Raw genomic sequence first — 115343 nt, forward strand, 5'->3', positions numbered from 1 at the left:
ATGGCCAGAGCAATACTGCTGCTGAGTAAGGTCATTAATAGCCATGCGAGAGGGGCCAGGAGCCAGCCTGCAATACGTGGTGCCTGCGTAGAGACTTGGGTAGTCGCCATGTTTCCTCCCGAAAAATAATAAGACTTTCCTTATGCGATTCATAAGGCGGGGGGATTATAAGGTTTTTTCAACACTTTGCTACCGTCGCGGCACTAGACAACATATCGCCAGACGGATTTTGGCACACAACCTAAATCAAACAACCGCCCCCCAGAAACTAATTCAGCACGACGGTGATCGGCCGCGCGATACATATTCATCAGGTCAGTATTATCAGTCAGGGTGTAATTAAGATGGTCGAAGAGTTTTTCAAGGCTTTCAGGCGAGCTGATTTTACGAAATTTCATTAAATAATCGAGAGCAGTCATGAGGTGTAGTTATCCATGCAGTAAATGAACAGGGCACGCTGTGCGTAGGGTGTGCGTGAATAGTAAACGGAAATGCTCATTCATATATATAACCTAATGCTCCTGATTGATTTTTTAGGAGTTTTCATGAGCAGGTTAATGGCATAACTGAGCCCAGGAACGCTGGCAATAAGACGGTCGGCTGATGAACACGCAACCAGAACGCAACAATATAATTACCTGTTGTTACAATCTCCAGGATAGTATCCAATAGGTTGTCCAAAAATTTGAGGAAAGAAAATGAGTGATAACATTCGTGTTGGATTAATCGGTTACGGTTACGCCAGCAAGACGTTTCATGCCCCCTTAATTGTGGGCACGCCGGGTATGGTTCTGGCCGGGGTTTCCAGCAGCGATGCCACGAAAGTTCATGCTGACTGGCCAAATATGCCGGTAGTCTCTGATCCTCATCATCTGTTTAATGACCCAAATATCGATTTAATTGTTATTCCGACCCCAAACGATACGCACTTCCCGCTGGCTAAAGCAGCGCTGGAAGCCGGTAAACATGTCGTTGTCGATAAACCCTTTACCGTGACGTTGTCACAAGCGCGTGAACTTGATGCACTGGCTAAAAGCTGCGGCTTATTGCTTTCAGTGTTCCACAATCGCCGTTGGGACAGCGATTTCTTAACGCTGAAAACGTTACTGGCAGATGGGACGCTAGGTGAGGTCGCGTACTTTGAGTCGCATTTTGACCGCTTCCGCCCACAGGTACGTAATCGCTGGCGTGAACAGGCGGGTGTTGGGAGCGGGATTTGGTACGATTTAGGGCCACATCTTATCGATCAGGCGCTGAATCTTTTCGGGCTACCGGTTAGTCTGACCGTGGATTTGGGTCAGTTGCGTCCAGGCGCGCAAGCAACGGACTACTTCCATGCTGTGCTGGCCTATCCACAGCGTCGTGTCGTGCTGCATGGCACTTTGCTTGCTGCGGCAGAAACTGCTCGCTATATCGTCCATGGTACGCGCGGCAGCTATATCAAATATGGTTTGGATCCGCAGGAAGATCGCCTTAAATCTGGCGAACGTTTGCCGCAAGAGGATTGGGGGTATGATATGCGTGATGGCGTATTAACGTTAGCGCAAGGTGAGGTGATGACCGAGCAAACATTGCTGACGGTTCCGGGTAATTATCCGGCTTACTATGCGGGGATTCGTGATGCACTGACCGGACACGGAGAGAATCCGGTTCCTGCGGCGCAGGCGATTCAGGTCATGGAAATGATCGAGCTGGGTATGGAATCTGCGAAACACCGCGCAACGTTGAATCTGGCGTAACGGAGATTTGTAGGGTGGATTAGCGTAAGCAACATCCACCACATTGATTACTGCGCAGTCGGTTTTAAAATAGTGCCACTACTTTTGTGTTCGGCCAGATATTGATGCTGGAAAATACACATACGAATGGTGTTGCGGTATTCGCCATTGATAAAGAATTCATGGATTAATTCACCTTCTACCATAAAGCCCAGCTTCTTATAGATGTGCACGGCTTTTTCATTTTCTTTATCAACAATCAAATACAGCTTGTACAGATTCAACACCATAAAGCCGTAATCCATGGCGAGTTTAGCGGCGCGAGTCGCCAGCCCTTTGCCCTGATAATCCGGTGAGATAATTATCTGAAATTCAGCGCGGCGGTGAACATGGTTAATTTCAACCAGTTCGACCAGACCTGCTTTTTCGCCGTTACACTCGATAACAAAACGACGCTCACTTTGATCGTGAATATGTTTGTCATAAAGGTCCGACAGCTCGACAAACGCTTCATAGGGCTCTTCAAACCAATAGCGCATCACGCTTGCGTTGTTGTCCAGTTGATGGACGAAGCGGAGATCTTCGCGCTCCAGTGGGCGAAGCTTGATTTGTAGCTCGTGGCTCATTTGAATTCCTTTCAAAGTGAATAAGGCTCCCGTTAAGAAGCCTTATTGGGTAACAGTACAAAATTAGGGTGCAATAGTTCGACCAGTGCGGCGGTCCAGGCAACGTAGGGTGTTAGGTTCCCAGTAAGCGTTAACGTTAGCACTTTTCTGGCAATTATCGCGGGCATCAAAAGCCGTGTCGGTTTTGTCCCACTCTTTTTCGGCACGTTTGTTCACTTTTTGGCGCAGAGAGCGTGTGTCATTCCATTGCTCTTTGTCCATCGCCGCATCCTGGCGAGTCTGCGCATTGTCACCAGATTCAATGATCAGCTTATTGGTCTGAGCATGGAGTGGTTGAACAAACGCAAATGCACTCAGCAGCAACGCCAATGGCAGTGTTGCCATGGTGAGACGTTTGCGAAGGATTGTGTTCATTGCTGTTTCCTTTTAGGGTGAAGCCCGACTTATTAAAGTAAATAAATTATGAAGTGGGGTGCGTACCAGACGACCCATTATTGACCTCATTATCCCAGAGATTGTTCAATATGATCAAAACAACCTTGCTTTTTTTTGCCACCGCTCTTGCTGAAATCATTGGCTGCTTTTTACCGTGGCTGTGGCTAAAACGTGAAGGTTCTCCACTATTGTTGATTCCCGCCGCCTTCTCTCTTGCGATATTTGTCTGGTTGCTAACCCTACACCCAGCAGCCAGTGGGCGCGTTTATGCCGCATACGGCGGGGTGTACGTTGTGACCGCCTTACTGTGGTTACGTTGGGTGGATGGCGTCAAATTAAGTACTTATGACTGGATAGGTGCCACAGTGGCATTCTGCGGCATGTTGATCATTGTTGCTGGCTGGAGCCGGGGCTGATTAGCTCCTCTTTTTCTCTAAAAATCACTCAATTCCCCCCACATCTCTGATGTAACTCATTGCAAGAGTCACAAAATAATTGTGACTCAGTCCGCCAAAATGCGATCTACATACTTGTATGGTAGTATTTCAAAGGTTAATTTCACACTCATTGAATACCAATTATCTGATGTGTAGTAAGGGAACCTGAATGAAAATTGTAAAAGCAGAAGTATTTGTCACTTGCCCAGGGCGAAACTTTGTCACGCTAAAAATCACCACGGACGATGGTTTAACAGGCTTGGGTGATGCCACCTTAAATGGCCGTGAACTACCGGTTGCCTCGTATCTAAAAGATCACGTTTGCCCACAGCTAATTGGCCGTGATGCGCATCGTATCGAAGATATCTGGCAGTTCTTCTATAAAGGTGCTTACTGGCGCCGCGGGCCAGTGACTATGTCCGCGATTTCAGCAGTCGACGTGGCGCTGTGGGATATCAAAGCTAAAGCCGCTGGCATGCCGTTATATCAGTTGCTCGGTGGGGCATCGCGTGAAGGCGTTATGGTCTATTGCCACACCACCGGCCATTCTATCGATGATGTGCTGGAAGATTACGCCCGCCATAAAGAAATGGGCTTCAAAGCAATACGCGTGCAGTGTGGCGTTCCGGGCATGAAAACCACCTACGGCATGGCAAAAGGCAAAGGGCTGTCTTACGAACCGGCAACCAAAGGCGACTGGCCAGAAGAACAGTTATGGTCGACGGAAAAATATCTCGACTTCACGCCGAAGCTGTTCGATGCCGTACGCAGCAAATTTGGTTTCAACGAACACTTACTCCACGACATGCATCACCGCTTGACGCCAATTGAAGCCGCGCGCTTTGGTAAAAGTATTGAAGATCACCGACTGTTCTGGATGGAAGACCCAACTCCAGCCGAAAACCAGGAATGTTTCCGTCTGATTCGCCAACACACCGTCACGCCAATTGCTGTAGGTGAAGTGTTCAACAGTATCTGGGACTGCAAACAGCTTATTGAAGAGCAGCTCATCGATTATATCCGCACAACCATTACCCATGCCGGCGGTATTACGGGCATGCGTCGCATTGCTGATTTTGCTTCGCTCTACCAGGTGCGCACGGGTTCACACGGGCCATCTGACCTTTCACCTGTCTGCATGGCCGCCGCACTGCACTTTGATTTATGGGTGCCTAATTTTGGCGTGCAAGAATATATGGGTTATTCCGAGCAAATGCTGGAGGTATTCCCGCATAACTGGACGTTCGATAACGGTTATATGCACCCAGGTGATAAGCCAGGTATTGGTATTGAGTTCGATGAAAAACTGGCAGCGAAATATCCCTACGAACCCGCTTATTTGCCTGTTGCTCGCTTAGAGGATGGCACTTTGTGGAATTGGTAATCCAAGAATAAATACGCCAGAGATGGTTTCGATGTCAGCCCTACAAATAAAGGTTACGTTTATATGACCAGTCTAGTTGATATGAAAAATGAAACAGATAATACGCCGATCATTCGACGTGTCGCATCAGCATCAGCGATAGGTACCGCCGCTGAATATTACGATTTTTTTGCCTATGGCACAGCAGCAGTACTCTTTTTTGGACATTTATTCTTCCCAAGTGAAGACCCATTAATTAGCACATTAGCGGCATTTGCGACTTATGCGGTTGGATTCTTAGCTCGCCCATTAGGTGGCATTGTTTTTGGGCATATTGGTGACAAAGTCGGGCGGAAGAAAGCATTAGTAATTACGATTCTAATCGTCGGGCTGGGGACTTTTTGCATCGGCTTGTTGCCGACATATGAAAAAATAGGTATTTGGGCACCTATTTTGCTTATTCTCATCCGCGTTTTACAAGGTTTTGGCGTTGGAGGTGAACAAGCCGGGGCAGTTCTAATGACCGCTGAATACTCTGCTCCTGAAAAGCGCGGCTTTTTTGCTAGTTGGGTACAAATTGGTGCGCCAGTCGGTTTTTTACTCCCACTAGCTCTATTTGCTGTATTAAATGCCACACTTTCTCCCGAAGACATGATGGATTACGGGTGGCGTATACCTTTCTTACTGAGTTTGTTACTCGTGATCGTTGGTTTATTTATTCGTCTCAAAATTGACGAATCACCAGTTTTTGCACAAATTCGTGAGACGAAAGCCGAAGAGTCCCGCCCCCTGGTAGAAGTGATTAGGGATTTTCCAGGTATCGTTGTTAAGGGGGTTTGCGCCAAACTTATTGAGGCTTGTACCTTTGCAATGTTCACCGTGATTGTTCTTGCTTATGGGAAAGCGAACAATCTTGACGCCAATATCCTTATGGAAACAATGATAGTAGCTGTAATTCTTGAAATTCTGGCCATTCCATTAATGGGAGCGTTATGTGACAGGGTGGGTCGTAAACCCGTTTATATTTTCGGTGCGCTACTCCAGGTTATTATGATTGTTCCATTCTTCCTTGCTATTAATCAGGATAGCTTTTGGTTAACGCAGATTGTGATGATCATTGTCCTTAGCCTCGGACACAGTATGTGTTATGCGCCACAAGCCTCCTTCTTCCCTGAACTATTTCCAACGCATATTCGCTGTAGTGGTATTGCATTAATTTGGCAGGTTGGCTCATTAATTGGTAGCGGCATCCTTGGGTTGGTAGCTGTGAAGATACTGCAAATGACAGGTGGGCATTATTACGGTCTGGCGACTTATGTCATTATTTTGGGAATCATTTCAATTATTGGTTTGATTCTTATGCCAGAAACCGCACCACTACGGCTGAAAAAAGAATATCAGGAATGGCAAAAGCATTAATTCATTAGGCCGGGCTTTCGTCCGGCTTTCTCATGTATCCAGTACATTCAAGATTGACGCCTCAGTTGGCGCATCCTGCTGCATCGAGCAACCAGGAATGTACTGTCCGAATAGATAAAATGTGAGTTGTTATACACCTTTCTTGTTGTGTCATACCAAAAGCACTAAAGTTTAATGCAAATCAATATGCAGACTACCATGTCAGGTAGTCTGTGGCAGTCCCCAAGTTCACTACTCAGCGAGTTTTAAAATGGAAAACAAGCTCTTATCTGCAAAAGCTATTCTCCCACAATACGACCGTAGCAAACTGGTATCCCGTATCGTTCATCTGGGATTCGGTGCATTCCATCGCGCTCATCAGGCGGTTTACGCCGATATCCTGGCAAATGAACATGGTAGCGACTGGGGTTACTGCGAAGTCAACCTGATTGGTGGCGAGCAGCAAATTGCTGATTTGAAACAGCAAGACAACCTTTATAGCGTGGCTGAAATGTCTGCCGACGCATGGCATTGCCGCGTTGTCGGTGTGGTGAAAGAGGCTATCCACGCACAGGTTGATGGCCTGGAAGCGGTATTTACCGCAATGACTCAACCTGAAGTTGCGATTGTCTCATTAACCGTGACTGAAAAAGGCTACTGCCATACTCCGGCAACCGGCACTATCTTGCTGGATCATCCATTAATTGCTCACGACCTGGCCAATCCACAGCAGCCGAAATCTGCACCGGGTGTAATTGTTGAAGCACTGGCTCGCCGCAAAGCGGCAGGTCTGCCTGCGTTTAGCGTCATGTCTTGCGACAACATGCCTGAAAACGGCCACGTCACCCGTAACGTTATCACCGCATACGCGCAGGCGATTGACCCAGAACTGGCGGCATGGATTGAAACTCACGTTACATTCCCATCCACTATGGTTGACCGTATCGTTCCAGCCGCGACCGCAGAAACACTGGAGCAAGTTGCAAAAGCGACCGGTGTAGCTGACCCTGTGGCTATCGCATGCGAACCATTCCGCCAGTGGGTCATCGAAGATAACTTCGTTGCTGGCCGTCCTGAGTGGGAAAAAGCGGGTGCTGAACTGGTTAAAGATGTTCTGCCATACGAAGAGATGAAACTGCGCATGTTGAACGGCAGCCACTCATTCCTGGCATACCTCGGCTACCTGGCGGGTTATCAGCACATTTCTGAATGCATGCTTGATGAGAACTATCGTCGCACTGCGCACGCATTAATGCTGCAAGAACAAGCGCCAACTCTGAAAGTGCAGGGCGTTGATCTGGCGAAATATGCCGATTCATTGATTGCACGTTATACCAACCCGGCACTGCGCCACCGTACCTGGCAAATCGCCATGGATGGTAGCCAGAAACTGCCACAGCGCTGGTTAGACTCCATTCGCTGGCATCTGGCAAACGGCAGCAAATTTGATCTGCTGGCACTGGGTGTTGCAGGTTGGATGCGTTACGTTGGCGGTGTTGACGAGCAGGGCAATCCAATCGAAGTAAGTGACCCGCTGCTGTCTGCAATCGAGCAAGCGGTTAGCGCAAGTCAAGAAGGGGAAACCCGTGTTAAAGCTCTGCTGGGGCTGAAAACAATCTTTGGTGAAGATTTACCTGCTAACGACAAATTCGTAGCCCAGGTTACTGAATCTTATCTGGCACTGCGTGAAAACGGCGCGAAAGCGACGGTTGCTAAGTTCTAAATATAAAGTTCTAAACTCGCCCGGAAACGGGCGAGATATTACTCTTCACTAAACCAGTCGCGCTTTTCTTTGCGAATCAACAATATTGACTGACTTATCTCATGCAGATGGCGATGCATCGCCTGATCCACACTCTCTTCATCTTTGCGTTTAAGCGCCTCAAAAATATCGTGATGCTGTGAAAGCAACATTTCCGGTGGTGTGACGTGATCTAGGCTCATATAACGCACACGGTCCATGGTCGCTTTGATATTTTCGACGGTGTCCCACGCCAGGCTACAATCGGCGACCAGAGCTAACTGCTGGTGGAACTCATCGTCTAACTGGAAAAAATCATCCATCTGGTTGCGGTCAATGGCGGTTCGTTGCTGGTTTAATAACTGCTCAAGCATATACAGATGTTCATCTGTTGCCATACTCGCTGCACGTTTCACCACGGCACGTTCAATTGCTTCACGGACGAAACAACCATTCTTTACCTGGTTTACAGAAATTTTATTAACGTAAGTGCCACGCTGCGGGCGAATTTGTACCAGCCCGGTTTCAGCCAGTTTAATAAATGCTTCGCGCACCGGTTGGCGTGATACTTCAAAACGTATCGACACTTCTTTTTCAGAAAGGGGCGTTCCAGGCGGTATTAAGCAACGAACAATATCACGACGCAAAATGCGGTAGATTTGTTGGTTTACAGGTTGTGTGGGGTTGAGCAAGTTTGACGGTGACATGAATTTTTTCTTATCGTTGATGAGCCGTGCAAATTTAACATTTATTTGTACGATCGCCCATACCCAGAAGCGCGTTGTGGGTATGGGCCAGGTGATTAACCTTCGCGGTGAACACTAAGTCCTGCAAACGACTGGCTAACAGGCATCATCTCAAGCGTGTTGATGTTGACGTGCTTCGGTAGAGTGGCAACCCACCAGACAGCTTCAGTGACATCTTCTGCGGTCAGCGCATTGGCATTTTCGTAGGTTTTTTCAACCTTGCCGTCATCGCCTTTAAAACGCACGTTAGAAAACTCAGTACCACCCACCAGACCTGGCTCAATATCCGTCACACGGATAGCGGTTTTATGCAGATCTGCACGCAGGTTCAGACTGAACTGGCGTACGAACGCTTTAGTCGCGCCATAGACGTTGCCACCGGCATATGGCCAGCTACCTGCGGTAGAGCCAATATTGATGATATGACCACGGTTACGCTCAACCATGCCAGGCAGCACGGCGCGAGTCATATAGACCAAACCTTTATTGTTGGTATCGATCATCGTTTCCCAGTCATCCGGGTCGGCTTTATGTGCAGGCTCCATGCCCAGCGCCAGACCTGCATTGTTGACCAGAATATCGATATTGCGCCATTCGGCTGGCAATTGCTCCATCGCTTGTTCGATAGCCGCGCGATTGCGAACATCAAGTTGTAGCGTAATGATGCTATCGCCCAATTCTTCTTTAAGTTCTTGTAGACGTTCATGACGGCGACCAGTGGCAATCACTTTATGGCCCTGTTGCACGAAACGACGGGTAATACTCTCACCAAATCCGGCAGTGGCGCCGGTTACCAGAATAATCATCTCACTGTTCCTCAACGCTTTTTATGTCGCAATACCTTAGCACGCTAAGGCTGTTAGTGATAATTGAACTTTAGTATGGCAGCACCTGTGCATTACTGGTGCAACAAGGCCATGTCTGTGCAACTTGTTGGTGCAGGCTATTGCTTAAATTTTAACAAACCAGCTCATGATACCAACAGGCAACCGTTTGCAGGTGTGAGCAATCGTTTGCATGATGAAAAGTTGCATAAATGTTGCGCAACAAGAGAGTGTGTAACCTAAGCTACTGTTATAAAAATGATTAAATCTAAATTCCAACATGGCATCAACATTGCAGCTATTAACTCATTCTTCACAAACCAATTACAGGTACGGCGATGACAGTTAATTACACGCAAGCGCTACGCGGTCAGTTTTTCGATATTACTCAAACCGGGACGAATCCCGAGGAATTACTGGCTAATGCTCGTCATCACGAAGATGCTGTGCTGTTCCTTAATGAAGGCACTGTCGTCGCGTTGTTACCGTGGGAAGAAGGGCGCAGCCATCTGCTGGCTGAAAATGATTACATTGATTATCGCGGTAAGCTGATTATTCCGGGCTTCGTTGATACCCATCTGCATTATCCGCAAACTGAAATGATTGGTGCCTATGGTGAACAGCTATTGGAATGGCTACAGACATATACCTTCCCGGTTGAAAGCCAATATCAGGATAGTTCGCACGCGGCAAAAATGTCAGCCTTCTTTCTTAGCCAGTTACTGAGTAATGGTACAACCACGGCTCTGGTATTTGGCACCGTGCATCCGCAATCAGTCGATGCGCTTTTTAGCGCGGCGGAACATCTCTCGATGCGGCTTATTGCCGGTAAAGTAATGATGGATCGTAACGCGCCGGACTATCTCACGGAAACACCCGAGCAAAGCTACCTGCAAACCCGTGAGCTTATTCAACGCTGGCACAAAAAAGGGCGGCTGAACTATGCGCTGACGCCTCGTTTTGCTCCAACCTCATCACCTGAATTACTCGCAGCGGTACAAATGTTACGTGAGGAATTTCCCGATACCTGGCTGCACACTCATCTTAGTGAGAACAGCGATGAAGTCGCCTGGGTAAAAAGTCTGTGGCCGGAATCCGAAAGCTATTTGGGCGTCTATCACCAGTACCAATTGACGGGCAAACGCAGCGTCTTTGCGCACGCCATCCACTTGCAGGAGTGCGAGTGGGATTGTCTGCATCGAACCGAATCGGCAATCGCCTTTTGCCCAACCTCTAACCTGTTTCTCGGTAGTGGTTTGTTTAACTTAAAGCAGTGCCATGACCGAGGGATCCGCATGGGTATTGGTACCGATGTTGGCGCAGGCACAACTTTTAATATGCTGCAAACACTGGCTGAGGCGTACAAAGTCGCGCAACTTCAAAGCTACCGTTTGTGTGCCAGCGAAGCGTTTTATCACGCAACTCTTGGCGGAGCTCACGCGTTGGATCTCGATGATAAAATTGGCAATTTCTTACCCGGCAAAGAGGCAGACTTCGTGGTTCTCGACCTGGCTGTATCTCCGCTACAGAAGATGCGCCACGCAAATAGCCGCGACATTTACGAAAAACTGTTCGTGCTGATGACTCTTGGTGATGATCGCAACATCTGGCACACCTGGGTTAACGGCAAATGCGTGTGGCAGCGAGATACGCTGGAGGTCGCGGCATGATTCAATTTTTGCTAAATCAAACGTTAAAAACCCTTGATGATGTGGACCCGAATACCACGGTGCTGAACTGGTTGCGCGGCAGTGAACAGCGCTGCGGCAGTAAAGAAGGATGTGCATCTGGTGATTGTGGTGCTTGTACGGTAGTTCTCGGTCAAGTAGACGGCGAGAACATGCGCTACCAGACGGCAAATGGCTGTATCACGCTCATCAGCCAACTTGCTGGCAAACAGTTGCTGACGGTGGAAGATCTATCGCAAGGCAATGAATTGCACCCGGTGCAGCAAGCGATGGCCGATTGCCATGCATCACAGTGCGGCTTTTGTACCCCAGGTTTTGTTATGTCGGGATTTGCACTGCAAAAATCGAACACAGCCGCACAGCGCCATGAGATTGAAAAGAGCCTTGCGGGAAATCTTTGCCGCTGTACTGGCTATCGCCCAATTATTGACGCCATGCAGCAAAGCTGCACAACCACGCACGATCAGTTCACTCGCACTGAGCCGCAAACTGTATCGCGATTAAAAGCGCTGCAATCAACGGGCGTGGGAGAACTTACAAAATCCAACCGTTGCCTGTTACCTAAAACAGTTTCCCAATTGGCAGTACTTTATCAACAAAACCCTCAGGCACGATTACTGGCAGGGGGCACCGATTTGGCGCTGACGATTACCCAGCAGTATCAGACACTGCCATTGATTATCGGGCTTAACCAGATTGACGAACTTAAGACGATTACGGTGACGGAGAGCCAGATTCGTATTGGTGCGATGGCAACGTTACAGGCGTGTCAGGACGTCTTACAACCTTTGATTCCGGCTTTTGCACAAGTGCTTGATCGTTTTGCCTCTCCGCAAATTCGCAACCACGGCACCCTGGTAGGAAATTTGGCGAATGCCTCGCCCATCGGCGATGGTGCACCGATGTTACTGGCTCTGGGTGCTCAACTCGAGCTGCGTTGCGGCGAAACCGTGCGCATAGTGCCGCTGGATGAGTTCTTCCTGAGCTATCGTAAAACCGCTTTGCAGCCAGGCGAATTTATCAGCGCGGTGCTGATTGAGCGCGCTGCTATCTCCCCGACATTTGCCGCGTGGAAAATATCAAAGCGTATGGATGATGATATTTCGACGGTATTTGGCGCGTTTAACCTGCATTTCAGTGATGGTGTTGTGACAAGTGTGAAACTGGCATTTGGCGGCATGGCTGCGGTCCCCGCGCGGGCTAAAAGTGCTGAGCAAAATCTTTCTGGTTTGCCATTCACCCAGCAAACATTAGACCTGGCATGTCATGCACTGGCCGCAGACTTCCAGCCGTTAACGGATTTCCGCGGTTCTGGGCGCTACCGTTTGACTGTTGCGCAAAATCTGCTGAGGCGTTTGCTGTTGCAACAAACCGAACCCGGTTATGTGCTGGAGGTACAAAACTATGTCAACTAACCCGGTGCGCCTTTCAGAGCGGGCATTAATCGAGCAATTTTCACGTGAAATGAGTGGTGGAGCGGGTAAGAGCCGTAAACATGAAAGCGCCGATAAGCATGTGAGCGGCAAAGCTGAATACATTGACGACAAGCTGACATTGCCGGGCATGTTGTATCTCTGCCCGGTTCTTAGCCAGCATGCTCATGCAAGAATTACCAAAATCGACACTACCGAGTGTTACTCCATTGCTGGCGTGGTGCGAGTCTTTAGCTGGCAGGATGTACCCGGCGAGCTGGATATTGGCCCGCTGGCACATGGCGACCCACTATTTGCTAGAGATTTGGTTGAATACCATGGCCAGGTTGTACTGACTGTGGCTGCGGAAACGTCCGAGGCGGCGCGTGCTGCGGCGCTCAAAGCGGTGATTGAATATGAAGTTCTTGAGCCGGTACTGGATGTCGAAGAAGCATTGCAGCGCGAGCAATATGTGCAAGAACCGCATATTCATCAGCGTGGTGACGCAGACCGAGCGTTGGCCGGTGCGGGGCATCGTATTCAGGGGCAATTTCATATCGGTGGGCAGGAGCACTTTTATCTCGAAGGGCAAATTGCCGTGGTGCAACCGGGGGAGGATGGCTGCGTTACGGTCTGGTCGTCGACTCAGCACCCCACTGAAGTACAAAAATTAGTGGCGTCAGTACTAGGCGTAACGATGAATAAAGTCACTGTTGATATGCGCCGTATGGGCGGTGGTTTTGGTGGCAAAGAGACGCAAGCAGCGGGCATTGCCTGCCATGCGGCACTGGCTGCGGCATTAACCGGCCGACCAGCCAAAATGCGCCTTTCACGTCGTGACGATATGCGTATCACCGGTAAACGGCATCCATTTTTTGTCCGATACGATGTTGGTTTTACGGATGAAGGGATGCTCAATGGGGTAGTCATCGATCTGGCGGCCAATTGCGGTTACTCGCTGGATCTTTCAGGATCGATCTGCGATCGCGCAATGTTCCATGCCGATAATGCCTACTATCTGGGTGATGCAAGAATAACGGGGTATCGCTGTCGTACGAATCTGGCATCCAATACGGCATATCGAGGGTTTGGCGGGCCACAGGGTATGGTCGCCATTGAGCAGATTATGGATCACATTGCTCGTGAACTCGGTCTTGACCCGCTGGAAGTGCGTAAACGTAATTACTACGGCGATAGTGAGCGTAACGTGACGCACTATCACCAGACTGTTGAACACAACATTATGCCGGAAATCACCCGCCAGCTTGAAGCGAGCTCTGATTACCACTCCAGGCGCGAACAAATCAGCGAATTCAACCGCCATAGCCCAGTGTTAAAACGTGGCCTGGCGCTTACGCCGGTCAAATTTGGCATCTCTTTTACCTCCAGTTTTCTCAACCAGGCCGGTGCACTGTTGCTGATTTATACCGATGGCACTGCGCAGCTTAACCACGGTGGCACGGAGATGGGACAGGGGTTAAATACCAAGGTGGCGCAGGTGGTTGCCGAAGTGCTGCAAATTCCTGTGGAACAGATTCAGGTTACGGCAACTAACACTGGGAAAGTGCCAAATACCTCGCCAACGGCGGCATCGTCGGGTGCTGATCTCAATGGCAAAGCCGCCGAAATTGCGGCGCTGATAATTAAAGAACGGCTGGTGGAAATGCTATGCGGCTTGCACAAATGCACCGCTGACCTGGTGGAATTCCGCAATGGCGTGGTAAAAGTTCCTGGCCACCATTTTACCTTTACTGAAATCGCGAATCTTGCGTGGCTAAACCAGGTGCCGCTTTCAGCCACGGGCTTTTACAAAGTACCGGGTATCCACTACGATCGCGCCGCCGGGCGTGGGCAACCGTTCTATTACTTCTCATATGGTGCGGCGTGTTCTGAAGTAGTTATTGACACACTAACTGGCGAATATCGTCTATTACGCACCGACATTTTGCATGATGTGGGTAATTCGCTAAACCCGGCGCTGGATATCGGGCAAATCGAAGGCGGCTTTGTACAGGGCGCAGGCTGGCTGACCTGTGAAGAGCTGGTGTGGGATGACAAAGGGCGGCTGCTGACCGACAGCCCGATGAGTTACAAAATCCCGGCCATCAGCGACGCACCCGCCGATCTGCGCGTTAGCCTGCTGGAAAACCACGCCAACCCGCAGCACACCGTTTACCGTTCCAAAGCGGTGGGTGAACCACCGTTTATGCTGGGCATTTCAGTGTGGTGCGCCTTGCAGGATGCGGTGGCAAGTGTCACGGATTACCAGAAACACCCGCGCCTTGATGCACCCGCAACACCAGAACGTGTTTTCTGGGGCTGTCAGGAGGTGCCATGAATGATGAATGGATCAGCGTTCTGATGCAGCTTCACGAGCGCCGCGAACCGTGCGTATTACTCACGCTGCTGGCTGACAAAGGCTCCGTGCCGAGAAATTGCGGCACGAAGATGATTGTCGGGCGACAGCAGAGCTTCCTGACTATCGGAGGCGGGCATCTTGAATTCCAGTGCATTGCGATGGCGCGTGAGATGCTGGAAAAGCAGGCTACAGCTCCGCATACCGAGCATTTTAATCTTGGGGCGCGGCTAGGGCAGTGTTGTGGCGGCATGACCACAGTTTTGTTTGAACCACTAATTCAACAGCAGCCACAAATCATGGTTTTCGGCGCAGGCCATGTAGGGCAAGCGCTGGTGGCATTATTATCAACATTACCCTGTCACATTACCTGGGTGGATGAACGGCCTGATATGTTTTCAGCGGCCCCAAAAGGGGTAACAACCTGGCAGGCTGAAGACCCATTGGATGCGGTGAAATCGGCGGCTGCGCAAAGCTATTTTATTGTGATGACTCACCACCATCCGCGCGACCTTGAACTGACCGAAGCGATACTTAAACGCGGTGATTACCGCTATCTGGGCTTGATTGGTTCGCAAACCAAACGGCAACGCTTTGAATATCGGCTTTCGGGAAAAGGGATTACTGAGCAACAACTGAGCACTTTGCGTTGCCCGGTGGGCCTGTCAGATGTTAAAGGCAAACTGCCTGCGGAAATTGCTGTGGCGATTGCCGCCGAGATTATTGCTGTGTATCAGGTAGCGAGTTGAGCTATAAATTAGTTTTGCGGTCAGCAGGAATTAAAGAATGCAGATGGAAAATCCGTTTTATCACATCAGTTTATTGCCTTACCAAGCCCCTCATTTTGATGACATACAGGACAGCCACTATCGTCCGGCATTTGACGAAGCGAAACGCATCAAGCGCGAAGAAATCGCGGCGATTGCCAATGACACTGCGGCACCCACGTTTGAAAATACCTTTCTTGCGCTAGAAAAAACCGGGCAAATGTTAGGCCGTGTCACCAACGTCTTTTTCGCTATGACCTCGGCGCACACCAACGACTACTTGCAACAGCTCGATGAGGAATTTGCCACTGAACTGGCCGAGCTTGCCGATGAAATGCGCCTTAATGCGGTGCTGTTCGCCCGTTTAGATAGCGTTTATCAACACCGCCACACGCTGAGTCTTGATGAAGAATCGCGGCGTTTAGTTGAAGTCGTCTGGCAGAGTTTTACGCTTGCAGGGGCAACATTAAGCGAAAATAAAAAAACGCGCCTGAAAGTGCTGAACAAAGAAGCTGCGCAGCTTAGTAGCCAGTTTAATAATCGCCTGCATGCAGCAGATAAAGCCGCCGCGCTGGTGGTTGACGACATTACTCACCTGGCTGGATTAACGCCGGGTGAAATTGCAGCCGCGGCGCAACGGGCGAATAGCAAAGGGCAGGACGGGAAATATGTCATTCCGCTGCTTAACTTCACCCAGCAGCCCGCGTTGCAATCGCTACAAAACCGCCAGACGCGTGAAAAACTGTTCAAAGCGGGTTGGGAACGCACTCAACACAACGACAGCAACGATACCAGAGCGATAGTGGCGCGCCTTGCAACACTGCGTGCGGAACAAGCGCAACTGCTTGGGTTTGAGAACTATGCCGCCTGGAAAATTGCCGATCAAATGGCAGAAACGCCGCAGGCCGCGTTTCAATTTATGCGTGATATCGTGCCTGCCGCCACCGCACGTGCCAAACGCGAGCTGGCTGATATCCAGCAAGTGATTGACGAGCAACAGGGCGGGTTTAAAGCCGAGGCATGGGATTGGGCGTTTTATGCCGAGCAAGTGCGTCTGGCTAAATACGACCTCGATGAAGCGCAAATCAAACCGTACTTCGAATTAAATCGAGTGCTGACCGATGGTGTCTTTTGGGCGGCAAGCCAGCTCTTCGGGCTAAAATTTGTTGAACGCTTCGATATTCCGGTCTACCACGATGATGTCCGCGTATGGGAAATCTTCGATAAAGACGGTCGTGGAACGGCGCTGTTCTATGGCGACTTCTTTGCCCGCGACAGCAAAGGCGGCGGGGCGTGGATGGGCAATTTCGTTGAGCAATCTACGTTACTGGAAAACGCGCCGGTAATTTACAACGTCTGCAACTACAGCAAGCCAGCAGCTGGCGAAGCGGCACTCATTTCCTGGGACGATGTGGTGACGTTATTCCACGAATTTGGTCATACGTTACATGGGCTGTTTGCTACTCAACGCTATGCAACACTTTCTGGGACTAATACGCCGCGCGACTTTGTGGAGTTCCCTTCGCAAATCAATGAACACTGGGCGAGCCAACCCCAGGTGTTTGCTAACTTCGCACGCCATTATCAAACTGGCGAGGCGATGCCTGATGCGTTGAAAGATAAGCTATTCCGTGCCGCCCGCTTTAACAAAGGCTATGACATGACAGAGCTGCTTGCCGCAGCACTACTGGATATGAACTGGCACAGTTTACCGGCCGGAAGTACTGTCGATGATGTGGCGCAGTTTGAAGCGCATGCACTGGAAAGTGAACACATTAATCTTTCAACCGTTCCTCCGCGTTATCGCAGCAGTTACTTCGCGCATATCTTTGGTGGTGGCTACGCGGCGGGGTATTACGCTTATATCTGGACGCAAATGTTGGCCGATGATGGTTATCAATGGTTTGTGGAACAGGGAGGGTTGAATGCACAAAACGGTAAGCGCTTCCGTGAAGCGATTTTGTCTAGAGGGAACAGTCGCGAGCTCAAAGCGCTATACAACGACTGGCGTGGACATGCGCCTTACAGTGAGCCGATGCTGGAAAATCGCGGCCTGGCAGATTAAATACGCACGTTAATACTTGGCGGGTAAGTGATTCACGGCGGTTAACAAACCGTCGCCGAGTTGGATGTAGCCGCCTTGCTTTAACTGCGCGAGGATTTTCATCACCGTGCTACGTGAAAGCCGGGTTCGTTCGAGAATATATTTTGCAGCAGACACCGAATTACGAATGCTTTCAGGCTCGCTTAAAAGCATCACTAACTGGAACCTCACCACTTCATAGGTGGTGGGGGCCGTCATAATAATATTGTTTTTTAGCAGGTTGGCAGACACTTTCGCAATGTGCCCGGCCAGCAACTCCCATGCGTCGGCTTCAGCGATTATCTGATGCGCTTCAGCAGTCGTAATGATGGCTATCTCCGCTTCAGTCTGCATTTCCAGAAAAAGCCCTGTGTCATCAGGAAGCATATTTGTCATCCCGGTGAGATTAGGTGTCGGTAAAGAAGCCATCACGAACTCATCCACATCCCGGCGTACTTTGATAACACCTGAACGAATGATGTAACACATCCTTTCACCGTCAACAAAATAGTAGAGACGCCTCTGAGGTGGCATTTTTTCAAAAGTGACATGTGGGCTGAACAAATCGATAAGATCGAATGTTGCCTGGGATTGAATAACTGTCGTTAAACCCTGTAATGATGAATCTTTCATCTTGGACACAATTCACTCTGAAATCTGTTTATTAAATATTAGCACATTTCCTGAGTTGGCAAATATCGTGTTTGTAACAACTAGTTGTTTAATAAAGCAATGATACCCCCCAATTTTGGCACCTTGCCAGGTTAATACTTCAACGGGATGTTATTGATTGCCTGTAAACAGCCGCGATCGGTGATGATGTAACCACCGGCTTTTAATTGCGCAAGGATTTTCATAATGCTGCTACGTGATAAAAACGTACGGCTTTGTATGTAGTTAGCAATACTCACACTGCTTCGTATTTCTTCAGTTTCACTAATTAGCTCATACAACTGGTAGCGAATAATATCATAAGAGGAGAGTGAAGATATTTTTGTGCAATGGTCGTATACCCGCGTGATGGAGTAAATCAACTGCGTAGATAACTCCTTCCAAAGTCCTTCTTTTGCAATAATCTTGTTTGCTAAATCCAAGGGCATCCAGGAAACCACAGATTCATCATGAGTACGGATGTAGAGATATTCCTGATCCATCAATTGGGTGCTCATACCAAATATAAATGGTGCTGATTCAGTATTAAGCACCATTCCATCTACACTTCTGTATAACGAAACGTTTCCTTTATGTAAAAGAAAACACTTTCTCTCATCGCTATCCATATAGTTAATGATTTGGCGTGGTTTTGTTTCTAATTTGTTAGAAAATGGGTTGAGTGATGAAATTAGCGCTTCTATTTCGATAAGAGGTTTTGGGTTTAGAATGTTTTTCTCATCATTATAGAAAGGATTTTGTTGTTCATATACAGTCATTTAGATTCACTCCTGTGTACCAGGAATATTCCTGGAGGCGCTATATATGGCTGCATTATGGTTAAGAACTTTTATTAAGTGAATAAATGTTACGGTGTAAAATTACACCGAAAAACACCTTGAGTTTGACGCGGCATTTAATGAAAATTGATTCAAGCAGTGAATTGATGTGTGGTGAGAAAACTGATTTATTAATATGAATTCGGTTCAGATGACTTACCTTTGCAAGTGGTCATTAGTATTAATGAAGTAAGTAGGCTTTACACTGCGCATAATAATTTGCTGTATGAATAACATGATGATACATGGACAAAATGGTAGGAAAAGCAACTTATTATCTAGCGATAATGAGGCGGCCTGGTTTTATCAAAAACCCCTGCCTACTAATATAAAGGAAACGAAATGAAAAATAACTTAATTGCTGCTGCTGTCGCTGCTACTATTTTAATGCCTGCTGCTTCTGCATTGGCATCTGATGGTACGGTTAACTTCACTGGTGAAATAATCCCTTCACCTTGTGTTGTTGATATTGGCACTAATAATACAATGACTGTGGATCTTGGCAAAGTAGCTATTAGTTCATTTACAGGTGTAGGATCAAAAGCATCTGCTACCAAGTTCATTCTGCGCCTAAAAGATTGCCCTATAGATTTGTTTTCCGCTCGTTTCAAATTCGACGGTACTGGTTATGATGGCGATGATTCAGTTCTGAAATTGACTCAGGAAGTTGGCGTTGCTAAAGGTGTAGCAATTGAACTGTCTGACGTAGCCGCTGTACTACCATTGTTTACAGCTTCAACTGCTTATAATCTGACTTCAGGTGTGAATGAACTGCCATTCTACGCTCGTTATATTCAGAAATCGGATACCGTTGATGCGGGTGTTGCAAACGCAACGACCACCTTCACGGTGAACTACAACTAATTTCTTTATTTACATAAAGAAATTTATCGGGCCGATAATTATTGGCCCGTATTTGTCACATAGGTTATATATGAAATCATTCCATAAAACAGCATTGCTGAGTTTATTCGCTATTGTATTTTCTGCATCCGTAAATGCCGGTGTGGTTATTGGTGGTACCCGGGTTATTTATGATGGCGGTAAGAAGGAAGCTTCACTGAGCGTCAATAACCCAGATTCCGTGCCATTTCTAATTCAGTCATGGATTGACACTCAAGCAGGTAGTGCTGAGAAAGCTCCCTTTATTATCACTCCGCCACTGTACCGTTTAGACCAGGGGCAGCAGAACGTGATGCGTATCGTGCGTGCGGGTAATTTACCAGAAGATAAAGAGTCTATGTTCTGGCTGAATATAAAATCTATCCCTTCAGCACCGAAGAAAGAAAATACGCTGCAAGTGGCAGTGAAAACACGCATCAAATTAATTTATCGACCAGCCGCATTGAAAGGCAGCGCGCCAGAGTTACAGGCTGATAAATTAACCTGGCAGAAAGTGGGCAATCAGGTCCAGGTGACCAACCCGACCAAATTTTATATGAATTTCAATCAAATTACTGTCAATGGTAAGGCTCTACCAGATGTCACATTTGTCGCCCCTGGAGGCAGCGCACGCTTTGACCTACCGGTAGGCGTTTCATCCGGTGCCTTAATATTTAAGATTATTAGTGATTATGGTGGCGTAGGTGAAATTCATAACGCATCGATTTGATTGGCAATAAATACTTCCCCGTGCGTACAGGGTGGTACGTGAAAGATGAGATAGCCTATATAAATAGGCAGGAAGTTGATAATGATAGCAAATAATCGCCACCAGTTACGAGCGACCCATCTCGGTTGGTGTATTGCATTGGCATGCTCTGGAATAAGTGAAGCCGTGCAGGCACGTGATTACTTTAACCCTGCATTATTGGAAGTGGATAACCCTTCCTCACAAGGCGTAGACCTTGCTGCATTTGAAAATGGTGAACAAGCACCGGGCATATATCGCGTTGACGTGATTATTAACAACCAAATGGTCGACACCAGGGATGTGACATTTAAATTGGTCAAGGAAGGTAATGAAGAGCCAAAACTTCAGCCTTGCTTGTCCGCCAGTATGCTCGAAAGTTATGGAGTAAAAATAGCACTTTTCCAAAAAATAAAAATGGATGAAGAGTGCATCAATCTTGCAGATATTCCTCAGGCTTCCGCTGAGTTCTTTTTTGCAGGTCAAAAATTAATACTGAGCATTCCACAGGCTGCACTTTCTACTCAAGCGCGTGGTTATGTTGCACCAGAATTATGGGATGAAGGTATTAATGCACTACTGCTCAATTACAGTGCAAGTGGGAGTAATACCCATGCCCGAAACAATGGTAGTACGAGTGACAATAGCCAATATGTGAACCTACGCCCTGGTGTAAATATTGGCTCATGGCGTCTGCGTAATTACTCTACCTGGACCCGAGATGGGAATGGACAGAATAAATGGGATTCCGTTTATACTTATCTGCTGCGCGATATTATTTCGATGAAGAGCCAGATGACATTGGGTGATAGCTCAACACCTTCTGATGTGTTCGATAGTATTCCATTCCGTGGTGCTCAGTTGGCTTCAGACGAAGAGATGATCCCGGATAGCATGAGAGGTTACGCGCCTGTGGTGCGTGGTATTGCCCGAACCAACGCGAAAATTATTATTCGCCAGAACGGTTATGTCATCTATGAAAACTACGTAGCGCCAGGAGCGTTTGAAATCACGGACATGTTCCCGACTGGCGGGTCAGGTGATCTGTTTGTCACCATCAAAGAGGCTGATGGTAGCGAAAAGTATCTGGTTATTCCCTTCGCATCGTTGCCGGTTTTGCAACGTGAAGGGCGAATCAAATACAGCCTCACGGCGGGACAATATCGTTCATATAACAGTAAGGTCGATAGCACACCGCTTGCTTTAGGCAATATCATCTATGGTTTGCCCTATGGTTTAACGGTTTATGGTGGTTTACAGGAGTCGAGTAAATATCAATCCCTGGCGATGGGGGTGGGTAAAAACTTTGGTGATATCGGAGCACTTTCTGTCGATGTGACACAAGGCTGGTCCGCACCAAAAGACGGTGACAAATCTGAAGGCCAGTCGTGGCGTGTGCGCTACAGCAAAAACTTTGCTGAGACAGGAACCAACTTTGCTATCGCCGGTTATCGCTATTCGACCTCTGGTTATTACAGCATGCAGGAAATTCTGGACTCCTATAGCGACCAGACAGTAAACCCTGAACGCCGTCGTAATCGTGCAGAAACCTCATTGAGCCAGACGTTGGGCAAAAACTTTGGCGCGATAACCATCACTGCGATTCGTGAAAATTACTGGAGCATTAACAAGACAATGGAGTCGTATGGGGCAAACTATAACAACTCCTGGAACGGGATCAGTTATAGCCTGGGCTACACGTATAGCAAAAACTCAACGGCGAACGGCAGCAGCGGCGGCCGAATTTACGATAAAGATCAGCAACTGTCTCTGTCGCTTAACGTGCCACTGGACTACTTCATGCCTAAAACGTGGGCAAGTTACGGCATGAACACCAGTAAGCAGAGCAATACCACACATACCGTTGGTATCAGTGGGAACGCGCTGGAAGGTGATGCACTCGGATGGAGTGTGCAACAAGGTTACGGCACGGACGGTGCAGGTTACACCGGTAACATGAATGCAGATTATCGCGGAACTTATGCTGAAGTGATGGCCGGATATAGTTATGACAAAAATAGTGAACGCCTGAACTACGGCATTTCCGGTGGCGTTCTGGCGCATGCCGATGGCGTGACGCTGGCACAACCATTTGGCGAGACGCTGGCACTGGTGAAAGCACCAGGGGCGAAAGGTGTCGGTGTTGCCAACGAAAGCGGGGTGAAAACTGACTTCCGGGGCTACACCGTAGTCAGCAATATTTCTCCATATCGAAAAAACGATATTACGCTTGACCCGGAACAGACGCCTGACGAAGTTGAATTAGAGTTGACCAGTAAAACGGTGGTGCCAACACGTGGTGCAATAGTACGGGCTGAATATATTGCAAGCGTGGGCGGGCGGGTATTACTCACACTGAATAGGCCCAACGGGAAATATGTACCGTTCGGTGCTATGGCCACACCGGTTGAAAGTACAGCGAAGCAACAAGGTTTTATTGTTGGCGATAGTGGGCAAGTTTATTTGACTGGGTTATCTGAGCGTATCGATATGTTTGTCAAATGGGGTGAAACACCTACAGATAGCTGCCGTGTTAAAGCTAATTTACCGGTGGCTAAAAAAGATGAACCAGTCATGCAAATGACAGCCAACTGTCTGTAAGGAATAAATGATGAAGGCCCTTTTTAAAACGTTATTATTACTGCCATTATTGCTATGTAGCGCAAAACTATTTGCTGGCTGTGATTACGGTGGAACTTCGCTTGTGACATTAACGGTCAATCCCGGAAATATCGTTGTGCAGCGTGATACACCGGTGGGTACATTACTCGCAACGGTGGTGAGTGCCGGGACGAATGCAGGGTTTGGTTGTACTACCGCCTGGAGCTATAAATGGTTTCCGATGATATTCAGTACACAGTCAACGGTGACTGGAACTGAACCGATTTGGTTGACCAATATTCCCGGTATAGGTATTTCCTTTGGTCAACAAACTGCTGTTGCCATGGGCGCGGGGCGATACGGATATTGGCCAAGTGGACGTACTTTATATTTTTATAAAGTCGCAGCGACGGGCAGTGGTGCACTCGCTACTGGATTAGTGCAACAAGCTCGGGTAGTAAGCCCAACAACAATGACCGGGATGAACGTACAATTAACAGGCGGTAGCGTAACCACGGTTGCCTGCTCCGTTAATACTGCAAATCTGACATTTCCGATTGGTGATGTGAATGTGAATACTTTTGGTTCCACTGTTGGGTTTGTTAACCCTAAACAGAATACCCAGAATTTGGGTTTAACTTGTGATGTTAACGCGAATGTGAATGTCACAATGAGCGGTACACAAAATCCGGACACAACAAACACCAGCGTTTTGAAATTAACCAATCAGGGTAGTGCGGGAGTTGCAACAGGTATTGGTGTGCAATTGGTTTATGGTTCAACCCCATTAACCCTTAATTCAGCGATATTTTTGAAAACAGCGACGTCGTCAGCAACATCATTACCTTTGATCGCACGCTATTATCAAACCAAATCAACTGTGACAACTGGTGATGCAAACGCATCAGCAACATTAACCTTGACCTATCAGTAATAATTAAAAGCAATGTCATGGATGTTGAATGACAATATATAAAGGAATGAATTTATGAATAGCACATTGAAAATGATATCTGCCGCTGTATTTACTACGTTATTTGCAGGATATGCCAATGCGGCAGCAGATAATGTCAATATTCAAATTACAGGTCGAGTCATTGCTTCACCCTGCACAACGGTAAACGGTGGGCAAAACCCATTAACGGTATCACTGGGTGATGATATCAGCGCCAGTTCTCTGCAATCTGCGGGAAGTAACTCACCATGGGTTGAATTTGATGTTGCACTGACCGGCTGTCCGGCTGGCACGACTAATGTTAAAGCCACATTCACTGGCAGCGCTGATACGGTAGACGGGACTCGTTGGTTAAACACCGCAGCCAGTAAAGCGTTAAACACATCCGTTGAGCTTAAAGATAAAGCGACCAACGTCATGCTCAGTAATGGCAGTATGCTAACGGCTCCAGTTGCCAGCAATAAAGCGACCTTTAAATTAAAAACTGCCGCATATAGCTCACAGGGTAACGCAACGCCTGGTGATATTAGTACAGTTATCCTGGCTTCATTTGTATATCAGTAACGGCCACTAATATCATGACGTGCCCTTCAGGAGGTTTTGTGCCGCGATATCGTTATCTACTTATTTTGTCCTTATTATTGGTCTGGCAGGCAAATGCTGAAGATATTAGTATCACTGGGCGTGTAGTTGATAAGCCCTGTACGATAGATGTTGATACCGAATCTAAACTTGTGAATTTGGGTACGGTCATGTTTACCAGATTAAGAAATGCGGGTTCGGGTTCTAACTGGGTCGATTTTGAATTGTTATTAGAAGACTGTTCACGTTCAACTGTATCGGTGACCGCATCTTTCAGTGGTGAGGCTAACATTGATGATATAACAGCTTTTAAAAATCAGGGCTCGGCAAAAAATGTCGCTCTGCAAATATCTAATACCGATCATTCTGTGATTTATGGAGATGGCAGCCAGAAAATAGTTACAATAACAACAGATACACATAAAGCAATATTTCCATTGTCAGCGAGAATCATTAGCCCGTTGGGTAATGGCAGTGGTGGGTCATTTAGAAGCGTAGTCAACGTTGATTTTACTTATCAATAATTGCTCAAGCCCTTATAAATTAATTTATAGCATAGAAGATTGTTAACCCTGTAGGTGTGAGATGTTGAATGTAGCGATTGATGATTCAGATTCACTGTATCGAAACGGAATGGAAATATTTCTTGAGGAGTTATTTCTTAAAGAACAAGATGAGTCCGTGCAGTTTAATAAACTGACAAAGTTAAATGCGACACAAGTTGATGTCATTATAAAAAGTTTTGTGCCAGGTGCTGAATATATCTGTCAGCCAATATTCAAATATCGCAGCAAGCCTGGGGTAATTATCGGTATTTATGATAGTGAGAAATCGCCTTATCATGACGAGTTACCACTGTGTATAAAAAATATAGTATTTATCAACCGTTCAGAACCCTTAGATACGGCACGTGAACAGGTTACGCAAGCGTGGAAACAGAGTGTCGAAAACCCCGACACGTTACCCTGCAAAAAATGCCTGAAATGTAAATATCGCTCGCTAACACCGCAACAAATGACCATTGCTAAATATATGCTGCAAGGTAACGATATTATTAAAATTGCGAAATTGTTAGAGATTAATGTCAAAACCGTCAGCGCGCATAAGCGGCTGATGATGAGTAAATTTAATCTGAGTTCCGACTATGAGTTATTGCATTTTCTTAATAACCTTAAAAAGCATAATCCGCCGGTACATCTGTTTATGGATTAATATTAATCACCCCAAATGCGCGCTGTGGCGCATTTGGGGTGTCAGTCTTAGCGAGGAATAGGGCGAGGTTTGCCCTCCGTATCGACAGCGACATAGATAAATACCGCCTCGGTAGCTTTATAACGCTGGCCAATTGGTTCGGAAGAAACCTTTTTCACCCAGACTTCGATGTTCACCGTAATGGAGCTGTTTCCACGTTTTATACAATTCGCGTAGCAGCATACCACATCCCCAACGGCGACAGGCTTGAGAAACGTCATCCCGTCGACCCGAACCGTGACTACACGACCCTGGGCAATTTCTTTAGCCATAATCGCGCCGCCCATGTCCATCTGCGCCATTAGCCAGCCACCGAAAATATCACCATTTGCGTTGGTGTCTGCGGGCATTGCCAATGTGCGTAAAACCAGTTCTCCGGCAGGAGCGTATTGCTGGGTCATTTGTCTTCCTGAAATAATAATTGAAATTCTTTAACTTAAGTTTAATACGACAAGGGCGTTTGCGTCACTAAGTAGCATTAATGTCTAAAGGGGTTTTGGCGGGGACTGGCAGAATCATGCTCACTTTGAATCGACACTGTAACCAATATGAAGAAATACTTACTTATCTTTGTCAGCCTGCTTGCGTTATCCAGCCAGTCCAGTTTTGCCGGGACGAAAACGCTGGTGGAATATGGTGTGGTGCAACAAGCGCAGATCATCACCAGCCAAACCCGTTCTCATCCGCTGCGCACCGTCGCCGCAGGGGCTGCAGGGGCCGCCATTGGCAACCAATTTGGTGGTGGTTCAGGGAAAACCATCCTGACGGCGACGGGTGCCGTTGCAGGCGCTCAGGTTTCACGTAACCGCCAGAGCCAACAGCAAAACGCCCAGCAGATGGATTTGACGATCAAAACCGATGCGGGGCAGATTATTCAGGTTACGCAGAGTTACGATGGACACATCACGTTTAATAAAGGAGATAAAGTGCGCATTCTCACCTCTGGCAACAACACCAGCGTGGATAAATCCTCGTTATAAAATGTTCGAACATAAAAAAACCCGCACGAAGCGGGTTTTTGCATTTCTGGAGGGGGACTACTTCTCTTCTTGCGGCATGTGCTTATAGATGTAGACGCCGCTCAACAGCGTAAACACCAGCGTTGCGGCAGTCAGGCCGAACACTTTAAAGTTGACCCACACGCTTTGTGGTAGCCAGAACGCAACGTAAATATTCAGTGCGCCGCAGACGATGAAAAACAACGCCCATGCGACGTTCAAGCGTGACCATACGCCTTGTGGTAAAGAGATCTCTTTGCCCAACATACGTTGAATCAAAGGTTTTCCCATCACCAACTGGCTAATCAGTAGTGCGGCAGCAAACAGGCCGTAGATCACGGTGACTTTCCATTTGATAAATTCATCATTATGGAAGAACAGCGTCAGACCGCCGAAAACGGCCACCATCAGGAAGGTGATCAGCGCCATTTTTTCTATCTTGCGGAATTTATACCAGCTATAGATCAGTGCAAAACCGGTGGCGACGATCAGCGCACCAGAGGCCACATAAATGTCGTACATTTTATAGAATGCAAAGAAAACAATCAGGGGCAGGAAGTCGAGAAACTGCTTCATAATCTGTTCCGTAAAATGACTCCTGAACCTTCAGTTAGAGGTTCAGGAGTAAGTGAGTGTTATTGGCGTACCAGCATATACAAACGGAATACATAGATGAGCAACACCGCAGAAATCAGGTTGCTTATCGTATTTGCTACCACCCCGCCAACCGCAGGTGACAGTGCTGCAAATGAAGATGCGAGCATCAGGAGTGCAGTTTTTGCCAGTAACCAGCTAATCACCGCAGGTGCAACAAGGCGCATATTTCCCCAGGCAAGACGCATACTGCCGCGCATCGACTGGAAAATCCCTATTTTATCCTGCACTACCATAACTGGCGCGAATGAAAGCAGAATCGCTAACAGCACGCCTGGTACCACAATCAGCATGATGCCGATTTGCACCAGGAAGGTTGTCAGGAACATCAAAATAAAGATTTTAGGCAATACAGGCGCAGATGTACCAATCGCACGCAAGGCGCTTACGCGTTGCCCGGCACTCACCATCTGAATTAAAACCAGCACACTACCCGCAAGGATTGCATTGCCAATCAGACCCGCAAATGTTGATGCCGCAGAGGCTTTAAGTAACATTTGCTGCTGCTCAGGTGTCATGTTTTGCACAAGATCAAACAGCCCCATGCTATTCGATAAATTATCTCCCTCACTAAGGATAGACATTTGCTCGTCGCTGGGTGAAAAGGCGTGACCGATCACAACCGAAATAAAGGCACAAAGTAAAGCAATCAGTAAAACAGTAACAAACTGATTGCGTAGAAAATTCCCCGTGTCACGGTACACAGAACCCGCCGTGATAGACATGCACTCTCCTTGATGTTGCTCGGTTAAAAAACAGCGGGAATTGTACCCTGGATGAAGGGCGCTGGCACCGACAAGATGCGCGCAGTAAGTAAGTTACTGTCAATGTGAAAATTGATCTGGAGTGGAAATTGTCGTTTAACCCATCCGTGGGCACAAAATTGCACCATAGCGAATATTCCGCTGCGCGCAGACTGTCGTTTTTATTTAACGCCTTCTAACCGGGATATGAACAATGTCAGTGCCCCTGCGCATAACAGAAATACACCGCTCAAACTAAAAGTGCTTTGCCAGCCACTGTTGTCAAATACAATGCCGCCTACCGTTGAACCAAGCGCAATAGAGAGCTGGACAACTGCGACCATCAGTCCTCCGCCTGCTTCAGCATCATTGGGCAACGTGCGTGCCAGCCATGTCCACCATCCAGTGGGTGCGGCTGTAGCAACAAGTCCCCATAAACCCAGCAGTAAAGTGACAACTCCGACATTGTATCCGGTCAACATCAACATCCCAGTAATACAGGCCATGATTAACGGGATGGCTACCAGTGTCTGGTAAAACCCTGCTTTCAAAAATGTACCGATGACCAGGGTACCCGTAAAACCTGCCATGCCGATGGTGAAAAGAATGAGCGATAGGGTGGTGATATCCACTTGGGGTACGGTTTCAAGAAACGGACGAACATAAGTAAATAGTGCGAATTGCCCTATAAAAAATAATCCGCAGGCCAGAAGGCCAATTGAAACTATTGGGCGGTGAAATAGTTGAAATATCGCGCTATGCGACTGGCGGCTTTTATCAGCTGCCATATTTGGTAGGCTGAAGCACTGCCAGATGAAGGCCACTATCGCAACAGGTACCAGAAACAAAAAGGCCCCGCGCCAGCCAATTGTTGCACCTAGATAGCTGCCAAGCGGTGCAGCAACGACAGTCGCCAACGCATTTCCCCCATTAAAAATCGCCAATGCGCGGGGGACTTGATGCAGGGGCACCAGGCGAATGGCCGTCGCAGCAGACATTGACCAGAAACCTCCAATAGCAATACCAATTAAGGCCCGCCCCACCATATAAACCAGATAGCTGGAAGCCAGTGCGATAACGGTCCCGGACATCGCCATCAGAATTGTCATCCCCAGCAGTAGATATTTACGATTCAGGTTCCCGGAAATGGTAGATATAGTCAGGCTGGTCAACACCGCAAATATTCCTGAAATGGCAATTCCCTGGCCTGCCAGCCCTTCGGTAACCCCCAAATCCGTGGCAATAGGCGTCAGCAGACTGACAGGCATAAATTCCGATGCAATCAATACAAATATGCATAATGTCATTGAAAAAACGCCGCCCCAGTACGCGCGATCTTTATAACAGGATGTTTTATAGCTTAGTGTGGGCATTATCTTTTTCTCTGAATATTACCCCAATCATTATTAAATGATAATCGACTTAGGCTCGTAGGTAATTTATGGCGGTAAAATTTCTGATTAAGAAAGTGTGGGGTTAAATTAATACCACCTGCCTATAACAGGTGGTATTTGAAATTACTCTGACTGAGATGCTTACTCTAAATTAGTTTCAAAAAATTGTTCAAATTTAGTGAAAGGTATCTTGCCGGCGACATTGTCGTATAAATCAACATGATTGGCTCCCGGTACAATCACCAGTTCTTTCTCTTTGCTTCCAATCGCTTTAAAGGCATCTTCAGCAAAATAGCGTGAGTGCGCATTTTCACCCGTAACGATCAACGTAGGGATGGCAATTTTATTTGCATAGCTCAGAAGCGGCATATTCATAAACGATAATGGCGTTGTGGCAGTCCAGGCGCCTGTAGAGTTAACTGAACGGGCATGGAAACCGCGTGGCATCCGGTAATAATCGAAGAATTCTTTCAGTACCGGGTTTGGATTCGCAGGCAATGTTTCCGGCAAAATGCGCTCAGAAGTGCTGACTTTTCCCTTATTGTCGACATAAATATCATGACCTGCGTGGGCTATAGTTCCGCTTTGCGCATCCTTCCATCGCTGCTCATTCAGATATTGCAACACGGCACGGCGATCGGCCGTTGAATAACGGTCTTTTCCATCCCCAACGCCGTGACCCATGGCGCGGCTCATGTCATACATCACACTGGTCGCGACTGCTTTCACTCGGGTATCCATGGCCGCTGCATTTAGCGCCATACCACCCCAACCGCAGATGCCGAGTAAACCGATACGCGCACGATCAACCTCTTTTTGTAATCCAAGGAAATCGACCGCCGCACTAAAGTCCTCGGTATTGATATCAGGAGAAGCGACGTTGCGTGGATAGCCACCGCTTTCGCCTGTATAAGACGGGTCAAAAGCCAGCGTAACAAAACCGTTTTCAGCCAGAGTCTGTGCATACAGACCGCTGGATTGTTCTTTGACCGCTCCAAACGGGCCACTTATAGCAATTGCTGCAAGTTTGCGGTCGCCACGTTCTTTTGGAAGGTACAAATCCCCGACTAAAGTAATCCCGTAGCGGTTCTGGAATGTCACCTTGCGATGGTCCACTTTACTGCTTTCGGCGAAAGTTTTGTCCCATTTTTCTACCACCGAAATGGGCGCATTTGGGTTTATTGCATCGGCATGACTCATTGTTGAAACTCCACTTAATGATGCGCATAGCAGCATTGCAGGTACGGCGGCTTTTAGTTTCCTGGTGAAAGTGCTCATAAATAATCCCTGAAAATCGAGATGAAGGTACAGGTTTCATACGGACAACACTGCTGCGCTTTTTTCAATGCGTTCATTATAGTTAGCAAGTATCGTTCTGATTAGAGGGTGATAAATGCTAGGATTAATATCATATTGTTATAAATGAAAATTATGCTGCGGGCATAAGTGCTATCCGCTGATATCAGTCCGGAGGGTGATTTGATGGCAAAACGGGAAAACTATAATGAGCTCTACCTGTTTATGCAGGTCGTGAGGGAAGGCAGTTTCACTGCAGCGGCACAGCGGCTTGGGCTTGCTCAGTCGGGTATTAGCCGCTCTGTGCGCGAACTAGAGGAAAGGTTGGGTGTACAGCTTCTGGTGCGTACCACGCGCAGGCTATCGTTAACACAGGCCGGTGAGCAGCTCTACCAGACAGCAGAATCAGGGTTTGATGCTATAGATATGGGGTTTGCCACCTTGGCTCATTACCGTCAGACCCCGTCTGGCACGGTGCGTATTAATGCCAGTCTTCACGCCATTGATAAAGTCCTTCTGCCAAAACTGGCGATATTTAAGCAGCGCTACCCTGACATTAGGCTGGAGCTGATTAGTGAAAGCCGGTTTGTCGATATTATCGCGGAGAGATTTGATGCGGGCATTCGACTTGGGCCAGAGGTTGGCAGTGGCATGGTTGCAGTGCGTATTACGCCCGATATGGAGATGGCCGTTGTTGCAACGCCCGAACATTTTCGGCGCTACGGTTTTCCACAATCACCGGCTGATTTAGTGGCTCATCCCTGTATTGCCTATCAGTTTGCCGACGGCAGTTTGTACCAGTGGGAACTCCATCATAACGAGAAAAAAATAACCCACCGACCACAGGGCCAGTGGGTCTTTTCTGACAGCTATATGGAGGCAGAAGCCGCAAGGCTTGGCCTAGGACTGGCTTATGTCCCTGAGGAACTGGTCGCTCATGATTTAGAGCGGGGTAGACTCATCAGAGTCTTACAACCTCACAGTCAGCGCCTGGAGGGATCATTCCTTTATTATCCTCATCGCAATGTGTCACCCGCTCTGAGACTCGTCATTGATACATTGCGAATTTAATAAGTGATCATGGATCGTCTTTTATTTGATATATCCGTCACACTTCAAGTTGCATCTTTGCTGGCTGCATCCATTCACTGCGTCAAAAGCTGTCTGACCCTCAAGTATTGACTTAAGGGTCACTATTTTCCGTCAGGTCTGAATGCATTGCGTGCTCAGTTAACCGACAGACGCAGGCATAAATTTTCGGGGTAGGGGGAAAAGTAGTTTTGCGTCAGTAGGTAGCTGTCAGGGTATTCGCCCAGATAATGGTTCAATAGGGTGAGTGGGGCGAGGAGCGGTAACAGCCCATCGCGGTAATGAAGGATCACGTCGCGCAGCTCCCCGCGCTGGCGAGTATTCAGTTGTTTGCGGAAGTAGCCCTGAATATGCATTAGCACGTTAGTGTGATTTTTACGTGACGCGGGGTTTTTCAGGATCGTCATGAGCTTTTCGCGATACTCGACGAAGAAAGCATCAAGGTCTTCCCATTCGTGTAGCGAGGCGACGAAAGGCCCAATTTCCCGGTAGCCTGGCTGGTGGTGCGCCAGCAGCTGGAGTTTGTAGCGGCTGTGGAAATCCATAAGTGCGCGGCGAGTCAGGCCGTTTGCCCGCAGGGTGTTGAGTTCGTGTAAGGCGAAAACCCGTTCGACAAAGTTTTCACGCAGTACCGGGTCGTGAAGGCGGCCATCTTCCTCTACGGGCAGCCACGGGAATTTTTCCAGCAGCGCACCGGTAAATAGACCCACACCCTCTTTGCGTCCACGATTACCTTTTTCATCATACAGCCTTACGCGCTCCATGCCGCAGCTCGGTGATTTCGCGCAGACGATAAAGCCTGACAAATTAGCCTGCTGTGGTAACCAGGCGTCAGCGAATGTGGCCATTTTCTGCGTTACGTCATCGTGAGGGGCATGGCTAAATCGCATCCGGATATCGCCTTCGGTAGTCTGAACCAGGCGCAGCGCCGGGCGCGGAACGGGCAGGCCGATGGCCATCTCTGGGCAAATGGGTTTGAAGGTCACCCACTGAGACAGCTCGTCCATGACAAAACCCATACGCTTATGACCGCCGTCAAACCTCACTGTCGAGCCGGTTAAACATCCGCTGATCCCAATGATAGGTTTAGTATTCATGGTGTAATCCTCTTACTGCTCTTTGCGGGTAAAGAAAAGCGTGACCGTACCCACGGTGACCCCGAATTTCTTCATCTCGGTTTTGTTAAAAAGATGGATGCCGTCTTGCAGGTACATCCAGTCGTCAAAGTTCAGCAGCCAGGTACTGCCGTTGGCTTTCACCTTCATGCTGTAGTGCCAGTTAAAGGCGTTCCCTGAAGTCACACCCTTTGCCACGCCCTCAATATCGCCCGCGGTTCCTTCGTAACGGTCAGAACTGACGCGCCTGATATGCCAAACTCGCTGCTGTTTCTCGCCATCGGCATAGACGAAGTGTTCATTGAGCGTCAGGGTCTCGCCGACGATGACGCCGCTGATGTCAACATGGAAGCGGCGCAACTGTTTACCGCTGCGGTCCTGTACCATGCCCCATGCCTCGGTTTTGCCCTGGAAGTATTGAAAGATATCAAGTGGCGGCGTCTGTTGACGGTAGTCGTTAATGTTTGCGCTACATCCCGCCAGCAACAGAATCAGTGCTATACCGAGTGCCAGAATACGTTTCATTCGTCACCTCCAATTAACTGCTGGCGCAGTGCGGGATATTGAGTACCAGGATCGAGCCAGATGCCCACAAAGCTTCAGATTGGCGGGGCCCCAGCTAAACGGCCCCCATGTGAGGGTCGCATCACCCACTTTTCGCCAGTTTAACCAGTCGGCGGCATGGGCGAAGGGCGAAACTGCTGCCAGCCAGAGCAACAATAATAGAGAGAGTTTCATGCACGCCGCCCTATCAGAATGTGGAAAAACAGCATCAGAACCAGCCAGCCCGTCGCCATCCAACTGACGACGATAAACGTCGGCTCAAGGAAGGTAATCGCGTCGAGGCGTTCACCTATCAGGTACGCCACTGGTGCACCTATAGTCGCCATTGAAGTCAGCAACCACCCCGGCAACGTCGTTATGCAAGTCAGCCTGGTCCAGACGACGGCAAACATCAGCCATAGCGCCATCATCCAAAGGGGAAGTAGCGCATCGCCATTAAAATCGATTAGCCCGGTCAGCGCCCATAGTGCATCCAGCCCGCTGCCCCCAGCTGCAAGCAAGAGAGCGTAAAAACGATGGGCAGGCGATAGCATCAGGCAGGCCAGGATGGCGAGCACGAGCCAAAGAAACAGGCCGTGCTCGCGAAACAGCACCACCAACGTCCAGTAGAGATCGAACGCGATGGCCATGACAAAAACCTGCAGATTGCGTTTCATACGCGCTCCGCCGTGAGTTGGACGACGCTAATAGTGCGCGCATTAAACCCGGCTTCGCAGTAACCGAAGTAGTAGAGCCACATACGGCGGAACTGGTCATCAAAACCGAGTTTTTCAATATCGAGCCAGGCGTGTATAAAACGCTGCCGCCAGTGCGCCAGCGTGCGGGCGTAGTCTGGCCCCATATCGAAGAGATTGCGCACCACAAAATCCGTGTGGTGAGTCATCAACTCGCTCATTGCCGTGATGCTCGGTAGAAAGCCTCCGGGGAAAATGTAGCGCTGGATAAAGTCGACGCTTTTGCTGTATGCGCGATAGCGCTGGTCCTGAATGGTGATGGCCTGAATCACCATTTTTCCGCCTGGACGCAGACGCGCCTGACAGGTACGGAAAAAACCGGGGAGGTAGCGTTGGCCCACAGCTTCGATCATCTCGACGGACACCAGCTTGTCGAACTCTCCGGTCAGGTCGCGATAGTCGCACAACAGTACCTGCACCCGATCCTGCAATCCTGCACGAGCAATCCTCTGTGTCGCCCAAAGGTACTGCTCCTGAGAAAGCGTGGTGGTGGTCACGCGACAGCCGTAGTGGCGAGCGGCATATTCGGCCATCGCCCCCCAGCCAGTGCCGATTTCGAGAAGATGGTCGCTGGAGGTCAGCGCCAGCTGTTCGCACAGGCGTGCCATTTTGGCCTGCTGAGCGCGGGTGAGATCCAGCTCATCGGCGCTAAAAAGGGCACTGGAGTAGAGCAGTTCTTCGTCAAGAAACAGGGCGTAGAATTCGTTGCCCAGGTCGTAATGTGCGGCGATGTTTTCACGTGCCTGCTGGCGATGGTTGCGCCGTGTCCAGTGGTGAAGTCGCTCTATAGGTTTGCCAAGCAGGCGGAAACCTCTTTCCAGCTGGCCCAAAACCGGGCCATTGAGCGCAAGTATCTGCAAAAGTGGTGTTAACTGGTGCGTTTCCCACTCGCCGTCTATCCAGGATTCAGCTGCGGCGAGGCTTCCACCGGTCAGCAAACGCCAGTAAACGGCTGGCGAGAGGATTTGCACTTCGGCACTTAACGCGGCGCAGGCATCACCAAAATGCCAGACATGTGTCCCGTCACGCACGGTAAGCGAACCTCCGCGAATACCGCTCAACACACGAAACAGCATCCAGCGGGCGAGACGTACGTTGCGTGGGGTGCTCGCTTCAAACGCAAATACAGGGTCAGTCATGAGCGATCACTCCTGTTAACGGGGTGGCTATACAAAGGCACACGCTTGATCCACAACCGTAGCGCCTGCCAGTAAATGGCGAACACCGTTTTAAGCGTCATCAACGGTATACGCCGCAGCACCGAGGCCAGGTTGGTACGCGTCAGCGGCGTGCGGCTCAGCGCCAGTGTTGCGTCGAACACTTTCGATTGCTGGTGATTTTCGATGTGCATATATAGCGTTTTGCCGGGTTTGTTGAAGCGCCAGTGATAAACCATGTCCATCGGGTTAAAGGGCGAGACGTGGAAAGCTTTCTCAATTGGATGCGCCACCTGGCCGTCCACCGCGTAGTAATGGCGCTCGTTCCACGGCGTATTGCGCACTTCTGCCAGAATCCATAGCAGCGTGTCCGTCCGGTCGTAGCAGTAGTAGAAGTTGATCGGATTAAAATGGAACCCGAAGTAACGCAATTGGGTCAGCAGCATGACGCGGCCACCAGGGCGTTCTCCGGTCAGGCTTTCCAGCCGGTTGAGAACGTTCTCTTTAAGCGGCATGCCGAGCGGGTAATCCGCGTCGTAGAAGGCGGCTGCGGCAAACTTGTTGCGCCGGATCCCCACCAACGAAAGCGCATCCAGCTCATCCAAATCCAGCCAGCCCATAAATACGCGATAGCGGAAATGATGCACTTTTGGCTGGAGGCGGCGATGACGTAACACACCCTGATACAGACAACTGTTCATCTTAGTCACCTTTCCCGGCGGCAATTCCCTTTACCACGTCGAGCGCGCTGCGTACCCCGTCTTCATGAAAACCGTTGTACCAGTAAGCGCCACAGAACCAACTTTGCTGATGACCATTAATCTCACTGCGACGCGCCTGAGCACGCCAGCTTTGTGGGTTAAACAGCGGGTGCTCATAAACAAAACGTTTCAGGACAAAGCGTTCATCCACCGGCGTTTCTGGATTCAGAGTCACGCAAAACAGCGGACTCCCCTCAGGTAACCCTTGCAGAATATTCATGTTGTAGGTCACGCAGGCGCGGGCTTCATCCTGTTCGCTCAGACGATAGTTCCAGCTTGCCCAGGCGCGTTCACGTACCGGAAGCCAGCGAGGATCGTTATGTAGGACCACTTCATTACGCTGCCAGCCGATATCACCCAGCACTTCGCGCTCGCTGGTTGTCGGTTCGTCAAGCATCGCCAGAGCCTGCGCAGAGTGGCAGGCGAAGATCACCTGGTCGAAGGTGTGGCTTGCGGTTTCAAGCTGGATCTTAACGCCCTGTGCATTGCGGATGACCTGTTGTACTGGCGAGTTGAGGTGCAGAGTCAAGCGGTCGCCCAGCTGTGAAAGCATGGCGCGGATATACTCTCGAGAGCCGCCTGGCACCACGTACCACTGCGGGCGATGGGTGATATCCAGCAGGCCGTGGTGTTCAAAGAAACGTAAGAACAAGGGCAGGGGAAAACAGCGCATCTCTTGCAGCGATGATGACCAGATGGCGGCGCCCATCGGTAAAATGTAATGGCGTGCGAAAAACGGGCTGAAGCGGTGTTGCTCAAGAAAGTTATGCAGCGTGGCGTTTGGTTCAACTTCGCCCGCAAGCGTAGCTTTCGCCAGGCGATTAAAGCGCGCGATATCTTTTAGCAACTTCCAGAACACGGGGTTGAACAGGTTCCGGCGCTGGGCAAACAACGAGCTGAGGGTATGCCCGTTGTACTCCAGGCCGCTGCGTGGATTATGCACCGAGAAGCTCATCTGCGTTTTTTGCCCGCTGAGCCCAAGCTCGCTCAGCAGGCCCATAAAACGTGGGTAGGTGCGGTCGTTATAGACGATGAACCCGGTATCAATGGCATATATGCCCTGCGGGGTGGTCACATCAACCGTGGCGGTGTGGCCACCCGGAGTGGATTCCGCTTCAAAAATGGTAACCTGGTGATGCCCTGCCAGCCGCCATGCGCAGGTCAAACCAGCGATACCACTGCCGATAATAGCGATTTTCATGATCGCACCATCTTGCGCAGCAATGCTCGCTGTAGAAAGGACGGTAGGGCTGCCAGCAGATGCAGGGTAAGGCTCAAACGAGTGGGAAAGGCGATATGGTTTTTTCCATTTGCCAGGCCCTTGCGAATGGCCTCCACTGCGCTGTCGACGCTGACCCGGCCGGGCATGGAAAAATCATTCTTACGGGTAAGTGGCGTATCGACAAAGCCCGGCGACACCACCGTTACCGCGATACCTTTAGGTTCCCAGTCCAGGCGCAAGCTGTTGGCAAACCAGGTGAGCGCGGCCTTGGACGCGCCATACGCCTCCGCTCTTGGGAAGGGTAGCCAGTGTGCCATTGAGCTAACTAATACCACGCGATTGCCCGAAACCAGCTGTGGCTGAAGTGCCGCAAGGCAGTTTACCGGCCCGAGGAAGTTGGTGTTGATAACCCGTTCTACCAGCGCGGCATCGACTATGCCGCCATCGAGATACTCGCAGGTTCCCGCACAAAGAACGACCAGATCGGCGTAACATCCTTCCAGCGCCTGGCGACAGGCTTCCCTGTCCGTCATATCAAACAGGCGTAGCGTGATGTTCGGGTTGTGCTCGTGAAGGGCCTCAAGCCGGGCAGGATCGCGACCGCAGGCGATGACGTGCCAGCCGTCATCAGCCCAGGATTTTGCAAGCCCCGCCCCAATGCCGGAGGATGCGCCAGTGATGAGGACAGTCATCATGAGCGCACCCTCCTTTTTACTCTGCGTACCAGCCAGCCCAGCAGGGGAAGATGTTCGTAAACCATCTCTCCCGCATCGTAGTAATCGCGCTGACGAATAATCAGGTTGCCGTGTACATCCACGATTGAACACCCTGGCAAAGCGAGCGTGTCTCCTTTAGAAATCTGTGGATGCGACCAGTGCATTGTCCAGCTCACGGCAAAACGCTGGCCTTCGCTGAGCGGTGAATCGATGGAAAAACGGCAGTGCTCCGCATTAGCCAGCAGATGGGTAAAGTAATGCTGTAGCGCATACAGCCCCTGATGTGTGCCAAAGGGGTCGACCAGTTCGGCATCCGGGTGATATAGCGCCGCAAGCTCCAGCGGAGACTGGTTATCCAGGGTGGTGTAATAGTCAAAAAAACGCTCGATGACGGATGGCATTGTGCTCATGAGTCTCACCCTGGCTGTAGAAAACGTGAAGTAATCGTATAATTAAAACTTAGACAATTACTAATATTTGTACAAGTTTAAAGTGAATGTGTTTTTATTGTTCTATATATTCAATGCATTATGTAGGTGTTATTTTGCTGGTTTTGATTGGGTTTTTATAAAAACATGCCAGATACGCAACTTTTTACGGTTGCTTATCATCGAGAGGAAAAAGGGGCGGGGGTACGGTTTTAGAGTGGGATCACATCGAGTGAAACGACCTGTTGCTGCCAGAGTTCAATCTGTTTTTTACGGGCTGCGGTAACTTTACCGGTAGTGACCAGCAGCCATTTTCGCTCAGGGAAGATCTCGGGTGCCAGCATGGCAGGCGGCACAGGGAGCACATCAATGCGATGCCCTTGCCCCGTACGTTTGAGTGCTTCGAGCCAGATTTCACATGGGTCGCTAAGGTGCCAGCCGGTGATAAGGTAATTATCCCCCGGCGCTTTTTTATCACCTTCAAGGCAAAACGAGGTGTAGGAAATGATGATGCCATCGAGGACTTCACGCAGTGTCATGATCGCGGGAATATTGGCTGAGACTTTACTGCGCAGTGGGCGTAGAACTTCGCTGACCATCTCCGGGCGCGGATACTCGCGGCCCGAATCGTAAATCTGCTGGCGCAGAGATTCGATTTTTCCCTCTTTCAACTTCTGCAACATGCTCTCCTGAAGGGTGAGCCAGTTGTTTGTACGGCGAGTTTCTGGACGGGCCAGCAAGGGCTTCACCTGGCTGACGGGGACTCCCTTTTTCACCCAGTCGAGAATTTTAAGTGCTTGCTGGACATCGTCATCACTGTACAGGCGGTGTCCGCCATCGGTGCGCAACGGTTTGATTAAACCGTAACGACGCTGCCAGGCGCGTAGTGTGGTCGCGTTTATCCCGCAAAGCCGGGCAAATTCACCGATGGAATAGGGCATGAGGTACACCTGATGACAAAGAATATTCTCAATATACTACGAATATTTGCAGCCTGAATGAAGAGCAGGGTGTTTGCACTACACTTTACTTCTAACCGCTCAGATAAAAGGAGGTCTTATGAAGCTATGGCCCGTTGTAACTGGTGTTGCTATCGCACTGACACTGGTTGCTTGTAAATCTCCCACGCCACCGAAAGGCGTTCAACCGATAACTAACTTTGATGCCAACCGCTATCTTGGCAAATGGTATGAAGTCGCTCGCCTTGAAAACCGCTTCGAACGAGGCCTTGAGCAGGTGACTGCTACCTATGGCACGCGCAGCGATGGCGCTATTAGCGTGCTCAATCGTGGCTATGATCCGATTAAAAACAAGTGGAATGAGAGCGAAGGGAAAGCCTCATTTACCGGTGCGCCTACAACCGCCGCGCTGAAAGTTTCATTCTTTGGTCCGTTCTACGGCGGCTATAACGTGATAAGGCTCGATGATGAATACCAGTACGCATTGGTGAGTGGCCCAAACCGTGACTACTTGTGGATTTTGTCGCGTACGCCAACCATTCCGGATGCGGTGAAGCGGGATTACCTAAACACTGCGCGCACTCTCGGCTTCCAGGTCGATCAGTTGGTTTGGGTGAAGCAATAAATTACACCCGGATCAGAGAGTAATATTGAAAATGCCAGGGCTCTTACGCCCTGGTTGATGCTGTAGAATCTCAGGTGTACATCTTGTCAAATTTAAGATTTTGATTAAATGGACATTTAACATTTTTCGATCAGCGCGCTCATACATCTGCACCTATAGCCTGGGGAAAGCCAAACCGCCCGCTGGGACGCTGCGCAAATAAAGGTATGACGAGAAAACGCTTATGCTAAACAGGCTGTGTATCAGTCCCGCAATACTTTCGAGAAACACACCGCTTCTTCTCGGCCGATATAGGGGCCGTAATTCTCAATGGAAACGTATCCATTATTCTTATAAAAATTCACAGCCTTATGGTTAACATTTCGAGTTTCAAGCCAGAGCTCTGCATATCCCATGTTTTTCGCAGATTTCTCAAGAAAATTGAGTAAAGCTTTGCCCACTCCCGGGATGCTTCGGTCTGAAAACATTCTTTTAAGTTCGGCAATATTTTCTGTTATTGGTCGGATAGCACCGCATCCTATTGCATCGCCTTTTTTGTTTCTTGCCAGAACCCAAAGCGACCTGTCACCATCCATTGAGTCAATTGCAAAATTACTTTTTCCACTATCACCAGTTATAGCGGCAAGCTCTGCTGACAATTTTTCAATTAAAGAATAAGAATCTGGTGAAAGTGGATCTGATTTCTCTACTGTTATCATGCGATACCCTTTATAAAGTTCTTAGTCAGGATAGAAGATGATAATGGTAAATGCCTTATGCATCTCCATCAATGAAATTTCAACTCAAGTAATATCAGTATTTACAATAATGTTCATACTGTACGCGCCGTTCATGTAACTCCAGCGGCGGGCATCACCCCGACCTTTCTTTGGTGGGCGCAAGGGTAGAAAGGGTATTGTCCATTCTTTGCTCAAAGCTGATGGGGATTTTCGAGATGCAGGTCAGCCTTGCTAAGTAATTCATCAAAAAAGGCCACCAATTAGGTGGCCTTAAGCGATATATTTTCGGGGTTATCTTATGTGTAAAACAATTTGCTGACTCGATAAGCCCTATCAGTGAAGTTCAAGTCGAACTAACTCCATCGGGCAGAAAACACCTCCACAACCTTCAATTTCAACACATTCAGAACGACGAATTTGTTCGGCTGTTTTACCTTCGCCGTGAATGGTCTTAATGACACCAGTCAGACCTTTATTGAACACCATAACACGGCTGCCAGTTGTGATAGCGTTACGGTAGCAATCATAGGTCAACATCATCATTCCTCCTTTTTGGTTGTATTGATACGAGATGATTTAACGGCAAATAAATAGCTCTTCATTGGTAAAAATGTTTTGAGCCAAGTCAAAATTTTGTAAATTTTAGATGCTCAGGAAAAGACCTCAGTCCATCAGCTAAACAAAGTGTTTTAATCACAACCCGGCCATATTTACAACTTAAGACTAATTAGTATTTTGGGCTGAGCAGCTATGCCTCGTTCATGAGAGACACTCATAATTAATTCCCCCATACCTTACTAGAAAACAGCATGCAGGAAAGCTCATCACCTATGGGTTAAAATACTTGAATGCATGTCTGCTTCCCCACTTTTAATATAAGGATATTAAAGAAAATTTTATGGAAACGTTCAAGTTAAAACATTGGCTAAATCGCTGGAATCTTATTCCTGATGGCACCCCATTTATAACTCATACATCACAGTTATATCCGGTTAAAATAGCAATACATGGTATTAAAGCCATGTTAAAAGTTACGGATGATACAGATGAACAAGCCGGTAATGCACTAATGGCATGGTGGGAAGGGAATGGTGCGGCGCAGGTTATTGCACATGAAAATGAAGCAATTCTTCTCTCAAGAGCTCTGGTTCCGCGTCATTGTCAGCTATGTCACGAGAAGGTCAGGATGATGTAGCTTGTCGTATTTTGTGTACTACTGCGAACAGGCTTCATACATTCCCAAAAAAACCATTACCCCAGCTTACGCCTCTACATGAGTGGTTTTATCCTCTAAAACCTGCAGCCTTGAAGTATGGCGGTATCCTGACACGTTGCGCAGAAATCTCCGAAGAATTGCTTTCTTCTCCACGGGATGTGGTTGCATTACATGGTGACTAACATCACGGTAACGTGCTTGATTTTGAAACATCTGGCTGGCTGGCCATTGACCCAAAAGGACTAATAGGTGAACGGGGAATCGACTTTGCCAATATTTTAACTAATCCGGATCTTGGTAATCCAGTGCCTCGTGTCGCGACGCTGCCGGAAATATTTAAACAGCGTCTAAGTGTTGTTGCCGAGACGGCAGAACTGGACAGAGATCGCCTTCTCAAATGGATAATTGCATGGTGCGGGCTTTCAACAACATGGTCCCTCGAAAGTAGTGATGCAACATCAATTGCGTCAAATGTTGCGAAGCTGGCAATTAGCGAATTGGATAAGTGATTAGACAGTTTAGTTATCTTGTCGCTCAGAGCGGACTGTAAGTCCTGGTAGTCTGCTCTGAGCCAGGAGCGGAAGTTCTAGATTCACTAGAATATGGCAGGTTCAGGCATGGTGATTCATCATTAAGCGCAGTTACCGTTCTATCAGCGTAATTACTGCAACTGGACAGCAATATGGCGATTAAGCTGATTACCCTGATACTGGTCACTAATGCCTGCACGGTTTTGGTGTTTCAGACTTTTATCATGCGGTTTCTGGCACAGATCAGCCTGCTGTTGTGAGTGATTATTTACGCCTGCAGGACCAACATGTTGGTACGGTTACAGGGAGACTTACACCAGGACTACGCTGTAACTTACCGGTTCGTCTTTGAATAAATGATAACCACTACATTCTTAACTTGTTCGCCTGGATGATTCTCGTGAAATATATAATGTGGCTATATAAATCCGTCATTACAACGAGTGACATCATGAGCAGCCCACATCACAGGCCAGGAGTGAATATCACTCGCAGGACCATGGGCTACTAGTTCATCTCTTTATGCTCGAGCATGGCAATAATCCGTTCCCCTTTTTCATCTACCGGTACATAAACCAGCAGACGAGACCCATCGCGGGGGGCGGAGAACCAGTTAACCTTTTGTATTTTGAAAGGCCCTAATTCATGGTGATAGTAAGTCATAGTGTGATTTTCGATATAACGAACTTCGTGTCTCTGTTCCCAGAAATGCCTGAATACCGGAGATGCCTCGAAAAATCTCTCTAAGAGATTTTCCCAGCGTGGGTCGCCGCGGTGTTCTGTCATACCCGCATGGAAATAAGCGATAAAAATGGGCAAAACAATATCGTCGTCACCCAGTAAATTATGCCAGTGGTCGTTTGTGAGATATTGGTAAATTGAGTTGCGATCATCGTGTGGCACATTATCGAGATCAACGCCCATCAAACGACAGTAATTAGCGTTATAACCCTGAATATCAAAGTTAGGCATGACGATACTGGCAGGGAGCGGCATGAGCGTATCCAGTATCCGCCGCGATGCAGCGCTGACCTCTTCATACTTTGATGCTACGGGCATTTCTGAAGGTTGCAGGCCTGCAAGAATAAACAAATAACGTGTCTCAGCCGGTGTGCATTGCAGAGCATCAGCAATGGCAGCCATGGAAGCCGTTGACGGATTGACTTTCCGCCCTTGTTCAAGCCAGGTATACCAGGTGACCCCGATATTCGCGAGCATAGCGACTTCTTCGCGACGCAGACCTGGCGTGCGGCGTCTGCCGCTACGAGGTAAACCAAGACGAGCTGGATCAAGGCTTTCGCGCCGTGTACGCAGAAACAGAGCCAATATTTTATTGCTATCATCCAGGAGGTTGGCGGGCATCTCTTGCGAGATTTTGAGGGGCATTAAAAATTCCAATATCGTAGCAGTGATAATACCAGTATAACCAAATACTGGTACCGTGTTAATTCATCAGAAATACTGTATTCGAATTTTAAATTATGCAGTGGAGTACTTGATGAATGTTTCGCCTGGCCGCGCTGGCCTGTTGTTATTATTAACAGCGCAGATGTTGCCAATGATAGATACTTCGATCACTAATGTTGCCCTCGATTCAATTACTCACTCGCTTGGTACGACATCGACTCAGTTGGAACTTATTGTTGCGCTTTATGGTGTTGCTTTTGCCGTCTGTCTTGCCGTGGGAAGTAAACTGGGTGATAACAATGGTCGTCGCCGTATTTTGCAATTAGGTGTATTTATTTTCGGTTTAGCCTCTTTATTATGCGGCATATCTGGTTCTGTAAATGAATTGTTGGCTGCCCGAGTGCTTCAGGGTGCAGGCGCAGCACTGATCGTCCCGCAAATACTTGCCACGCTTCATGTGACGTTAAAAGGTCCCGCTCGTGCACGGGCAATAAGTCTATATGGCGGAATTGGTGGTATTGCATTTATTATCGGGCAGATGGGGGGCGGGTGGCTGGTCTCAGCAGATATAGCGGGACTAGGCTGGCGTAACGCCTTCTTTATTAATGTGCCAATTTGCGTGTTATTCCTGCTATTGAGCCGTTCATATATTCCAGAAACAAGTAGCGAAGCACCTTCACGTATTGACTGGCCAGGAACATCTATTCTGGCAATCATGTTGTGCTGTTTACTGTTTCCGATGACCTTAGGCCCGGAATTAAATTGGCCATGGTATATGCAGGCAATGCTGGTAATGGTACTGCCTCTTGGTTATTTAATGCGCGCTGCTGCTTTAATGCAACAAAAGCGAGGCCTGCAACCTCTTGTGGCACCTCATTTGCTTAAACTCCCGAGCATTCGGTTTGGCTTATTAATTGCAGTATTATTTTTCAGTTGTTGGTCAGGTTTTATGTTCTGCCTGGCAGTGACTTTACAATCCGGTATGGGTATGGAGCCATGGCAATCGGGTAATAGTTTTATTGCGCTTGGCGTTTCTTATTTTATCTCGGCCTGTTATGCCCCAAAACTTATTGCTCGTTACTCAATGAGCACCATTTTGTTAACCGGTATTTCACTGCAAATTTTTGGCCTTATCGGTCTTATGGCAACCCTATATCATTATGGCGATGCTGCCGGTGCGCTAATCATTGCGCCAGCAACGGTCTTCATTGGTTATGGTCAGGCTTTAATCGTCAATACGTTTTACCGTGTCGGGATGCAAGATATCAAACCGAATGATGCCGGAGCAGCCAGTGCAATTCTCAGCACCCTACAGCAATCTACATTGGCCCTGGGGCCAGCGGTACTCGGCGGTTTATTCCTTCACATGCAACAACAAAATCATGGCAACTATCCGCAAGCGATGATTGGTGTACTCGGGATGGAAGTCCTGATGATGTTAGTACTGGTCATGGCAACAATAGCAAAACGACGGACCTTATCAGTAACAATCGCCGCCTAAAATAATTTCCACGTACCGTATGGTATTCATTTTAAACAGCAAGCCGGGATAAGAAATATGTTGGCTTGCTGTTTAAATCACTTAAATAATATTAATGGCTATTTTTTCGTTTTCGTCATTAAGAAATCAATCAGCGCTTTGACTCGCTTTACCTTGCCGGTACTTTTTAAATAGTAGAGATAAACCGGGGGATAGGTTTTCCAGTAAGACATCATTACCGGGATAAATTGTTCTTTATCGGGCTGCAATTCGTACACTGGCTCAAACATTCTTCCTATTCCCAGACCGCTGCGTATTCCATCTGCCATAACATCAATATCATTGCTGATAAGTTGTCCTGACATCTCAACGGTTAATTGCTCACCTTTATCTTCCAGCATTAAAGGGAGGATGCGGTTATTGGTGATAAAGCGATAGCCGATGAGTTGATGCTGATGCAAATCCGTCGGCAGTTCGGGGGTACCGTGTGCTGCGAGATAGGCTCGTGATGCATACAAACCTTCACGAAACGGTTTCATTAACTGGCGGGCCACCACGCTCTCTTCCAGGATATCGCCAAAACGAATGCCCAAATCAAAACGTTCATCAATCATATTCACGGTTCCGTCATAAACGGATATCTCAAGCTGTATTCCCGGATAGCTCTGGCAAAACTCAGCCATAAAGGGCTTCAGAATAAGCAGGTAGGCAAATCGTGACAGAGTAATTCTGACCAGCCCGGATGGTTCCTGATTCAGCTCTTTGATGCTTTCCACCGCACTTTCCAGTGATTCCACAGCCCGCGACGTTTGTTGCAATAATTGTTCCCCGGCATCCGTCAGTTCAATACGCCGCGTGGTGCGAACAAAAAGCGGGTGGCCAATATGCTGCTCAAGTAGTTTTAGCGCTTTGCTCACAGAAGGTGGTGTGATCTCAAGTTTCCTGGCCGCTGCAGTAATGCTGCCTTCACGGGCGATGCTCTGGAAAATACGGATTTGGTTGTAAATGACATTGTTCATGGCGTCATCCAGAAGTAGAAACAAAAGTTAGATTATTAGCTACTGGCTAAGAGTGTATGAGCTATTGATGCTCTAAAAAACAGAATCAGGGTTGTTTATACTCACTTCCAGTTAAACAAACCACTGTTAAGGAAGCCAAAAATGCAAAATGTACTGATTATTTCAGGTCATCCGAATCTTAATGAGTCCATTGGCAATGCCACCATCCTGGGCGAAGTCGCTAAAGCGCTGCCCGAGGCCGAAATTCGCTTTCTTGATGCGCTTTATCCGAACTACCAAATCAATGTGGCGCAGGAGCAGGAAGCCTTGCTTAACGCCGATGTGATCGTCTGGCAGTTTCCTTTTTCCTGGTATTCAGTGCCGGGGTTAATGAAGTTATGGATTGACCAGGTCTTTGTTCACGGTTTTGCCCATGGTTCAACCGCAAAACTGGGTGGCAAAAAGCTGATTATCTCCTTTACCGCCGGCGCACCAGAGAGCCTGTATTCCCCTGAAGGTTTGTTCGGTCACGATATTGGTCAGTACATGACACAGTTTGAAACCACAGCAGTGATGTGCAATCTGCAATTGCAGGAACCCGTTTACACCTTTGGGATCAGCTATGCAGGGCGTGATGAAGCTAAAGTTCGGGAACAGAAAGCAATGGCTAAAGATCACGCCGATCGCCTGGTTACCGCGATTAAAGAAACTGTGCCTACTTTAAAAATGGCTGTCTAAAAGAGAAGGCAAAAAATGTATCTCATCAATATTACGGTGAATGACGATATTACGGCTGAACAGCATGAAGCGCTTTTCACAAGCCATGTCAGCTGGTTTCAGCAGTATTTCAATACAGGCAATTTTGTTCTCATCGGCCCCTATTTGGATCGCGAAAAAGCCGGGGTGATTATTGCTCAGACCGACAGTCGGGAAGAGCTGGAAGCTATTCTGAAAGAAGACGCCTATTACCCCAATCTCGCTGAATATGAGATTCGTGAATTTACCCCCAAAATGGTAGGAAGCTGGTAATAAAAACTCGGCTATTGCGAATCAACCAAGGAGTCTGGAGCGGCGAAATGGATGGTGGTGATGGCGTGATTCGTCCATCACATCTTAGGCAAATGGGCAGCACTGTTATTGAGCAGTTCTGCCCATTTTGTATTTTGGTTCTGAATAATATTACCCGTGCCAGATTATGTCGGGCTATGGATCAAACGACACCAAAGTTGTGACGTTAAGAAAAATGCGAAAAATTAATCCAGATCATTAAATGTTAAATTAGCCAGCAAAGTGTGATCGAACCTGGATCACTTTGTACTCAATAATGAGTATATTCAGCCCGCTGTTAAAACCATAACAAGGAGAGGGCTATGAAAAAATTGTCTGTGGCGTTACTTGCATTAACCTGCTTATCTGGTGAAGCACTGGCACATCAACAAGGTGAATTCTTCATGCGTGCGGGTTCAGCAACCGTGCGCCCAACGGAAGGTTCTGACAATGTGCTTGGGATGGGCGGTTTTAGCGTCAGCAACAATACCCAACTGGGACTGACATTTGACTATATGGTGACCGATAACATCGGCATCGAGTTGCTTGCGGCTACACCGTTTCGCCATCGCGTTGGTTTAGGTCCGACAGGCGACCTGGCTACCGTTCGTCAACTACCACCAACACTGATGGCGCAGTGGTACTTTGGAGATGCGAAAAGCAAAGTTCGGCCATATATCGGCGCAGGTATTAACTACACCACTTTCTTTGATGCCGACTTTAATCAGACTGGCAAAGATGCAGGCTTGAGCGATCTGAGTGTGAAAGATTCGTGGGGAGCGGCAGGGCAAGTTGGGCTGGATTATATGGTTAATGATAACTGGTTGCTGAACATGTCGGTGTGGTATATGGATATCGACACTGAAGTGAAGTTTAAAGCTGGTGGTGAAGAGCAGAATATCAAGACGCGGATTGACCCGTGGGTCTTTATGTTCTCGGCAGGTTATCGTTTCTGATAGAACGGTAATGTCGGATGTCGCTGCGCTAATCCGACCTACGCGAGCAGTTGTAGGCCGGATTAGCGTTAGCGCCATCCGGCAACAATGAAAATTAACGACGAGTCGCGGCTTTCAAGCTCTGAACAAACGCTTTCAACTCGCTTAACATCACATCAGGGTTATCCAGATTCTTCTCGATGATTTTCACAATCGCGGAACCCGAAATCGCTCCGGCAGCGCCGGCATCAATCGCATCTTTCACCTGCGAAGGTTCGGAAATCCCAAAGCCTTGCAGTGAAGGTGCCGCACCAAATTCAGTTAGTTTTTCTACCAAATGATGAAGCGGCAACTGCGCACGGGTTTCTGCACCGGTCACGCCTGCACGAGACAGCAGATAGGTGTATCCACGGCCATGAGTGGCGATTTCACGCAGCAGCGCATCATCAGCATTTGGTGGACAAATGAAGATTGGTGCGACGTTATTGCGCATCGCTGCCTGGCGGAATGGCGCAGACTCTTCAATTGGCACATCTGCAATCAATACCGAATCGACACCAACTTTGGCACACAACGCGTAAAACTCGTCAATACCGCGGCTAAACACCAGGTTGGCATACATCAGCAAGCCAATCGGAATCGTCGGGTGCTTCTGGCGAATAACGGCCAGCATTTCAAAACACTGCGTTGGTGTAACGCCTGCGGCAAATGCACGCAGAGCGGCGTTCTGAATGGTCGGGCCATCTGCCAGCGGGTCGGAGAAGGGAATCCCCAACTCCAGTGCATCGGCACCGGCTTCAATCAGGGTGTCGATAATCTTCAGTGACTGCTCTGGCGATGGATCGCCCAGAGTAACGAAGGGAACAAAAGCACCTTCACCACGAGCTTGCAACTGTTCAAATGCGTGTTGATAACGTTCCATTAGATTTCCCCTCGCGCTTTCAGAATGTCGTGAACGGTGAAGATGTCTTTGTCACCACGGCCGGAGAGGTTTACTACCAGCAGCTGTTCTTTTTCTGGATTCTCTTTGATCATTTTCAGCGCGTGAGCCAGTGCATGAGAAGATTCCAGAGCCGGAATAATACCTTCACTGCGACACAGCGTTTTGAATGCTTCCAGCGCTTCGTCATCGGTGATTGATACATAATCGGCACGGCCAATGCTGTTCAGGTGCGCATGCTGTGGGCCAACTGATGGGAAATCCAGACCCGCAGAGATAGAGTAAGATTCTTCAATCTGGCCTTCGTCAGTTTGCATCATCGGGGATTTCATCCCGAAGTAGATGCCTACGCGACCATGTTTCAGTGGCGCACCGTGTTCACCGCTTTCGATGCCGTGCCCGGCTGGTTCAACACCAATCAGGCCGACTTTGGCATCGTTAATAAAGTCTGCAAACATGCCGATTGCGTTAGAACCGCCGCCTACACAGGCGATAACTGCATCTGGCAGGCGGCCTTCTTTTTCAAGGATCTGCGCTTTGGTTTCCTCACCGATCATGCGCTGGAACTCACGCACGATAGTTGGGAATGGATGCGGACCAGCTGCGGTGCCGAGCATATAGTGCGCGGTGTCGTAGCTGCCAGACCAGTCGCGCAATGCTTCGTTACAGGCATCTTTCAGCGTGGCAGAGCCGCTATGTACAGGAATCACTTCCGCACCCATCAGGCGCATACGGAACACGTTCGGCGACTGGCGCTCTACGTCTTTTGCACCCATATAAATGCGACATTTCAAGCCGAGCAGGGCACTGGCTAATGCTGATGCCACACCATGTTGACCGGCACCGGTTTCGGCGATGATTTCAGTTTTGCCCATTTTCTTAGCAAGCAAAGCCTGGCCGAGAACCTGGTTGGTTTTGTGTGCGCCGCCGTGCAGTAAATCTTCACGTTTTAAATACAAGGTGGTTTTGGTGCCAGCTGTCAGGTTACGACATTTGGTCAGTGCAGTTGGGCGGCCTGCGTAGTTTTTCAGCAGGTCGTTAAATTCAGCCTGAAACTCAGCATCGCTTTGCGCGGCAACAAAAGCTTCTTCTAACTGACGCAGTGCAGGCATCAGAATTTGCGGCACGTACATGCCACCAAACTCACCGAAATAGGGATTAAGTAAAGTCATGATATTTTCCTTAGTAAGCCCGCAGCGTCTGGAAGACGGCAGCCAGCTTGTTAGCATCTTTAATACCCGGCGCGCTTTCGACACCCGAGTTGAAATCTAAACCTATGCAGCCTGTTTTTGCCGCTTCGACGCAGTTATCTGCACCCAGTCCGCCAGCCAGAATGACGTTTTCCAGATTCTGGCCTGCCAGGAGGGACCAATCAAAGCTTTGCCCGCTGCCGCCCTGGCCATTGTCGAAGAGATATTTGTCGACGTGGTTTAAATTTCGCGCCGGTAAACTCTCTTTAACACTCAGTGCTTTCCAGATTTGCACATTCGCTGGCAGGATGGCACGCAACTCGTCGATGTAATTCTGGTCTTCATCACCATGTAGTTGCACAGCAGACAAAGTGAATTTTTCGGCTTTTTGTACCACTTCACTTACCGGAGTGTTGCGGAACACGCCTGCAAATTTCAATGGGGCTGCGGCAATCACCGATGCTGCGGTTTCATCGCTAACAAATCGCGGTGACGTCGGTACAAAAATCAGTCCACCATAAATAGCACCTGCTTCATATGCCGCGCGGGCATCCTGGGGGCGGGTGAGGCCACATACTTTGTTATTGCCAAGCGTTACACGACGCACTGCGGCATTTAAATCGTCTTCACCCATCAGGGCAGAACCAATCAGGAAGCCGTTAGCGTAGTGGCTGAGCTCGCGGATTTGGCCGTAATTGCTGATGCCAGACTCACTGATAACCGTCACACCATGCCCTAAACGAGGCGCTAATTGGCGCGTACGGTTCAGGTCGATGGATAAGTCGCGCAAGTCTCGGTTATTGATACCGACAACTTTGGCGCCCAGGGCGATTGCGCGCTCAAGCTCTTCTTCATTGCTGACTTCTGTCAGCACACCCATATTCAGGCTATGTGCTACAGCTGCGAGCTGGCGGTACTGCTCGTCGTTAAGAACGGACAACATCAACAGACAAGCATCGGCCTGATAAAAACGGGCCAGGTGAATCTGATACGAGTCGATAATAAAGTCTTTGCACAATACTGGCTGCGTGACGATGTTGCTGACAATCGGCAGGAAATCGAAGCTGCCCTGGAAATATTTCTCGTCAGTCAGTACTGAAATAGCGGAAGCGTAGTGTTTATAAACATTAGCAATACGCGCCGGGTCGAAATCATCACGAATCACGCCTTTAGATGGAGAGGCTTTTTTACACTCCAGAATAAAGGCCGTACGGGCACCTTGCAGTGCGTGATAAAAATTACGTGTTGCCGGTACGATGTTGTTCTGGAAACTTGCCAGGGGTTGTTGTTGCTTGCGTGCTTCAACCCAAATCGCCTTATCAATGACGATCTTCTTTAATACTGTTTCCTGCATGACTTATCCTCTTCCTGCAAGCTGAGTAACCCGGTCATACGCAGCACCGCTGCGCAGTACTTCCAGCACTCGTTGTGCGTTCGCTTTAAGATCTTCTTGCCCATGCAGGCGCATTAGCATTGCGACGTTTGCCGCTACAGCGGACTCATGAGCTGTCTCTCCTTTACCTTGTAACAGGCGGCTGAGAATGTCACGGTTTTCTTCCGGTGTGCCGCCTGCAAGCTGGTCCTGGTGATAAGCAGGAAGGCCAAAGTCAGTTGCTTCCAACTGGTAGCTTTTGATCTCGCCGTCATGCAGCTCTGCAACTTGTGTAGTGGCATGCAGAGAAACTTCATCCATTCCGCCGCTATGCACTACTGCCGCGCGCTTGTAACCCAAAACGCGCAGTGTTTCTGCAATCGGCAGCACCAGTTCCGCACTATAAACGCCAATCAACGCCATTTGTGGATGTGCCGGGTTAATCAATGGCCCAAGCACGTTAAACAGGGTGCGCGTTTTTAACTGCTGGCGCACGGGCATCGCATGGCGGAAACCAGTGTGGTATTTCGGTGCGAACAGGAAACAGACGCCCAAATCATCTAGCGCTTGACGGGACGCTTCAGCACTCATTTCCAGATTAATACCAAACGCGGCCAGTAAGTCGGAAGAGCCCGATTTACTGGAAACACTACGGTTACCGTGTTTCGCCACTTTCAGGCCAACAGCCGCGGCCACAAAGGCACTGGCGGTGGAAATATTGATGCTGTTGCTGCCATCACCGCCGGTGCCAACGATGTCGGCAAAAGGATAATCCGGGCTTGGAAACGGCGCTGCGGCTTCAAGCATTGCGGTCGCCGCGCCGGCGATTTCATTTGGATGCTCGCCACGTACTTTCATACTGACCAGTGCTGCCGCCAACTGTTCTGGTTTCAGCTCGCCGCGCACGATGGCGGCAAACAGCTGGTGGCTTTCTTCGCGGCTCAGCGTTTGAGCTTTATACAGTTTGTCGAGAATCGGTTGCAGCGTGTTGGCTTGTTTTAACTTCAGCAATGCCCAGTCGAGAGTCTGCTCAAGCAAGCGCGCGCCGTGAGTGGTCAGAATGGATTCAGGGTGGAACTGGAAACCACATACGCGGTCAGCGTCGTGGCGAACCGCCATCACCATGCCATCAAAATGGGCGTTAATGGTTAAACCCGCAGGAATATTGCTGCCGACTAATGAGTGGTAGCGCGCAACCGGCAATGGATTAGGTAAACCGGCAAACATGGCTTCACCGTCATGGGAAATAATTGATGCTTTACCATGCAGGATTTCACCCGCCTGGCCGACATAACCGCCGTAAGCTTCAACAATAGCCTGGTGGCCCAGACAGATACCGATAATCGGCAACTTACCACGCAAACGGGTCAACAGCTCAGGCATACAGCCCGCTTCACTCGGCGCACCAGGACCAGGTGAGAGCATCAGAACCGGGTTGTCCATCGTTTCCAGACGCTCAATTAAGGTCTGTGCTGGAACATGGTTACGATAGATGACGACATTGTGTCCGTTAGCACGCAGCTGATCGGCCAGGTTATAGGTAAACGAGTCGATATTATCGAGCAGCAGAATGTCAGCCATCAGAAAATCTCCTGTGCGTGATGCGCGGTTGCGATAGCGCGCAGTACAGCGCGGGCTTTGTTACGTGTTTCGTCAGCTTCGGACTGCGGTACGGAATCTAGTACTACGCCAGCCCCGGCCTGTACGGTGGCAATGCCGTTTTCAACGTAGGCGGAGCGGATAACGATACAGGTGTCTAAATCACCATGAGCGGTGAAGTAGCCGACGGCGCCGCCGTAGCTACCACGGCGCACACCTTCAGCTTTGGCAATCAGCTGCATAGCGCGTACTTTTGGTGCGCCGCTCAGGGTGCCCATATTCATGCAGGCGCGATAAGCGTGCAGTACGTCGAGATCTTTATGCAGTTCGCCCACCACCCGTGATACCAGGTGCATCACAAAGGAGTAACGGTCAACTTTAGTCAGGTCAGCAACATAACGGCTGCCTGGGGTGCAAATTCGTGCCAGGTCGTTACGCGCCAGGTCAACCAACATCAGATGCTCGGACATCTCTTTATGGTCGGTACGCATCTCCAGCTCAATACGGCTGTCGAGGTCACGATCAAGTGAACCATCAGCGCGGCGACCGCGTGGACGAGTCCCGGCAATTGGGTAAATTTCTATCTGGCGTGATTTCGCATCGTATTTCAGCGAGCTTTCAGGGGATGCGCCAAACAGAGTGAAATCGTTATCCTGCATAAAGAACATATACGGGCTTGGGTTGCTCTTTTTCAGTGTCTGGTAAGCGGCAAGTGGAGAAGGGCATGGCAGTGAGAAACGGCGTGATGGGACAACCTGGAAAATCTCACCGATGCGAATGGCTTTCTGCATTTTGCGCACCACATCGCCAAACTCTTCATCGCTTTGGTTGCATTCGCAGGTCATGCGTTCCACTTTTTGCACCGGCAGCGCAGAAGGTTCCTGCTGCATCTGCTTACTCAGTTGTTCAGAGCGCTGAATCAAACGCTGTTTTTCCGAAGCTGATTGGGTGAACAAGCTTGACTGAATGCGTGTATTTTTTTCTGATGGTCGATAACCAGCAACGTTTCTGCCAGGTAGAAACAGTAGTCAGGGCAGTTGTTGTCTTGCTTGAGATCGGGCAAGTCTTCAAATCCTGCAACCAGGTCGTATGCAAACAAGCCGCCGAAGAACATCGCTTCACGCTCGTTTTCCGGCACCGTCACCAATTCCTGCATCAGACGGAAGGCGTCAAATACCGACAGTGAACACAGACGAGCATCTTCATCCAACAGCGAACTGATTACCGGGAAGCGCAACACACGGCCTTGTGGAGAATGGTTATTTTCTACGCCGCTAGGTAAAGCCGCATCCAGCAATGGAAGCAGTGAGGCGCCATTTTCTGAAAGGGCGTGAATCGTGACGGTGTCACCCAAGGCGGTAATACGCAGCGCACTGTCAACTAACAGCAGGCTTTTTAAATCATCCTTGCTGTCGATATCGGCGGATTCGAGCAGTAAGGTTGCTGGACGTGCGCCGCACAACTGGTGGAAAACGGCTGTCGGGTTATCACGATATGGCGCGTCGTTAATCAGTAATTCGAGCGCTGGTTTTTGTGTTTGCATTTTTTGCTCTCATATTTTGTTCAAAAAAAGGCCCGCTTCATTGGCGGGCCTGGTATCTGGGCTGAAATACAGCCATAGCGATTACACTGCCCGTTATCAGGAAGTACGCCACCAGCTGTGCATGCGGATTATCGCTTTCATTATCAGATACCTTTCTCGTGTGAACTTGCGTACTAGTTAACTAGTTCGATGAATCAAAGTCAATAGCGATTTTTAGTTATGAAGGAAAATCGCTATCATGAGCGGCGTTTTTCATTTTATTAACACACCCGGAGTTATTTTGAGCCAACCAACACTAGCGGTGATTCACGACTTACATAGCCATACCACCGCGTCTGATGGCCTACTAACGCCAGAGGCGTTAGTACAACGAGCCGTTGAAATGCGTGTTGGCATTCTGGCAATAACAGACCATGACACAGTAGCCGGAATTGCTGCTGCAAGGGAAGCGGTATCACGCCTGCAATTGCCATTGCGTTTAATTAGCGGCGTTGAGATCTCAACCATCTGGGAAAACCATGAAATACATATTGTTGGATTAGGTGTTGATGAGCACAATCCGCAATTAGCTGAGTTCCTTGCCCAGCAAAGTGAGCGCCGTATTCAGCGAGCAACATTAATCGCTGAACGTCTGGAAAAAGCACATATCCCCGGTGCACTGGAAGGTGCGATGCGCCATGCCAACGGTGGCGAAGTCACTCGCGGCCATTTCGCGCGCTTTTTGAAGGAGTGTGGAAAGGCCAATACAATGGCTGATGTGTTTAAGAAATATCTCGCAAAGGGGAAAACCGGTTACGTTCCGCCACAGTGGTGTACAATAGAACAAGCTATTGATGTAATTCATCATTCTGGCGGTCAGGCGGTTCTGGCGCATCCAGGCCGTTATGACCTGAGTGCTAAATGGCTGAAAAGGTTACTGGCGCAGTTTGCCGAAAATGGTGGCGATGCCATGGAAGTCGCGCAGTGCCAGCAAGCTCCCAATGAGCGCACCCAACTTGCGAGTTACGCACAGCAATTTAATTTGCTGGCGTCGCAAGGCTCAGATTTCCACATGCCTTGCGCGTGGATCGAGCTTGGGCGCAAGCTCTGGCTGCCTGCAGGCGTAGTACCTGTTTGGCAGAATTGGGATGTCGGCCACATCGCAAAATAGAGGGCAGTTGTATGAGTCAATTTTTCTATATTCACCCGGATAATCCACAACAGCGTCTGATTAACCAGGCAGTTGAAATTGTTCGTAAGGGCGGCGTTATTGTTTACCCAACCGACTCGGGTTATGCATTGGGCTGTAAACTTGAAGATAAAACGGCAATGGAGCGCATTTGCCGCATCCGTCATTTGCCTGATGGGCACAATTTTACGTTGATGTGCCGGGATTTATCCGAGCTTTCAACGTATGCATTTGTTGATAACGTGGCGTTTCGCTTAATCAAAAATAACACGCCAGGTAATTACACCTTTATTCTCAAAGGCACCAAAGAAGTTCCGCGCCGTTTGTTGCAGGAAAAGCGTAAGACGATTGGCTTACGCGTTCCTTCCAACCCGATAGCATTGGCGTTGCTCGAAGTGCTGGATCAACCGATGTTATCGACATCGCTGATGCTTCCAGGTAGTGAGTTTACCGAATCAGATCCAGAAGAAATTAAAGACCGTCTCGAAAAGGTTGTCGATTTAGTTATCCATGGTGGTTACCTTGGGCAGCAGCCAACAACGGTTGTTGATTTAACTGAGGATGCACCTGTTGTTATCCGCGAAGGTGCCGGTGACGCTAAGCCTTTCTTATAAGTGCGTCTGCGGCTATACTGTGCGGCCTAAAATGGGGCTGACATGCTTCATTATCCCAATTCGACGCCTGTGAAGGCGACACCCGAGGAAGCTCAATGAGCGATAAGAGCGAAAAGTTACAAAAAGTTTTGGCCCGTGCAGGCCATGGTTCCCGTCGTGAGATTGAAACCATTATCTCTGCCGGCCGTGTCAGTGTGGATGGCAAAGTTGCCAAATTAGGTGATCGTGTTGAAGTAACACAGGCCCTGAAAATCCGTATTGATGGTCACCTGATTTCCATTAAAGAATCTGCAGAACAGATTTGCCGTGTGTTGGCTTACTACAAGCCAGAAGGCGAATTGTGTACGCGTAATGACCCAGAAGGGCGTCCAACCGTATTTGACCGTTTACCAAAACTGCGCGGTGCGCGCTGGATTGCTGTCGGTCGTCTGGATGTGAATACCTGTGGTTTATTACTTTTCACAACTGACGGTGAGCTGGCAAACCGCCTGATGCACCCAAGTCGTGAAGTAGAACGTGAATACGCAGTACGTGTGTTCGGCGAAGTTGACGACGACAAAGTGAAACAACTGGGTCGTGGTGTTCAGCTTGAAGATGGCCCGGCCGCGTTTAAAACCATCAAATTTACCGGTGGTGAAGGCATTAACCAATGGTACAACGTTACTCTTACTGAAGGCCGCAACCGTGAAGTGCGCCGCCTCTGGGAAGCAGTAGGTGTGCAGGTTAGCCGTCTGATTCGTGTGCGTTACGGTGACATCCAGTTGCCGAAAGGCCTGCCACGTGGTGGTTACACTGAGCTCGACCTGGGTCAAACTAACTACCTGCGTAAATTGGTAGAGTTGCAGGAAGAGACAGAAAGCAAAGTGGCGGTAGAGAAAGACCGTCGCCGCATGAAGGCGAACCAGATTCGTCGTGCGGTGAAACGCCATACGCAAACTACTGGTAGCGGCGGCGGCCGTCGCGGTGGGCGCAGTAGCTAAAACATTAAACCCCTCAAGTTGAGGGGTTTTTTTATTAATAATCGATACCGATTTGCGCTTTAATGCCTGCATCAAAGGCATGTTTGACCGGTCTTAACTCACTCACCGTATCCGCCACTTCAAGAATATCCCGATGACATCCGCGCCCGGTCACGATAACCGTCTGGTTTGCAGGACGCTGTGTAAGCGCCGTCAGCACCTCTTCAAGGGCCAGGTAATCGTAGGCGACCATATAGGTGATTTCGTCGAGGAGAACCATATCCAGTGACTCATCTGCAAGCATTCGCTTTGCATGCTCCCACACTTCAAGGCACGCTGCGGTATCAGTTTCACGGTTTTGAGTATCCCAGGTAAAACCAGTAGCCATAACCTGAAACTCAACACCCAGTGGTTCCAGTAGATTACGTTCACCATTTGGCCACTGGCCTTTGATAAACTGGATCACACCTACTTTTTTACCGTGGCCAACGGCACGGGTTGCAGTGCCAAAAGCCGCTGTTGTTTTCCCCTTACCGTTTCCGGTAAAGACTATCAAAATACCGCGTTCATCTTGTGCTGCGGCGACGCGGGCATCGACTTTCTCTTTTTGGCGCTGTTGGCGCTGCTGGTAACGATCTTCACTCATTCCGAAATTCCTGGTTTACGGTTGGGTTGAGCATCAAAGCTCATGCCTGTTTTACGACGGCTATCATCGCCCATCAGCCATAAATAGAGCGGCATGAGGTCCCGTGGCGTTTTCAGCTTATCAGGATCCTCTGTGGGGAATGCACTAGCGCGCATTGCAGTACGTGTACCACCGGGGTTTATACAATTGACGCGCAAATTATGTTGTTTATATTCTTCCGCCAGCACTTGCATCATACCTTCGGTGGCGAATTTTGATATCGCATAGGCACCCCAACCCGCACGACCCAGGCGGCCTACGCTTGAGCTTGTGAAGACTAGCGAACCGGCATCAGATTTGAGTAATAAAGGAAGCAATGCCTGAGTCAGGAAGAAGGTGACGTTAACATTTACCTGCATCACGTTCTGCCATATTTGCGGATCTTGTTCATCCATTGGGCAAATATCGCCGAGGATGCCAGCATTGTGCAGTACACCATCTAAGCGCGGAATTAGCCCTGAAAGTTTATGCGCTAGGTTATGACAGTCTTCAGGTGTTGCGTTGGAAAAATCCAACGTAAACCAGTGCGGCAAGCTGCCATAACGGGTGTTGATTTCATCGGCGACTCTACGGAGCTTATCTTCATTGCGGCCAAGCAGAATGACGTTTGCACCATAACGTGCATAAGTTAAGGCGGCTTCCCGTCCGATACCATCACTGGCGCCGGTGACTAAAATGATGCGATTTTGCAGTAAATCTGTTTTCGGTTGATAGTGCACTCTCAACTCCTCGCGCGATGCTTTTGCTCACGTCTTATTTCTCGGATTTATAACCTTTAGGCTTTATGCCTGAAAGGACTGGTTATTTCAATCAGGCAACAGGAGACAATACCTTTGATTAACATTTTGCAAAAGTTTCATTTTGCTAAAGGCATTCAGGAAGAGGGCTCGCAGCATTTATAGTTGCTTACAGACGTAGAATCACGGCTCGGTTACACTGGGCGATAGATATTTAATGCTCTGAATGGAAGGCGGAAAGCGTGGATCTGATTGCAAACTATGGGCTGTTTTTGGCGAAAATTGTCACGGTCGTTGCGGCTATTGGCATTCTTGTCACGATTATTGTGAATGTTGCCGGTCGCAAAAGAAATCAACGTGGTGAGCTGCGTCTCACCAATTTAAGTGAACAATACCAGGAAATGCAGGAAGAAATGCAGGTGGCAAGGCTTGATGGCCATCAGCAAAAACTCTGGCATAAAGCTCAAAAGAAAAAACACAAACTCGAAGCGAAACAAGCAAAAGCACGCGCTAAACGAGGTGAAACGGTTATTTCTGGCAAGCCAACACTTTATGTGTTGGATTTTAAAGGAAGTATGGATGCTCACGAGGTTACTTCCCTGCGCGAAGAGATAACCGCAGTATTGGCCGTAGTGAAGCCTGAAGATGAGGTTCTGTTGCGTCTGGAGAGTCCTGGCGGTGTTGTTCATGGTTATGGGCTTGCTGCGTCACAATTACAGCGTCTGCGCGACAGCAAAGTACGTCTGACGGTTGCTGTGGACAAAGTAGCTGCCAGCGGTGGTTATATGATGGCGTGTGTGGCCGACAAAATCGTCGCTGCACCGTTTTCTATTATTGGCTCGATTGGTGTCGTTGCTCAGGTTCCAAACTTCCATCGCTTACTGAAACGCAATGATATAGATGTTGAGTTGCATACTGCCGGGCAGTACAAACGTACGTTGACACTGTTTGGTGAAAACACTGAGCAAGGGCGTGAGAAATTCCGTGAAGACCTCAACGAAACCCATCAGCTGTTTAAGCAGTTTGTCCATGATATGCGCCCATCATTAGATATTGATTCCGTAGCGACAGGTGAACATTGGTACGGCACTCAAGCTTTAGAAAAAGGTTTGGTCGATGCAGTGAGCACCAGCGATGATTTACTGATTAATCTGATGAAAGACCGCGAAGTGATCAACGTTCACTATACGCGCCGTAAAAAAATGATGGACCGTTTTACCGGTAGTGCGGCAAACAGCCTTGATAATCTGTTGCTGCGCTGGTGGCAACGTGGTGAAAAACCGCTGTTGTAATTAAATTCAGCGCGTAATTAAAAACGAGGCCTTTTGGCCTCGTTTTTTTGTTTAGTCTTGCAGGTGATATTTTTCAGCAAATACATGTGCAAGATGTTTAAACATATTAAATACGGCGGTGCTTTTGCCGGTAGGTAAGCCTTGCTCATCAAGGAAGTATTCACCTTTGAATACCAGCACCCCGTTTTTTTGTTCGACGTCAGTTGCTTCCATTCCATGCATGAAATCTTCATGGGCACGGATAACTTTGTTGGCTTCAATAATTAGCGACTGTTTATCGATAGGTTGAGTGGTCGGTTTCATGATTTCCTCCTTTAAAAACTGGCAGTAGTGTACTTCCGCTATACTGCAAAGGGCAATATCTCCTGAGTAAACCTAAGGTGATTTAATCAGTTTGGTGTGCTGGCAGGAATCGGAGCTGCATGCTAATAAAGTTGCGTAACTCATTTTATCAGGTAGAGTGTGACGCTTTCGCAAATCTGGCAACGGAATTGCTTGACATTCAACCAAAGTTCCGTCGTGCTATGTCACCGATGCGAAAGACTCGTTATCTCAATCACCTGCGAATGTTCGCTTAATCTGGCCGGTGATGAAAAAAGAGTTGATATCCATTGACGCTGTCGCAATATAGAAAAGCGCGTCGCCAGTGGAAGGTGCAACTAGCGTGCGACGTCTCCTGGAAGAATTACATTAGGTAAAGGTGAATATGGGTAAAGCTCTCGTCATCGTTGAGTCCCCGGCAAAAGCCAAAACGATCAACAAATATCTCGGGAATGACTACGTGGTTAAGTCCAGCGTCGGTCATATCCGTGATTTGCCGACCAGTGGATCAACCACCAAGAAGAGCGCTGACTCCGCCTCCACCAAAGGGACCAAAAAGGTCAAAAAGGATGAACGCGGCGCGCTCGTAAATCGTATGGGTGTCGATCCATGGCACAACTGGGAAGCACAGTACGAAGTGCTGCCTGGTAAGGAAAAAGTGGTTTCGGAACTGAAATCACTGGCTGAGAAAGCAGACCATATCTATCTCGCAACCGACCTTGACCGCGAAGGGGAAGCCATTGCGTGGCACCTGCGGGAAGTTATTGGTGGTGATGAAACGCGTTACAGCCGCGTTGTATTTAACGAGATCACAAAAAATGCAATTCAACAGGCCTTCGAAAAGCCGGGTGAATTGAATATTGACCGTGTTAACGCACAGCAAGCGCGTCGCTTTATGGACCGCGTTGTGGGCTACATGGTGTCTCCGCTGCTGTGGAAGAAGATTGCCCGTGGTTTGTCTGCCGGTCGTGTACAGTCTGTTGCTGTGCGTCTGGTTGTTGACCGCGAACGCGAAATTAAAGCGTTTGTGCCGGAAGAATATTGGGAAGTTGACGCGAACCTGACGACGCCGAAAGGCGATAGTCTGCCTGTTCAGGTCAGTCACCATAAAGACAAGCCATTCCGCCCGGTTAACCGTGAGCAGACCATGTCTGCGGTTAGCGAGCTGGAAAAAGCCAGTTATTCGGTGCTTGAGCGTGAAGATAAGCCAACCAGCAGCAAGCCAGGTGCGCCTTTCATCACCTCCACTTTGCAGCAAGCTGCAAGTACCCGTCTTGGTTTTGGCGTGAAGAAAACCATGATGATGGCACAGCGTCTTTATGAAGCGGGCCATATTACTTACATGCGTACTGACTCAACTAACTTGAGCCAGGATGCGGTGAGCATGGTACGTGGTTATATCGAAGAGAGTTTCGGTAAGAAATATCTTCCAGAAGCCGCGAATCATTACTCCAGCAAAGAAAACTCTCAAGAAGCGCACGAAGCGATTCGTCCTTCTGATGTGAGTGTTGTTGCCGAGTCGCTCAAAGACATGGAAGCTGATGCGCAGAAACTTTACCAGTTGATCTGGCGCCAGTTTGTCGCGTGTCAGATGACACCTGCGCAGTACGATTCCACCACCTTAACGGTACAAGCCGGTGATTTCCGTCTGAAAACGCGTGGCCGTACGCTGCGTTTTGATGGCTGGACGAAAGTGATGCCTGCGCTGCGTAAGGGTGATGAAGACCGTACATTGCCAGCTGTAGAGCAGGGTGATGAACTCGCTCTGGTTGAAATCATTCCAGGTCAGCACTTTACTAAACCACCGGCTCGTTTTAGTGAAGCCTCGTTGGTTAAAGAGTTGGAGAAACGTGGAATTGGTCGCCCGTCTACGTACGCATCGATCATTTCCACCATCCAGGATCGTGGTTATGTGCGTGTAGAAAATCGCCGTTTCTATGCTGAAAAAATGGGCGAAATTGTTACTGATCGCCTGGAAGAAAACTTCCGTGAGCTGATGAACTACGATTTCACCGCGCAAATGGAAAGCAGCCTTGACCAGGTGGCCAATAATCAGGCCGAGTGGAAAGGGGTGCTGGACAACTTCTTTAGCGATTTCAGTGAGCAGCTTGGTAAAGCTGAGCTGGATCCGGAAGAAGGCGGTATGCGTCCAAACCAGATGGTACTGACCAGCATCGATTGCCCAACTTGTGGCCGTGAAATGGGAATTCGTACTGCAAGTACTGGTGTATTCCTCGGTTGTTCTGGTTACGCTTTGCCTGTTAAAGAGCGCTGCAAAACCACCATTAACCTGGTGCCGGAAAACGAAGTCCTCAATGTGCTCGAAGGCGATGACGCGGAAACTAACGCGCTGCGTGCGAAACGTCGTTGTACCAAATGTGGCACGGCGATGGACAGCTACCTCATCGATCCAAAACGTAAACTGCACGTTTGTGGTAATAACCCAACGTGTGATGGTTACGAAATCGAAGAGGGTGAATTCCGCATCAAGGGTTATGACGGCCCAATCGTTGAGTGTGAGAAATGTGGTTCTGAAATGCACCTGAAAATGGGCCGTTTCGGTAAGTACATGGCTTGTACTAACGACGATTGTAAAAATACCCGCAAGATCCTGCGTAACGGCGAAGTGGCTCCTCCGAAGGAAGATCCTGTTCCGTTGCCTGAGCTTCCTTGCGAGAAGTCAGATGCGTATTTCGTCCTGCGTGATGGCGCGGCGGGTGTTTTCCTTGCGGCAAACACGTTCCCTAAATCGCGTGAAACACGTGCGCCATTAGTGGAAGAACTGTATCGCTTCCGTGACCGTCTGCCAGAAAAACTGCGTTATCTGGCTGATGCTCCGCAACAAGATGCGGACGGTAACAAAGCGGTTGTTCGCTTTAGCCGTAAGACTAAACAGCAGTACGTCTCTTCCGAGAAAGAAGGTAAAGCGACGGGTTGGTCAGCATTCTTTGTGGATGGTAAATGGGTTGAAGGCAAGAAGTAACCGCCTTTAATGTGAAAAGCCGGGGCTATTGCTCCGGCTTTTTTATATCCTCTTATATAACCTGATTATTATTTTTTCTTTCTAACTATACATAGATGGTATAACTGATATAGTGGTTTCAGAGATTTTCACCTCGTCTGATCCCCGCCGTTGTTCATACCGGGGCTGCTTTTACTGCGGATGGAACGCCATGAAACTACAGCAACTTCGTTATATCGTAGAGGTGGTAAATCACAACCTCAACGTCTCGTCGACGGCAGAAGGGCTTTACACTTCTCAGCCGGGGATCAGTAAACAAGTTCGTATGTTGGAAGATGAACTGGGGATTCAGATCTTTGCACGTAGCGGCAAGCACCTGACTCAGGTGACTCCTGCTGGGCAAGAGATTATTCGAATTGCCCGCGAAGTGCTCTCAAAAGTGGATGCTATAAAGTCTGTCGCCGGTGAGCACACCTGGCCGGACAAAGGTTCGCTCTATGTCGCTACAACCCATACACAGGCTCGCTACGCGCTGCCAAATGTGATTAAAGGGTTTATTGAGCGCTACCCTCGTGTCTCGCTGCATATGCACCAGGGTTCACCAACACAAATTGCAGAAGCAGTTTCTAAAGGCAATGCCGATTTTGCGATAGCGACCGAAGCGTTGCACCTTTACGACGATCTCGTGATGCTTCCGTGCTATCACTGGAACCGTTCGATTGTTGTCACGCCGGATCACCCGCTAGCATCAAAAGAGTCTGTCTCTATTGAAGAGCTGGCGCAATATCCGCTGGTTACCTACACCTTTGGCTTCACCGGGCGTTCTGAATTAGATACGGCATTTAATCGTGCAGGACTAACACCACGTATCGTGTTCACAGCAACTGATGCTGATGTGATTAAAACTTACGTGCGCCTGGGATTAGGGGTAGGGGTTATTGCCAGCATGGCGGTGGACCCGGTGTCAGACCCTGATTTGGTGCGTATTGAAGCACAAGGCGTGTTCAGCCACAGCACGACGAAAATTGGTTTCCGCCGCAGCACGTTCTTGCGCAGTTACATGTATGATTTCATTCAGCGTTTTGCCCCGCATCTGACTCGTGATGTGGTTGATACCGCTGTAGCATTAAAATCTAACGAAGATATTGAAGCGATGTTTAAAGATATTAAACTACCAGCAAAATAATATCGCGAGGTATCTTTCCATGCGCGAAAGATACCTCTTCTCATTTGCATAAAGAATATGATTTACCTCTCTCCGTATTTATTCCCTTCTTAAATCGCTAATTGCCCACACCATATGAATGGTTAATGTGTCTCAATTAAGAGACAAACGTAGATAATAAATAACCTCTGCGCAAATTTACTGTTTCAATTATTTATTTCAGGTCAAAAGATTAAATATTTTCCTGTATCTGGAAAGCAATTTCGCTGGCTTTTGTACTAGAGTTTCTTTAGGATTAATCCCAGCTGGCGATTAATTATACCGATTGTTTAATGAATTATGATAAGTGGTGCCGATTGTATGAGGTTAGCAATGCCTTCAGGAAGTGAAGAACCGCAAAAGGAAACAGGGCTTAAACGTAAAGCCTGGATGGCGGTGTTTCTCGTATCAGGTCTGTTCTGGCTTGTGGTAGCGTTGGCAGCCTGGCATTTTTGGGGGTAATTATGACAGCCCTTGCTCAAACACAAGTGCAAAAAAGTGTACTTCAGCAAGATGACAAGTCTCAGCAAGAAGCAAAATCTGGAGAAGTACAGGTTCCTGCGTCGTGGCAGTTGACTCAAGAACAAAAAGAATTTATCGATCTGTTTTCAGCAGACGAACATATAGAACAATAAGAGTTATTTTTATTTACCTTTATTTAACTTGCGGTCAATCACACTTTTTTATTATATGTGATTAACACCTCACTCTTTAAGTAATCACTACACACAGCAATATTCAAACAGACTGATTAATTATTCAGTCATAGTGTTTACCAAAAATAAAGAGAGTGGATTATGGATACTCACTGTAGTGCCAAATATTGGTCATGGCTTAGCGTATTTTCCGTTTCGTTTGCATTTTGGGCCCACATGGTCTGGATGCTGACTCACTAATTATTCCAACACCCCGGCCATCTCCGGGGTGTAATCAAATCCCCCATCTGTGTTTACACAACCTGATTTATCAATTTGGGTTGTTATCAAATCGTTACGACATCTTTGTGTTATCTTTAATACTGTCCCTGATCTTAGTCAGGGATACCGCTATCCTAAGAAATTTACGGAGGAGCTATGTCGTTAACCCTACGAGAGGCCAGTAAGGATACTTTACAGGCGCTGAATAAAACCTATCACTATTACAGCTTGCCGCTGGCCGCAAAGGAACTTGGGGATATCACTCGTTTACCCAAGTCATTGAAAGTTCTGCTTGAAAACCTGCTGCGCTGGCAGGATGAAAACTCCGTCACTCAAGATGATATTCATGCCCTGGCCGCCTGGCTGAAGAATGCTCATGCCGATCGTGAAATTGCTTATCGCCCGGCGCGTGTTCTGATGCAGGATTTTACTGGCGTACCGGCAGTGGTTGATTTAGCCGCCATGCGTGAAGCCGTAAAACGTCTGGGCGGAGATGTTGCCAAAGTTAATCCACTTTCCCCTGTTGACCTTGTTATTGACCACTCCGTGACTGTCGATCATTTCGGTAATGACGATGCTTTTGAAGAAAACGTTCGCCTGGAAATGGAACGTAACCATGAGCGATATGTTTTCCTGCGCTGGGGCCAACAAGCATTTAGTCGGTTTAGTGTGGTACCGCCGGGTACTGGAATCTGCCACCAGGTCAACCTGGAATATCTTGGCAAAGCAGTATGGAGCGAAATGCAGGGTGATGAGCTGGTAGCTTATCCAGACACGCTGGTGGGCACCGATTCGCACACCACGATGATCAACGGCCTTGGTGTTCTGGGCTGGGGGGTAGGCGGTATAGAAGCCGAAGCTGCCATGCTTGGACAACCTGTTTCGATGCTCATCCCGGATGTTGTAGGCTTTAAACTTAACGGCAAATTGCGGGAGGGCATTACTGCGACCGACCTCGTACTTACCGTCACGCAAATGCTACGTAAACACGGTGTGGTTGGTAAATTCGTTGAATTCTATGGCGATGGCCTGGACTCATTGCCACTGGCCGACCGCGCAACCATCGCCAATATGGCACCAGAATATGGTGCAACCTGCGGATTCTTCCCGATTGATACCGTCACGCTGGATTACATGCGCCTGAGCGGGCGTAGTGAAGAACAAATCGCATTGGTGGAAGCCTATGCGAAGGTTCAGGGGATGTGGCGTAATACGGGCGATGAGCCTGTATTTACCAGCACACTGTCACTGGATATGAATGAGGTTGAAGCAAGCCTTGCCGGGCCGAAACGCCCACAGGATCGTGTTGCGTTGGGTGATGTGCCAAAAGCCTTTAGCGCTAGTAATGAGCTTGAAGTAAATAGCAGCCATAAAGATCGCGCACCCGTGGATTACACCATGGGCGGGAAGAGCTATCAGTTGCCAGATGGGGCGGTGGTTATTTCGGCCATTACGTCTTGTACTAACACTTCAAACCCAAGTGTCCTGATGGCGGCGGGCTTGCTGGCTAAAAAAGCCGTGACTTTAGGTTTAAAACGTCAGCCGTGGGTAAAAGCTTCACTGGCACCAGGCTCTAAAGTTGTTTCGGATTATCTTGCGAAGGCAAAACTTACTCCTTATCTCGATGAGCTAGGTTTTAACCTGGTAGGTTATGGCTGCACCACCTGTATTGGTAACTCCGGGCCGTTGCCGGATCCCATCGAACAGGCAATTAAGAAGGGTGATCTGACCGTTGGTGCCGTGTTGTCAGGAAACCGTAACTTCGAAGGTCGTATTCACCCGCTGGTGAAAACTAACTGGCTGGCATCGCCACCGCTAGTGGTTGCTTATGCGCTTGCCGGGAATATGAACGTTAATTTGACCACCGATCCACTTGGGCATGACCGCAAAGGTGATCCTGTTTACCTCAAAGATATTTGGCCGAGCAGCCAGGAAATTGCCCGTGCAGTCGCGCAGGTCTCAACGGAAATGTTCCACAAAGAGTACGCTGAAGTCTTTGAGGGAACGCCTGAGTGGCAAAGTATCGAGGTAGACCATTCAGATACCTATGGCTGGCAGAGTGATTCTACTTATATTCGTCTGTCGCCATTCTTTGATGAAATGGAAGCTACGCCGAAACCATTGCAGGACATTCATGGTGCCCGCGTGCTGGCCATGCTGGGGGATTCAGTAACTACTGATCACATCTCACCGGCCGGGAGTATTAAGCCTGATAGTCCGGCAGGGCGTTACCTACAAAACCATGGTGTTGAGCGCAAAGATTTTAACTCCTATGGATCGCGTAGGGGTAACCACGAAGTGATGATGCGTGGGACTTTCGCCAACATTCGCATCCGTAACGAAATGGTGCCGGGTGTTGAAGGGGGAATGACGCGTTTGCTTCCTGGCGACGAAGTCATCTCAATTTATGACGCTGCAATGAAATATCGCGACAAAGGCATTCCGCTTGCGGTATTTGCCGGTAAAGAGTATGGCTCCGGTTCCAGCCGAGACTGGGCGGCAAAAGGCCCGCGTTTGCTTGGGGTACGAGTGGTTATCTCTGAGTCATTTGAGCGTATCCACCGTTCAAACTTGATTGGCATGGGTATTTTACCACTGGAGTTCCCGCAGGGAGTGACGCGTAAAACGTTAGGTCTGACGGGGGAGGAGTTTATTGATATCAGTGGGCTCAATGATCTGACGCCAGGCGCTACGGTTCCGGTGAAATTAACCTTCGCCGATGGTAGACAAGAGGTGGTGGAGTGCCGCTGCCGTATTGATACCGGCAATGAACTGACATACTTCAAAAATGATGGCATCCTGCATTACGTTATTCGCAACATGCTAAATTAGACAAAAATCTCCCCCAGCGATGGGGGAGAAATCTCTTAATCTTCGGACAGCAAATGGCCCATTTTAGCGGCCTTAGTATCCAGGTAATGCGCGTTTTTCGGATTACGGCCCACGATCAATGGCACACGTTCAATGATATTAATCCCCGCTTCACTGAGAATTTCTACCTTACGTGGGTTGTTGGTCAACAAGCGTACCGCGTCGACACTTAATAGCTTAAACATGTCAGCACACAGCGTGAAGTCACGTTCATCGGCGGCAAAGCCGAGTTGATGGTTGGCTTCGACCGTATCGTAGCCTTTATCCTGCAATGCATAGGCGCGGATTTTATTAAGCAGACCAATGTTACGACCTTCTTGACGGTGATATAACAAAATACCGCGGCCTTCTTCTGCAATCTGGGAAAGAGCTGCTTCAAGCTGGAAACCGCAATCACAGCGCAGGCTGAATAGGGCATCCCCCGTCAGACACTCAGAATGCACTCGCGCCAGAACAGAATCATTCCCGCTAATATCACCAAAAACCAGAGCAACGTGGTCTTGTCCAGTTGCCAGTTCTTCAAAGCCCACCATCAGGAAATCGCCCCATGGGGTTGGCAGTTTGGCTTCTGCCACACGTTTAAGCTGCATGTGATTCTCCAGGTACTTATGTTGGCACTCATCGTGCCTGCCAGCTGTCTGGCTTGTTTAATTACTTCTGGCTATTTTGCCACAACGGCGGGTACTTCACCTAATTGACTGCCACGGCTCCTATTTTTACGCTTTGCGTTACGCTACGTTTTCCCATCGGTGCGCTTTTTCAGGTATTCTTAATGTTCAAATTGCATAAGGATAAGTGATGCGGGCAATAGCAAAGCGAACGACAATTGGTGCTGGAATACTGTTAATCATGCCTTTAGCCGTATGGATTTCGGGGTGGCAGTGGGTTCCGGGAGGAAATAGTGTCTGGCTTAAAATGATGTATTGGGTGACCGAAACTGTAACCCAGCCCTGGGGCATTATTACTCATGTTGTGTTGTGCGGTTGGTTTTTGTGGTGCCTGAGGTTTCGCTTAAAAGCAGCTCTAATGCTATTTGCCATACTCGGTGCGGCTATCCTTATTGGGCAGGGCGTAAAATCTGTCATCAAAGATAAAGTGCAGGAACCGCGTCCGTTTGTTGTATGGCTGGAAAAGACGCAACATATTCCAACTGATGAGTTCTACAATTTAAAGCGTAAGCAGCGTAGCGAACTGGTAAAAAGCCAGCTGGAAACGCAACAGGAAGTACCAGGTTGGTTACGTAAACACTGGCAAAAAGAGACCGGTTTTGCATTTCCGTCAGGGCACACGATGTTTGCGGCAAGTTGGGCCTTATTGGGTGTTGGACTGCTGTGGCCTCGCAGGCGAACTTTGACAATTGCTTTGCTGTTAGTTTGGGCAACAGGTGTAATGGGCAGCCGGTTGCTTCTCGGGATGCATTGGCCACGGGATTTAGTGGTAGCCACAATCATCTCCTGGGCGTTGATAACATTGGCAACCTGGCTTGCACAAAAATTATGCGGCCCGCTTTCACCGCCGCCGCAAGAAGCTGATGAAATAGCCGAACGGGATGATGAGCCTTGAGATTATTGATTTAATCCCCATTTCTTATGAATTGGACGCTCTCTATGGATTCCCCGAACACCCGGGAAATGGTAGTTTATACCGTTGGGTAAAAGCATTCGGGCATAATTTAGTCGCGTAAGACCACATGACGGGAAGTAATGTGAAATACTTATTCATTTTCTTACTGGTGCTAGCGATTTTTGTGATTTCTGTCACTCTGGGCGCGCAAAACGATCAGGTAGTCAATTTCAACTATCTGTTGGCACAAGGCGAATACCGCGTCTCCACTTTGTTGGCGACTCTTTTTGCTGCTGGTTTTTTACTGGGCTGGCTGATTTGTGGCCTGTTCTGGTTGCGCCTGCGGGTATCACTTGCGCGCGCCGATCGTAAAATTAAACGCCTGGAGCAGCAAATTACTACAGATTCTGATGTTACTGCGGCTGTTGTACCGGCTGTGAAGGAATAACCTGCCATGCTGGAATTGTTGTTTCTGCTACTCCCTATCGCTGCCGCCTACGGCTGGTATATGGGGCGAAGAAGCGCACAACAAGATAAACAACAAGAGGCTAATCGCCTGTCGCGTGACTACGTGGCGGGGGTTAACTTTTTGCTGTCAAACCAGCAAGATAAAGCTGTGGATCTTTTCCTCGATATGCTCAAGGAAGATACGAATACAGTTGAAGCCCATCTCACGCTTGGTAACCTGTTCCGCTCTCGTGGTGAGGTCGACCGCGCTATCCGTATCCACCAGTCTTTAATGGAAAGTGCTTCACTAACCTACGAACAGCGCTTGCTGGCCGTGCAGCAGTTGGGCCGTGATTATATGGCTGCGGGATTGTACGACCGCGCTGAAGATATGTTTGCCCAGTTGATCGATGAAACTGATTTCCGAATCGGCGCGTTGCAACAATTGTTGCTGATTCACCAGGCAACCAGCGACTGGCAAAAAGCCATTGAAGTAGCAGAACGTTTGGTCAAGCTCGGGAAAGATAAGCAGCGTACAGAAATTGCCCACTTCTATTGTGAGCAAGCGGTGCAATTGATGGGGAGCGATGATCTTGATCGAGCCATGTCTCTGCTTAAGAAAGGGGCTGCTGCCGATAAAAATTGCGCGCGCATATCTATCATGATGGGTCGCATCTTCATGGCTCGTAACGAATATGCAAAAGCCGTTGAGATATTGCAGCGCGTTATTGATCAAGATAGCGAATTAGTCAGCGAAACGCTGGAAATGCTACAGACCTGCTATCAGCAATTAAATAAACCGCAAGAGTGGGAAGCGTTCTTAAAACGCTGTGTTGAAGAAAACACCGGAGCAGGTGCAGAGTTGATGCTGGCTGAGATTCTCGAACATAAAGAGGGGTCTGAAGTCGCGCAAGTTTATATCAACCGACAGCTCCAGCGTCATCCTACTATGCGTGTGTTCCATCGTCTGATGGATTACCACTTGCAGGAAGCAGAAGAAGGGCGTGCGAAAGAGAGCCTGATGGTGCTTCGTGACATGGTTGGTGAACAGGTTCGCACTAAACCGCGCTATCGTTGTCAGAAATGTGGCTTCACGGCTTTTACGCTCTATTGGCATTGTCCTTCTTGCCGGGCATGGTCAACGATTAAACCTATCCGAGGCCTGGATGGGCAATAACAGGTATTTATAAAAAAAGAGATATTTTAGTTACAACATACTAATGATCTTTTCTGTAAAACACACCTCAGCATCGAGTCAATCATGCCTGGCAGGGTGTAATGGCAACTGTAATTTTGCGTGTGCCACGAGTAGAATGCTTGCCGTTTATCTCTATGCGGCGCAGTGCTGTCCAACATCAGAAGGTTTAGTCATGAATTCAACTGCATCATCCTCCTCCCTTGTTGCCACCGATTCTCCTATTGTTGTCGCACTTGATTACGATAATCGTGATAAAGCCTTAGCATTCATCGATCGCATCGACCCGCGTGATTGCCGTCTAAAAGTGGGCAAAGAGATGTTTACTTTGTTTGGACCGCAATTGGTGCGAGATATTCAGGTACGTGGCTTTGACGTATTCCTTGATCTGAAATTTCACGATATTCCGAATACGACGGCACATGCAGTTGCCGCTGCGGCAGAACTTGGTGTCTGGATGGTGAACGTTCATGCCAGCGGTGGGGCTCGTATGATGACGGCTGCACGTGAAGCTTTGCTGCCATTTGGCAACGATGCACCATTACTGATTGCCGTTACTGTCCTTACCAGCATGGAAGCAAGCGATCTGGTCGATCTCGGCATTGCTGCCACTCCAGCTGAACACGCTGAGCGCCTGGCTCGTTTGACACAAAATTGTGGTTTAGATGGTGTGGTTTGTTCTGCTCAGGAAGCTGTGCGTTTCAAGAGCGAATTGGGCCAATCATTTAAGCTCGTTACACCTGGCATTCGCCCGGTTGGAAGCGATGCAGGCGATCAGCGCCGCATCATGACTCCGCAGCAAGCACAAACGGCGGGTGTAGACTTCATGGTAATTGGGCGTCCGATCACCCAATCTGCAAATCCTTCTCAGACGCTGCGTGATATCCGCGCTTCATTGCTGCAAGGTGAATGATGAAAGACGATAACAGCCGTTTAGTTTACTCAACTGAAACAGGTCGCATTGATGAGCCTGCGTCGGCACCCGTTCGCCCAAAAGGTGATGGTGTGGTGCGGATTCAACGACAAACCAGTGGCCGTAAAGGCAAAGGTGTTTGTTTGATTACCGGTATCGATGCGGATGACGCGCAATTAGCAACGCTCGCCGCCGAACTGAAGAAAAAATGTGGTTGTGGTGGTTCACTAAAAGATGGCGTTATTGAGATTCAGGGTGATAAACGTGACCTGATTAAATCTCTGCTTGAAGCAAAAGGTATGAAAGTAAAATTAGCAGGTGGTTGATTCGTTTAAGATATAATAGAAACAATCAGGCCACGGTAAATATACCGTGGCCTTTTATTATGACTGCTGAAAGTCAGACCTGAATATTAAAGATTTTATAATGTGTAAAAGCATTTACGCTTTTGCTGGTATCAAGCTTTATTTACTTACTTGATGACCGATAATACCACCTACAGCTGCACCACCTAATGTGCCAAGTGCACTACCGTCAGTCAAGACAGCACCACCAACAGCACCGGCACCTGCACCAATCGCGGTGTTACGGTCACGTTTGGACCAGTTTGAGCAGGCGCTCAGAGAGGTAGCAACGGTTAAAGCCAGCACAACGGCAGCAATTTTTTTGTTATTTAAGGTCATAATACTTTCTCCTGAATTATTGATTCACGGAAATAGTCTCTAGTTAAGTATAGTGGCAATAAACCAACTTATAGAGCGTTCCGCGAAACTGCATAACGATATAAGACCTAAAAGATAACTACGGTGATTATCACTTCCTGTTATATCGCTGATAAATATTCTAATTTGTATTGGAAATAACAATAGGTAAATAATCTTAAAGGATAGGCAGGATAATTCTGATAAGAGAGCTGCCTACTGGGCCGCAGGCAGCTAAAAAGGTTCTCAGGCGATCGGAAATTGTTTAACAATATTGACCTGTATCCCCGTATCCTGCAATTGTTGGCTAGCAACTCCGCTAAGCGCATCGTCTGTAATGACGCGGTTAATGTGTGAGAGCGGGCCGAGAGTGTAGGGATGCATCGCACCAAACTTAGAACTGTCAGTCAGTACAATGGTTTCACTACCTTTTTCCAGCACAGTATTAACCACATCAGCGCGCATCATGTCGCGGCTGGTAAATCCGGTTTCTGGTAAAAAACCGTCAATACCGATAAATGCTTTGCTGAAATGGACTTGCTGGATAAATTGGCGCGTCAGAGGGCCAACCATGCTTTCACTCTTCTTCTGGTAAATGCCACCAAGCAACACAACTTCACAATCGGTATCTTTCAAAAGATGCGCAATGTAGCTACTGACGGTAATCAGAGTTATTTTTTTCTGCTCGGCTAACGCGCGAGCCAGCAGTGCATTGCAACTGCCATTTTCGATAAAAATCGTTTCACCGTCGTTTACCAATGTTGCGGCAAAATCAGCAAGATGACGCTTCAACGAATAATTGTTCATCATTCGGGTTTCGACATCTTCACTATCTAGCGGAACGGCATAACCGTGAGCACGTTTCAGATAACTTTTCTTCTCCAGAAGATTGAGATCCTGGCGAATAGTGACTTCTGAGACACCGGTTTTTTTAGCGAGATCGGCCACACTCATGCGGCCTTGATCTATCACCATCTGTAAAATAATTTGTTGTCTGGAGTTCATGTCAGCCAATTTTGAGGCGGTGCTTAATGCACCGCCGGATTATCAAAGTGTATGTTCTGTGCGGGCTATAATATCATCCTGCGCGTCTGGAGATAAGGCAGTAAAGAAAGCAGAATAACCTGCTACGCGCACCACCAGGTCGCGATACTTATCAGGATGTTGTTTGGCATCAATCAGTGTTTCACGGGAAACAATGTTGTATTGAACATGCCAGCCTTTATGCGCTTCAAAGAAAGTACGCAACATAAGCATCAATTTTTCACGGTCACGTGGGTTATCTAATGTTGCCGGATTCAGCTTCTGGTTAAGCAACACGCCACCCAAAATCTTACTGGTTGGCAATTTGCCAACGGAGCTGATAACTGCGGTTGGGCCAAGACGGTCGGTGCCTGAGGCCGGGCTTGCACCTTCTGCCAGTGGCGTCGTTGCTTTACGTCCATCCGGGGTTGCCATTGTTGCGGCACCAAATGGTACGTTCGCAGATATAGATGAAGTACCCGCGTAGTAAGTTCCGCCGATAGGGCCACGGCCAAAACGAGTATTGTGATACTGCTTCAGCTCGTCAATATAGGTTTGGTAAGCTCGAGCTAATAGTAAATCGACTTCATCTTCATCGTTGCCATATTTTGGGGCGCCATTAATCAGGCGCTGGCGTAGCTGTTCACCAGTCAAACCCTCAAAGTCATTGGCCAGTGCTTCAGCAAGCTGTTGTTGACCAATCACTCCTTGCTCGAACACCAATTTTTTCACTGCTGCAAGGCTGTTTCCAAGGTTGGCAATACCAACTTGCAGGCCAGAAACCCAGTCATATTTTGCGCCGCCTTGTTTAATACTTTTACCACGCTCAATGCAGTCATCCACTAGGGCTGAGCACAGAATGTCGTGAGCATTTTCTTCCAGAACCGTATCCACAACACACTCAATTTCTATGGATTTCTGGGTGTAATAGCGGATTTGAGCATCCCACGCATTCATCACCTGATCAAACTGGCTGAAGTTTCCGGCTGAGAGTGCATGTTCTTGCGGCAGGAAAACTTTACCGCTGGTAGCATCACGACCATGTTCGAGTGCAGCCAGCATGACACGAGCAAAGTTAATGAAACTCATGCCTGTGCAACGGTATCCCCATTTGCCGCCGACAGCTGTTTCAATACAACCAATCGCTGCGTAGTCGTATGCATCTTCACGACTGACACCGAGTTTAATAAACTCCTCAATCACGATTTCATCGTTGTTAAATGCAGGCATCCCGAAACCACAGCGAATCACCTGAACGCAAGCATCAAGGAAGTCATTACTCATTCCAGCATGGTAACGCACACTCAAGTTCGGCTGTGTTGAGCGTAACTGCCCACATGATTCAAGGATGGCGTATGAAAGTGGATTCACCGCATCTACAGCTTCACCATTAACCAGTGTCTGGCCACCAATGGTGACGTTTTGATAAAGAGGGCTGCCGGCAGAGGCTTTGGAGTGAGAACCAGAGCGGATTTTGTTCACTTCCAATAATTTCAACCAACAGCTTTGCAGGAGTTCGATAGCCTGGTCGCGACCTAAACTTTGCTCAAGTTCGACATCACGGCGATACCATGGATAGAGGAACTGATCGAGGCGGCCAAAAGATACGGAGTGGCCATTAGATTCTATCTGCAATACCAGCTGTATGAAGTAGCTCAACTGCAAAGCTTGCCAGAATGAGGTTGGTTTATGATGAGCAATGAGTTGGCAGTTTTCAGCAATGGCGAGCAGTTCATCACGGCGTGTAACACGTGATTCTGTGCTCGCCATTTCTTTGGCAAGCGCCGAGTAGCGTAGAATATGCTCGCTTAATGCAACGAAAGTAATATCAATCGCTTTCAGGAATTGCTCTTTGTGCAGATCTTCCCAGTCGGTCAGGTGTAGACGTGAACGACGTTCGGCTACTTTTGCACGTAAACCATCAATGCCTAATTCCAGCAACAGTGGGAAGTTGACCGCCAGATGCGCATCGCCCGAAGTCATATTTCCTTCGGCTTTAATGATGCCACTCGCCAGTAACTCCTTTTGCTCGTCGGTGAACATTCCGTAGCAGCGATCCTGCACGGTTTGCCCACGCCACCATGGGCAAATTTCATGCATCACCGCTTTATCAGCATCTGAAATTGAGAAACCCGCGCCAGGGCGGTCACCCAACTCATCAATTTCAGTTTCAATCCATCCCACGGTGTACTCAGGGAAGAATGGTGCCCCGCGAACGTGGCTTGCCTGGTTACCAACGATCAATTCATCATGCTTAATCCAGATAGTGCGCTCAGCAAGGTGGTGGACGAGTGCGAGAGCACGGCGCACGGGTAATGGTTTATCCTGGTGCTGTTGATAAATCGCTGTGTAATGTTGCGCACGCTCGGTACAAACTGGTGGCTTAACAATATGAATCAATGCTTCTTTATGAACTTTGATTCGTTGGCTTAAGGTGTTCAGGTTCAGTTGGGTCATCGGTTTATCCTCTTATCCAGGCGGTCATCCCTTTTTGGCTTGCGTACTGCTCAGCAAACTGCAGCAGTTCTGGCGCATCAAGGGGTTGGTGCGCGGCCAGATAAGGGATATTCAGGAGCTTGTATTTGTTGATACCTAAGGTGTGGTAAGGCAAAAAATGAATCGCTTTCGCACCGATTTCATCGGCAGCAAAATCAGCGATTGCGCGAATTGATTGCTCGTCGGCATTAAAATCTGGGATCAACGGCACGCGAATCGTCATTTCTACGTTGCGTGCAGCCAATTTGCGAAAGTTGTCCATTACACGTTCGACGTTGCCGTCGGTCCATTGTTTGAAGCGCTGCGCATCAACATGCTTAAGGTCGGCGAGCAGGAGATCCAGATGGTTAATCGACGGTTCTATGTATTTCCACGGCACATGGAGGCAAGACTCAACGGCGGTATGAATTCCTGCCTCTTTGCTTTTACGCAGCAGTTGCTCAGCCATTTCAGGCTGCATGAATGGTTCGCCGCCAGAAAGTGTAATTCCTCCACCGCTGCGGTCGTAAAATGGTCTGTCGCGAAGCACTTTCTGCATGATTGCATCAATACTTTGTGTCTCACCGCATACGCTTAATGCTTGGGTAGGGCAGCAATCCGTCAACGTAGTCATGTCGTCAGTCGTAAGCTTTTCACGGGCGATAATCAAAACGTCATCAATACGGCTGATTGCATGTGGTGCTGTCTGTGGACAAAGATCGCAACCAGCAAGGCATAGACGCTCGTCAAACAGCACATCCTGCCCACGAGCACGGCTTTCAGGGTTCTGGCACCAGCGGCATCCCAGAGAGCAGCCTTTAAGGAATACGACTGTGCGAATCCCTGGACCATCATGTGTTGAGTAACGTTGGATATTAAATAGCATAAGCCCGCCTTAATCTTCTTTCGTAAATTAGATTACTTTCGAATGAAAGTTTTATTGATTTTGATCAGATAAAGAACAGACAGTGGCGTTATGATGTCGGGAATCAGATAGATGACCAATCCGGAGAGTTTATGGAACTGTATTTAGATACTGCTGACGTTGCCGCAGTGAAGCGCCTGGCGCGTGTTTTGCCGTTGCAGGGCGTAACAACCAATCCCTCCATCGTTGCCAAAGCGGGGATTTCTTTGTGGGAAGTACTACCGGCCTTGCAGGATGCATTAGGTGGTGAAGGCAAACTATTTGCTCAGGTCATTGCCGCGCAGGCTGACGAAATGGTGAAAGAGGCTGAATTACTAGTGAAGCGTGTCCCGGGTCTTGTTGTGAAAGTCCCTACCACGGTAGAAGGCCTGGCGGCGATGAAGCAGTTGAAGGTAATAGGCATTCCGACGTTGGGCACTGCGGTATATGGTGCAGCTCAAGGATTACTTGCCGCATTAGCTGGGGCTGAGTATGTTGCGCCGTACGTCAACCGCCTGGATGCGCAGGGTGGTGATGGTATTCAAATGGTGCAGGATTTACAGCAGTTGCTGACTCTGCACGCCCCACAATCTAAAGTGCTGGCCGCTAGTTTCCGTACACCACATCAGGCCATGTCATGTTTACTCGCAGGATGTGAAGCAATTACGCTACCTGTTGATGTCACTGAACAACTGTTAACGACACCGGCCGTGAATGCTGCGATTGCAACTTTCGAGAAAGACTGGCAAGGCGCATTCGGTTCATTGAGCCTATAAAAACGCCGGTTTTCACCGGCGTTAGATTCAAATCTCCCAGGGCGACTTTTTCAAGTCGCCTTCTTTTATCTCTTCACCATTAGCGATGTTCAGCAATTCCGTTTTCAGGATTTCAAGATTGTTAATAGCAGACGCATGATCGCCCCCCACCAGAATATCCAGCACGGTATCAATACGTTTTGCGAGTTGCAGAGGGTCCACTGAAGGCATAGTGCGTCCTGGTCAGTTGCGGAAAAGTGTTGCCTTCATAATGCAAAAAAAGGTCTGGAAAGAGAAGGCTCAATTGCGAATTTTTACCCTTACACATCAATCAATTATTGAACAACATATAAGTAATAATTATTAAACACTCCGATACATTCATCCTGGTGCGGTAGTGGATTAGTCTGATCCTGCGTGTAACACGCTTTCATAACATGAGGATAAGATAATGACAGTAATTAACCAGCCAACCTGCAAATTGTTCACGGACACTACTCGATTCACTCAGTTGTCGGGTTACTACGAGGCGGAACGTCGCACTGTGTGGATGATGTTAAGAGCACAGCCCCGTCCTTGCTTCAACCACAAGCTAATCGAAGAAATTATGAACCTGCGGTATCTGGTTCAACAGGAGGGTTTTGTGGTTGATTTTTGGGTGACAGGCTCTCTGGTGCAGGGAATGTATAACACCGGCGGCGATTTGGGCTTTTTTGTTGAATCAATACAGCAGGGGCGTCGTGAGGCATTGCGCGCATATGCCAGGGCTTGTGTCGACTGTGTCCATGCAGCCTCACGAGGGTTTGATAGCGGTGCAATTAGCCTTGCGATGGTTGAGGGCAGTGCATTAGGCGGGGGATTTGAAGCAGCACTAGCACATCATTTTGTGCTGGCACAACGAGATGCCCGTCTTGGTTTCCCGGAGATTGCTTTTAACCTCTTCCCGGGAATGGGGGCCTATTCATTGGTTGCACGCCGTTCAGGAATGAAACTTGCTGAAGAGCTGATTTATAAAGGAGAGTCTCACACCGCTGAGTGGCATCAGCAGTTTGGACTGGTTGATGAACTGTTTGAACCCGGTCAGGGTTATCTTGCTACTCGTACTTTCATTGATACATTGCAGCCTAAACTGAATGGTGTACGGGCTATGTTGCGTGCCCGTCAGCGTGTACTTCAACTCCCTCGATCGGAGTTGATGGATATCACCGAAGACTGGGTTGATGCAGCATTTTGCCTCGAAGCTAAGGATATCGCTTATATGGAAAGGTTAGTGCAAATGCAAAATCGTCACAGCGCTACAGCTTTGCGTAAAGCCAGTTAACACGTGAGCCAACGCTCGAATACGGCTGTGGGCATTGGTCTAAATCCTGCCGTTTGTTGACGCCATTCTTTTAAAGAAAGGCGTCTTCTTTCAGGTGTTAACGCCTCAGCAACTCAAGAAATGCCTGCAGAACAGGTGAAGGATTTTGTTTATCCCAGGCAACGCCAATACCCATCGTCAGAGGATAAGTCTCTTCCTTCAGTTTACGGAAAATAACCCCTTGTCGTTTGATGCACTGCAACGATGAAGGGACCAGAGCAATACCTTTTCCTTCCGCAATAAGCCCCAGCATGATGTGATGATCTTGCGGTTCCGGAATAATATGAGGCTTGAAATCAATCTTGTGGAAAAACGCCTGGCAGTAATCATAAAAGCCGGGATTTAACTTCCGCTCAAACCAGAACATCGGCTCGTCACGTAGTGAGTCAAAACTGATGACGCGTTTGTGTGCAAGTTTATGTCCTGCGGGCAAAGCCACCACCAGTGGATCTTCTAAAAGTTTTTCAACAGCAAGACCTTGAACGTCCGTGTACAGGCCGATAAATGCCGCATCCATCGTCCCTTTTTTCACTGCACGAATGAGATTTATTGAATGGTCTCCTGGTGTGTGGATTTGCCAGGCAGGAAACCGTTGGTGCAAGACCTCAGTCACATCAGGGATTGCACTTCGTTCGAACACTGTTGTGTAACCAACAACAAATTTCCCTCCAATGTTACTTTGCATCTCTTTTACGACGGCAATCGCTTTTTCTGCCTGAAGGAGTGTGCGTTTCACTTCTGGTAAGAATGCGGCCCCCGCATCTGTGAGGGTGACACCCGTCTTGCTACGAAGAAATAACTGCACTCCGAGTTGGTCTTCTAATTGCCGAATTTGCCTGCTCAGAGGAGGTTGAGAAATATGCAGACGCAACGCGGCACGGCTGAAGTTGAGCTCTTCACTCACAGCCAGAAAATAACGAAACTGTCGTAAATCGATGGATTCATTCATACCAAAAAGGTATCACAAAAAGGGTATTGGATGCGTTGCTTAGTAAAATTTAGAGTTCGTTCACTACATAACAGAAGGGGATTCGAAAATGGAAAGTGAACGTTATCTACGAGGTCTGGAAAAATTAAAAGAGGTTGACGGGCATGCTGGTGAAAATGTCATTAAGAGTCTGAGTGATATAGCACCGGATTTTGCGCGTCTGCTGATTGAATTTCCATTTGGTGATATCTACTCAAGACCAGGTCTCGATTTAAAGGCCAGAGAAATTGCTGTTGTTGCAGCACTGACCGCACTTGGAAATGCGACGCCACAGCTCAAAGTCCATATCCAGGGCGCGCTGAATGTTGGCTGTTCGGAACAGGAAATTATTGAAGTGATCATGCAAATGGCGGTGTATGCAGGGTTTCCTTGCGCGTTGAATGGTCTATTTGCGGCGAAAGAAGTTTTTGCGCAAATAAAATAGCCAGGTTTCCCTGGCTAATTTGGTCGCAAAGCTTATCGCGCCGTTCTGGCCTGATAGCGCTTTAACCAACGTTCGAATACGGCTGCGGGCATGGGCTTCGCAAATAAATACCCCTGCCGTTCGTTGACGCCATTCTTAGTCAGGAAGGCGTCTTCCTTTTGGTTCTCAACCCCTTCAGCGATGACCTGTAAATTAAGCGCCTGGGCGACTGCAACGATTGCACGCACCAGGGATTGGGAAACCGACTGCTTATGAATATCGCGCACAAAACTTTGATCGAGTTTTATCGCATCGATCGGGAAGCGGGCAAGCTGAGAAAGTGAGGAATAGCCCGTCCCAAAATCATCTAAATGCACCTGGGCACCCAAGCGACTGAATTGCTGAATTACCGAAAGCGCAAGGTCTTCATTTTCAATCAGGCAGCTTTCTGTAAGCTCAACATCAATCGGGCAGTATTCAAAATTAAGATCTTTCAGAGCTTGCTTCAGATCGGTGAAGATTGTTTGATCGGCTAACTGGCGGGCAGAAACGTTGACCGCAACGCGTAAATTAATGCCTTTATCACGCCATTTCGCCACCTGCTGAACCACACTTAACATTACCCATCGCCCAAGAGGCACAATTAACCCGGACTCTTCTGCATAAGAGATAAAATCCAACGGTGGAATCAGCCCGCGCTCCGGCGATTGCCAACGCACCAGTGCTTCCAGGCTTCTGACTTCACCTCTCCAGGTCATTTTAGGCTGATAGTGAATAACAAGTTGGTCATTATCGAGCGCTTTACGTAAGTTGGTGTCGAGCCACAAGTACTCAAACACGCGTTGATTCATTTCTGGAGCAAATACGCAGAACTTGCCACGACCACTCTCTTTGGCGGTATACATCGCGGTATCAGCATTTCGAATTAGACTTTCACGGTCTTCACCATGTTGCGGAGCCAGCGATATACCTAACGAGCAGCCGGAGTAGACTTCAATCAAACCAATGCGGAAGGGCTGTTTTAGTCGCGCCAGAATACGCGACGACATGGCTTCGAGCGTAGCCTGAGAGGTGTCAGTGGCGAGAACAATAAACTCATCTCCACCCAAACGCGCGAGTATCTGCCCTTCATCAAGGCAACTTAGAATCGCTAATGACACGGCCTGCAATAACTGGTCACCGAACATGTGCCCGTAAGCGTCATTCACTTTTTTAAAGTTATCAAGGTCGAGATAAACGATCCCTACCTGGGTTTCACCACGGTTTTCAATCGCGGAGGAGATTAAATCGTTGATGGCGTTACGATTTGGTAGGCCGGTTATGGTGTCGGTGTTCGCCAATACACGCAGGCGCTCCTGCGCACGGCGCTCTTCGGTGATATCAGTACCAGAACAGATCAAATAGATTTCATTCTTACCGCTACCGCTATGGACGAATTTGTTGCGAAACAAAAACAGCCGCTGGCCTTTTCGTGTTTTTATCCAACGTTCAACTTCGTAAGAATTTCCGTTACGAAAGAACCCGCTAATATTGCGCTTGGAAGCGGCGGCCTCACTACGGCTCATAAACAATTTAAAAACGTTTTGGCCAATAACTTCTTGTTCTTTAAGACCGGTATACTCTTCGCTCAAACGATTGAAGCGTTGAATATTGCCTAATTTGTCGAGAATAACGATGACAGAGTTTGCCTCCGAGACGACTTGTTCGGCGAATGAGAGTCCTTGCACCAAATCGCGGGCGACAGAAGGGGTGTCATTCCAGGCCGATGCCGAACCCGCCCACTCTTTTTTGGATACCTTACGGCCCACTAAATGTACGGAAACTTCATTACCAAATAATGAAATCGACATAGTGACGCTTGAGGTTATTACCGTCATTTGGCGGATTTGTTCCGCCTGCTCGGGCTCAAGAGCCACCACCTGGCTGATATCAGAGCTTTCGCTGGCTGCTAATTGCAGAGCGTTGCTATCGTTTGGTAAACGCCAGTATGGGCTGGTTGTCCCTAAATAACGGTAGAGCAGATTTTGCTCCAAATCGTCTTTCATGCTCTCTCCTGAACAGTGCCCGACATAGCGTGTCAGTCTGTTATTCATATTAGCAATATAAACCGATCTTAAAGCGACAACAGTGAGTTAAAGACATTGTTTTTGCAGAAGATGTGAAAAATCTGAATCTTCGGCACCTTGTTGATAGTTTTTCCTACCTTATAACAAGAAGAAAACGAGTTATGGTGCTAATCATTACCTCGTTGTGATTATGATCCTAAGAGTATTCACCACAAAAAAAGATCAAAAAAAGCTGAGCACCAGGCTCAGCTTTTAAATCTAAATGACAAACTAACCGTCAGATTGCTGGACGTGCGATCACACTACGAGTTTCCATACGAACCTCTGCGATTGTCACATCAATGACGTCTGTCACTTTGTAAGCCACTTCGCCTTTAATCTGCACGGTTCCTAGCTCCTGGCTGCATACCATCTCATCGCGGACAGTATGGATGAACGGGGCAGGGATAAAGGCAACAGCACCATTTTCAATCAGACGTACGCGCATACCACCACGGCTCACATCAATGATTTCAGCACTAAAACGAGTATCCGTTCCGGCTTTGTCACTCAAGAAACGAGCATACAGCCAGTCACCGACATCGCGTTCAGCCATGCGGTTCAGGCGACGGCGCTCAGCCATCTGTACTGTGATTTCGTCTTGCGGACGGGATGCGGTTTCACCTTTGATGATCGCTTTCAACAGACGATGGTTGATCATATCGCCGTATTTACGAATCGGTGAGGTCCAGGTTGCATAAGCCTCCAGACCCAGGCCGTAATGCGGGCCTGGCTCAATGCTGATTTCAGCAAACGACTGGTAGCGACGGATACGAGTGTCAAGGAAGGAGGTTGGCTGCGCATCAAGTTCACGGCGTAATTTGCAGAAACCGTTTAGTGTCAGCACTTCTTGCGCGTCAACGTCAAGGCCGTGACCTTGCAGCATAGTCGCCAACTGCTCAATGTTTGCCGGGTCGAAACCGGTGTGGAGGTTATAAACGCCGAATCCCAATTTCTCGCGCAACACAATGGCCGCACAGACGTTTGCCGCAATCATTGATTCTTCAACGATGCGGTTAGCGATGCGACGTGATTCCGCAATGATATCCAGCACTTCGCCTCTCTCACCTAATACGAAACGGTAATCAGGGCGGTCTTTGAACACCAGCGCGTGGGTACGGCGCCAGTCGGCACGGCTCAGGCAGACGCGTTCCAGCAGACGAATTTGCTTAGCGATAGCGTCGCTCGGTGGCTGCCAGTCGCCTTTTTCTTCTAACCAGTCGGAGACAGCGTCATAGGCCAATTTGGCTTTGGATTCGATGGTCGCAACAAAGAAGTTAATGTCTTTTTCGATGCTGCCATCTTGAGCGATAACCATGCGGCACGCGACAACCGGACGAGTAACATTAGGGCGCAGTGAACATAAATCGTCAGACAACTCGCGAGGCAACATCGGGATGTTAAAGCCCGGCAGATAGTTGGTGAAGGCGCGGACTTTAGCAATATTGTCGAGTTTACTGCCTTCAGCAATCCAGGCGGTTGGATCAGCAATGGCTACGGTCAGCTGCAATTTACCGTCAGCTAACTCTTCAACGTACAGTGCATCATCCATGTCTTCGGTGCTGGCGCTATCGATGGTGACGAAATCAAGGGCGGTCAAATCTTCACGCACCAGGCCTTCATCCAACATTTCAGTCGCTACACCATCTGGCGCTTCACGTTCAAGATTGTGACGTGACAGTGTCACCCACCATGGTGCGAGATGATCGTCACCACAGGTAATGAATTGTGTTAGGTCAGCGTAGAAAGCGCGGTCGCCTTTAAGCGGATGGCGTTTCATCTCCGCGACTGCCCAATCACCATTCTGGAAATCATGCGTGACATTGCGGTCGGCGCGACACTGAATCGCATCACGCAATAATGGGTGATCCGGAACGATAGACAGGCGGTCGTCTTTACGTTGTACACGACCAACAAACCGGCTGAGGAACGGTTCGATAAGCTCTTCTGGCTCAGCGGTTTCGCGGTCCTTGTCGGTATGAATCACCGCGCTCACGCGGTCGCCGTGCATCACTTTTTTCATCTGCGGTGGCGGAATAAAGTAACTTTTTTGGGAGTCCACTTCGAGGAAGCCAAAGCCTTTTTCCGTGCCTTTTACCACGCCTTCAACGCGTGGAGTTTGGGAATGCAGTTGCTGTTTAAGCTGCGCGAGCAGCGGGTTATCCTGGAACATATTTTTTAGTTTTCGTGGCCAAAAGAGCGGCTGACAGTTTTACGCGAAACCACCCTTTGCGGCAAGCGCTGTTTGCCGCAAAGGCACGTGCTATCAATGTCTAGCGATTATTGCCAAGCCCAATTTTCAATCGGTTTAGCCAGCCGTACAACCCTGAACTCACCAGTAATTGCAAAGCTTCACCTTCGCTAAAACCCTGTTCGAATAAAAGTTGAAGCTGGGCTGCGCTAAAACTTCCAGGTGCGCGAGTTAATACGCGGACAGCCTGGATTATCGCGCGTTCACGTGGACGGTTATGGCTCCAGGCTTGTATCGCTCTTTCACCGTTGCGCATTGCTTCAGGTAAACCACTTTCACCACGCCATGTTTTTGCAAAATCCGTAAAGCAACTGACGCTTCCGTTAATACGCGCGGTCAACAGACCAACCAAAATCTGATCATCACAGGCTTGAGCATCCGGTGGGAGCAGTAAATGAGTTATCTGGCCGAATAGGGAAAATGCCGTGGCATCGTGAAGCAGCAGCCAACTCATCTCTTGCAAGATATTTTGCAGTAGGCAGTCGTTATGTACGTCCAATTGCAGTGTGTTTGCGTAGCGTGGCTCAACTTCAGGTAAACCCGGTTGCCACTGCTTGTCGCCATCAAGGAATAACTCGGTAGGGGCATCCTGCTGCGTATCAAGCCCGGGTAGCCAGCGCACAGGTAAACTTTGTAGTGCCTGGAAAATTGCAATTACGCGCGCCTGAAACCCGATAAAGCCAATCAATTGGTTAAATGTCACCATGTCATTTACTGAAAGAGCAACCTCATCAAGTTGCTGACGCGAGACATCATCAATCAGCGTCGGTTGGCTGGCCAACTGGCGGGCGTATTGGGTGATTTGCGTCAGGCGACGGTTGCTTTCGCGCGATGAGTCTGGCCCAGGTTGGGGGGCCAGTCGGGCCGCATAATGATTGCAAAGACGCTGAACACCGTAGACCTGTGCGACAGTGAGCGCTGTACTCAGGCGGTCATAGCAACTCAGCGTATGTAAGCGGGTCACAGGGCTGTTTTCAGGCAACAAACATTCACTGATATCACGTGCAGCCGAAAGCCATGCGTACTCAGAGGTGAGCTGGTCAGCGCTAAGGTTCAAATCAAGTAAAAAACGATCTTCGAGAAACGCGGCTTCGGGAACTAACGGAAGCACGGCGGCATCGTTACGGCTGGACTGGGTTTCATGGTACCAGTGGCCTTTGCCTGAGATTCGGCGTTGTTCCATGGTCATTCCTTGGTCAAAGAGTTTACAAGCCCGGGGAAAACACCTGACGGCCTGGTTTGCTGCTTTATCCTGGCGTAAGCGCGGGAGGTGACAAAAGAATGATCGGTGATAATAAATATCGGAAAAGTATAACTACGAGAGGAATTTCAGAATTAACAGGCAAGATTGTGGGTGAGGCGAGGGTGTTAACGGGGCAGACAGACGCCTGCCCACGTTATGAACCGAATTAGTCTTTCAGTTCCAGTTCGTTCATTGCTGCGATGCTGAAACCGCCGTCAACGTGTACCACTTCGCCAGAGATACCAGCAGAGAGGTCAGAACACAGGAACGCTGCGGAGTTACCCACATCTTCGATGGTCACCGTGCGGCGAATCGGGGTAACCGCTTCGCAATGTGCCAGCATTTTACGGAAATCTTTGATGCCGGATGCCGCCAGAGTACGGATTGGGCCAGCAGAGATACCGTTCACACGCACACCTTCTGGACCCATCGCGTTTGCCATATAGCGCACGTTAGCTTCCAGAGATGCTTTAGCCAGACCCATAACGTTGTAGTTAGGGATAGCGCGTTCTGCACCCAGGTAAGACAGAGTCAGCAGTGCTGAACCTGGATTGAGCATTTCACGGCAAACTTTTGCCATCGCAACAAAGCTGTAGGAGCTGATGTCGTGAGCAATTTTGAAGCCTTCACGGGTAACCGCATTCACGTAGTCGCCATCTAACTGGTCGCCAGGTGCGAAACCGATAGAGTGAACAAAACCGTCAAATTTCGGCCAGCTTTTCGCAAGCTCAGCAAACATCGCTTCGATGCTCGCATCTTCTGCAACGTCGCACGGCAGAACCAGGCTTGAACCCAGATCTGCAGCAAACCCTTCCACACGGCCTTTCAGTTTTTCATTCTGGTAAGTGAAAGCCAGTTCAGCACCTTCGCGGTGCATAGCCTGTGCGATACCGTAGGCAATGGAGAGTTTACTGGCGACGCCAGTGATCAGAATGCGTTTACCGGTAAGAAAACCCATAGCTTTGAATCCTTATAGTTTCTGCTAATTTTATGACTTTATAATCATCAAGTTGACGATGACTAGTCACAATTTTTCAACACGAAAGTGAAATTATATCCCACTCAACGCCTGTTGTGTCAGGTTATTTTTCTTACGCCGGACGACTGGTTATCGTGTCACCAGAGGTCTGAACAGATGGTTGTGTGGCGGTCGTGGTAGACGCATTGCCGACATGCCTGATGGATACTATGTTTTAGGGTGTTAATTCGCACTTGCCTGGAAACATAATCACCGGAGATAAATGATGAAAATCACTGTTGAAACACAGGTTCATGCACCCATTGAGCAAGTCTGGAATACTTACAATCACCCTCAAGATATTGAAAAATGGAATACTGCTTCGGCAGACTGGCATACCGTCAATGCGGAGGTGGATTTAAAGCCCGGAGGTAAGTTTTCGTCACGAATGGAAGCGAAGGACGGCAGTATGGGGTTTGATTTTGCAGGTGTTTATACGAACATCATTCCGAATAAATTGATTGAATACACTTTTGGTGACCGCGAAGCGAAAGTCGAATTTACGGAGCAGGAGGGCGGTGTGAAGGTATATCTAGAGTTTGACCCTGATACTCAATACCCCATCGAGCATCAGAAGAATGGCTGGCAGGCTATCCTGGATAATTTTGCTCGCTATGTTGAAGCGAAAAAATAACGTGTTAAGGGTGGCTCTTCGCGAACGGCATCCACCCTTAATATGTTGGCTTTATCGATCTTTTCGCCACGCATCTGCTGTTAACGCTTCACCGAAATGGCTGGCGATCAGGCGTTTGGTTAGGTCATGAAGCGGGGAGGCAAGAACTTCAGCGGTGCTGCCACGCTCAACGACTTCGCCCTGATGCATCACAATCACTTTATCGCTGATGTGTTTCATCATGCCGATATGCTGAGTCACATAGATATAGGCAATGCCCTGTTTCTCCTGCAATTCAAGCATCAGGTTAATCAATTGCGAACGCATCGACATATCAAGAGATGCCAGCGCTTCGTCGGCAATAATCACTTTCGGGCGCAGGATTAACGCGCGCGCCAAACCCAGACGCTGTTTCTGCCCTGGAGCCAGCATATGCGGGTAGTAGCTGGCGTGATCGGGAAGCAAACCGACCATTCTCAGCGTTTCAATAATTTGCTTGTGACGCGCTTCCGGCTCAAGGTCGGTATTCAGACGCAGCGGGAAATCGAGGATCTGCGAAATACGCTGGCGCGGGTTTAACGAGGTGCTCGGGTCCTGGAAAATCATGCGGATATGCTGGCTTCGGTAGGTATAGTCACCGTACTGCAGCAAATGATCATTAATTAGCACTTCGCCAGTGGTTGGCTCAACCATCCCGGCAAGCATTTTTGCAAGTGTCGACTTTCCTGACCCATTCTCACCGATAACCGCCAGTGTCTGTTTTTCACGCAGAGTGAAACTCAGTGGTTTAACGGCGTCAACATGCTGACGCTGGAACAAGCCAGTTCGATAGCGAAACGTTTTACTTAAATTACGAACTTCGAGCAGCGTTTCAGCCATTACTGACTCTCCATATTCAGCGGGAAGTGACAGGCATAAAGATGTGTCTTTGCCCCCATCAAGCGAGGTGTTTCAATACATTCACGCTGTGCGTAAGGGCAGCGAGGCCCCAGTCGGCACCCCATCGGCAACTGTTCCAGTAAAGGAATCGCACCAGGCATGGTATTGAGTCGGCTTTTATGCGGCATCGGACTGCCAAAATCAGGGATCGCGCGGATAAGCGCCTGTGTATAAGGGTGGTGCGGGGTGGCAATCAGCTCTTCACTGGTTGCGCTTTCCACGGTTTGCCCACAATACATAACGTTAATTTTATCGGCCCATTTGCTCAGCATCTGCAAGTCATGGCTAATAAGCAAAATGGTGGTGTTGTTGTACTGATTTAACCGCGTCAGTAGTTTGAAAATTTGCAGTTGCGTGGTTGGTTCCATCGCGTTGGTTGGTTCATCCGCAATCAACAAACGCGGCTGGTTTGCCAGCGCAATGGCTATCATCACCTTCTGGCATTCACCGTCAGTCAGCTCGTAGGGATAGCTACGCATCGCATCTTTATGATCTTTAATTCCCACGCGGTGTAACAACTCAATGGCCCGGCGTTTGCGCCAGCCAAATCGTTTCCACCAGCGGCCTTTATAGGTCCAGCCGGGAATATTTTGCATCAACTGACGACCGACTCGTTCTGATGGGTCCAGACACGACTGCGGTTCCTGGAAAATCATCGAAACGTTGTGGCCGACCAGACGACGACGCTCGCGTGAACTCAGACGTAGTAGATCGATATCATCAAACCGCATACGGTCGGCGGTGATGCGCCAGTTGTCTTTGGTGACGCCGCAAATCGCTTTGGCAATCAGACTCTTTCCTGAACCGGACTCGCCCACTAAACCGCGAATTTCCCCTTCATTCAGAGTCATACTGACGCGGTCGACGGCTTTTACCCAACCCTCGGAAGTCATAAACTCGATGGTCAGGTTACGAATATCAAGTAATGGCATTATTGCACCCCCGCATTGATTGCGCGGCGTAAACCGTCGCCCAGCAGGTTGACCAGCAACACACTGATCATGATAGCCACTCCGGGCAACATTACTGTCCACGGAGCGACATAAATCAACTCCAGTGCGTCACCCAGCATCGAGCCCCATTCCGGCGAAGGGAGTTGCGCGCCAAGGTCCAAAAAACCTAGTGCAGCAATATCCAGAATCGCCATCGAGAGTGCGCGGGTAATCTCAGTAACCAGAATCGCCGCCGTATTAGGCATTACCGCAAACCACAGAATATTCAGTGTTGATGCACCATCAAGGCGTGCGGCAACTACGTAATCTTTTTCCAGTTCGTCGTGTACGGCGCTATAAACAGAACGCACCATACGCGGCAGCAGAGCGAGCCACACGGCAAACATAGCGTGCAACAAATGTGGCCCAACAAATGCCACAACAATAATTGCCAGCAGCAGCGACGGAATAGACAGCAGCGTATCGAGAATATGATTGAGCACAGCAGAGCGAAGGCCATGTGTTGAACCGGCAAACACGCCCAGAATAATGCCAAATACTGCTGCCGCAAGCGTAACGACAAACGCACCGCCAACTGTTGGTGCGGCACCGCTTAACAGACGGCTTAATACATCACGCCCCAGGTCATCTGTACCCAGGAAGAAAGAGACATCGCCATAGCGTGACCATGAAGGCGGTAACAGTTGATACCCCAGGAACTGTTGGTCGATGCCGTAGGGCGCAAAAACACCGCCAAAAATGCACAGCAGTACCAAAGCGCCACAACCATATAGGCCGATCATTGCCGTAGTATCGCCGTAAAATTTTCGCCATGTCAGGCGCAGAGTGCTCGGCGGGCGCTTCTCGCGATAGACGCTATCGTAAGGCATACCATTCCTTATGTGTCAGAGGGTTTGCCATGGCACCCAAAATATCGGAGATAACGTTCACGATGATTACCAATGAGCCAATGACCATCACGCCAGCAGAAATGGCCGTGTAGTCTTGTTGGCGAATTGCGTTGATAAGCCAGCGCCCAAGGCCCGGCCAACTGAACACAACTTCAGTGATCATCGCCAGAGTTAACATGGTTGAGAATTGCAGGCCGAGGCGTGGAATGACCGGAGGCAACGCGTTGTGTAGCACATGACGATGAAGAATTGTCAGGCGTGATAAACCACGGGTTGCTGCTGCTTTAATGTAGTTTTGGTCAAACACTTCAATGGTGCTTATACGCATCAGACGCACCACTTCAGTGGTCGGCGCGACGGCTAATGCCACCACTGGCAGCACCATGTGACGTATGGCGCTGACGATCATCTCTTCACGATAAGGGGAGTCCGATAGCCAGGCATCAACCAGCGCAAAGCCAGTCACTGATTTCACTTCATAAAGCAAATCAAAGCGCCCGGAAACTGGCAACCAGCCTAATGTGAGCGAGAAAAACATTGTTAGCAGCAGGGCTAACCAGAATACAGGAATAGAAAAACCAACCAGTGCCAGAGCGCTTATCAGCCGGTCTTGCCACTTATTGCGCATAATACCGGCCAGCATTCCTACCGGAATACCTATCAGTAATGCCAGGCCAAATGCCAGGATACATAGTTCCATGGTGGCAGGGAAAACAATACGCAGCTGTTCATTAATAGACTGGCCATTAATGCTCGATACGCCGAAATCCCAGTGCATGATACTTTCAAACCAGAAAACCCACGCATTCCACAGTGATGCACCTTGCAGTGGGGCATGAGGGGTAAAATAGTTGAGGCTAAAGCCGATAAAGGTCAGAAAAAACAGCGTCACCAGCAGCAATAATATGCGGCGAAGAGTGTAAATAATCATGGTGTTTTCACCTCAACATTCTCGCGGGAAACACCCGCAAACGATGCATTACCAAACGGACTTAGCACCAGCCCTTTAATGTCGTACCGATAGGCTTGCAAGCGCAGTGATGACGCCAGTGGTAGCACGGGCAATTGTTCGGCCAGAATGTCCTGAGCCTCGCGGTAAGCTTCGATGCGAGAGGCCAGTTGCTGAGACGACAACGCTTTTTGAAGCACTTCATCAAACTTCGGGTCACACCAACGAGCATAGTTGGTCTGCGATCGGATCGCGGCGCAACTAAGCATGGGGCGGAAGAAACTATCAGGGTCGTTACTGTCTGTTGCCCAACCGGCAAGCGTTAAGTCGTGGTTCATATCCATTAAGCGAGCTTCCTGGAAACGGCCTTCTACAGGAACAATAATGACCTTCACCCCAATTTGCGCCATGTCAGCCTGGATAAGCTCTGCCGTTTTCAGCGGGCTTGGGTTCCATGCCTGAGAGCTAGTCGGAACCCATAGACGCAATTCCAGGTTGTTAAGTCCGAGCGCTTTTAATTGCTGGCGAGCTTTCTGCGGGTTGTATTCGGTAATTTTGGAGTCACTGTCATAAGCCCAGGAAGCACGAGGCAAAATAGAAGCGGCTGTTTCGGCTGTACCGTAGTAAATCGACTGCATCAGGCGTTGGTTGTTAATGGCCAGCGCCAGAGCATGACGTACTGCTGGGTTATTTAATGGTGCTTTGTTGGTATTAAACGCCAGATAAGCGATGTTCATTCCCGGACGCAAAGTAAGACGCAGTCGCGGATCATCACGTAAAATTGTCAGCTGACTGGCTGCAGGATAGGCCAGCACATCGCATTCGCCGGTAATCAGTTTCGATAAACGTCCTGTACCACCTGAACCCAAATCCAGAACAACTTGTGGCATTAATGGAACACCGCGCCAGAATTTCGGATGGCGTGCAAGGCGAATATATTGCCCCGCGCGATATTCACTTATCTGGAATGGCCCTGTGCCAACCGGCTGACGGTCCATTAATTCCTGACGGTCGGCCTTAGTCAGTTGATCAGCATATTCTGCGGACATCACGGATGCGTAATGTGTAGCCATATGCCACAAGAAAGAGGCATCTGGTTTTTCCAGTCGGAACTCAACAGTGTTGCTATCAAGCTTGCGAACGCTTTTTACCGAATCAGGGAACTGAAGGCTATCGAAGTAAGGGTAGTTGCCGCCGTTAACGTTATGCCATGGGTGTTTGCGATCAAACACGCGTTGGAAGCTGAATACCACATCATCGGCATTCAGTGCGCGAGTGGGTTTAAACCATGGTGTGGTCTGGAACTGAACGTTCGGGCGTAAATGGAAACGATAAGTCGCACCGTTATCCAATACTTCCCAGCTCTCGGCCAATTCTGGCATCAGGCGATAAGTGTAAGGATCAACATCCAGCAATCGGTCGTATAGCTGTGCGGCAAGGGTGTCCACAGTCAAACCACCGCTAGCCATCTGCGGGTTAAAGGTATTGACCTGACCGTTGACACAATAAACAAATCCGCTGCTACGGATATCAGCTGGCTTTTCAACAGGTGTTGCAGCAAATGCCGCGCCACTCAGGCAGCTAACCGCCAGTAACAGGGAGGAGACAATTCCGCGCATAAGTTTTTGAGTTTTCTCGGGTGATAGCCAAAGTGTATCGCACTCTGTAGGGCTTCCCAAAATATGTCAGGCTATTTTGCTTTTTTATTAAACAATGCCGTTAAAAAAGGTAAGGAAATGCTGGTTTTTACGGCGTTTGCGGCCTTTGGGGTAAAGTCAAAAGGCCGCTTTCCGGGGAATCAGAATGCTAAACTGGCACTTAATGTTCCGTTAAAACCGGTGCTGCTATGGTCTGCGGCCAGCACATTCGCACTTGCGGCCAGCATCAGATTCCCCGTAGCCGCGCTCAAGTTAATGCCCGCTTTATAGAGGTTATCGCTATCAAACGCAGAAACTTGCGAAATGCCGAAGCCATACAGCGTGCCATTTGAAGTCGCCTGCGCGTCGCTTAACAAACGCTCATAGCCGACATTCAGACCCGGTGTCACTGCCCAGTTGCCCGGTGTAAATGGTTTCAGGTTGATATCCAGATTGCTGACCAAACTGGTTTGCGTATCATTGCTGCCATCCATATCCAACGCCACTTCGCTACCGGTTTCCTGGAAATCATCCAGATGCAAATGCGTGACCTGCACGCCGAGACTGGGGTCGAAAGTCACAACACCTGGCACCCGCCAACCCACGCCTGCTCGCGCGCTGTAAAATTTCCCATTGGTGTCACCCTTGGCGGTTTCGAAACCCTCACCAGGGCGGCGATCGCTCTGGTAATCAATGTAACCCGCGCTGCCCTGTAAAGTGCCATAAGGTCCATCTTGCAGGCTGCGGATGGCGTAACGCCCACCAAGTATAATAAACGTCGAGTTAGTTTTGACTTCATCGCCATTACTGCTGACCTGCCCGTGGCTGTATCCCACGCCACCATTAACTGAAGCCTGTTCACTGGTACGCCATGTGCCGCCTACAATCGCGCCTGCGGAATGTTCATTGCTGCTGCTGGTTGATGGCGATGCGTTGGTGCCAAGATAACTGTCCACGCCCGTCATCCAGACTGATGTACGACCCACAGCGAGCTGGCTACCGGAAGTCCACGGGGCAATTTTGTCGTTAATTTGCGAGGCTGTGCGCAAAAGGTAACTCTCTGCATCGGCATGAACCTGTCCGCCGATGCGTTTTTCCATGCCGCCGAGGGAGCCGCTATCAATGGCCGATTGCAGGAAATAGTTATACGCAGTGTATCGACCAGAAAGAGGGGAATCTTGCAAGGCGGCGAGGAATGCAGCACCTTCTGCTGCATTTCCGGTAAATGACTGCTGACCTGGCAACTGTGCATAACTCACCATTTTTCCACGCAGTACATAAATCGTTGCCTGATCCAACCCCAATCCTTGCTTCAGGTAATTATCCACACTGCCGTAACTTAGCAAAATCTGGTCGAACCCTGCTTGTAGCCAGTTCGCCTGCACGCCCATTATCGTGCGATAAGTGTCTGCCATTGAAGCCGGAAGGACGGCAACGGTGGCGTTGATACGCGCGGCAGTATAATCGTTGGTGGCGAGATAGTTCGCCATAATGTCTGTGGAACTCACGCCTGCAATAGATTGCAGAATTGCCGCCGTCCAGCCAGTGCGATCTTTGCCGGCGGTGCAGTGGAAAATGGCTGCGCCATCGGCTTCGGCTAACGCCCGGAATTCTAGTGCAAGCCCCTGGCGGGAAAAATCGTTGGTCACGAAACTCCGTTCGCCATCTTCCATCATGGCATTCACACTCTGTAACGACATACCCGCCAGGGAGCTGGTGATGCTGCTGGTATTCCCGGCATTGCCAATCAAATCAGCATTAATATATTGCGCGCCAGCGGGTAGGGTATCGGGCGTCGCCGCAATTTCAGCGGTGGTGCGCAAATCCACTACCGTCGTGATATTCAGCGTATTGAGGATTGCCAGATCAGAAGTCGTCGGCGTTAAGGCGTTGGAACGATAGAACACACCAGCCCGCATCACTCCATCGTGGCTGGTGCTATACGCAGCAGTGGTTCCGGCAACGTCACGGAAATTATCCATCCCCTGCAAGCGCGGGGTATTTACCGTGAGATCAGCCGCCTGAGCACCGCAGCACAATAGATAAATGATTGTTGCTGCGTAAGTTTTCTGGAGTTTCAAAAGTAATCCTTAAGTGAGTTAAGCAAAGCGGCGCTGATTGTAGGGTGGTTATGTTAAGGATTTGTTTCAGTGTGGTTTCAGCAGTGATAGGCAGGCTAATAAAGTGCTGAGTAACGACTTTAAAAAAGCCTACAGAAAGCGGGTTGGCGTTATGAAAAAGGGATTCAAAAGAATAAAATCGTTGGCTGACGACTTATGCCAGCCATAAATATTTATTATCACTCAGGATGTACAACCTGATGTTTTTTAAGCAATGCCCGTAGCTGATGGTAGGTGAGACCAAGCAAATCGGCGGCCTTTCGTTGGTTATATTTCGCCTGCACCAGACTCTGTTCCACCAGCGTTTTTTCCTGCTCGTTTTGCCATTTGCGCAGATCCATCGGTAACGAGAGTTGTGACGCTTCGTGTTTCACACCAGGCGCGGGCTTACGCGCAAAGGGATCGAGGATCACTTCATCGACCTGCTCCTCGCTGTTGCCATGGCGGTAAACAGAGCGCTCAACCACGTTTTTTAGCTCGCGGATATTTCCCGGCCAGGCATAATTCAACAGTGTTAACTGTGCTTGCTCGGTAAAACCCGGGAAGAAGGACAAGCCCAACTCGCGACACATGGTGATCGCGAAATGTTCAGCCATCAACATGATATCGGTTTGGCGCTCACGCAGCGGTGGCAGTTTCACTACATCAAAAGCAAGACGGTCGAGCAAATCAGCGCGGAATTTCCCTTCTTCAGCAAGTTTTGGCAGATCGGCGTTGGTCGCACAAACCAATCGCACATTGACCTGCAACGGCTGGCTGCCGCCAACACGCTCAAGCTCACCGTATTCCACGACACGTAAAAGTTTTTCCTGCACCATCATGGGTGCAGTTGCCAGTTCATCAAGAAACAACGTACCGCCGTCGGCGCGTTCAAAGCGCCCTGGATGGCGCTTCTGAGCGCCGGTAAAAGCCCCAGCCTCATGCCCGAATAGTTCTGAGTCCAGCAAGTTGTCGTTGAGTGCCGCGCAGTTAAGGGAAATAAACGGTCCTTGCCAACGGCGCGAAAGGAAGTGTAGGCGATTGGCAATCAACTCTTTACCTGTTCCGCGCTCGCCAATCACTAACACGGGTTTCTCTAACGGTGCCAGGCGGGAGACTTGTTCCAGCACTTCAAGAAAGCTGTTTGCTTCGCCAATCAGGTTATCTTTGCTGTCTGCCATGATTAAATTAACCAATAGTTAGTGAATATAACCACTATAAACGTTATGCATAATGAGTCAAATTTAATCATTCTGTTAAAAATCAATGTGATAAAAAGTTGGCACACCGCTTGCAATATTCTTGTCGTGCTGGGTGCCGGGCACCTGAAATAATGACTAAAGAGGATTGAATTATGGGTATTTTTTCTCGTTTTGCCGACATCGTGAATGCCAACATCAACTCACTGCTTGAGAAAGCGGAAGACCCACAGAAGTTGGTGCGCCTGATGATTCAGGAAATGGAAGACACACTCGTTGAAGTGCGCTCCACTTCGGCTCGTGCGCTGGCTGAAAAGAAACAGCTTTCCCGCCGTGTAGAGCAAGCGACCGCACAGCAAGCCGAATGGCAGGAAAAAGCCGAACTGGCACTGCGTAAAGATAAAGAAGATCTGGCACGTGCGGCATTGATCGAAAAACAAAAAATGACCGACCTGATCGCCACCCTGGAAGATGAAGTGGTGCACGTCGATGAAACCCTGGCGCGTATGAAAAAAGAGATTGGTGAGCTTGAGAATAAACTCAGCGAAACCCGTGCGCGCCAGCAGGCGTTAACGCTACGCCATCAAGCAGCCTCTTCTTCACGCGATGTTCGTCGCCAGTTGGATAGTGGCAAAATCGATGAAGCAATGGCTCGTTTTGAATCTTTTGAGCGCCGTATTGACCAGATGGAATCAGAAGCGGAAAGCCACAGCTTTGGCAAACAGAAAAATCTCGACTCACAGTTTGCTGAACTGAAAGCCGACGACGAGATCAGCGAACAGCTGGCTGCGCTGAAAGCTAAAATGAATAACCAGGAACGTGGGTAATTCACTTTAACTGCGGCGTGCATGGCGCGCCGCAGCTGGCCTGACTTGTAAAAGGAGTACACATGAGCGCGCTTTTTCTTGCCATTCCGTTAACCATATTTGTGTTGTTTGTCGCCCCCATCTGGCTGTGGTTGCACTACAACAACCGTGCCGCGAATGGCGGGCAGCTTTCTCAAGGCGAGCAACAGCGGCTGGCTCAGCTAACTGAAGAATCACGCCGTATGCGTGAACGAATTCAGACGCTGGAGCAGATCCTTGACGCAGAACATCCGAACTGGAGAGACAAATAATGGTGAACTCAATTTCCGGTCGTAAATTGTGGCGTATCCCTGAAAAAGGGATGGTGAAGGGGGTTTGTGCAGGTATCGCGCAATATCTTGATGTGCCTGTCAAATTGGTACGCCTGATTACCGTGTTAGCGATGATTTTTGGCCTATTTTTCTTTGTGATGGTGGCCTACATCGCACTGACTTTTATTCTTGACCCAATGCCCGCGGGTGCTGACCAGGCAACGCCTCAACCGACCACGCGCGATTTGCTCGACGAAGTTGATGCTGAACTTGCGGCAGGGGAACAGCGTTTACGGTCTATGGAACGCTATATAACCTCTGATACCTTCACGTTACGTAGCCGTTTCCGTCAGCTTTAATGTTCTCTATGGGGGCGATTGCCCCCGTTGTAATCGGGAGAAACCATGTCTAAATTCCAGACGGCTGCGAACAAGGCTAAGCCGGGCCTGAAAATTGTCGGTAAGTTAGTATTGCTGACTGCCCTGCGCTACGGCCCTGCAGGCGTCGCGGGTTGGGCCGTTAAATCTGTCGCGCGCCGTCCATTGAAAATGCTACTGGCGCTGACCCTTGAGCCACTGCTGGCACGAGTGTTGCGCAAAATTTCTGCTCGCACTCAAGGCGGCACCGCAAAGTAATCTTTTCTCCACACTTTTGATTTTCAATTCATTTGCCATTGATTCGGTATTAACAACCCATATTTATTACAATCAGTGAAGATTCTCCTCAGTTGAGAGACAACGGGCGCAACCAGGACGCATATGAACAGAATCAAGAATGAACTGAATGCCCTGATGAACCGGGGTGTGGACCGACATTTACGTCTTGCCGTAACCGGTTTAAGCCGCAGCGGCAAGACGGCTTTTATCACCGCGATGGTGAACCAATTATTGAGCGTGCATAACGGCGCGCGTTTGCCGTTGCTTAATGCGGTACGTGAAGAACGCCTGCTTGGCGTGAAACGTGTGCCGCAGCGTGATTTAGGTATTCAACGTTTTACCTATGATGAAGGCCTGGCGCAGTTATTCGGTTCACCACCGAACTGGCCGACTCCGACTCGCGGTGTTAGCGAGATGCGCCTTGCGCTGCGTTATCGTTCTAACGATTCACTGTTGCGCCATTTCAAAGACACATCAACGCTGTATCTGGAAATTGTCGATTATCCTGGTGAGTGGCTGTTGGACTTGCCGATGCTGGCGCAAAATTACCTGAGCTGGTCGCGCCAGATGACCAGTCTGCTTACCGGCGATCGAGCCGAATGGTCTGTGCAGTGGCGCAAATTATGTGAAGGTTTGGATCCGCTGGCTCCTGCCGATGAAAATCGCCTTGCAGCCATTTCAGAGGCATGGACTGAATATCTGCTGCACTGCAAACGAGAAGGTCTGCATTTTATTCAACCAGGTCGTTTTGTTTTACCTGGCGATATGGCTGGCGCTCCGGCGTTGCAATTCTTCCCGTGGCCAGATGTGGATAGCATTGGCGAATCGAAACTCGCTCAGGCAGACAAAACCACCAATATCGGCACCTTGCGTACACGTTTTGAATACTACTGTGAAAAAGTGGTTAAAGGGTTCTACAAGAACCACTTCCTCAAATTTGACCGTCAAATTGTACTGGTGGATTGTCTTCAGCCGCTGAACAGCGGGCCACAGGCGTTTAACGATATGCGTCTTGCGCTGACGCAACTGATGCAAAGTTTCCATTACGGCCAGCGCACGCTATTCCGCCGCCTGTTTTCGCCGGTTATCGACAAACTTTTGTTTGCCGCCACTAAGGCCGATCACGTTACGGTAGACCAACACGCCAACATGGTCGCACTACTTCAGCAACTGGTGCAGGACGCCTGGCAGAATGCGGCATTTGAAGGTATCGACATGGACTGCATGGGGCTTGCGTCAGTACAGGCAACACAAAGTGGCCTGGTTGACGTGAAAGGCGAGCAAATCCCGGCACTGCGTGGTAACCGTTTAAGTGATGGTGCGCCGCTGACTGTCTACCCAGGCGAAGTTCCGGCGCGTTTGCCAGGCAGTGCATTCTGGGAGAAACAAGGTTTTCAGTTTGAACAGTTCCGCCCGCAAGTCATGGATGTAGACAGACCGATGCCACATATTCGGATGGATGCGGCACTGGAGTTTTTAATCGGGGATAAATTGCGATGAATGAACCATTAAAACCGCGTATAGATTTCGCGCAACCGCTGGAAGTGGAACAAGAACCCATTTATAAAGCACCACACGCATTTAGCGAGCCTGAAGCAGAAAAATTCACACCAGCACTAACTCAACTCGATGAAATGGAAGACGATGGGCAGGCGGAAGCGGTGATTGAAGCGGCGCTACATCCTAAACGTAGCCTCTGGCGACGCATGGTTCAGGTTGGGCTTGGGTTATTCGGTGTCAGCGTTGTGGCGCAAGGTATCCAATGGACGCATAACGCATTTATAACCCAGGACTGGATTGCGCTCGGCGGCGGTATTGCCGGTGGGTTAATTATTGCCGCAGGGATTGGTTCAGTCGCTACCGAATGGCGACGGTTATGGCGTTTACGCCAACGAGCCGAAGAACGCGATGAAGCACGTGATTTGATGAACAGTCACGGCATGGGCAAAGGCCGGGCATTTTGTGAAAAATTGGCACGTCAGGCTGGGCTTGATCACGGACATCCTGCGCTGCAACGCTGGTATGCGGCAATTCACGAAACGCAAAATGACCGGGAAGTGGTCGAGTTGTATGCACGTCTGGTTCAGCCAGTGCTCGATAATCAAGCGCGTCGGGAAATAAGTCGCTCCGCTGCTGAATCAACATTGATGATTGCTGTAAGTCCGCTTGCGTTGGTGGATATGGCGTTTATTGCATGGCGCAATTTACGACTGATTAACCGAATCGCCACGCTTTACGGCATCGAACTTGGATACTACAGCCGTATTCGTTTGTTCCGTCTGGTGCTACTGAACATCGCCTTTGCCGGAGCGAGTGAACTTGTGCGTGAGGTGGGGATGGACTGGCTAGGTCAGGATCTCGCAGCGCGACTGTCTACTCGTGCAGCGCAGGGGATTGGCGCAGGTTTACTGACGGCTCGCCTTGGGATTAAAGCAATGGAGCTTTGCCGTCCGTTGCCGTGGATTGATGGTGACAAGCCTCGTCTGGGTGACTTCCGTAAGCAGTTGTTGGTTCAGCTCAAAGAGACGATGAGTAAGAGCAAAAATAAACCTGTCGAGTGACACTTTAATGATGCCGTGAGCCTTAAGGTTTACGGCATCACCTCCATTCATAGACTTATCTGTCAACTTTTCTTAACACATCTCTTCTGACCGTAACTTATCTGGAGTATCATCACTCCACCCAATGACTCAGCTTTTTGCAATTGAAGGACACCTCCATGCGTCTGGAAGTTTTTTGCCAGGACCGCCTTGGTCTGACTCGAGAATTACTTGATTTACTTGTGCTGCGTAGTATCGATTTGCGAGGAATCGAAATTGATCCAATTGGGCGAATTTACCTGAATTTCTCGACACTTGAATTTGACTCGTTCAGCAGTCTGATGGCTGAAATTCGCCGTATTCCAGGCGTTACGGATGTTCGTACTGTGCCGTGGATGCCTTCCGAACGTGAGCATCGTGCACTTAGTGCATTGCTTGAAGCGCTACCTGAGCCTGTACTTTCGCTGGATATGAAAAGCAAAGTAGAGCTGGCGAACCCAGCGAGCTGTGCGCTATTCGGACAGAATGAAGACAAGCTGCGTAACCACAATGCCGCAAGTCTGGTGAATGGTTTCAATTTTATGCGTTGGCTTGAAAGTTCTCCGGCTGAGTCGCATACCGAACATGTGGTCATCAACGGGCAGAACTTCCTGATGGAGATTACGCCGGTTCATCTGGATAGTGAAAACGAAGAGTCTTCACTGGTGGGGGCGGTTGTTATGCTGCGCTCCACTGTGCGTATGGGTCGCCAGCTACAAAATCTCTCTAACACTGATGTCAGCGCTTTCAGTCAGATTGTCGCTGTCAGCCCGAAAATGCGCCATGTCGTTGATCAGGCACATAAACTGGCATTGCTGAATGCACCTTTGCTGATAGTTGGTGATACAGGTACGGGCAAAGATTTACTTGCACATGCTTGCCATCTTGGTAGCCCGCGAGCGCAGAAACCCTATCTGGCACTCAATTGTGGCTCAATGCCTGATGACGTCGTTGAAAGCGAACTGTTTGGCCACGCGCCAGGGGCATACGCTAACGCTGTTGAAGGTAAGAAAGGCTTCTTTGAGCAGGCTAACGGTGGCTCGGTTCTGTTGGATGAGATTGGTGAGATGTCGCCGCGTATGCAAACTAAACTGCTGCGCTTCCTCAACGATGGGACTTTCCGCCGCGTGGGTGAAGAACACGAAGTACATGTTGATGTTCGTGTGATTTGCGCCACTCAGAAGAACCTGGTTGAAATGGTACAAAAAGGGGAGTTCCGTGAGGACCTCTATTACCGCTTGAATGTACTGACGCTGAATCTGCCGCCTTTGCGTGATCGCCCGCAAGACATTATGCCTCTGACTGAATTGTTTGTGGCACGATTTGCCGATGAACAAGGGGTACCGCGCCCGAAATTGGCAAATGACCTGAGTAATGTGCTTACGCGTTACGGGTGGCCGGGTAATGTGCGTCAGTTGAAAAATGCAATTTATCGCGCGTTAACGCAGTTGGAAGGGTACGAATTGCGTCCACAAGATATTTTGCTGCCTGATTTTGACACCGTCAGTTTGGCTGTTGGCGAAGAGGCGATGGAAGGGTCGTTGGATGATATTACCAGCCGCTTTGAGCGCTCGGTACTGACACAGCTTTATCGTACTTACCCAAGTACGCGTAAGCTGGCAAAACGCCTGGGTGTTTCACATACGGCGATTGCGAACAAATTACGTGAATATGGTTTGAGCCAGCGTAAAACAGAAGAGTAGTAAGAATGCCCCCGGTTATCGGGGGCATTAACACTTAAGCCTGGAGAGCTTCCAGCGCCGCAGCATAATCTGGCTCGTTAGTGATTTCATTCACTAACTGGCTGAATACCACTTCATCTTTCTCATTGATAACCACAACCGCACGGGCAGTCAGGCCTTTCAGTGCGCCTTCAGAAATACCAACGCCATAAGCTTGCTGGAATTCAGGGTTACGCAGAGTAGACAGCGTTACCACGTTGCTCAGACCTTCTGCACCGCAGAAGCGAGACTGTGCAAATGGCAGATCGGCAGAAACACACAGTACAACAGTGTTATCCATCTCAGTTGCCAGTTGGTTGAATTTACGCACAGATGCCGCGCAAACGCCGGTATCGATGCTTGGGAAAATGTTCAGTACTTTACGTTTTCCGGCGAACTGGCTCAGTGCAACATCAGAAAGATCTTTTGCTACCAGAGTGAAAGCTTCAGCTTTGTTGCCAGCTTGTGGGATCTGACCTGCAACCGCTACAGGGTTGCCCTGGAAATGAACGATTTGTGACATGTTTGATTTTCCTGTTTACATATAATTAACGCCGCGAACAGTGTATGTCAGTATTCCTCGTCTGAATATAAAAAACTGATAGTGCAAGTAAAAGTGTTCGCTGGCTATATACCCTTCATACTTCATGCTGCCTCTTTGTTGGCTGCGCTCTTCACCCAACAAATCTGTCTGGAACAGATTTGAACGCTGTTACAGCGGCCCCGGAGGGGTGAGGCCCATGGATGGGCCGAATAATCACTGACTTATGTAAGCTCATCGGGATTCGTTCCCTTGCCGCCTCGATGCACCTTGAATTATTTTGGGTATACTCTGCGAAGGATACAAACAACGACCACAGGCAAAACAATAATGAGAACAGTCAAGGTTTACCAGGAAGCATGGCCTCTCCATACACCGTTTGTGATTTCACGCGGAACTCGCAGCGAAGCGGTAGTTGTGGTGGTTGAGCTGGAAGAAGACGGTATCAAGGCAGTGGGCGAGTGCACGCCGTATCCGCGTTATGGCGAAAGCGTGGAATCGGTGCTGGCGCAAATCACCACGGTTATACCTCAACTGGAAAAAGGGATGACGCGCGCGCAGCTGCAAGATGGTTTGCCGGCTGGTGCCGCGAGAAATGCCGTCGATAGCGCTTTGTGGGATTTAGAAGCCAGAAAGAACAAGCGTACGCTGTCATATACTGCGGGCGTTGAGCTTCCTGAATTAATTACTACAGCACAGACGGTCAGCATTGCCGAACCTGAGCAAATGGCGGCGGCGGCAAAACTATTGTGGGATAAGGGCGCGCGTCTTTTGAAGGTCAAAATTGATGACCGACTAATCACTGAACGTATGGTGGCGATTCGTGCCGCGGTTCCCGAAGCCGTTTTAATTGTTGATGCCAACGAAGCATGGCACAGCGATGGGTTGGCGGCGCGTTGCCAGTTACTGGCCGATCTCAATGTTGCGATGCTTGAGCAGCCTTTACCGGCCGGACAAGACAGTGCGCTGTCTAACTTCATTCATCCGTTACCTATTTGCGCTGACGAAAGTTGCCATACCCGCGAAAGTTTGCGAGAGCTGAAAGGTCGTTACGAGATGGTAAATGTGAAGCTGGATAAAACTGGCGGCTTAACCGAAGCTCTGGCGTTAACTCAGGCCGCGCGCGAACACGGTTTTGATGTGATGTTAGGCTGTATGTTGTGTACCTCGCGAGCAATAGCCGCAGCGTTACCGCTGGCAGCTAAAGTCCGCTTTGCCGACCTCGATGGCCCAACCTGGCTGGCTGTGGATGTTGAGCCTGGCTTGCATTTTGAAACCGGTAAGCTTTATCCGTAACGGATAATTATTTTTGCCAGTGCAATAAGCCCATCATGGCATCCAGATACCGCTCACTCGCATCGTCAGCCGAGATGGGCGGGAACTCTGCGGTAATACAAGGCAAATCTAAATCTGCGCACCAACTACCAAAAGAGCCGGGCGTTTCATAACCGACACTTGTAACCAACGGCAGTTTGAATTCCTTCGCAAGCCAAGCCCCGAGTACTGAATTATCAGGATCTTCAATGCAACCTAAAGGGTCGTGGAAAGAGACAACCCATGCAGGTTGTAAAGTATGAATCAGTTGGCATAAGGCTGCGGTTTCTGGCTCTGAACCCGGTTTTTTGCCTGTAGAGAGCACCACATCACGTTCATCCGCGCTACTGTTCCAACGATAAACCGTTTCACCTGATTTCCAGTTGGCTGCGGGAAAATTACGATTCAGGTCTACACCATTGGCGTTGGCGCGTAAGCCAAGTTGGCAACCATCTGGATTGACGGCCAGCACCACATGATGACGACGATATTCGGGCTCAAGAGTGCGTAATGCGCAAGACAGCGTAACCATCGCTGCATTTTCATCGCCATGTGTACCGGCAATAATTAACCCACTGCGCTGCTCGCTGGGTGCTGCGGGGAACCAAATAAGCGGTGCGCCGAAAACAGATTTACCATAACGTTCGCTGCCCGGAGGCAAATGGCCTCGTTGCGAACGAGGGCGGTGGCCTGACATAAATGTCCTTACTGTGATGAGTTGCAATACGTTATTAATATCAGTGTTTAGCAAAAATCTCATCTGAAACAAATAGCCGCCAGGCCATAGTGCTTAATCAATGAGCAGGGAGGTCTTTTTCCCCGTAAAGGTCATTGGCAATCTCATTCTCAAACGGAACAAGCTGAGTGCACGGATAGACATGTGAACCTAATGCCAGGCTATATTCCATTCCTTTCAAGTTGGCCACGGCTCCGCCCCATACAACCGCTGGGCGATCATTTTCCAGAATGACCAGAGTTTTGGACAAACTATCATAATTAACCGGCTGATATTTATCATATTGCTTGTTACTGGTGTTGTGAGAAGTGAAGAGATCGATATTGCCAGTCTGATTGTTTTTCAATCCAAGAATGATTCGCCCTTCGTCGGAACCTTCCATTTCAGCAATCTGAACAACAATCTCTTTACCACATGTCTGATGCAAAGAGGCTTTCAGATTACCCAGCATTGCTGGTGTTGGTTCTGCTGCCCATGCTGTGGTAATACAACTGATGAGTACTGTAAAAAGGAGATGTTTGTGTGTCATTTTCTTTCCCTGTTATTGATTGTGGTTTTTGGTGCGAATCATACGAGAAAGGCAAAACAAAAGATGATATAAAAAATGCGTTTAGACAGTTGAAATGAAAAATTCAGACAATTGCTATTTTCATCTATTCGCTTATGTAGGGATGCTATTTTTCTTATTGGCAAAACAAGTAATTGCGATACATTACTGGTCAGTTCTGGGCGTGATACGTCCCTCTCTAAAAATTAACAACTACAGGGTCACTCATGAGAATACCTTTTCGTATAACGACTTGTGCATTAACGCTTACGTGCCTGTTTTCTCAAGCCTGGGCTGCGGATGTTCCCGCGGGTACTAAACTTGCCGCCGACCAGAGTCTGGTGCGCCATATCAAAGATGAGCCTGCGTCTCTTGATCCAGCCAAAGCAGTAGGGTTACCGGAAATTCAGGTAATCCGTGATCTTTTTGAAGGGCTAGTGAATCAAAACGAGAAAGGGCAACTCGAACCTGGTGTTGCGACGAAATGGCAAAGTAATGATAACCGCACCTGGACCTTTACTCTGCGTGATAACGCGCGTTGGTCCGATGGAACACCTGTAACCGCGCAAGATTTTGTATATAGCTGGCAGCGTCTGGTTGACCCTAAAAACACCTCACCATTTGCATGGTTCGCAGCTCTTGCAGGTATTAACAACGCGCAAGCCATCATTGATGGAAAAATGCCTGCGGATAAGTTGGGGGTGACGGCAGTTGATGCCAGAACGCTACGAATTCAGTTGGATAAACCAGTACCGTATTTCCCAAATCTTACGGCCAATTTCTCGTTCTACCCGGTTCCTAAAGCTGTAGTTGAGAAATTCGGTAACGACTGGACTAAGCCTGGTAACCTGGTGGGTAACGGCGCATACGCACTTAAAGATCGCATCGTTAACGAAAAGCTGGTGGCGGTACAGAACCCTCATTACTGGGATAATAGTAAAACAGTTATTACCCAAGTGACGTTTATTCCGATCAACCAAGAATCTTCGGCAACAAAACGTTATCTGGCGGGGGATATTGATATTACTGAATCTTTCCCGAAAAACCTCTACCAGAAATTGCTAAAAGATATTCCAGGTCAGGTTTACACCCCACCGCAGTTGGGTACGTATTATTACGCTTTCAATACTCAAAAAGGCCCGACTGCCGATCAACGAGTGCGTCTTGCCCTGAGTATGACCATTGATCGTCATATAATGGCTGAAAAAGTGCTGGGGACAGGCGAAAAACCTGCATGGCGTTTTACTCCGGATGTAACCGCTGGATTTAAACCGGAAACTTCGCCATTTGAGCAAATGAGCCAGGAAGAGGCCAATGCACAGGCGAAAACTTTATTGCAGGCCGCAGGCTACGGACCGACCAATCCGCTTAAACTCACCCTCTTGTACAACACCTCGGAAAACCACCAGAAGATTGCTATAGCAGTGGCTTCAATGTGGAAGAAAAATCTGGGTGTGGATGTGAAGCTGCAAAACCAAGAGTGGAAGACATATATCGATAGCCGTAACACCGGTAACTTCGATGTTATCCGCGCTTCATGGGTAGGTGACTACAACGAACCGTCTACCTTCCTGTCATTGTTAACTTCATCCCACAGCGGCAATATCTCACGCTTCAACTCGCCGGAATATGACAAAATCCTGCAGCAAGCGAGCCAGGAAACTACGGATGAAGCGCGTAATAAAGACTACAACCAAGCTGAGAAAATCATCCAGGAAAAAGCGCCAATAGCGCCTATCTATCAGTACACTAATGGCCGTTTAATCAAGCCATGGTTGAAAGGTTATCCAATTAATAACCCTGAAGATGTCGCATATAGCCGCACGATGTATATCGTGGCTCACTAGATTTAGCCCATCCTTCGTGATGCCGGCCAGTTACGCAACTGACCGGCTCTTTGAACATATATTCTTTACCATCTCTGTGGTTTGCTTTATCAAGAAGCGGATGTCGCGTAGCCACCAGCAATAAACCAGGTGATGAATACAATCGCTGCAACAATGATTGCTATTGGAAACAGTACGCCAATTTTCATTTTTCTCTCTTTGCTAGTGTTGGTACGTTTGCCACCGGTTGCGGCCATTTTCTTTTGCTTTATACAACGCGGCATCTGCTTGTGCGATAAGGCGTGTCGCGGTGGTTCCGGGTATCAGAGTGGCAATACCGAGACTGATAGTAACATAAGGCATTATGGGTGAGGCTGCGTGTGGGATAGAGAGGGCCTGTAGGTTCAGCCTGATTCGTTCAGCGACTTCAATTGCCTGTTTCTCCACCGCATCTGGCAGCAAAATAATAAACTCCTCTCCGCCAAAGCGAGCAACAGCGTCATGTGTTGAACGAGTAGCCTCCACCAGACATTGAGCGATTTTCACCAGACACTCATCACCAGCCTGATGGCCATAATGATCGTTGTACTTCTTGAAGTAATCGACATCCAGCATGACCAATGAAAGTGGCGTACCGCACTGTTGTTGGCGCTGCATAGCTTTTTCTAGAAGCAGATGAAAAGATCGACGATTGGCAATACCGGTAAGTGGATCGTTATTCGCCAGGTCTTGTAGCCGTTTAATCAATTCTCTATTTTCTTGTTCACGACTAATCGCCAACACAAACCAACCGCGCAAGATTCGACGTCCCGACTCAAAAAGACCCGCCAGAAGTAGATAGAGCAGCGCGTTCAGTACGGTCAGATCAGATGGATAAATAAAATTACAGACCAGAATCGAGATCCAGATTGGCAGGGTGAAACTCAGTAGCACTCGGCCATCAAAATAAAGTGAAATTAGCGCAGTGAAAATCAGCAAGGCAGCGAACGGGAAAACAATCCGCGAATCGCCGCTCGCCAGAAATACATAAAAACATCCTACCCATAACGCGCTGATACAAAGCAATGCTCCGTACAGAAATTTGCTTAACCACTCAGCATGTTGATCGTGCGCCATGCGCAAAATGAAAATGGCTGATGATGAGACTGCGAGAATTAGCCCCATAAGAATTTCCAGTATGGGTACTGATGCCGTAACGCTGGCGATTTGCAGCGAGGGTGAGAAGTAATGCCTGCCTAAAATAAATAAGCAGAACAACAAATTAATCCATAGAAACCACGGGCCACTGACAGTGATTGCCCGTTGGCGCATGGTCTTTAGGCGAAGGTCTAAATTGGGTGAAGCCCTACGTCTTTCTGACAAACATCATCTCCGAATGCCGCGAGGCATGATTGGGTCTAAAAAACTGCGGAAATGTAACATTTTTTATTCAGCAAATTCAGCGTGTTTGCATATTTTTCCGAGTTACATAACAAATGAAGACAGCTAGACTGACAACAATATTGTGGTAACACGTGGAGATAATGCAGTGGAAACCATTAAGGGATACCAGTTAAATGTGCCGGATGCCGTGTTTGCCTGGCAATTGGATGGTAAAGGCGGTGTCGATACCATCGAGGATAACGATACCATTGATGCCGAACATCCTGGTTGGTTGCATTTGAACTATACCAATAGTGCCAGTGCAAATTGGCTGGCAACGACGCCGTTGCTGCCAAATTATGCTCGTGATGCCCTGGCGGGAGAGAGCGTTCGTCCGCGAGTTACGCGCATAGGCGAGGGGACTTTGATTACGTTGCGCTGCATTAATGGCAGTACCGATGAACGCCCGGACCAACTTGTTGCCATGCGTTTATATATTGATGAGCGGCTTATTGTGTCAACGCGTCAGCGTCAAGTTTTGGCGCTCGACGATGTAGTGAATGATCTTAAGGAAGGCGCCGGCCCACTCGATTGTGGAAGCTGGCTGGTGGATGTTTGTGATGCGCTGACCGATCACGCAAGTGAGTTTATTGAACAACTACATGACAAAATCATCGACCTTGAAGATAACTTGCTAGATCAGCAAATTCCGCCGCGTGGTTTCCTTGCTCTACTGCGTAAACAGTTAATCGTCATGCGCCGTTACATGGCACCTCAGCGAGATGTTTATGCGCGCCTTTCGAGTGAGCGTTTACCCTGGATGACTGATGATCATCGTCGTCGCATGCAGGATATTTCCGACAGGTTAGGGCGCGGGCTTGATGAAATTGATGCTTGTATCGCGCGCACTGCGGTTATGACTGACGAAATTGCCCAGGTTATGCAGGAAGCAATGGGAAGAAGAACCTACACCATGTCACTAATGGCGATGGTTTTTTTACCCAGCACTTTTTTGACAGGGCTATTTGGTGTGAATTTGGGCGGTATTCCTGGCGGTGGCTGGCATTTTGGCTTCAGCCTATTTTGTATCATGTTGGTGGTTCTTATAGGCGGTGTTGCCTGGTGGTTACATCGTAGTAAATGGCTGTAAAATTTAACATTTTTAACATTCTGCAGGTTAAAAAAGGCTGCGTTAGTTGAGCAAGGTCAATAAATGGAACGCCGGTTCAAGGCAATATCTCTCTCGCAGGTGAATGCAACGTCAAGCGATGGGCGTTGCGCTCCATATTGTCTTACTTCCTTTTTTAGAATTACTGCATAGCACAATTGATTCGTACGAGCCGACTATTAGTCGGCTTTTTTTTGTCTGCAATATGTGGTCTATGCTTAAAAGGAGTATTTAAAGGAGGCAATGATGACTGTTTATCGAAGATTAGAGATGAGTGACCCGTCGTTTCCGAGTGAACCTACCCCAGTACCTGATCCGATCCCCAGACCTCAGCCGATACCAGACCCACCACTAGATCCCGACCAAAGACCGATTATCGAACCACCACCGCATAGTTAGCGTTGAGGTTTCCCTCTCTCTCAGGCGAGAGAGGGAAGGTATGACTATTTGATTTCGAGGATATCGAGGCGTTGAATTGGCGTTTCACTGTCATCTTCTTCTGGCTGCCAGCCAGCAGGTTGCATCGGCAACTCTTCGCGGTCGAATGCTAAATCTCCGCCATTAACGACTTCAGCACCGTGTTGCAGCCCTTTAAAATCGAACAGTTCCGTGTCACACATGTGCGAAGGCACAACGTTTTGCATGGCACTGAACATGGTTTCGATACGGCCTGGATAACGTCTATCCCAGTCACGCAGCATTTCACCAATGACCTGGCGCTGTAGATTCGGCTGCGAACCACACAGATTGCAAGGAATTATCGGATATTCACGAGCAATTGCAAAACGCTCAATGTCTTTCTCACGGCAATAAGCCAACGGACGAATGACGATATGTTTCCCGTCATCACTCATCAATTTTGGTGGCATACCCTTCATCTTCCCGCCGTAGAACATATTCAGGAACAGCGTCTGAAGGATGTCGTCACGATGATGACCAAGAGCGATTTTCGTCGCACCCAGCTCAGTCGCTGTACGGTAAAGGATGCCACGGCGTAAACGAGAGCACAGAGAACAGGTAGTTTTGCCTTCCGGGATCTTATCTTTAACGATGCCGTAAGTGTTCTCTTCAACAATTTTGTACTCAACACCGATGCTTTCCAGATAGGCAGGCAGGATATGTTCAGGGAAGCCAGGTTGTTTTTGATCGAGGTTAACGGCCACCAGGCTGAAATTAATCGGCGCGCTTTGCTGTAAGTTGCGTAGAATTTCCAGCATGGTGTAGCTGTCTTTGCCGCCTGACAGGCAGACCATAATACGGTCGCCTTCTTCAATCATATTGTAATCGGCGATCGCTTCACCCACGTTACGACGCAGGCGCTTCTGTAATTTGTTCAGGTTGTATTGATCTTTCTTTGTAATTTCTTGTTTATCTTGCATTTTATTGATTTGCCGGTTGTTTCAGGGGCACCACAGGGGCACAGCCTATAGCGCGAGTTTTTGGTTTAGCATGCCGAACCGATCGCCGTTCATATCCTGTATCCAGGTTGAATCAATGTCATAAACCATTTGGGTATTTCATGGCCCATCTGGCAGGCGATAAATGACGGGTTTCTTCCCGTTGTAAGTATCCAGCATGCGTAAGTGTGGCGTGTATGGTACGGATTGCCACCGCGAATGCCAGCACGTTTTACAGCTGCGTTCCATTCGGGCTCAATTGACGATAGTGAATAGTAAAGTTTTTGCTCATCCAGCCAGATTCCGGGAACAAAAATGAAGCGTATTTGTTGCGGTTATCTCTTCCTGTATTCACAATGATGAAATATGCAGAACATGCGGACTCTCTTGCTTAGTTGGCTTATTTTTGCGCAATTGTTGTTATAATAATCAGTAGCATGAAAATACCACCTAAATAAATACATATAGATTGCATGGGTAATTTCACTTATGTATTATGCCGCGCCGACCGTTAACCCTCTCCAGAGTGTGTGATTATTAAATCGAATGTGTCGGTAGTATTACCAAACCGCCACTAGCTCATCGGGAAGAGCGGCAATCATAGGTTGTAGTACGGGGTTCGAGGCTCCGGTGGCGGACCAAAGCGGTCATCGTATAATGGCTATTACCTCAGCCTTCCAAGCTGATGATGCGGGTTCGATTCCCGCTGACCGCTCCAAACTAAACTCTCCTGAAGTCTACCTAACTCAATTTTCCCTTGATAAATCAGCAGCTATAGCATTCTATTAGTCAATTGAACTCAATAGTACTCCCTCAGGGTCAACCCTAATGTGGGGGTATGGATGGGGGTATAATTGTACCCCTGCTGAGAGGTACCCCCAATGAAGTTAACTGCTCGTCAGGTTGAAACTGCAAAACCCAAAGAGAAGCCCTACAAACTGGCCGATGGTGGTGGTCTTTACTTGCTGGTTAATCCCAACGGTAAGAGATACTGGCGTCTCAAATACCGTTCGCTACGCAAAGAGAAGCTGCTTGCGATTGGCGTTTACCCCGATGTTTCTTTAGCTGAAGCCAGAAGTAAGCGTGAGGATGCTAAAAGGACATTAGCGGCTGGCAACGATCCTTCTCTTGAGCGCAAAATTGAGAAACTTAGTCGTCAACAGGACGCAGAAAACTCGTTTGAAGCTATCACTCGGGAGTGGTATCAGCGTCGCTATGATCGCTGGTCTGTCTCCTATCGTGAAGAGATGATGAGAACCTTTGAGACGGATGTGTTTCCATATATCGGTCACCGACCAATCAAAGATATCAAGCCGATGGAGTTGCTTGCCGTTCTGTCTAAGATCGAGGCTCGAGGTGCAACAGAGAAGGTCCGTAAAGTTCGTCAAAGGTGTGGAGAGGTCTGGAAGTATGCAATAGTCACTGGCAGGGCTGAGTACAACCCAGCGCCTGATTTAGCCAGTGCCGTAACTCCTCATGAGAAAAAGCATTATGCTTTTTTAACCCAGGACGAATTGCCAGAGTTTCTTCGTATCCTGCACACCTATACTGGTAGTGTGCTTGTTAAGTTATCCATGCAGCTGCTTATTTTGACCGGAGTAAGGCCCGGAGAACTGAGACAAGCAGAGTGGCGGGAATTTGATTTTGAGCGAAAGGTTTGGAACGTACCCGCAGAACGCATGAAAATGCGCCGTCCCCATTTAGTTCCATTGTCAAGCCAGGCAATTGACCTACTTAATCAGCTTAAACTCATGACGGGAGCAGGAGCGTTGTTGTTCCCTGGACGTAATAATCCCAAGAAACCGATGAGTGATATGGCATTGACTGTGTTGGTCAAGCGCATCGGCTATGCCGGACTCGTTACGGGGCATGGATTCCGTCACACGATGAGTACCATTTTGCATGAGCAGGGATTCAACTCGGCTTGGATTGAGCTACAACTGGCTCACGTCGATAAGAACTCTATTCGTGGGACATATAACCACGCTCAGTATCTGGAAGGGAGAAGGGATATGATGCAGTGGTACGGGGATTTTACTAGTAATTTAGGAAAAAAAGGGATTATTACAAGCTGATATGTTGAAATGCAGTCTCGAAAAGTAATTAAACCCGTCCAGACGTCTGGACGGGTTTAATTCAATATATGCTGCTAACTGCAATAGTTGAAAAACCAGAGTAGTAGTGACTATTGCTACAAATTTTTGCCTAAGTCAAAACTTGGTCTGCCTATACACTGATGTTATTTTCAACACAGAAAATAAGGGAGGTAGGTATGTTTGGGGCGATTCAGCCACTGGATATATACAACAAGAACATCAACATACTGATTGGCTTAGGCGCTTCAGTTGACTTGTTCCCGACGCTATCTTCATTCATATATGAGAATTCAAATATATATTTACACTGTTCTGTCCCAGAGAGATATTGTGAGATACTTACACATCCTTTTCTATTTACTAATGATTTACTTATATATTTCAGCAACCCCGTGC

The 115343-nt window shown here is 48.7% G+C and carries 113 protein-coding genes, 1 tRNA gene, 4 pseudogenes and 1 other annotated feature (2 of these 119 only partly in view); of the genes and pseudogenes, 57 read left to right on the forward strand and 61 right to left on the reverse strand.

Annotation, left to right across the window (positions count from 1 at the left end):
* Both AC0IXI_RS10970 and ydgT read right to left on the reverse strand, forming a co-directional pair.
* Positions 1-110: the beginning of a DUF2569 domain-containing protein gene (locus AC0IXI_RS10970; RefSeq protein WP_064511742.1), read on the reverse strand. 343 nt of this gene lie to the left of the window's left edge; only the first 110 of its 453 coding nucleotides appear in the window; it begins with the start codon at positions 108-110; its stop codon lies off the left edge, out of view.
* A 93-nt stretch (positions 111-203) separates the two neighbouring features.
* Complete coding sequence (gene ydgT / locus AC0IXI_RS10975; RefSeq protein WP_064511741.1) at positions 204-419, reverse strand: transcription modulator YdgT; 216 nt, start codon at positions 417-419, stop codon at positions 204-206.
* 279 nt (positions 420-698) lie between these two features.
* On the opposite strand from ydgT, the gene AC0IXI_RS10980 reads away from it, so the two are divergent.
* Positions 699-1739 carry an oxidoreductase gene (locus AC0IXI_RS10980; protein ID WP_064511740.1) on the forward strand — a complete coding sequence of 347 codons (1041 nt, stop codon included), beginning with the start codon at positions 699-701 and terminating at the stop codon, positions 1737-1739.
* A gap of 47 nt (positions 1740-1786) precedes the next feature.
* On the opposite strand, the gene speG is transcribed toward AC0IXI_RS10980, so the two are convergent.
* Positions 1787-2344 (reverse strand): spermidine N1-acetyltransferase, encoded by a 558-nt coding sequence (gene speG, locus AC0IXI_RS10985; RefSeq protein WP_064511739.1) that lies wholly within the window; start codon positions 2342-2344, stop codon positions 1787-1789.
* Positions 2345-2407: 63 nt separating this feature from the next.
* Positions 2408-2758: a DUF1283 family protein gene (locus tag AC0IXI_RS10990; protein WP_424221120.1), complete on the reverse strand. Its 351-nt coding sequence runs from the start codon at positions 2756-2758 to the stop codon at positions 2408-2410.
* A 110-nt stretch (positions 2759-2868) separates the two neighbouring features.
* On the opposite strand from AC0IXI_RS10990, the gene AC0IXI_RS10995 reads away from it, so the two are divergent.
* From AC0IXI_RS10995 to AC0IXI_RS11010, 4 genes are all read left to right on the forward strand, one after another.
* Entirely contained in the window at positions 2869-3195 is a 327-nt protein-coding gene (locus tag AC0IXI_RS10995; protein ID WP_471682400.1) for a YnfA family protein, read from the forward strand.
* A gap of 190 nt (positions 3196-3385) precedes the next feature.
* Positions 3386-4600: a starvation-sensing protein RspA gene (gene rspA / locus AC0IXI_RS11000; RefSeq protein ID WP_410370172.1), complete on the forward strand. Its 1215-nt coding sequence runs from the start codon at positions 3386-3388 to the stop codon at positions 4598-4600.
* Between the two features lie 63 nt (positions 4601-4663).
* Positions 4664-5998, forward strand: a complete 1335-nt coding sequence (locus tag AC0IXI_RS11005; protein ID WP_413498172.1) for an MFS transporter — start codon at positions 4664-4666, stop codon at positions 5996-5998.
* 250 nt (positions 5999-6248) lie between these two features.
* Positions 6249-7700: a mannitol dehydrogenase family protein gene (locus tag AC0IXI_RS11010; RefSeq protein WP_413498173.1), complete on the forward strand. Its 1452-nt coding sequence runs from the start codon at positions 6249-6251 to the stop codon at positions 7698-7700.
* 38 nt (positions 7701-7738) lie between these two features.
* On the opposite strand, the gene AC0IXI_RS11015 is transcribed toward AC0IXI_RS11010, so the two are convergent.
* Positions 7739-8425, reverse strand: a complete 687-nt coding sequence (locus tag AC0IXI_RS11015) for a GntR family transcriptional regulator (RefSeq protein ID WP_064511730.1) — start codon at positions 8423-8425, stop codon at positions 7739-7741.
* 95 nt (positions 8426-8520) lie between these two features.
* Complete coding sequence (gene ydfG, locus AC0IXI_RS11020) at positions 8521-9270, reverse strand: bifunctional NADP-dependent 3-hydroxy acid dehydrogenase/3-hydroxypropionate dehydrogenase YdfG (RefSeq protein ID WP_064511729.1); 750 nt, start codon at positions 9268-9270, stop codon at positions 8521-8523.
* 356 nt (positions 9271-9626) lie between these two features.
* Here ydfG and guaD point away from each other — a divergent pair, with 356 nt between their 5' ends.
* From guaD to dcp, 5 genes are read left to right on the forward strand one after another with little or no spacing between them, the layout of a single operon-like run.
* On the forward strand, positions 9627-10958 hold the full coding sequence (gene guaD, locus AC0IXI_RS11025) for a guanine deaminase (RefSeq protein WP_471682401.1): 1332 nt from the start codon (positions 9627-9629) through the stop codon (positions 10956-10958).
* Positions 10955-12391 carry a xanthine dehydrogenase small subunit gene (xdhA, locus tag AC0IXI_RS11030; protein ID WP_471682402.1) on the forward strand — a complete coding sequence of 479 codons (1437 nt, stop codon included), beginning with the start codon at positions 10955-10957 and terminating at the stop codon, positions 12389-12391. Before guaD ends, xdhA begins: the two co-directional genes overlap by 4 nt.
* A gap of 49 nt (positions 12392-12440) precedes the next feature.
* A complete protein-coding gene (xdhB, locus tag AC0IXI_RS11035) occupies positions 12441-14726 on the forward strand; it encodes a xanthine dehydrogenase molybdopterin binding subunit (RefSeq protein ID WP_471683226.1) in 2286 nt (761 codons plus the stop codon).
* Entirely contained in the window at positions 14723-15493 is a 771-nt protein-coding gene (gene xdhC, locus AC0IXI_RS11040; RefSeq protein WP_471682403.1) for a xanthine dehydrogenase accessory protein XdhC, read from the forward strand. Before xdhB ends, xdhC begins: the two co-directional genes overlap by 4 nt.
* Before the next feature lie 37 nt (positions 15494-15530).
* Positions 15531-17576 (forward strand): peptidyl-dipeptidase Dcp, encoded by a 2046-nt coding sequence (gene dcp, locus AC0IXI_RS11045; RefSeq protein WP_471682404.1) that lies wholly within the window; start codon positions 15531-15533, stop codon positions 17574-17576.
* A gap of 9 nt (positions 17577-17585) precedes the next feature.
* Here dcp and AC0IXI_RS11050 read toward each other — a convergent pair whose 3' ends face one another.
* Together AC0IXI_RS11050 and AC0IXI_RS11055 are read right to left on the reverse strand one after the other, a co-directional pair.
* Entirely contained in the window at positions 17586-18227 is a 642-nt protein-coding gene (locus AC0IXI_RS11050) for a helix-turn-helix domain-containing protein (protein ID WP_471682405.1), read from the reverse strand.
* 131 nt (positions 18228-18358) lie between these two features.
* Positions 18359-19024, reverse strand: a complete 666-nt coding sequence (locus AC0IXI_RS11055) for a winged helix-turn-helix transcriptional regulator (RefSeq protein WP_134182323.1) — start codon at positions 19022-19024, stop codon at positions 18359-18361.
* A 402-nt stretch (positions 19025-19426) separates the two neighbouring features.
* On the opposite strand from AC0IXI_RS11055, the gene AC0IXI_RS11060 reads away from it, so the two are divergent.
* From AC0IXI_RS11060 to AC0IXI_RS11090, 7 genes are all read left to right on the forward strand, one after another.
* Positions 19427-19948, forward strand: coding sequence for a fimbrial protein (locus tag AC0IXI_RS11060; RefSeq protein WP_413498179.1), 522 nt, complete (start codon positions 19427-19429; stop codon positions 19946-19948).
* Positions 19949-20018: 70 nt separating this feature from the next.
* The gene (locus tag AC0IXI_RS11065) at positions 20019-20696 is read left to right on the forward strand and encodes a fimbrial biogenesis chaperone (RefSeq protein ID WP_134182327.1); all 678 of its coding nucleotides are present in this window, start codon (positions 20019-20021) and stop codon (positions 20694-20696) included.
* 81 nt (positions 20697-20777) lie between these two features.
* Positions 20778-23315 (forward strand): fimbria/pilus outer membrane usher protein, encoded by a 2538-nt coding sequence (locus AC0IXI_RS11070; protein WP_134182329.1) that lies wholly within the window; start codon positions 20778-20780, stop codon positions 23313-23315.
* 10 nt (positions 23316-23325) lie between these two features.
* Positions 23326-24249, forward strand: a complete 924-nt coding sequence (locus AC0IXI_RS11075; protein WP_471682406.1) for a fimbrial protein — start codon at positions 23326-23328, stop codon at positions 24247-24249.
* Between the two features lie 54 nt (positions 24250-24303).
* Positions 24304-24834 (forward strand): fimbrial protein, encoded by a 531-nt coding sequence (locus AC0IXI_RS11080; protein WP_134182333.1) that lies wholly within the window; start codon positions 24304-24306, stop codon positions 24832-24834.
* A 38-nt stretch (positions 24835-24872) separates the two neighbouring features.
* On the forward strand, positions 24873-25376 hold the full coding sequence (locus AC0IXI_RS11085) for a fimbrial protein (RefSeq protein ID WP_134182335.1): 504 nt from the start codon (positions 24873-24875) through the stop codon (positions 25374-25376).
* A 61-nt stretch (positions 25377-25437) separates the two neighbouring features.
* Positions 25438-26064, forward strand: coding sequence for a LuxR C-terminal-related transcriptional regulator (locus tag AC0IXI_RS11090; protein WP_413498181.1), 627 nt, complete (start codon positions 25438-25440; stop codon positions 26062-26064).
* A 47-nt stretch (positions 26065-26111) separates the two neighbouring features.
* Here the strand turns inward: AC0IXI_RS11090 and yciA are convergent, their stop codons facing one another.
* Complete coding sequence (gene yciA / locus AC0IXI_RS11095) at positions 26112-26504, reverse strand: acyl-CoA thioester hydrolase YciA (RefSeq protein WP_134182339.1); 393 nt, start codon at positions 26502-26504, stop codon at positions 26112-26114.
* 147 nt (positions 26505-26651) lie between these two features.
* Between yciA and AC0IXI_RS11100 the strand changes: the two genes are divergently transcribed.
* Positions 26652-27083 carry an outer membrane lipoprotein gene (locus tag AC0IXI_RS11100; protein ID WP_134182341.1) on the forward strand — a complete coding sequence of 144 codons (432 nt, stop codon included), beginning with the start codon at positions 26652-26654 and terminating at the stop codon, positions 27081-27083.
* A gap of 57 nt (positions 27084-27140) precedes the next feature.
* Here AC0IXI_RS11100 and AC0IXI_RS11105 read toward each other — a convergent pair whose 3' ends face one another.
* From AC0IXI_RS11105 to AC0IXI_RS11120, 4 genes are all read right to left on the reverse strand, one after another.
* A complete protein-coding gene (locus AC0IXI_RS11105; protein ID WP_064511702.1) occupies positions 27141-27677 on the reverse strand; it encodes a septation protein A in 537 nt (178 codons plus the stop codon).
* Positions 27678-27736: 59 nt separating this feature from the next.
* Positions 27737-28480: a YciC family protein gene (locus tag AC0IXI_RS11110; protein ID WP_064511701.1), complete on the reverse strand. Its 744-nt coding sequence runs from the start codon at positions 28478-28480 to the stop codon at positions 27737-27739.
* Between the two features lie 200 nt (positions 28481-28680).
* A complete protein-coding gene (locus AC0IXI_RS11115) occupies positions 28681-29871 on the reverse strand; it encodes an MFS transporter (RefSeq protein ID WP_471682407.1) in 1191 nt (396 codons plus the stop codon).
* A 162-nt stretch (positions 29872-30033) separates the two neighbouring features.
* Entirely contained in the window at positions 30034-31170 is a 1137-nt protein-coding gene (locus tag AC0IXI_RS11120) for an alpha/beta hydrolase (protein ID WP_471682408.1), read from the reverse strand.
* Positions 31171-31374: 204 nt separating this feature from the next.
* Between AC0IXI_RS11120 and AC0IXI_RS11125 the strand changes: the two genes are divergently transcribed.
* On the forward strand, positions 31375-32259 hold the full coding sequence (locus tag AC0IXI_RS11125; RefSeq protein ID WP_134182347.1) for a LysR family transcriptional regulator: 885 nt from the start codon (positions 31375-31377) through the stop codon (positions 32257-32259).
* 155 nt (positions 32260-32414) lie between these two features.
* Here the strand turns inward: AC0IXI_RS11125 and AC0IXI_RS11130 are convergent, their stop codons facing one another.
* The 10 genes and pseudogenes from AC0IXI_RS11130 to AC0IXI_RS11175 form a co-directional block, all read right to left on the reverse strand.
* Positions 32415-33374 carry a YbgA family protein gene (locus tag AC0IXI_RS11130; RefSeq protein WP_064511660.1) on the reverse strand — a complete coding sequence of 320 codons (960 nt, stop codon included), beginning with the start codon at positions 33372-33374 and terminating at the stop codon, positions 32415-32417.
* A 12-nt stretch (positions 33375-33386) separates the two neighbouring features.
* Positions 33387-33917 (reverse strand): DUF3833 domain-containing protein, encoded by a 531-nt coding sequence (locus AC0IXI_RS11135; RefSeq protein ID WP_471682409.1) that lies wholly within the window; start codon positions 33915-33917, stop codon positions 33387-33389.
* Positions 33918-34010: 93 nt separating this feature from the next.
* Positions 34011-34130: pseudogene (locus AC0IXI_RS11140) on the reverse strand (hypothetical protein); the annotation flags it as partial.
* Complete coding sequence (locus AC0IXI_RS11145) at positions 34127-34612, reverse strand: DUF2878 domain-containing protein (RefSeq protein ID WP_422568288.1); 486 nt, start codon at positions 34610-34612, stop codon at positions 34127-34129. The pseudogene AC0IXI_RS11140 and the gene AC0IXI_RS11145, both read right to left, overlap by 4 nt.
* Positions 34609-35829, reverse strand: coding sequence for a class I SAM-dependent methyltransferase (locus tag AC0IXI_RS11150; RefSeq protein WP_424221133.1), 1221 nt, complete (start codon positions 35827-35829; stop codon positions 34609-34611). Before AC0IXI_RS11150 ends, AC0IXI_RS11145 begins: the two co-directional genes overlap by 4 nt.
* The gene (locus AC0IXI_RS11155; RefSeq protein WP_422568286.1) at positions 35826-36548 is read right to left on the reverse strand and encodes a DUF1365 domain-containing protein; all 723 of its coding nucleotides are present in this window, start codon (positions 36546-36548) and stop codon (positions 35826-35828) included. The genes AC0IXI_RS11150 and AC0IXI_RS11155 overlap by 4 nt, the downstream gene beginning before the upstream one ends.
* Position 36549: 1 nt before the next feature.
* Positions 36550-37809 carry an NAD(P)/FAD-dependent oxidoreductase gene (locus tag AC0IXI_RS11160; protein ID WP_134182359.1) on the reverse strand — a complete coding sequence of 420 codons (1260 nt, stop codon included), beginning with the start codon at positions 37807-37809 and terminating at the stop codon, positions 36550-36552.
* Entirely contained in the window at positions 37806-38525 is a 720-nt protein-coding gene (locus tag AC0IXI_RS11165) for an SDR family NAD(P)-dependent oxidoreductase (RefSeq protein WP_064511655.1), read from the reverse strand. The genes AC0IXI_RS11160 and AC0IXI_RS11165 overlap by 4 nt, the downstream gene beginning before the upstream one ends.
* A complete protein-coding gene (locus AC0IXI_RS11170) occupies positions 38522-38956 on the reverse strand; it encodes a nuclear transport factor 2 family protein (RefSeq protein WP_471682410.1) in 435 nt (144 codons plus the stop codon). Before AC0IXI_RS11170 ends, AC0IXI_RS11165 begins: the two co-directional genes overlap by 4 nt.
* A 230-nt stretch (positions 38957-39186) precedes the next feature.
* Positions 39187-39915, reverse strand: coding sequence for a MerR family transcriptional regulator (locus AC0IXI_RS11175; protein WP_064511653.1), 729 nt, complete (start codon positions 39913-39915; stop codon positions 39187-39189).
* Between the two features lie 118 nt (positions 39916-40033).
* Between AC0IXI_RS11175 and AC0IXI_RS11180 the strand changes: the two genes are divergently transcribed.
* Positions 40034-40558, forward strand: a complete 525-nt coding sequence (locus AC0IXI_RS11180; RefSeq protein ID WP_471682411.1) for a lipocalin family protein — start codon at positions 40034-40036, stop codon at positions 40556-40558.
* 242 nt (positions 40559-40800) lie between these two features.
* Here the strand turns inward: AC0IXI_RS11180 and AC0IXI_RS11185 are convergent, their stop codons facing one another.
* Together AC0IXI_RS11185 and ydfZ are read right to left on the reverse strand one after the other, a co-directional pair.
* Positions 40801-41256, reverse strand: coding sequence for a GNAT family N-acetyltransferase (locus tag AC0IXI_RS11185; RefSeq protein ID WP_471682412.1), 456 nt, complete (start codon positions 41254-41256; stop codon positions 40801-40803).
* Between the two features lie 354 nt (positions 41257-41610).
* On the reverse strand, positions 41611-41814 hold the full coding sequence (gene ydfZ, locus AC0IXI_RS11190; protein WP_422568301.1) for a putative selenium delivery protein YdfZ: 204 nt from the start codon (positions 41812-41814) through the stop codon (positions 41611-41613).
* Between the two features lie 361 nt (positions 41815-42175).
* On the opposite strand from ydfZ, the pseudogene AC0IXI_RS11195 reads away from it, so the two are divergent.
* Positions 42176-43002: pseudogene (locus tag AC0IXI_RS11195) on the forward strand (aminoglycoside phosphotransferase family protein).
* A 528-nt stretch (positions 43003-43530) separates the two neighbouring features.
* On the opposite strand, the gene AC0IXI_RS11200 reads toward AC0IXI_RS11195, so the two are convergent.
* On the reverse strand, positions 43531-44409 hold the full coding sequence (locus tag AC0IXI_RS11200; RefSeq protein ID WP_243839564.1) for a helix-turn-helix transcriptional regulator: 879 nt from the start codon (positions 44407-44409) through the stop codon (positions 43531-43533).
* A gap of 112 nt (positions 44410-44521) precedes the next feature.
* Between AC0IXI_RS11200 and AC0IXI_RS11205 the strand changes: the two genes are divergently transcribed.
* Complete coding sequence (locus AC0IXI_RS11205; protein ID WP_064511643.1) at positions 44522-45931, forward strand: MFS transporter; 1410 nt, start codon at positions 44522-44524, stop codon at positions 45929-45931.
* A gap of 98 nt (positions 45932-46029) precedes the next feature.
* On the opposite strand, the gene AC0IXI_RS11210 is transcribed toward AC0IXI_RS11205, so the two are convergent.
* Positions 46030-46929: a LysR family transcriptional regulator gene (locus AC0IXI_RS11210; protein WP_471682413.1), complete on the reverse strand. Its 900-nt coding sequence runs from the start codon at positions 46927-46929 to the stop codon at positions 46030-46032.
* 141 nt (positions 46930-47070) lie between these two features.
* Here AC0IXI_RS11210 and AC0IXI_RS11215 point away from each other — a divergent pair, with 141 nt between their 5' ends.
* The 3 genes from AC0IXI_RS11215 to ompW all read left to right on the forward strand — a co-directional run bounded on the left by AC0IXI_RS11215 (position 47071) and on the right by ompW (position 48911).
* Entirely contained in the window at positions 47071-47646 is a 576-nt protein-coding gene (locus tag AC0IXI_RS11215) for an NAD(P)H-dependent oxidoreductase (RefSeq protein WP_134182370.1), read from the forward strand.
* Between the two features lie 15 nt (positions 47647-47661).
* Positions 47662-47937, forward strand: coding sequence for a YciI family protein (locus tag AC0IXI_RS11220; RefSeq protein WP_134182371.1), 276 nt, complete (start codon positions 47662-47664; stop codon positions 47935-47937).
* Positions 47938-48278: 341 nt separating this feature from the next.
* Positions 48279-48911 carry an outer membrane protein OmpW gene (ompW, locus tag AC0IXI_RS11225; protein ID WP_064511639.1) on the forward strand — a complete coding sequence of 211 codons (633 nt, stop codon included), beginning with the start codon at positions 48279-48281 and terminating at the stop codon, positions 48909-48911.
* A 94-nt stretch (positions 48912-49005) separates the two neighbouring features.
* Here ompW and trpA read toward each other — a convergent pair whose 3' ends face one another.
* The 5 genes and pseudogenes from trpA to AC0IXI_RS11250 all read right to left on the reverse strand — a co-directional run bounded on the left by trpA (position 49006) and on the right by AC0IXI_RS11250 (position 55534).
* A complete protein-coding gene (trpA, locus tag AC0IXI_RS11230; RefSeq protein WP_064511638.1) occupies positions 49006-49812 on the reverse strand; it encodes a tryptophan synthase subunit alpha in 807 nt (268 codons plus the stop codon).
* The gene (gene trpB, locus AC0IXI_RS11235; RefSeq protein ID WP_034457050.1) at positions 49812-51005 is read right to left on the reverse strand and encodes a tryptophan synthase subunit beta; all 1194 of its coding nucleotides are present in this window, start codon (positions 51003-51005) and stop codon (positions 49812-49814) included. The genes trpA and trpB overlap by 1 nt, the downstream gene beginning before the upstream one ends.
* A 7-nt stretch (positions 51006-51012) precedes the next feature.
* Positions 51013-52374, reverse strand: coding sequence for a bifunctional indole-3-glycerol-phosphate synthase TrpC/phosphoribosylanthranilate isomerase TrpF (trpCF, locus tag AC0IXI_RS11240; RefSeq protein WP_471682414.1), 1362 nt, complete (start codon positions 52372-52374; stop codon positions 51013-51015).
* A gap of 3 nt (positions 52375-52377) precedes the next feature.
* A complete protein-coding gene (gene trpD / locus AC0IXI_RS11245; protein WP_413498197.1) occupies positions 52378-53973 on the reverse strand; it encodes a bifunctional anthranilate synthase glutamate amidotransferase component TrpG/anthranilate phosphoribosyltransferase TrpD in 1596 nt (531 codons plus the stop codon).
* A pseudogene (locus tag AC0IXI_RS11250) lies at positions 53973-55534 on the reverse strand (anthranilate synthase component 1). The gene trpD and the pseudogene AC0IXI_RS11250 overlap by 1 nt, the downstream one beginning before the upstream one ends.
* A gap of 22 nt (positions 55535-55556) precedes the next feature.
* Positions 55557-55654, reverse strand: a sequence feature (Trp leader region).
* 118 nt (positions 55655-55772) lie between these two features.
* Here AC0IXI_RS11250 and rnm point away from each other — a divergent pair.
* From rnm to rluB, 3 genes are all read left to right on the forward strand, one after another.
* Positions 55773-56684 (forward strand): RNase RNM, encoded by a 912-nt coding sequence (rnm, locus tag AC0IXI_RS11255; protein ID WP_471682415.1) that lies wholly within the window; start codon positions 55773-55775, stop codon positions 56682-56684.
* Between the two features lie 11 nt (positions 56685-56695).
* On the forward strand, positions 56696-57316 hold the full coding sequence (locus AC0IXI_RS11260; protein WP_034455425.1) for an L-threonylcarbamoyladenylate synthase: 621 nt from the start codon (positions 56696-56698) through the stop codon (positions 57314-57316).
* A 95-nt stretch (positions 57317-57411) separates the two neighbouring features.
* A complete protein-coding gene (gene rluB / locus AC0IXI_RS11265) occupies positions 57412-58296 on the forward strand; it encodes a 23S rRNA pseudouridine(2605) synthase RluB (protein WP_064511633.1) in 885 nt (294 codons plus the stop codon).
* A 34-nt stretch (positions 58297-58330) separates the two neighbouring features.
* Here rluB and cobO read toward each other — a convergent pair whose 3' ends face one another.
* Positions 58331-58921 (reverse strand): cob(I)yrinic acid a,c-diamide adenosyltransferase, encoded by a 591-nt coding sequence (gene cobO / locus AC0IXI_RS11270; protein ID WP_413498200.1) that lies wholly within the window; start codon positions 58919-58921, stop codon positions 58331-58333.
* Complete coding sequence (locus AC0IXI_RS11275; protein ID WP_471682416.1) at positions 58918-59679, reverse strand: YciK family oxidoreductase; 762 nt, start codon at positions 59677-59679, stop codon at positions 58918-58920. The genes cobO and AC0IXI_RS11275 overlap by 4 nt, the downstream gene beginning before the upstream one ends.
* A 260-nt stretch (positions 59680-59939) precedes the next feature.
* Between AC0IXI_RS11275 and sohB the strand changes: the two genes are divergently transcribed.
* Positions 59940-60989, forward strand: coding sequence for a protease SohB (sohB, locus tag AC0IXI_RS11280; RefSeq protein ID WP_413498202.1), 1050 nt, complete (start codon positions 59940-59942; stop codon positions 60987-60989).
* A 51-nt stretch (positions 60990-61040) separates the two neighbouring features.
* On the opposite strand, the gene AC0IXI_RS11285 is transcribed toward sohB, so the two are convergent.
* A complete protein-coding gene (locus AC0IXI_RS11285; protein ID WP_034455430.1) occupies positions 61041-61292 on the reverse strand; it encodes a YciN family protein in 252 nt (83 codons plus the stop codon).
* A gap of 403 nt (positions 61293-61695) precedes the next feature.
* Here AC0IXI_RS11285 and topA point away from each other — a divergent pair, with 403 nt between their 5' ends.
* The 6 genes from topA to acnA all read left to right on the forward strand — a co-directional run bounded on the left by topA (position 61696) and on the right by acnA (position 69225).
* Positions 61696-64293 carry a type I DNA topoisomerase gene (gene topA, locus AC0IXI_RS11290; RefSeq protein ID WP_064511629.1) on the forward strand — a complete coding sequence of 866 codons (2598 nt, stop codon included), beginning with the start codon at positions 61696-61698 and terminating at the stop codon, positions 64291-64293.
* 190 nt (positions 64294-64483) lie between these two features.
* Positions 64484-65458, forward strand: coding sequence for an HTH-type transcriptional regulator CysB (gene cysB, locus AC0IXI_RS11295; RefSeq protein ID WP_064511628.1), 975 nt, complete (start codon positions 64484-64486; stop codon positions 65456-65458).
* A 318-nt stretch (positions 65459-65776) separates the two neighbouring features.
* Positions 65777-65938, forward strand: a complete 162-nt coding sequence (locus AC0IXI_RS11300) for a YmiA family putative membrane protein (RefSeq protein WP_074388631.1) — start codon at positions 65777-65779, stop codon at positions 65936-65938.
* Between the two features lie 2 nt (positions 65939-65940).
* Complete coding sequence (locus tag AC0IXI_RS11305) at positions 65941-66111, forward strand: hypothetical protein (protein ID WP_166671931.1); 171 nt, start codon at positions 65941-65943, stop codon at positions 66109-66111.
* Positions 66112-66273: 162 nt separating this feature from the next.
* Entirely contained in the window at positions 66274-66372 is a 99-nt protein-coding gene (gene ymiC, locus AC0IXI_RS11310) for a small membrane protein YmiC (protein WP_279586320.1), read from the forward strand.
* A gap of 177 nt (positions 66373-66549) precedes the next feature.
* The gene (gene acnA / locus AC0IXI_RS11315; RefSeq protein WP_471682417.1) at positions 66550-69225 is read left to right on the forward strand and encodes an aconitate hydratase AcnA; all 2676 of its coding nucleotides are present in this window, start codon (positions 66550-66552) and stop codon (positions 69223-69225) included.
* A 35-nt stretch (positions 69226-69260) separates the two neighbouring features.
* On the opposite strand, the gene ribA is transcribed toward acnA, so the two are convergent.
* A complete protein-coding gene (ribA, locus tag AC0IXI_RS11320) occupies positions 69261-69854 on the reverse strand; it encodes a GTP cyclohydrolase II (RefSeq protein ID WP_134182389.1) in 594 nt (197 codons plus the stop codon).
* 208 nt (positions 69855-70062) lie between these two features.
* On the opposite strand from ribA, the gene pgpB reads away from it, so the two are divergent.
* The 5 genes from pgpB (at position 70063) to yciH (ending at position 73708) form a co-directional block, all read left to right on the forward strand.
* Complete coding sequence (gene pgpB, locus AC0IXI_RS11325) at positions 70063-70827, forward strand: phosphatidylglycerophosphatase B (RefSeq protein ID WP_064511626.1); 765 nt, start codon at positions 70063-70065, stop codon at positions 70825-70827.
* A gap of 142 nt (positions 70828-70969) precedes the next feature.
* The gene (locus tag AC0IXI_RS11330; RefSeq protein WP_034455436.1) at positions 70970-71275 is read left to right on the forward strand and encodes a LapA family protein; all 306 of its coding nucleotides are present in this window, start codon (positions 70970-70972) and stop codon (positions 71273-71275) included.
* A 6-nt stretch (positions 71276-71281) separates the two neighbouring features.
* The gene (gene lapB, locus AC0IXI_RS11335) at positions 71282-72451 is read left to right on the forward strand and encodes a lipopolysaccharide assembly protein LapB (RefSeq protein ID WP_471682418.1); all 1170 of its coding nucleotides are present in this window, start codon (positions 71282-71284) and stop codon (positions 72449-72451) included.
* 193 nt (positions 72452-72644) lie between these two features.
* A complete protein-coding gene (gene pyrF, locus AC0IXI_RS11340; RefSeq protein WP_064511624.1) occupies positions 72645-73382 on the forward strand; it encodes an orotidine-5'-phosphate decarboxylase in 738 nt (245 codons plus the stop codon).
* Positions 73382-73708 carry a stress response translation initiation inhibitor YciH gene (yciH, locus tag AC0IXI_RS11345; protein WP_064511623.1) on the forward strand — a complete coding sequence of 109 codons (327 nt, stop codon included), beginning with the start codon at positions 73382-73384 and terminating at the stop codon, positions 73706-73708. Before pyrF ends, yciH begins: the two co-directional genes overlap by 1 nt.
* A gap of 138 nt (positions 73709-73846) precedes the next feature.
* Here the strand turns inward: yciH and osmB are convergent, their stop codons facing one another.
* The 4 genes from osmB to AC0IXI_RS11365 all read right to left on the reverse strand — a co-directional run bounded on the left by osmB (position 73847) and on the right by AC0IXI_RS11365 (position 78467).
* The gene (gene osmB / locus AC0IXI_RS11350; protein WP_064511622.1) at positions 73847-74065 is read right to left on the reverse strand and encodes an osmotically-inducible lipoprotein OsmB; all 219 of its coding nucleotides are present in this window, start codon (positions 74063-74065) and stop codon (positions 73847-73849) included.
* 264 nt (positions 74066-74329) lie between these two features.
* The gene (gene yciT, locus AC0IXI_RS11355) at positions 74330-75088 is read right to left on the reverse strand and encodes a DNA-binding transcriptional regulator YciT (RefSeq protein ID WP_134182392.1); all 759 of its coding nucleotides are present in this window, start codon (positions 75086-75088) and stop codon (positions 74330-74332) included.
* A 42-nt stretch (positions 75089-75130) separates the two neighbouring features.
* Positions 75131-77563 (reverse strand): formate C-acetyltransferase/glycerol dehydratase family glycyl radical enzyme, encoded by a 2433-nt coding sequence (locus AC0IXI_RS11360; protein ID WP_471682419.1) that lies wholly within the window; start codon positions 77561-77563, stop codon positions 75131-75133.
* A 4-nt stretch (positions 77564-77567) separates the two neighbouring features.
* A complete protein-coding gene (locus AC0IXI_RS11365; protein WP_134182396.1) occupies positions 77568-78467 on the reverse strand; it encodes a glycyl-radical enzyme activating protein in 900 nt (299 codons plus the stop codon).
* A gap of 131 nt (positions 78468-78598) precedes the next feature.
* On the opposite strand from AC0IXI_RS11365, the gene fsa reads away from it, so the two are divergent.
* Positions 78599-79261, forward strand: coding sequence for a fructose-6-phosphate aldolase (gene fsa / locus AC0IXI_RS11370; RefSeq protein WP_064511618.1), 663 nt, complete (start codon positions 78599-78601; stop codon positions 79259-79261).
* Positions 79262-79288: 27 nt separating this feature from the next.
* On the opposite strand, the gene yciZ is transcribed toward fsa, so the two are convergent.
* Complete coding sequence (gene yciZ, locus AC0IXI_RS11375; RefSeq protein WP_034455445.1) at positions 79289-79471, reverse strand: protein YciZ/DeoL; 183 nt, start codon at positions 79469-79471, stop codon at positions 79289-79291.
* Between the two features lie 220 nt (positions 79472-79691).
* Here yciZ and AC0IXI_RS11380 point away from each other — a divergent pair, with 220 nt between their 5' ends.
* Entirely contained in the window at positions 79692-80561 is an 870-nt protein-coding gene (locus tag AC0IXI_RS11380; protein ID WP_064511617.1) for a crotonase/enoyl-CoA hydratase family protein, read from the forward strand.
* A 97-nt stretch (positions 80562-80658) separates the two neighbouring features.
* Here the strand turns inward: AC0IXI_RS11380 and AC0IXI_RS11385 are convergent, their stop codons facing one another.
* Positions 80659-81549: a LysR family transcriptional regulator gene (locus AC0IXI_RS11385; protein ID WP_422568558.1), complete on the reverse strand. Its 891-nt coding sequence runs from the start codon at positions 81547-81549 to the stop codon at positions 80659-80661.
* Between the two features lie 88 nt (positions 81550-81637).
* On the opposite strand from AC0IXI_RS11385, the gene AC0IXI_RS11390 reads away from it, so the two are divergent.
* The gene (locus AC0IXI_RS11390; protein ID WP_232903499.1) at positions 81638-82012 is read left to right on the forward strand and encodes a carboxymuconolactone decarboxylase family protein; all 375 of its coding nucleotides are present in this window, start codon (positions 81638-81640) and stop codon (positions 82010-82012) included.
* 32 nt (positions 82013-82044) lie between these two features.
* On the opposite strand, the gene pdeR is transcribed toward AC0IXI_RS11390, so the two are convergent.
* From pdeR to fabI, 4 genes are all read right to left on the reverse strand, one after another.
* Positions 82045-84036 (reverse strand): cyclic di-GMP phosphodiesterase, encoded by a 1992-nt coding sequence (gene pdeR / locus AC0IXI_RS11395; RefSeq protein ID WP_064511614.1) that lies wholly within the window; start codon positions 84034-84036, stop codon positions 82045-82047.
* A 298-nt stretch (positions 84037-84334) separates the two neighbouring features.
* A complete protein-coding gene (locus tag AC0IXI_RS11400) occupies positions 84335-86269 on the reverse strand; it encodes an exoribonuclease II (RefSeq protein ID WP_471682420.1) in 1935 nt (644 codons plus the stop codon).
* Between the two features lie 100 nt (positions 86270-86369).
* The gene (locus AC0IXI_RS11405) at positions 86370-87530 is read right to left on the reverse strand and encodes a CMD domain-containing protein (RefSeq protein WP_471682421.1); all 1161 of its coding nucleotides are present in this window, start codon (positions 87528-87530) and stop codon (positions 86370-86372) included.
* A 226-nt stretch (positions 87531-87756) separates the two neighbouring features.
* Positions 87757-88548 (reverse strand): enoyl-ACP reductase FabI, encoded by a 792-nt coding sequence (gene fabI / locus AC0IXI_RS11410; protein WP_064558757.1) that lies wholly within the window; start codon positions 88546-88548, stop codon positions 87757-87759.
* A 283-nt stretch (positions 88549-88831) separates the two neighbouring features.
* On the opposite strand from fabI, the gene AC0IXI_RS11415 reads away from it, so the two are divergent.
* Complete coding sequence (locus AC0IXI_RS11415) at positions 88832-89242, forward strand: SRPBCC family protein (protein ID WP_134182408.1); 411 nt, start codon at positions 88832-88834, stop codon at positions 89240-89242.
* A 51-nt stretch (positions 89243-89293) separates the two neighbouring features.
* Here AC0IXI_RS11415 and sapF read toward each other — a convergent pair whose 3' ends face one another.
* From sapF to pspF, 7 genes are all read right to left on the reverse strand, one after another.
* Positions 89294-90100, reverse strand: a complete 807-nt coding sequence (sapF, locus tag AC0IXI_RS11420) for a putrescine export ABC transporter ATP-binding protein SapF (RefSeq protein WP_134182410.1) — start codon at positions 90098-90100, stop codon at positions 89294-89296.
* Positions 90100-91092 (reverse strand): putrescine export ABC transporter ATP-binding protein SapD, encoded by a 993-nt coding sequence (gene sapD / locus AC0IXI_RS11425; RefSeq protein ID WP_134182412.1) that lies wholly within the window; start codon positions 91090-91092, stop codon positions 90100-90102. The genes sapF and sapD overlap by 1 nt, the downstream gene beginning before the upstream one ends.
* Positions 91092-91982 (reverse strand): putrescine export ABC transporter permease SapC, encoded by an 891-nt coding sequence (sapC, locus tag AC0IXI_RS11430; protein ID WP_064511607.1) that lies wholly within the window; start codon positions 91980-91982, stop codon positions 91092-91094. The genes sapD and sapC overlap by 1 nt, the downstream gene beginning before the upstream one ends.
* A complete protein-coding gene (gene sapB / locus AC0IXI_RS11435) occupies positions 91969-92934 on the reverse strand; it encodes a putrescine export ABC transporter permease SapB (RefSeq protein WP_064511606.1) in 966 nt (321 codons plus the stop codon). The genes sapC and sapB overlap by 14 nt, the downstream gene beginning before the upstream one ends.
* Complete coding sequence (gene sapA, locus AC0IXI_RS11440) at positions 92931-94571, reverse strand: ABC transporter substrate-binding protein SapA (RefSeq protein ID WP_471682422.1); 1641 nt, start codon at positions 94569-94571, stop codon at positions 92931-92933. The genes sapB and sapA overlap by 4 nt, the downstream gene beginning before the upstream one ends.
* A 179-nt stretch (positions 94572-94750) precedes the next feature.
* Positions 94751-96670, reverse strand: coding sequence for a tyrosine-protein phosphatase (locus AC0IXI_RS11445; RefSeq protein ID WP_471682423.1), 1920 nt, complete (start codon positions 96668-96670; stop codon positions 94751-94753).
* A 218-nt stretch (positions 96671-96888) separates the two neighbouring features.
* Complete coding sequence (gene pspF / locus AC0IXI_RS11450; RefSeq protein WP_413498210.1) at positions 96889-97884, reverse strand: phage shock protein operon transcriptional activator; 996 nt, start codon at positions 97882-97884, stop codon at positions 96889-96891.
* 158 nt (positions 97885-98042) lie between these two features.
* On the opposite strand from pspF, the gene pspA reads away from it, so the two are divergent.
* The 7 genes from pspA to tyrR all read left to right on the forward strand — a co-directional run bounded on the left by pspA (position 98043) and on the right by tyrR (position 103942).
* Positions 98043-98714, forward strand: coding sequence for a phage shock protein PspA (pspA, locus tag AC0IXI_RS11455; RefSeq protein WP_034455458.1), 672 nt, complete (start codon positions 98043-98045; stop codon positions 98712-98714).
* Between the two features lie 62 nt (positions 98715-98776).
* Positions 98777-99004, forward strand: a complete 228-nt coding sequence (pspB, locus tag AC0IXI_RS11460; protein WP_064511603.1) for an envelope stress response membrane protein PspB — start codon at positions 98777-98779, stop codon at positions 99002-99004.
* Positions 99004-99363 (forward strand): envelope stress response membrane protein PspC, encoded by a 360-nt coding sequence (gene pspC, locus AC0IXI_RS11465; protein ID WP_064511602.1) that lies wholly within the window; start codon positions 99004-99006, stop codon positions 99361-99363. The genes pspB and pspC overlap by 1 nt, the downstream gene beginning before the upstream one ends.
* Before the next feature lie 45 nt (positions 99364-99408).
* Positions 99409-99639, forward strand: a complete 231-nt coding sequence (gene pspD, locus AC0IXI_RS11470) for a phage shock protein PspD (protein WP_064511601.1) — start codon at positions 99409-99411, stop codon at positions 99637-99639.
* Between the two features lie 123 nt (positions 99640-99762).
* Entirely contained in the window at positions 99763-101160 is a 1398-nt protein-coding gene (locus tag AC0IXI_RS11475; protein WP_471682424.1) for a YcjX family GTP-binding protein, read from the forward strand.
* On the forward strand, positions 101157-102221 hold the full coding sequence (locus AC0IXI_RS11480) for a YcjF family protein (RefSeq protein WP_064511599.1): 1065 nt from the start codon (positions 101157-101159) through the stop codon (positions 102219-102221). The genes AC0IXI_RS11475 and AC0IXI_RS11480 overlap by 4 nt, the downstream gene beginning before the upstream one ends.
* A gap of 158 nt (positions 102222-102379) precedes the next feature.
* Complete coding sequence (gene tyrR, locus AC0IXI_RS11485; RefSeq protein ID WP_064511598.1) at positions 102380-103942, forward strand: transcriptional regulator TyrR; 1563 nt, start codon at positions 102380-102382, stop codon at positions 103940-103942.
* A 34-nt stretch (positions 103943-103976) separates the two neighbouring features.
* On the opposite strand, the gene tpx is transcribed toward tyrR, so the two are convergent.
* Entirely contained in the window at positions 103977-104483 is a 507-nt protein-coding gene (gene tpx / locus AC0IXI_RS11490; protein ID WP_064511597.1) for a thiol peroxidase, read from the reverse strand.
* 348 nt (positions 104484-104831) lie between these two features.
* On the opposite strand from tpx, the gene ycjG reads away from it, so the two are divergent.
* On the forward strand, positions 104832-105797 hold the full coding sequence (gene ycjG / locus AC0IXI_RS11495; protein ID WP_064511596.1) for an L-Ala-D/L-Glu epimerase: 966 nt from the start codon (positions 104832-104834) through the stop codon (positions 105795-105797).
* Between the two features lie 7 nt (positions 105798-105804).
* Here ycjG and mpaA read toward each other — a convergent pair whose 3' ends face one another.
* Positions 105805-106512: a murein tripeptide amidase MpaA gene (gene mpaA, locus AC0IXI_RS11500; protein WP_134182420.1), complete on the reverse strand. Its 708-nt coding sequence runs from the start codon at positions 106510-106512 to the stop codon at positions 105805-105807.
* A 97-nt stretch (positions 106513-106609) separates the two neighbouring features.
* Positions 106610-107080 carry a hypothetical protein gene (locus tag AC0IXI_RS11505; RefSeq protein ID WP_134182422.1) on the reverse strand — a complete coding sequence of 157 codons (471 nt, stop codon included), beginning with the start codon at positions 107078-107080 and terminating at the stop codon, positions 106610-106612.
* A 245-nt stretch (positions 107081-107325) separates the two neighbouring features.
* Here AC0IXI_RS11505 and AC0IXI_RS11510 point away from each other — a divergent pair, with 245 nt between their 5' ends.
* Positions 107326-108945 carry a peptide ABC transporter substrate-binding protein gene (locus AC0IXI_RS11510; protein ID WP_134182424.1) on the forward strand — a complete coding sequence of 540 codons (1620 nt, stop codon included), beginning with the start codon at positions 107326-107328 and terminating at the stop codon, positions 108943-108945.
* Positions 108946-109034: 89 nt separating this feature from the next.
* Here AC0IXI_RS11510 and AC0IXI_RS11515 read toward each other — a convergent pair whose 3' ends face one another.
* The gene (locus AC0IXI_RS11515; protein WP_151993583.1) at positions 109035-109133 is read right to left on the reverse strand and encodes a YoaK family small membrane protein; all 99 of its coding nucleotides are present in this window, start codon (positions 109131-109133) and stop codon (positions 109035-109037) included.
* Between the two features lie 13 nt (positions 109134-109146).
* The gene (locus AC0IXI_RS11520) at positions 109147-110235 is read right to left on the reverse strand and encodes a GGDEF domain-containing protein (RefSeq protein ID WP_413498212.1); all 1089 of its coding nucleotides are present in this window, start codon (positions 110233-110235) and stop codon (positions 109147-109149) included.
* Between the two features lie 217 nt (positions 110236-110452).
* Between AC0IXI_RS11520 and zntB the strand changes: the two genes are divergently transcribed.
* Positions 110453-111436 carry a zinc transporter ZntB gene (zntB, locus tag AC0IXI_RS11525; RefSeq protein ID WP_134182428.1) on the forward strand — a complete coding sequence of 328 codons (984 nt, stop codon included), beginning with the start codon at positions 110453-110455 and terminating at the stop codon, positions 111434-111436.
* 264 nt (positions 111437-111700) lie between these two features.
* Positions 111701-111853 carry a proline-rich small protein YnaL gene (ynaL, locus tag AC0IXI_RS11530; RefSeq protein WP_461336306.1) on the forward strand — a complete coding sequence of 51 codons (153 nt, stop codon included), beginning with the start codon at positions 111701-111703 and terminating at the stop codon, positions 111851-111853.
* A 44-nt stretch (positions 111854-111897) separates the two neighbouring features.
* On the opposite strand, the gene ttcA is transcribed toward ynaL, so the two are convergent.
* Complete coding sequence (ttcA, locus tag AC0IXI_RS11535; protein WP_064511591.1) at positions 111898-112833, reverse strand: tRNA 2-thiocytidine(32) synthetase TtcA; 936 nt, start codon at positions 112831-112833, stop codon at positions 111898-111900.
* Positions 112834-112878: 45 nt separating this feature from the next.
* Positions 112879-113183: pseudogene (locus tag AC0IXI_RS11540) on the reverse strand (site-specific integrase); the annotation flags it as partial.
* Positions 113184-113494: 311 nt separating this feature from the next.
* On the opposite strand from AC0IXI_RS11540, the gene AC0IXI_RS11545 reads away from it, so the two are divergent.
* Positions 113495-113569 (forward strand) — tRNA-Gly (locus AC0IXI_RS11545).
* Between the two features lie 163 nt (positions 113570-113732).
* Positions 113733-114926, forward strand: coding sequence for a tyrosine-type recombinase/integrase (locus tag AC0IXI_RS11550; protein WP_154149238.1), 1194 nt, complete (start codon positions 113733-113735; stop codon positions 114924-114926).
* A 389-nt stretch (positions 114927-115315) separates the two neighbouring features.
* Here AC0IXI_RS11550 and AC0IXI_RS11555 read toward each other — a convergent pair whose 3' ends face one another.
* Positions 115316-115343 carry the end of a YdgH/BhsA/McbA family protein gene (locus AC0IXI_RS11555; protein ID WP_471682425.1) on the reverse strand. It continues 224 nt past the right edge of the window, so 28 of the gene's 252 nt are visible here — the last part of the coding sequence; its start codon lies off the right edge, out of view; the stop codon is at positions 115316-115318.

It is taken from the genome of Buttiauxella sp. AC038 (assembly GCF_979253565.1).

Coding starts and splice junctions, on each gene's coding strand:
- AC0IXI_RS11010 (WP_413498173.1), top strand. CDS start 6,249: ATGGAAAACAAGCTCTTATCTGCAAAAGCTATTCTCCCACAATACGAC.
- AC0IXI_RS11125 (WP_134182347.1), top strand. CDS start 31,375: ATGGCAAAACGGGAAAACTATAATGAGCTCTACCTGTTTATGCAGGTC.
- sapD (WP_134182412.1), bottom strand. CDS start 91,092: ATGCCATTACTTGATATTCGTAACCTGACCATCGAGTTTATGACTTCC.
- cobO (WP_413498200.1), bottom strand. CDS start 58,921: ATGAGTGAAGATCGTTACCAGCAGCGCCAACAGCGCCAAAAAGAGAAA.
- sapB (WP_064511606.1), bottom strand. CDS start 92,934: ATGATTATTTACACTCTTCGCCGCATATTATTGCTGCTGGTGACGCTG.
- AC0IXI_RS11365 (WP_134182396.1), bottom strand. CDS start 78,467: ATGCTATTTAATATCCAACGTTACTCAACACATGATGGTCCAGGGATT.
- topA (WP_064511629.1), top strand. CDS start 61,696: ATGGGTAAAGCTCTCGTCATCGTTGAGTCCCCGGCAAAAGCCAAAACG.
- pgpB (WP_064511626.1), top strand. CDS start 70,063: ATGCGGGCAATAGCAAAGCGAACGACAATTGGTGCTGGAATACTGTTA.
- AC0IXI_RS11175 (WP_064511653.1), bottom strand. CDS start 39,915: ATGCCCTATTCCATCGGTGAATTTGCCCGGCTTTGCGGGATAAACGCG.
- AC0IXI_RS11160 (WP_134182359.1), bottom strand. CDS start 37,809: ATGAAAATCGCTATTATCGGCAGTGGTATCGCTGGTTTGACCTGCGCA.
- AC0IXI_RS10995 (WP_471682400.1), top strand. CDS start 2,869: ATGATCAAAACAACCTTGCTTTTTTTTGCCACCGCTCTTGCTGAAATC.
- sapC (WP_064511607.1), bottom strand. CDS start 91,982: ATGCCTTACGATAGCGTCTATCGCGAGAAGCGCCCGCCGAGCACTCTG.
- yciA (WP_134182339.1), bottom strand. CDS start 26,504: ATGACCCAGCAATACGCTCCTGCCGGAGAACTGGTTTTACGCACATTG.
- AC0IXI_RS11150 (WP_424221133.1), bottom strand. CDS start 35,829: ATGACTGACCCTGTATTTGCGTTTGAAGCGAGCACCCCACGCAACGTA.
- rspA (WP_410370172.1), top strand. CDS start 3,386: ATGAAAATTGTAAAAGCAGAAGTATTTGTCACTTGCCCAGGGCGAAAC.
- AC0IXI_RS11165 (WP_064511655.1), bottom strand. CDS start 38,525: ATGATGACTGTCCTCATCACTGGCGCATCCTCCGGCATTGGGGCGGGG.
- yciT (WP_134182392.1), bottom strand. CDS start 75,088: ATGAACTCCAGACAACAAATTATTTTACAGATGGTGATAGATCAAGGC.
- AC0IXI_RS11110 (WP_064511701.1), bottom strand. CDS start 28,480: ATGTCTATCACGGCGGGTTCTGTGTACCGTGACACGGGGAATTTTCTA.
- ycjG (WP_064511596.1), top strand. CDS start 104,832: ATGAGAACAGTCAAGGTTTACCAGGAAGCATGGCCTCTCCATACACCG.
- AC0IXI_RS11415 (WP_134182408.1), top strand. CDS start 88,832: ATGATGAAAATCACTGTTGAAACACAGGTTCATGCACCCATTGAGCAA.
- AC0IXI_RS11260 (WP_034455425.1), top strand. CDS start 56,696: ATGAGTCAATTTTTCTATATTCACCCGGATAATCCACAACAGCGTCTG.
- AC0IXI_RS11115 (WP_471682407.1), bottom strand. CDS start 29,871: ATGCCCACACTAAGCTATAAAACATCCTGTTATAAAGATCGCGCGTAC.
- AC0IXI_RS11135 (WP_471682409.1), bottom strand. CDS start 33,917: ATGAAACGTATTCTGGCACTCGGTATAGCACTGATTCTGTTGCTGGCG.
- pyrF (WP_064511624.1), top strand. CDS start 72,645: ATGAATTCAACTGCATCATCCTCCTCCCTTGTTGCCACCGATTCTCCT.
- ynaL (WP_461336306.1), top strand. CDS start 111,701: ATGACTGTTTATCGAAGATTAGAGATGAGTGACCCGTCGTTTCCGAGT.
- AC0IXI_RS11405 (WP_471682421.1), bottom strand. CDS start 87,530: ATGGAACAACGCCGAATCTCAGGCAAAGGCCACTGGTACCATGAAACC.
- AC0IXI_RS11285 (WP_034455430.1), bottom strand. CDS start 61,292: ATGAAACCGACCACTCAACCTATCGATAAACAGTCGCTAATTATTGAA.
- AC0IXI_RS11015 (WP_064511730.1), bottom strand. CDS start 8,425: ATGTCACCGTCAAACTTGCTCAACCCCACACAACCTGTAAACCAACAA.
- AC0IXI_RS11390 (WP_232903499.1), top strand. CDS start 81,638: ATGGAAAGTGAACGTTATCTACGAGGTCTGGAAAAATTAAAAGAGGTT.
- yciH (WP_064511623.1), top strand. CDS start 73,382: ATGAAAGACGATAACAGCCGTTTAGTTTACTCAACTGAAACAGGTCGC.
- AC0IXI_RS11505 (WP_134182422.1), bottom strand. CDS start 107,080: ATGACACACAAACATCTCCTTTTTACAGTACTCATCAGTTGTATTACC.
- AC0IXI_RS11360 (WP_471682419.1), bottom strand. CDS start 77,563: ATGACCCAACTGAACCTGAACACCTTAAGCCAACGAATCAAAGTTCAT.
- AC0IXI_RS11170 (WP_471682410.1), bottom strand. CDS start 38,956: ATGAGCACAATGCCATCCGTCATCGAGCGTTTTTTTGACTATTACACC.
- AC0IXI_RS11180 (WP_471682411.1), top strand. CDS start 40,034: ATGAAGCTATGGCCCGTTGTAACTGGTGTTGCTATCGCACTGACACTG.
- xdhB (WP_471683226.1), top strand. CDS start 12,441: ATGAGTGGTGGAGCGGGTAAGAGCCGTAAACATGAAAGCGCCGATAAG.
- guaD (WP_471682401.1), top strand. CDS start 9,627: ATGACAGTTAATTACACGCAAGCGCTACGCGGTCAGTTTTTCGATATT.
- AC0IXI_RS11100 (WP_134182341.1), top strand. CDS start 26,652: ATGAAGAAATACTTACTTATCTTTGTCAGCCTGCTTGCGTTATCCAGC.
- ydgT (WP_064511741.1), bottom strand. CDS start 419: ATGACTGCTCTCGATTATTTAATGAAATTTCGTAAAATCAGCTCGCCT.
- AC0IXI_RS11185 (WP_471682412.1), bottom strand. CDS start 41,256: ATGATAACAGTAGAGAAATCAGATCCACTTTCACCAGATTCTTATTCT.
- AC0IXI_RS11105 (WP_064511702.1), bottom strand. CDS start 27,677: ATGAAGCAGTTTCTCGACTTCCTGCCCCTGATTGTTTTCTTTGCATTC.
- AC0IXI_RS11210 (WP_471682413.1), bottom strand. CDS start 46,929: ATGAACAATGTCATTTACAACCAAATCCGTATTTTCCAGAGCATCGCC.
- AC0IXI_RS11130 (WP_064511660.1), bottom strand. CDS start 33,374: ATGAATACTAAACCTATCATTGGGATCAGCGGATGTTTAACCGGCTCG.
- yciZ (WP_034455445.1), bottom strand. CDS start 79,471: ATGCCTTCAGTGGACCCTCTGCAACTCGCAAAACGTATTGATACCGTG.
- AC0IXI_RS11155 (WP_422568286.1), bottom strand. CDS start 36,548: ATGAACAGTTGTCTGTATCAGGGTGTGTTACGTCATCGCCGCCTCCAG.
- acnA (WP_471682417.1), top strand. CDS start 66,550: ATGTCGTTAACCCTACGAGAGGCCAGTAAGGATACTTTACAGGCGCTG.
- ydfZ (WP_422568301.1), bottom strand. CDS start 41,814: ATGTTGACCTATGATTGCTACCGTAACGCTATCACAACTGGCAGCCGT.
- pdeR (WP_064511614.1), bottom strand. CDS start 84,036: ATGAAAGACGATTTGGAGCAAAATCTGCTCTACCGTTATTTAGGGACA.
- pspD (WP_064511601.1), top strand. CDS start 99,409: ATGTCTAAATTCCAGACGGCTGCGAACAAGGCTAAGCCGGGCCTGAAA.
- sapF (WP_134182410.1), bottom strand. CDS start 90,100: ATGGCTGAAACGCTGCTCGAAGTTCGTAATTTAAGTAAAACGTTTCGC.
- rluB (WP_064511633.1), top strand. CDS start 57,412: ATGAGCGATAAGAGCGAAAAGTTACAAAAAGTTTTGGCCCGTGCAGGC.
- cysB (WP_064511628.1), top strand. CDS start 64,484: ATGAAACTACAGCAACTTCGTTATATCGTAGAGGTGGTAAATCACAAC.
- AC0IXI_RS11090 (WP_413498181.1), top strand. CDS start 25,438: ATGTTGAATGTAGCGATTGATGATTCAGATTCACTGTATCGAAACGGA.
- AC0IXI_RS11515 (WP_151993583.1), bottom strand. CDS start 109,133: ATGAAAATTGGCGTACTGTTTCCAATAGCAATCATTGTTGCAGCGATT.
- xdhC (WP_471682403.1), top strand. CDS start 14,723: ATGAATGATGAATGGATCAGCGTTCTGATGCAGCTTCACGAGCGCCGC.
- AC0IXI_RS10990 (WP_424221120.1), bottom strand. CDS start 2,758: ATGAACACAATCCTTCGCAAACGTCTCACCATGGCAACACTGCCATTG.
- trpCF (WP_471682414.1), bottom strand. CDS start 52,374: ATGCAGGAAACAGTATTAAAGAAGATCGTCATTGATAAGGCGATTTGG.
- AC0IXI_RS11080 (WP_134182333.1), top strand. CDS start 24,304: ATGAATAGCACATTGAAAATGATATCTGCCGCTGTATTTACTACGTTA.
- AC0IXI_RS11510 (WP_134182424.1), top strand. CDS start 107,326: ATGAGAATACCTTTTCGTATAACGACTTGTGCATTAACGCTTACGTGC.
- trpA (WP_064511638.1), bottom strand. CDS start 49,812: ATGGAACGTTATCAACACGCATTTGAACAGTTGCAAGCTCGTGGTGAA.
- AC0IXI_RS11400 (WP_471682420.1), bottom strand. CDS start 86,269: ATGTTCCAGGATAACCCGCTGCTCGCGCAGCTTAAACAGCAACTGCAT.
- AC0IXI_RS10980 (WP_064511740.1), top strand. CDS start 699: ATGAGTGATAACATTCGTGTTGGATTAATCGGTTACGGTTACGCCAGC.
- AC0IXI_RS11220 (WP_134182371.1), top strand. CDS start 47,662: ATGTATCTCATCAATATTACGGTGAATGACGATATTACGGCTGAACAG.
- ymiC (WP_279586320.1), top strand. CDS start 66,274: ATGGATACTCACTGTAGTGCCAAATATTGGTCATGGCTTAGCGTATTT.
- AC0IXI_RS11475 (WP_471682424.1), top strand. CDS start 99,763: ATGAACAGAATCAAGAATGAACTGAATGCCCTGATGAACCGGGGTGTG.
- AC0IXI_RS11480 (WP_064511599.1), top strand. CDS start 101,157: ATGAATGAACCATTAAAACCGCGTATAGATTTCGCGCAACCGCTGGAA.
- AC0IXI_RS11065 (WP_134182327.1), top strand. CDS start 20,019: ATGAAATCATTCCATAAAACAGCATTGCTGAGTTTATTCGCTATTGTA.
- AC0IXI_RS11120 (WP_471682408.1), bottom strand. CDS start 31,170: ATGAGCACTTTCACCAGGAAACTAAAAGCCGCCGTACCTGCAATGCTG.
- AC0IXI_RS11005 (WP_413498172.1), top strand. CDS start 4,664: ATGACCAGTCTAGTTGATATGAAAAATGAAACAGATAATACGCCGATC.
- rnm (WP_471682415.1), top strand. CDS start 55,773: ATGAGCGGCGTTTTTCATTTTATTAACACACCCGGAGTTATTTTGAGC.
- AC0IXI_RS11380 (WP_064511617.1), top strand. CDS start 79,692: ATGACAGTAATTAACCAGCCAACCTGCAAATTGTTCACGGACACTACT.
- fsa (WP_064511618.1), top strand. CDS start 78,599: ATGGAACTGTATTTAGATACTGCTGACGTTGCCGCAGTGAAGCGCCTG.
- ompW (WP_064511639.1), top strand. CDS start 48,279: ATGAAAAAATTGTCTGTGGCGTTACTTGCATTAACCTGCTTATCTGGT.
- ribA (WP_134182389.1), bottom strand. CDS start 69,854: ATGCAGCTTAAACGTGTGGCAGAAGCCAAACTGCCAACCCCATGGGGC.
- AC0IXI_RS11385 (WP_422568558.1), bottom strand. CDS start 81,549: ATGAATGAATCCATCGATTTACGACAGTTTCGTTATTTTCTGGCTGTG.
- dcp (WP_471682404.1), top strand. CDS start 15,531: ATGCAGATGGAAAATCCGTTTTATCACATCAGTTTATTGCCTTACCAA.
- trpD (WP_413498197.1), bottom strand. CDS start 53,973: ATGGCTGACATTCTGCTGCTCGATAATATCGACTCGTTTACCTATAAC.
- speG (WP_064511739.1), bottom strand. CDS start 2,344: ATGAGCCACGAGCTACAAATCAAGCTTCGCCCACTGGAGCGCGAAGAT.
- AC0IXI_RS11205 (WP_064511643.1), top strand. CDS start 44,522: ATGAATGTTTCGCCTGGCCGCGCTGGCCTGTTGTTATTATTAACAGCG.
- AC0IXI_RS11070 (WP_134182329.1), top strand. CDS start 20,778: ATGATAGCAAATAATCGCCACCAGTTACGAGCGACCCATCTCGGTTGG.
- ydfG (WP_064511729.1), bottom strand. CDS start 9,270: ATGATTATTCTGGTAACCGGCGCCACTGCCGGATTTGGTGAGAGTATT.
- AC0IXI_RS11060 (WP_413498179.1), top strand. CDS start 19,427: ATGAAAAATAACTTAATTGCTGCTGCTGTCGCTGCTACTATTTTAATG.
- AC0IXI_RS11300 (WP_074388631.1), top strand. CDS start 65,777: ATGATAAGTGGTGCCGATTGTATGAGGTTAGCAATGCCTTCAGGAAGT.
- AC0IXI_RS11050 (WP_471682405.1), bottom strand. CDS start 18,227: ATGAAAGATTCATCATTACAGGGTTTAACGACAGTTATTCAATCCCAG.
- AC0IXI_RS11215 (WP_134182370.1), top strand. CDS start 47,071: ATGCAAAATGTACTGATTATTTCAGGTCATCCGAATCTTAATGAGTCC.
- ttcA (WP_064511591.1), bottom strand. CDS start 112,833: ATGCAAGATAAACAAGAAATTACAAAGAAAGATCAATACAACCTGAAC.
- tyrR (WP_064511598.1), top strand. CDS start 102,380: ATGCGTCTGGAAGTTTTTTGCCAGGACCGCCTTGGTCTGACTCGAGAA.
- pspB (WP_064511603.1), top strand. CDS start 98,777: ATGAGCGCGCTTTTTCTTGCCATTCCGTTAACCATATTTGTGTTGTTT.
- AC0IXI_RS11305 (WP_166671931.1), top strand. CDS start 65,941: ATGACAGCCCTTGCTCAAACACAAGTGCAAAAAAGTGTACTTCAGCAA.
- xdhA (WP_471682402.1), top strand. CDS start 10,955: ATGATTCAATTTTTGCTAAATCAAACGTTAAAAACCCTTGATGATGTG.
- AC0IXI_RS11200 (WP_243839564.1), bottom strand. CDS start 44,409: ATGCCCCTCAAAATCTCGCAAGAGATGCCCGCCAACCTCCTGGATGAT.
- pspA (WP_034455458.1), top strand. CDS start 98,043: ATGGGTATTTTTTCTCGTTTTGCCGACATCGTGAATGCCAACATCAAC.
- fabI (WP_064558757.1), bottom strand. CDS start 88,548: ATGGGTTTTCTTACCGGTAAACGCATTCTGATCACTGGCGTCGCCAGT.
- AC0IXI_RS11055 (WP_134182323.1), bottom strand. CDS start 19,024: ATGACTGTATATGAACAACAAAATCCTTTCTATAATGATGAGAAAAAC.
- mpaA (WP_134182420.1), bottom strand. CDS start 106,512: ATGTCAGGCCACCGCCCTCGTTCGCAACGAGGCCATTTGCCTCCGGGC.
- lapB (WP_471682418.1), top strand. CDS start 71,282: ATGCTGGAATTGTTGTTTCTGCTACTCCCTATCGCTGCCGCCTACGGC.
- AC0IXI_RS11075 (WP_471682406.1), top strand. CDS start 23,326: ATGAAGGCCCTTTTTAAAACGTTATTATTACTGCCATTATTGCTATGT.
- AC0IXI_RS11550 (WP_154149238.1), top strand. CDS start 113,733: ATGAAGTTAACTGCTCGTCAGGTTGAAACTGCAAAACCCAAAGAGAAG.
- tpx (WP_064511597.1), bottom strand. CDS start 104,483: ATGTCACAAATCGTTCATTTCCAGGGCAACCCTGTAGCGGTTGCAGGT.
- AC0IXI_RS11145 (WP_422568288.1), bottom strand. CDS start 34,612: ATGAAACGCAATCTGCAGGTTTTTGTCATGGCCATCGCGTTCGATCTC.
- AC0IXI_RS11520 (WP_413498212.1), bottom strand. CDS start 110,235: ATGCGCCAACGGGCAATCACTGTCAGTGGCCCGTGGTTTCTATGGATT.
- sapA (WP_471682422.1), bottom strand. CDS start 94,571: ATGCGCGGAATTGTCTCCTCCCTGTTACTGGCGGTTAGCTGCCTGAGT.
- osmB (WP_064511622.1), bottom strand. CDS start 74,065: ATGACCTTAAATAACAAAAAAATTGCTGCCGTTGTGCTGGCTTTAACC.
- pspC (WP_064511602.1), top strand. CDS start 99,004: ATGGTGAACTCAATTTCCGGTCGTAAATTGTGGCGTATCCCTGAAAAA.